General features: G+C 70.5%; 109 protein-coding genes, 1 tRNA gene and 7 pseudogenes (1 of these 117 running past the window's edge). 69 read left to right on the forward strand and 48 right to left on the reverse strand.

The genetic code is table 11. The features are described 5' to 3' along the window. Positions 1–89: 89 nt before the first annotated feature. A pseudogene (locus AB0H75_RS36020) lies at positions 90–867 on the reverse strand (IS256 family transposase); the annotation flags it as partial. 307 nt (positions 868–1174) lie between these two features. Beyond that, positions 1175–2032 carry a hypothetical protein gene (locus AB0H75_RS36025; RefSeq protein ID WP_367804132.1) on the reverse strand — a complete coding sequence of 286 codons (858 nt, stop codon included), beginning with the start codon at positions 2030–2032 and terminating at the stop codon, positions 1175–1177. Between the two features lie 94 nt (positions 2033–2126). Between AB0H75_RS36025 and AB0H75_RS36030 the strand changes: the two genes are divergently transcribed. Together AB0H75_RS36030 and AB0H75_RS36035 are read left to right on the forward strand one after the other, a co-directional pair. Further along, complete coding sequence (locus AB0H75_RS36030; protein ID WP_367804133.1) at positions 2127–2597, forward strand: hypothetical protein; 471 nt, start codon at positions 2127–2129, stop codon at positions 2595–2597. Positions 2598–2966: 369 nt separating this feature from the next. Further along, a pseudogene (locus AB0H75_RS36035) lies at positions 2967–3074 on the forward strand (peptide-methionine (S)-S-oxide reductase); the annotation flags it as partial. A gap of 236 nt (positions 3075–3310) precedes the next feature. Here the strand turns inward: AB0H75_RS36035 and AB0H75_RS36040 are convergent. Continuing rightward, positions 3311–3685, reverse strand: coding sequence for a hypothetical protein (locus AB0H75_RS36040; protein WP_367804134.1), 375 nt, complete (start codon positions 3683–3685; stop codon positions 3311–3313). A 173-nt stretch (positions 3686–3858) separates the two neighbouring features. Between AB0H75_RS36040 and AB0H75_RS36045 the strand changes: the two genes are divergently transcribed. From AB0H75_RS36045 to AB0H75_RS36055, 3 genes and pseudogenes are all read left to right on the forward strand, one after another. Continuing rightward, positions 3859–4065, forward strand: a complete 207-nt coding sequence (locus AB0H75_RS36045) for a hypothetical protein (RefSeq protein WP_367804135.1) — start codon at positions 3859–3861, stop codon at positions 4063–4065. Then, complete coding sequence (locus tag AB0H75_RS36050) at positions 4062–4478, forward strand: type II toxin-antitoxin system VapC family toxin (protein ID WP_367804136.1); 417 nt, start codon at positions 4062–4064, stop codon at positions 4476–4478. The genes AB0H75_RS36045 and AB0H75_RS36050 overlap by 4 nt, the downstream gene beginning before the upstream one ends. A gap of 16 nt (positions 4479–4494) precedes the next feature. Further along, a pseudogene (locus AB0H75_RS36055) lies at positions 4495–4599 on the forward strand (peptide-methionine (S)-S-oxide reductase); the annotation flags it as partial. 335 nt (positions 4600–4934) lie between these two features. Here the strand turns inward: AB0H75_RS36055 and AB0H75_RS36060 are convergent. After that, the gene (locus AB0H75_RS36060) at positions 4935–5123 is read right to left on the reverse strand and encodes a hypothetical protein (protein ID WP_367804137.1); all 189 of its coding nucleotides are present in this window, start codon (positions 5121–5123) and stop codon (positions 4935–4937) included. A 50-nt stretch (positions 5124–5173) separates the two neighbouring features. Beyond that, positions 5174–5509, reverse strand: a complete 336-nt coding sequence (locus AB0H75_RS36065; protein WP_367804138.1) for a hypothetical protein — start codon at positions 5507–5509, stop codon at positions 5174–5176. A gap of 192 nt (positions 5510–5701) precedes the next feature. On the opposite strand from AB0H75_RS36065, the gene AB0H75_RS36070 reads away from it, so the two are divergent. Then, positions 5702–6457 (forward strand): XRE family transcriptional regulator, encoded by a 756-nt coding sequence (locus tag AB0H75_RS36070; RefSeq protein WP_367804139.1) that lies wholly within the window; start codon positions 5702–5704, stop codon positions 6455–6457. A gap of 10 nt (positions 6458–6467) precedes the next feature. Further along, positions 6468–6935: an NUDIX domain-containing protein gene (locus AB0H75_RS36075; RefSeq protein ID WP_367804140.1), complete on the forward strand. Its 468-nt coding sequence runs from the start codon at positions 6468–6470 to the stop codon at positions 6933–6935. Between the two features lie 266 nt (positions 6936–7201). Here AB0H75_RS36075 and AB0H75_RS36080 read toward each other — a convergent pair whose 3' ends face one another. After that, positions 7202–8158, reverse strand: a complete 957-nt coding sequence (locus AB0H75_RS36080) for an NADP-dependent oxidoreductase (RefSeq protein WP_367804141.1) — start codon at positions 8156–8158, stop codon at positions 7202–7204. A gap of 95 nt (positions 8159–8253) precedes the next feature. Between AB0H75_RS36080 and AB0H75_RS36085 the strand changes: the two genes are divergently transcribed. The 3 genes and pseudogenes from AB0H75_RS36085 to AB0H75_RS36095 form a co-directional block, all read left to right on the forward strand. After that, entirely contained in the window at positions 8254–8835 is a 582-nt protein-coding gene (locus tag AB0H75_RS36085) for a TetR/AcrR family transcriptional regulator (protein WP_367804142.1), read from the forward strand. Beyond that, the gene (locus tag AB0H75_RS36090; protein WP_367804342.1) at positions 8832–9059 is read left to right on the forward strand and encodes a helix-turn-helix domain-containing protein; all 228 of its coding nucleotides are present in this window, start codon (positions 8832–8834) and stop codon (positions 9057–9059) included. Before AB0H75_RS36085 ends, AB0H75_RS36090 begins: the two co-directional genes overlap by 4 nt. Before the next feature lie 163 nt (positions 9060–9222). Beyond that, positions 9223–9441: pseudogene (locus tag AB0H75_RS36095) on the forward strand (hypothetical protein); the annotation flags it as partial. Positions 9442–9768: 327 nt separating this feature from the next. On the opposite strand, the gene AB0H75_RS36100 reads toward AB0H75_RS36095, so the two are convergent. From AB0H75_RS36100 to AB0H75_RS36135, 8 genes are all read right to left on the reverse strand, one after another. Continuing rightward, positions 9769–9993 (reverse strand): hypothetical protein, encoded by a 225-nt coding sequence (locus AB0H75_RS36100; RefSeq protein WP_367804143.1) that lies wholly within the window; start codon positions 9991–9993, stop codon positions 9769–9771. Between the two features lie 136 nt (positions 9994–10129). Then, on the reverse strand, positions 10130–10324 hold the full coding sequence (locus AB0H75_RS36105) for a hypothetical protein (protein ID WP_367804144.1): 195 nt from the start codon (positions 10322–10324) through the stop codon (positions 10130–10132). 509 nt (positions 10325–10833) lie between these two features. Next, entirely contained in the window at positions 10834–11514 is a 681-nt protein-coding gene (locus tag AB0H75_RS36110; protein WP_367804145.1) for an NADPH-dependent F420 reductase, read from the reverse strand. A gap of 43 nt (positions 11515–11557) precedes the next feature. Continuing rightward, positions 11558–11887 (reverse strand): hypothetical protein, encoded by a 330-nt coding sequence (locus tag AB0H75_RS36115; RefSeq protein WP_367804146.1) that lies wholly within the window; start codon positions 11885–11887, stop codon positions 11558–11560. A 52-nt stretch (positions 11888–11939) separates the two neighbouring features. After that, positions 11940–14522: an NUDIX domain-containing protein gene (locus AB0H75_RS36120; protein ID WP_367804147.1), complete on the reverse strand. Its 2583-nt coding sequence runs from the start codon at positions 14520–14522 to the stop codon at positions 11940–11942. Between the two features lie 78 nt (positions 14523–14600). Then, positions 14601–15020, reverse strand: a complete 420-nt coding sequence (locus tag AB0H75_RS36125) for a hypothetical protein (protein ID WP_367804148.1) — start codon at positions 15018–15020, stop codon at positions 14601–14603. Then, entirely contained in the window at positions 15013–15417 is a 405-nt protein-coding gene (locus tag AB0H75_RS36130; RefSeq protein ID WP_367804149.1) for a YbaB/EbfC family nucleoid-associated protein, read from the reverse strand. The genes AB0H75_RS36125 and AB0H75_RS36130 overlap by 8 nt, the downstream gene beginning before the upstream one ends. A 174-nt stretch (positions 15418–15591) precedes the next feature. Then, positions 15592–17448 carry a cellulose binding domain-containing protein gene (locus tag AB0H75_RS36135; protein WP_367804150.1) on the reverse strand — a complete coding sequence of 619 codons (1857 nt, stop codon included), beginning with the start codon at positions 17446–17448 and terminating at the stop codon, positions 15592–15594. A gap of 258 nt (positions 17449–17706) precedes the next feature. On the opposite strand from AB0H75_RS36135, the gene AB0H75_RS36140 reads away from it, so the two are divergent. From AB0H75_RS36140 to AB0H75_RS36165, 6 genes are all read left to right on the forward strand, one after another. Continuing rightward, the gene (locus AB0H75_RS36140) at positions 17707–18126 is read left to right on the forward strand and encodes a VOC family protein (RefSeq protein WP_367804151.1); all 420 of its coding nucleotides are present in this window, start codon (positions 17707–17709) and stop codon (positions 18124–18126) included. 58 nt (positions 18127–18184) lie between these two features. Next, on the forward strand, positions 18185–18556 hold the full coding sequence (locus tag AB0H75_RS36145) for an MmcQ/YjbR family DNA-binding protein (RefSeq protein ID WP_367804152.1): 372 nt from the start codon (positions 18185–18187) through the stop codon (positions 18554–18556). Positions 18557–18567: 11 nt separating this feature from the next. Further along, on the forward strand, positions 18568–19137 hold the full coding sequence (locus AB0H75_RS36150; RefSeq protein WP_367804153.1) for a GNAT family N-acetyltransferase: 570 nt from the start codon (positions 18568–18570) through the stop codon (positions 19135–19137). Positions 19138–19201: 64 nt separating this feature from the next. Beyond that, complete coding sequence (locus tag AB0H75_RS36155) at positions 19202–19579, forward strand: hypothetical protein (RefSeq protein ID WP_367804154.1); 378 nt, start codon at positions 19202–19204, stop codon at positions 19577–19579. Between the two features lie 79 nt (positions 19580–19658). Continuing rightward, the gene (locus AB0H75_RS36160; protein ID WP_367804155.1) at positions 19659–20534 is read left to right on the forward strand and encodes a DMT family transporter; all 876 of its coding nucleotides are present in this window, start codon (positions 19659–19661) and stop codon (positions 20532–20534) included. Next, positions 20531–21181: a GntR family transcriptional regulator gene (locus AB0H75_RS36165; protein ID WP_367804156.1), complete on the forward strand. Its 651-nt coding sequence runs from the start codon at positions 20531–20533 to the stop codon at positions 21179–21181. The genes AB0H75_RS36160 and AB0H75_RS36165 overlap by 4 nt, the downstream gene beginning before the upstream one ends. A gap of 34 nt (positions 21182–21215) precedes the next feature. On the opposite strand, the gene AB0H75_RS36170 is transcribed toward AB0H75_RS36165, so the two are convergent. After that, a complete protein-coding gene (locus AB0H75_RS36170) occupies positions 21216–23105 on the reverse strand; it encodes a PIG-L family deacetylase (RefSeq protein ID WP_367804157.1) in 1890 nt (629 codons plus the stop codon). A 369-nt stretch (positions 23106–23474) separates the two neighbouring features. Here AB0H75_RS36170 and AB0H75_RS36175 point away from each other — a divergent pair, with 369 nt between their 5' ends. From AB0H75_RS36175 to rfbD, 5 genes are all read left to right on the forward strand, one after another. Continuing rightward, a complete protein-coding gene (locus AB0H75_RS36175; RefSeq protein WP_367804158.1) occupies positions 23475–23825 on the forward strand; it encodes a hypothetical protein in 351 nt (116 codons plus the stop codon). 250 nt (positions 23826–24075) lie between these two features. Then, positions 24076–25530 (forward strand): sugar transferase, encoded by a 1455-nt coding sequence (locus AB0H75_RS36180; protein WP_367804159.1) that lies wholly within the window; start codon positions 24076–24078, stop codon positions 25528–25530. A gap of 2 nt (positions 25531–25532) precedes the next feature. Then, on the forward strand, positions 25533–26600 hold the full coding sequence (locus AB0H75_RS36185) for a glucose-1-phosphate thymidylyltransferase (protein WP_367804160.1): 1068 nt from the start codon (positions 25533–25535) through the stop codon (positions 26598–26600). Continuing rightward, positions 26597–27526 (forward strand): dTDP-glucose 4,6-dehydratase, encoded by a 930-nt coding sequence (rfbB, locus tag AB0H75_RS36190; protein WP_367804161.1) that lies wholly within the window; start codon positions 26597–26599, stop codon positions 27524–27526. The genes AB0H75_RS36185 and rfbB overlap by 4 nt, the downstream gene beginning before the upstream one ends. After that, positions 27487–28410 carry a dTDP-4-dehydrorhamnose reductase gene (gene rfbD / locus AB0H75_RS36195; protein WP_367804162.1) on the forward strand — a complete coding sequence of 308 codons (924 nt, stop codon included), beginning with the start codon at positions 27487–27489 and terminating at the stop codon, positions 28408–28410. The genes rfbB and rfbD overlap by 40 nt, the downstream gene beginning before the upstream one ends. On the opposite strand, the gene AB0H75_RS36200 is transcribed toward rfbD, so the two are convergent. After that, a complete protein-coding gene (locus tag AB0H75_RS36200; protein ID WP_367804163.1) occupies positions 28333–28989 on the reverse strand; it encodes a dTDP-4-dehydrorhamnose 3,5-epimerase family protein in 657 nt (218 codons plus the stop codon). The two genes, rfbD and AB0H75_RS36200, sit on opposite strands and share 78 nt — an antisense overlap. 137 nt (positions 28990–29126) lie before the next feature. On the opposite strand from AB0H75_RS36200, the gene AB0H75_RS36205 reads away from it, so the two are divergent. Genes AB0H75_RS36205 through AB0H75_RS36235 form a run of 7 tightly spaced genes read left to right on the forward strand, consistent with a single transcriptional unit; the run spans position 29127 to position 36566 of the window. Further along, the gene (locus tag AB0H75_RS36205) at positions 29127–30350 is read left to right on the forward strand and encodes a class I SAM-dependent methyltransferase (RefSeq protein WP_367804164.1); all 1224 of its coding nucleotides are present in this window, start codon (positions 29127–29129) and stop codon (positions 30348–30350) included. Beyond that, positions 30347–31120: a sugar phosphate nucleotidyltransferase gene (locus AB0H75_RS36210; protein ID WP_367804165.1), complete on the forward strand. Its 774-nt coding sequence runs from the start codon at positions 30347–30349 to the stop codon at positions 31118–31120. The genes AB0H75_RS36205 and AB0H75_RS36210 overlap by 4 nt, the downstream gene beginning before the upstream one ends. Next, the gene (locus tag AB0H75_RS36215; protein ID WP_367804166.1) at positions 31117–31782 is read left to right on the forward strand and encodes a PIG-L deacetylase family protein; all 666 of its coding nucleotides are present in this window, start codon (positions 31117–31119) and stop codon (positions 31780–31782) included. The genes AB0H75_RS36210 and AB0H75_RS36215 overlap by 4 nt, the downstream gene beginning before the upstream one ends. 6 nt (positions 31783–31788) lie before the next feature. Further along, positions 31789–32823, forward strand: coding sequence for an NAD-dependent epimerase/dehydratase family protein (locus tag AB0H75_RS36220; RefSeq protein WP_367804167.1), 1035 nt, complete (start codon positions 31789–31791; stop codon positions 32821–32823). Further along, positions 32820–34157 carry a DUF4910 domain-containing protein gene (locus tag AB0H75_RS36225; protein WP_367804168.1) on the forward strand — a complete coding sequence of 446 codons (1338 nt, stop codon included), beginning with the start codon at positions 32820–32822 and terminating at the stop codon, positions 34155–34157. The genes AB0H75_RS36220 and AB0H75_RS36225 overlap by 4 nt, the downstream gene beginning before the upstream one ends. After that, positions 34145–35125, forward strand: coding sequence for a hypothetical protein (locus AB0H75_RS36230; protein ID WP_367804169.1), 981 nt, complete (start codon positions 34145–34147; stop codon positions 35123–35125). The genes AB0H75_RS36225 and AB0H75_RS36230 overlap by 13 nt, the downstream gene beginning before the upstream one ends. Continuing rightward, the gene (locus tag AB0H75_RS36235; protein WP_367804170.1) at positions 35115–36566 is read left to right on the forward strand and encodes an oligosaccharide flippase family protein; all 1452 of its coding nucleotides are present in this window, start codon (positions 35115–35117) and stop codon (positions 36564–36566) included. The genes AB0H75_RS36230 and AB0H75_RS36235 overlap by 11 nt, the downstream gene beginning before the upstream one ends. A gap of 86 nt (positions 36567–36652) precedes the next feature. Here the strand turns inward: AB0H75_RS36235 and AB0H75_RS36240 are convergent, their stop codons facing one another. Next, the gene (locus tag AB0H75_RS36240) at positions 36653–37612 is read right to left on the reverse strand and encodes a glycosyltransferase family 2 protein (RefSeq protein ID WP_367804171.1); all 960 of its coding nucleotides are present in this window, start codon (positions 37610–37612) and stop codon (positions 36653–36655) included. Between the two features lie 293 nt (positions 37613–37905). Between AB0H75_RS36240 and AB0H75_RS36245 the strand changes: the two genes are divergently transcribed. Continuing rightward, positions 37906–38640 (forward strand): hypothetical protein, encoded by a 735-nt coding sequence (locus AB0H75_RS36245; protein ID WP_367804172.1) that lies wholly within the window; start codon positions 37906–37908, stop codon positions 38638–38640. Here AB0H75_RS36245 and AB0H75_RS36250 read toward each other — a convergent pair. Further along, positions 38628–39512: a DUF6492 family protein gene (locus tag AB0H75_RS36250; RefSeq protein WP_367804173.1), complete on the reverse strand. Its 885-nt coding sequence runs from the start codon at positions 39510–39512 to the stop codon at positions 38628–38630. The two genes, AB0H75_RS36245 and AB0H75_RS36250, sit on opposite strands and share 13 nt — an antisense overlap. A 107-nt stretch (positions 39513–39619) precedes the next feature. On the opposite strand from AB0H75_RS36250, the gene AB0H75_RS36255 reads away from it, so the two are divergent. Both AB0H75_RS36255 and AB0H75_RS36260 read left to right on the forward strand, forming a co-directional pair. Then, positions 39620–40342 carry a hypothetical protein gene (locus AB0H75_RS36255; protein WP_367804174.1) on the forward strand — a complete coding sequence of 241 codons (723 nt, stop codon included), beginning with the start codon at positions 39620–39622 and terminating at the stop codon, positions 40340–40342. Further along, a complete protein-coding gene (locus AB0H75_RS36260) occupies positions 40339–41691 on the forward strand; it encodes an O-antigen ligase family protein (protein ID WP_367804175.1) in 1353 nt (450 codons plus the stop codon). The genes AB0H75_RS36255 and AB0H75_RS36260 overlap by 4 nt, the downstream gene beginning before the upstream one ends. Here the strand turns inward: AB0H75_RS36260 and AB0H75_RS36265 are convergent. Further along, positions 41630–42175: a dTDP-4-dehydrorhamnose 3,5-epimerase family protein gene (locus AB0H75_RS36265; protein WP_367804176.1), complete on the reverse strand. Its 546-nt coding sequence runs from the start codon at positions 42173–42175 to the stop codon at positions 41630–41632. The two genes, AB0H75_RS36260 and AB0H75_RS36265, sit on opposite strands and share 62 nt — an antisense overlap. Before the next feature lie 132 nt (positions 42176–42307). Between AB0H75_RS36265 and AB0H75_RS36270 the strand changes: the two genes are divergently transcribed. From AB0H75_RS36270 to AB0H75_RS36290, 5 genes are read left to right on the forward strand one after another with little or no spacing between them, the layout of a single operon-like run. Then, positions 42308–43156 (forward strand): WecB/TagA/CpsF family glycosyltransferase, encoded by an 849-nt coding sequence (locus AB0H75_RS36270; RefSeq protein WP_367804177.1) that lies wholly within the window; start codon positions 42308–42310, stop codon positions 43154–43156. 24 nt (positions 43157–43180) lie between these two features. After that, a complete protein-coding gene (locus AB0H75_RS36275) occupies positions 43181–45346 on the forward strand; it encodes a glycosyltransferase (RefSeq protein WP_367804178.1) in 2166 nt (721 codons plus the stop codon). Further along, positions 45343–46632, forward strand: a complete 1290-nt coding sequence (locus AB0H75_RS36280; RefSeq protein WP_367804179.1) for a hypothetical protein — start codon at positions 45343–45345, stop codon at positions 46630–46632. The genes AB0H75_RS36275 and AB0H75_RS36280 overlap by 4 nt, the downstream gene beginning before the upstream one ends. Positions 46633–46643: 11 nt before the next feature. Continuing rightward, positions 46644–47939, forward strand: a complete 1296-nt coding sequence (locus AB0H75_RS36285; RefSeq protein ID WP_367804180.1) for a hypothetical protein — start codon at positions 46644–46646, stop codon at positions 47937–47939. Continuing rightward, positions 47936–48823 carry a Gfo/Idh/MocA family protein gene (locus AB0H75_RS36290; protein WP_367804181.1) on the forward strand — a complete coding sequence of 296 codons (888 nt, stop codon included), beginning with the start codon at positions 47936–47938 and terminating at the stop codon, positions 48821–48823. Before AB0H75_RS36285 ends, AB0H75_RS36290 begins: the two co-directional genes overlap by 4 nt. Here the strand turns inward: AB0H75_RS36290 and AB0H75_RS36295 are convergent. Next, positions 48820–50064 (reverse strand): acyltransferase family protein, encoded by a 1245-nt coding sequence (locus AB0H75_RS36295; protein ID WP_367804182.1) that lies wholly within the window; start codon positions 50062–50064, stop codon positions 48820–48822. The genes AB0H75_RS36290 and AB0H75_RS36295 overlap by 4 nt on opposite strands. A 62-nt stretch (positions 50065–50126) precedes the next feature. Continuing rightward, positions 50127–50960 (reverse strand): BTAD domain-containing putative transcriptional regulator, encoded by an 834-nt coding sequence (locus tag AB0H75_RS36300; RefSeq protein ID WP_367804183.1) that lies wholly within the window; start codon positions 50958–50960, stop codon positions 50127–50129. Positions 50961–51154: 194 nt separating this feature from the next. Here AB0H75_RS36300 and AB0H75_RS36305 point away from each other — a divergent pair, with 194 nt between their 5' ends. Genes AB0H75_RS36305 through AB0H75_RS36345 form a run of 9 tightly spaced genes read left to right on the forward strand, consistent with a single transcriptional unit; the run spans position 51155 to position 61542 of the window. Further along, the gene (locus AB0H75_RS36305) at positions 51155–53263 is read left to right on the forward strand and encodes a hypothetical protein (RefSeq protein WP_367804184.1); all 2109 of its coding nucleotides are present in this window, start codon (positions 51155–51157) and stop codon (positions 53261–53263) included. Continuing rightward, positions 53260–54672 (forward strand): GT4 family glycosyltransferase PelF, encoded by a 1413-nt coding sequence (gene pelF / locus AB0H75_RS36310; RefSeq protein WP_367804185.1) that lies wholly within the window; start codon positions 53260–53262, stop codon positions 54670–54672. Before AB0H75_RS36305 ends, pelF begins: the two co-directional genes overlap by 4 nt. Continuing rightward, positions 54669–56114, forward strand: coding sequence for a hypothetical protein (locus AB0H75_RS36315; RefSeq protein WP_367804186.1), 1446 nt, complete (start codon positions 54669–54671; stop codon positions 56112–56114). Before pelF ends, AB0H75_RS36315 begins: the two co-directional genes overlap by 4 nt. 22 nt (positions 56115–56136) lie before the next feature. Next, positions 56137–56862, forward strand: a complete 726-nt coding sequence (locus AB0H75_RS36320) for a sugar phosphate nucleotidyltransferase (RefSeq protein ID WP_367804187.1) — start codon at positions 56137–56139, stop codon at positions 56860–56862. Continuing rightward, positions 56859–57713, forward strand: a complete 855-nt coding sequence (locus AB0H75_RS36325) for an NAD-dependent epimerase/dehydratase family protein (RefSeq protein WP_367804188.1) — start codon at positions 56859–56861, stop codon at positions 57711–57713. The genes AB0H75_RS36320 and AB0H75_RS36325 overlap by 4 nt, the downstream gene beginning before the upstream one ends. Beyond that, positions 57710–58597 (forward strand): endo alpha-1,4 polygalactosaminidase, encoded by an 888-nt coding sequence (locus AB0H75_RS36330; RefSeq protein ID WP_367804189.1) that lies wholly within the window; start codon positions 57710–57712, stop codon positions 58595–58597. The genes AB0H75_RS36325 and AB0H75_RS36330 overlap by 4 nt, the downstream gene beginning before the upstream one ends. 1 nt (position 58598) lies before the next feature. Further along, complete coding sequence (locus AB0H75_RS36335; RefSeq protein ID WP_367804190.1) at positions 58599–59897, forward strand: nucleotide sugar dehydrogenase; 1299 nt, start codon at positions 58599–58601, stop codon at positions 59895–59897. Next, entirely contained in the window at positions 59894–60844 is a 951-nt protein-coding gene (locus AB0H75_RS36340) for an NAD-dependent epimerase/dehydratase family protein (RefSeq protein WP_367804191.1), read from the forward strand. Before AB0H75_RS36335 ends, AB0H75_RS36340 begins: the two co-directional genes overlap by 4 nt. Next, entirely contained in the window at positions 60832–61542 is a 711-nt protein-coding gene (locus AB0H75_RS36345; protein WP_367804192.1) for a hypothetical protein, read from the forward strand. The genes AB0H75_RS36340 and AB0H75_RS36345 overlap by 13 nt, the downstream gene beginning before the upstream one ends. Positions 61543–61579: 37 nt before the next feature. Here AB0H75_RS36345 and AB0H75_RS36350 read toward each other — a convergent pair whose 3' ends face one another. The 4 genes from AB0H75_RS36350 to AB0H75_RS36365 all read right to left on the reverse strand — a co-directional run bounded on the left by AB0H75_RS36350 (position 61580) and on the right by AB0H75_RS36365 (position 66285). Beyond that, the gene (locus AB0H75_RS36350; RefSeq protein WP_367804193.1) at positions 61580–62626 is read right to left on the reverse strand and encodes a 2-oxoacid:ferredoxin oxidoreductase subunit beta; all 1047 of its coding nucleotides are present in this window, start codon (positions 62624–62626) and stop codon (positions 61580–61582) included. After that, a complete protein-coding gene (locus AB0H75_RS36355) occupies positions 62619–64463 on the reverse strand; it encodes a 2-oxoacid:acceptor oxidoreductase subunit alpha (protein WP_367804194.1) in 1845 nt (614 codons plus the stop codon). Before AB0H75_RS36355 ends, AB0H75_RS36350 begins: the two co-directional genes overlap by 8 nt. A 121-nt stretch (positions 64464–64584) precedes the next feature. Further along, on the reverse strand, positions 64585–64677 hold the full coding sequence (locus tag AB0H75_RS36360) for a putative leader peptide (RefSeq protein ID WP_367804195.1): 93 nt from the start codon (positions 64675–64677) through the stop codon (positions 64585–64587). A 33-nt stretch (positions 64678–64710) separates the two neighbouring features. After that, positions 64711–66285: a polysaccharide deacetylase family protein gene (locus tag AB0H75_RS36365; RefSeq protein WP_367804196.1), complete on the reverse strand. Its 1575-nt coding sequence runs from the start codon at positions 66283–66285 to the stop codon at positions 64711–64713. Between the two features lie 128 nt (positions 66286–66413). Here AB0H75_RS36365 and AB0H75_RS36370 point away from each other — a divergent pair, with 128 nt between their 5' ends. The 6 genes and pseudogenes from AB0H75_RS36370 (at position 66414) to AB0H75_RS36395 (ending at position 71219) form a co-directional block, all read left to right on the forward strand. Further along, positions 66414–66785 carry an NADH-quinone oxidoreductase subunit A gene (locus tag AB0H75_RS36370; protein WP_367804197.1) on the forward strand — a complete coding sequence of 124 codons (372 nt, stop codon included), beginning with the start codon at positions 66414–66416 and terminating at the stop codon, positions 66783–66785. 112 nt (positions 66786–66897) lie between these two features. Then, complete coding sequence (locus AB0H75_RS36375) at positions 66898–67395, forward strand: NADH-quinone oxidoreductase subunit B (protein ID WP_367804343.1); 498 nt, start codon at positions 66898–66900, stop codon at positions 67393–67395. Further along, on the forward strand, positions 67392–67952 hold the full coding sequence (locus tag AB0H75_RS36380) for an NADH-quinone oxidoreductase subunit C (protein ID WP_367804198.1): 561 nt from the start codon (positions 67392–67394) through the stop codon (positions 67950–67952). The genes AB0H75_RS36375 and AB0H75_RS36380 overlap by 4 nt, the downstream gene beginning before the upstream one ends. Positions 67953–68002: 50 nt before the next feature. Next, positions 68003–68914: pseudogene (locus AB0H75_RS36385) on the forward strand (NADH-quinone oxidoreductase subunit H); the annotation flags it as partial. A 58-nt stretch (positions 68915–68972) separates the two neighbouring features. After that, positions 68973–69920 (forward strand): hypothetical protein, encoded by a 948-nt coding sequence (locus AB0H75_RS36390; RefSeq protein WP_367804199.1) that lies wholly within the window; start codon positions 68973–68975, stop codon positions 69918–69920. A gap of 225 nt (positions 69921–70145) precedes the next feature. Next, positions 70146–71219: an IS110 family transposase gene (locus AB0H75_RS36395; RefSeq protein WP_367804200.1), complete on the forward strand. Its 1074-nt coding sequence runs from the start codon at positions 70146–70148 to the stop codon at positions 71217–71219. A gap of 39 nt (positions 71220–71258) precedes the next feature. On the opposite strand, the gene AB0H75_RS36400 is transcribed toward AB0H75_RS36395, so the two are convergent. Continuing rightward, positions 71259–71816, reverse strand: a complete 558-nt coding sequence (locus AB0H75_RS36400; RefSeq protein ID WP_367804201.1) for a hypothetical protein — start codon at positions 71814–71816, stop codon at positions 71259–71261. Between the two features lie 149 nt (positions 71817–71965). Further along, positions 71966–73252 carry a serine/threonine-protein kinase gene (locus AB0H75_RS36405; protein ID WP_367804202.1) on the reverse strand — a complete coding sequence of 429 codons (1287 nt, stop codon included), beginning with the start codon at positions 73250–73252 and terminating at the stop codon, positions 71966–71968. Between the two features lie 210 nt (positions 73253–73462). Between AB0H75_RS36405 and AB0H75_RS36410 the strand changes: the two genes are divergently transcribed. The 9 genes and pseudogenes from AB0H75_RS36410 to AB0H75_RS36450 all read left to right on the forward strand — a co-directional run bounded on the left by AB0H75_RS36410 (position 73463) and on the right by AB0H75_RS36450 (position 84126). Further along, the gene (locus tag AB0H75_RS36410) at positions 73463–74575 is read left to right on the forward strand and encodes a 4Fe-4S binding protein (RefSeq protein ID WP_367804203.1); all 1113 of its coding nucleotides are present in this window, start codon (positions 73463–73465) and stop codon (positions 74573–74575) included. Next, a complete protein-coding gene (locus tag AB0H75_RS36415) occupies positions 74572–75201 on the forward strand; it encodes an NADH-quinone oxidoreductase subunit J (protein WP_367804204.1) in 630 nt (209 codons plus the stop codon). Before AB0H75_RS36410 ends, AB0H75_RS36415 begins: the two co-directional genes overlap by 4 nt. Continuing rightward, positions 75201–75485 (forward strand): annotated as a pseudogene (gene nuoK / locus AB0H75_RS36420) (NADH-quinone oxidoreductase subunit NuoK); the annotation flags it as partial. The gene AB0H75_RS36415 and the pseudogene nuoK, both read left to right, overlap by 1 nt. A 200-nt stretch (positions 75486–75685) precedes the next feature. Then, positions 75686–77677 (forward strand): NADH-quinone oxidoreductase subunit L, encoded by a 1992-nt coding sequence (locus AB0H75_RS36425; RefSeq protein ID WP_367804205.1) that lies wholly within the window; start codon positions 75686–75688, stop codon positions 77675–77677. A gap of 115 nt (positions 77678–77792) precedes the next feature. Next, positions 77793–79478: a NuoM family protein gene (locus tag AB0H75_RS36430; protein ID WP_367804206.1), complete on the forward strand. Its 1686-nt coding sequence runs from the start codon at positions 77793–77795 to the stop codon at positions 79476–79478. Beyond that, complete coding sequence (locus AB0H75_RS36435; RefSeq protein WP_367804207.1) at positions 79475–80956, forward strand: NADH-quinone oxidoreductase subunit N; 1482 nt, start codon at positions 79475–79477, stop codon at positions 80954–80956. The genes AB0H75_RS36430 and AB0H75_RS36435 overlap by 4 nt, the downstream gene beginning before the upstream one ends. A 183-nt stretch (positions 80957–81139) precedes the next feature. Next, positions 81140–81598: a helix-turn-helix domain-containing protein gene (locus AB0H75_RS36440; protein ID WP_367804208.1), complete on the forward strand. Its 459-nt coding sequence runs from the start codon at positions 81140–81142 to the stop codon at positions 81596–81598. A gap of 165 nt (positions 81599–81763) precedes the next feature. Next, complete coding sequence (gene htpX, locus AB0H75_RS36445) at positions 81764–82615, forward strand: zinc metalloprotease HtpX (RefSeq protein WP_367804209.1); 852 nt, start codon at positions 81764–81766, stop codon at positions 82613–82615. An 8-nt stretch (positions 82616–82623) separates the two neighbouring features. After that, positions 82624–84126, forward strand: coding sequence for a hypothetical protein (locus tag AB0H75_RS36450; RefSeq protein WP_367804210.1), 1503 nt, complete (start codon positions 82624–82626; stop codon positions 84124–84126). Here the strand turns inward: AB0H75_RS36450 and AB0H75_RS36455 are convergent. After that, positions 84101–84577 (reverse strand): NUDIX hydrolase, encoded by a 477-nt coding sequence (locus tag AB0H75_RS36455; protein ID WP_367804211.1) that lies wholly within the window; start codon positions 84575–84577, stop codon positions 84101–84103. The genes AB0H75_RS36450 and AB0H75_RS36455 overlap by 26 nt on opposite strands. Before the next feature lie 338 nt (positions 84578–84915). After that, positions 84916–85416 carry a YajQ family cyclic di-GMP-binding protein gene (locus AB0H75_RS36460; RefSeq protein ID WP_367804212.1) on the reverse strand — a complete coding sequence of 167 codons (501 nt, stop codon included), beginning with the start codon at positions 85414–85416 and terminating at the stop codon, positions 84916–84918. Positions 85417–85799: 383 nt separating this feature from the next. Between AB0H75_RS36460 and AB0H75_RS36465 the strand changes: the two genes are divergently transcribed. Further along, positions 85800–85884: transfer RNA gene (locus tag AB0H75_RS36465), tRNA-Tyr, on the forward strand. Positions 85885–86130: 246 nt separating this feature from the next. Here AB0H75_RS36465 and AB0H75_RS36470 read toward each other — a convergent pair. From AB0H75_RS36470 to AB0H75_RS36525, 12 genes are all read right to left on the reverse strand, one after another. After that, the gene (locus tag AB0H75_RS36470) at positions 86131–87516 is read right to left on the reverse strand and encodes a tyrosine-type recombinase/integrase (protein WP_367804213.1); all 1386 of its coding nucleotides are present in this window, start codon (positions 87514–87516) and stop codon (positions 86131–86133) included. After that, entirely contained in the window at positions 87513–87704 is a 192-nt protein-coding gene (locus AB0H75_RS36475) for a helix-turn-helix transcriptional regulator (RefSeq protein ID WP_367804214.1), read from the reverse strand. The genes AB0H75_RS36470 and AB0H75_RS36475 overlap by 4 nt, the downstream gene beginning before the upstream one ends. Further along, entirely contained in the window at positions 87701–89314 is a 1614-nt protein-coding gene (locus AB0H75_RS36480; protein WP_367804215.1) for a replication initiator, read from the reverse strand. The genes AB0H75_RS36475 and AB0H75_RS36480 overlap by 4 nt, the downstream gene beginning before the upstream one ends. After that, positions 89311–89514, reverse strand: coding sequence for a hypothetical protein (locus AB0H75_RS36485; protein ID WP_367804216.1), 204 nt, complete (start codon positions 89512–89514; stop codon positions 89311–89313). The genes AB0H75_RS36480 and AB0H75_RS36485 overlap by 4 nt, the downstream gene beginning before the upstream one ends. Continuing rightward, positions 89511–90938, reverse strand: coding sequence for an FtsK/SpoIIIE domain-containing protein (locus AB0H75_RS36490; protein WP_367804217.1), 1428 nt, complete (start codon positions 90936–90938; stop codon positions 89511–89513). The genes AB0H75_RS36485 and AB0H75_RS36490 overlap by 4 nt, the downstream gene beginning before the upstream one ends. 88 nt (positions 90939–91026) lie before the next feature. Beyond that, a complete protein-coding gene (locus AB0H75_RS36495) occupies positions 91027–91356 on the reverse strand; it encodes a hypothetical protein (protein WP_367804218.1) in 330 nt (109 codons plus the stop codon). Further along, positions 91353–91619 (reverse strand): hypothetical protein, encoded by a 267-nt coding sequence (locus AB0H75_RS36500; protein WP_329591030.1) that lies wholly within the window; start codon positions 91617–91619, stop codon positions 91353–91355. Before AB0H75_RS36500 ends, AB0H75_RS36495 begins: the two co-directional genes overlap by 4 nt. Continuing rightward, the gene (locus AB0H75_RS36505; RefSeq protein ID WP_367804219.1) at positions 91620–92045 is read right to left on the reverse strand and encodes a plasmid replication, integration and excision activator; all 426 of its coding nucleotides are present in this window, start codon (positions 92043–92045) and stop codon (positions 91620–91622) included. It lies immediately after the preceding gene. 122 nt (positions 92046–92167) lie between these two features. Then, complete coding sequence (locus AB0H75_RS36510; protein ID WP_367804220.1) at positions 92168–92884, reverse strand: GntR family transcriptional regulator; 717 nt, start codon at positions 92882–92884, stop codon at positions 92168–92170. A gap of 65 nt (positions 92885–92949) precedes the next feature. Further along, positions 92950–93387 (reverse strand): hypothetical protein, encoded by a 438-nt coding sequence (locus tag AB0H75_RS36515; protein ID WP_367804221.1) that lies wholly within the window; start codon positions 93385–93387, stop codon positions 92950–92952. 38 nt (positions 93388–93425) lie between these two features. Next, a complete protein-coding gene (locus AB0H75_RS36520) occupies positions 93426–93731 on the reverse strand; it encodes a hypothetical protein (RefSeq protein WP_367804222.1) in 306 nt (101 codons plus the stop codon). After that, on the reverse strand, positions 93728–94141 hold the full coding sequence (locus tag AB0H75_RS36525; protein WP_367804223.1) for a hypothetical protein: 414 nt from the start codon (positions 94139–94141) through the stop codon (positions 93728–93730). Before AB0H75_RS36525 ends, AB0H75_RS36520 begins: the two co-directional genes overlap by 4 nt. A gap of 121 nt (positions 94142–94262) precedes the next feature. Here AB0H75_RS36525 and AB0H75_RS36530 point away from each other — a divergent pair, with 121 nt between their 5' ends. Then, positions 94263–95480: an XRE family transcriptional regulator gene (locus tag AB0H75_RS36530; protein WP_367804224.1), complete on the forward strand. Its 1218-nt coding sequence runs from the start codon at positions 94263–94265 to the stop codon at positions 95478–95480. Here the strand turns inward: AB0H75_RS36530 and AB0H75_RS36535 are convergent. Further along, complete coding sequence (locus AB0H75_RS36535; RefSeq protein ID WP_367804225.1) at positions 95458–96021, reverse strand: NUDIX hydrolase; 564 nt, start codon at positions 96019–96021, stop codon at positions 95458–95460. The two genes, AB0H75_RS36530 and AB0H75_RS36535, sit on opposite strands and share 23 nt — an antisense overlap. Positions 96022–96279: 258 nt before the next feature. Between AB0H75_RS36535 and AB0H75_RS36540 the strand changes: the two genes are divergently transcribed. Together AB0H75_RS36540 and AB0H75_RS36545 are read left to right on the forward strand one after the other, a co-directional pair. Continuing rightward, positions 96280–97647: an AAA family ATPase gene (locus AB0H75_RS36540; protein ID WP_367804226.1), complete on the forward strand. Its 1368-nt coding sequence runs from the start codon at positions 96280–96282 to the stop codon at positions 97645–97647. An 86-nt stretch (positions 97648–97733) separates the two neighbouring features. After that, positions 97734–98534 (forward strand): hypothetical protein, encoded by an 801-nt coding sequence (locus AB0H75_RS36545; protein WP_367804227.1) that lies wholly within the window; start codon positions 97734–97736, stop codon positions 98532–98534. Between the two features lie 1344 nt (positions 98535–99878). Here the strand turns inward: AB0H75_RS36545 and AB0H75_RS36550 are convergent. Further along, complete coding sequence (locus AB0H75_RS36550; RefSeq protein WP_367804228.1) at positions 99879–100628, reverse strand: hypothetical protein; 750 nt, start codon at positions 100626–100628, stop codon at positions 99879–99881. Between the two features lie 108 nt (positions 100629–100736). Then, a complete protein-coding gene (locus AB0H75_RS36555) occupies positions 100737–101213 on the reverse strand; it encodes an integrase core domain-containing protein (protein WP_367804229.1) in 477 nt (158 codons plus the stop codon). Here AB0H75_RS36555 and AB0H75_RS36560 point away from each other — a divergent pair. After that, a pseudogene (locus tag AB0H75_RS36560) lies at positions 101119–101754 on the forward strand (transposase); the annotation flags it as partial. The gene AB0H75_RS36555 and the pseudogene AB0H75_RS36560 sit on opposite strands and share 95 nt — an antisense overlap. 25 nt (positions 101755–101779) lie before the next feature. Here the strand turns inward: AB0H75_RS36560 and AB0H75_RS36565 are convergent. After that, positions 101780–102424 carry a hypothetical protein gene (locus AB0H75_RS36565; protein ID WP_367804230.1) on the reverse strand — a complete coding sequence of 215 codons (645 nt, stop codon included), beginning with the start codon at positions 102422–102424 and terminating at the stop codon, positions 101780–101782. A gap of 178 nt (positions 102425–102602) precedes the next feature. Then, positions 102603–103400: an FkbM family methyltransferase gene (locus tag AB0H75_RS36570; RefSeq protein ID WP_367804231.1), complete on the reverse strand. Its 798-nt coding sequence runs from the start codon at positions 103398–103400 to the stop codon at positions 102603–102605. Between the two features lie 469 nt (positions 103401–103869). Between AB0H75_RS36570 and AB0H75_RS36575 the strand changes: the two genes are divergently transcribed. The 4 genes from AB0H75_RS36575 (at position 103870) to AB0H75_RS36590 (ending at position 110666) form a co-directional block, all read left to right on the forward strand. Continuing rightward, complete coding sequence (locus AB0H75_RS36575; RefSeq protein WP_367804232.1) at positions 103870–104433, forward strand: dihydrofolate reductase family protein; 564 nt, start codon at positions 103870–103872, stop codon at positions 104431–104433. An 830-nt stretch (positions 104434–105263) separates the two neighbouring features. Further along, entirely contained in the window at positions 105264–106517 is a 1254-nt protein-coding gene (locus AB0H75_RS36580) for a hypothetical protein (RefSeq protein WP_367804233.1), read from the forward strand. Between the two features lie 38 nt (positions 106518–106555). Beyond that, complete coding sequence (locus AB0H75_RS36585) at positions 106556–106990, forward strand: hypothetical protein (protein WP_367804234.1); 435 nt, start codon at positions 106556–106558, stop codon at positions 106988–106990. A 250-nt stretch (positions 106991–107240) separates the two neighbouring features. After that, complete coding sequence (locus AB0H75_RS36590) at positions 107241–110666, forward strand: BTAD domain-containing putative transcriptional regulator (protein WP_367804235.1); 3426 nt, start codon at positions 107241–107243, stop codon at positions 110664–110666. 120 nt (positions 110667–110786) lie between these two features. On the opposite strand, the gene AB0H75_RS36595 is transcribed toward AB0H75_RS36590, so the two are convergent. Further along, a complete protein-coding gene (locus tag AB0H75_RS36595) occupies positions 110787–111152 on the reverse strand; it encodes a nuclear transport factor 2 family protein (protein ID WP_367804236.1) in 366 nt (121 codons plus the stop codon). Between the two features lie 87 nt (positions 111153–111239). After that, a protein-coding gene (locus AB0H75_RS36600) for an urease accessory protein UreD (RefSeq protein ID WP_367804237.1) crosses the window boundary here: on the reverse strand, positions 111240–111425 show its 3' end. It continues 627 nt past the right edge of the window; the window shows 186 of its 813 coding nt (coding positions 628–813); its start codon lies off the right edge, out of view; it ends in the stop codon at positions 111240–111242.

Raw genomic sequence — 111425 nt, forward strand, 5'->3', positions numbered from 1 at the left:
CAGCCACCCGTCACTTCGCCACGGCTGCAGACGTTCTTGCGTTCGTCGCCGACGCCTCCGGCGACGAATCGCCAGATTGAATTTTCACAACTCCAGTGGCTGCGACACCGTTGCCAGGACGTACCCGCCAGGGTGGCGCCGATCGCGGCCACGAGACCGGCGTGGCAGCCGGAGATGACCAGCTGCACGCCGGACAGGCCGCGGGCGACCGGTCCGCGCAGGAAGGCCAGCCGGCCCGCGCCGTCCTCGGCGCTGGTGACGTCCAGGCCGAGGATCTCGCGACGGCCGTCGGCGTTGACGCCGGTGGCCACCAGGACGTGCACGTTGATGATCCGGCCGCCCTCGCGCACCTTCTGGGTCAGCGCGTCCAGCCAGACGAAGGTGCAGGGGCCGCTGTCGAGCGCGCGGGTGCGGAACGCCTCGGCCTGCTCATCCAGCGTCTTGGCCATCTGCCAGACCTGGCTCGTGGAGATGTGCTTGATGCCCGGCTGCTCGACCGGCTTGTCCACCCGCCGGGTCGAGACGCCCAGCAGGTAGCTGGTCGCGATCACGCTGATCAGTGCCTGCTCGGCCCGCCGCCGGCGTTCCAGCAGCCAGCCGGGGAAGTACGAGCCTTCGCGCAGCTTGGGAATGGCCGGCTCGATCGATCCTGCGCGGGTGTCCCACTCGCGGGTGCGGTAGCCGTTGCGCCGGTTGGTCCGCTCGCTGCTGCGCTCGCCGTAGCCTGCCCCGCACAGGCTGTCGGCCTCGGCCGACATCAACGACTCGGCCATGGTCTCCCGTCATGGATCGCAACAGATCCGGGTCGCCGGTCTCGAACTGCTTCGCCGGCCACTGCTCGGGCGTCACACTGGGGTCTGCGGCCATCGCCTGGTTCTCCTTCGAATCTTGATCTTGCTACTCGAAGGATCACGCGATGGCCGTCCTCATTTCACGACGCCACGCCTGTGACCAGGCCAAACTCGTACACCACGTCCGTGGACGCAACCCGCGAGATGAAGTGCTACCCCCAGCAGTACCTGTACAAAGTGCCCAACGGCTACTGCGGGACCGGTGTCTCGTGCCCGGTGGGTATCGCGCCTGCTGGCGAGTGAGGCGGACCGGCGCATATGCCGACCGGGCGGTCTCTCGCGCCCCGGCCGTCCTCCATCGTGTGGGTCGCCGGGGCGCGGTGTTACTGGACGATCACCACCCGGACAGGGAAGGAAGTGTCTGCACGGAAGTCCTGTTCGAAACCGGACGCGTTGGGTATGTACTTCTCCGGGTCGTAGACAAGTGCGAAGTAAGCGTCTGCGTAGTCGTGTGCTCGATAGCGCAGGATGTCTTGAGCCAACTCGTCCCCGAGTTTCCGTGGCCCTAGATTGGTGCGGGTCATCTTCGTCTCTACGGCGACCCGCTCCTCCTTGAGGAGGAAGTCGAGTCGGGGGTGTGCGCCCGCTCTGCTTGGGCCATACTCTTCCGGGCGGACATCAAGGTGGTGAAGGCACAGTACAGCGTGGACTATGCGCTGCAGGTCGTACTCGTCCTTGACGGTGAGTCCTGGACGTCCGCGGACCTCTTGGCGCAGCACCGTCACTGCGATGGGAAGTCTCCGGAATACCTCTTCAAGGCTGTCGAGAGTAGTCAGAGTGCCAGCGCTTCCACCGATCTGCGCTACCACGTTACGCAAGATCTGCTTCTGCTCGGCCAGCGGTGCATGAAATGCGGTGCTGACCGGGTACAGCCACTTGGAGATCGTTCCTTGGGCGGCCAGTTCTGCGAATATCGTGTTGAGCTCGAGCCCTGCCTGCAGAAAGTGCTTGATCTTATAGGTCGGAAATCCTCCTTCGTACTCTTTGCGGAAGGCTTCAAGGTGGTCAGATGGGAGGATGGCCATGGCCTCCGCATACCACGCCCCATACGCTTCGGCCAGTTGACGAAGTAGGTCTTCTCGGTTTTCTCTGGCATCGTTCTGCACCCCGTCGGCCAGGCTGGCGAGGGTGTCGGTGCGTCGGATCAGCTCCGCGATTTTCTCGAGCACCCTTCTCGTCACGCGGCGATCTTACTGTCGCGGGAGGGCGGCCCGCCTCAGAGTAGAGCGTCCGTTTCGGCCAACATCAGATTGTGTTCTGACGTAGACTGCAAGAGTGAGCACGAGTCATGCCGACGCAGTGACCTTTTCTGATCTTTCGAGGAATCCGCGAGCGGTCGCGGAACGCGCGGTGCGCCTGGGACGGGTACGTGTCACGCACCGAGATGCTCCCGACTTCTACCTGACTGCAGCAGATCGCGAAGAAGAGCGGGACCGGACGCTGGCCACCGCCTCTCGGCTGTTTCTTGCTTTGATCAAGCACGACTCCACCGCGCGCGCCCTGGTCGTCGCCATGCCAGAGGTTTTCCCGTGGGTTCGTCACCTGTCATCGGCCGAGGTGCGTTCCTTTACGCTGGAACTAGTCGAGGCACTCTCCGACGCGGCTGAGTTGGACGTCGATGCCACCACCCAAGAGGTCATCGCGGGCTGGCGAGCCACCGCCAGGATCAAGGCAGACCCCGTGCGCCATGCCGAGGCTCGTAAGGCCACGAGCGGTGATTTCGGACCGGTCCAGGTCTCCGCGTGAGTCCGAAACGCGGTGACCGGGTCACGGTGCCACCTCCAGAGGAACAGTGGGACGTTCGATTCGGTACCGGCGAGGCCGTCCGTGGTTGGGAAGAGTTGTGCCGTCATGCCTTGGCCAACACACGTCGGTGCTTCGAAGCCTTGCGCGCTGATCCGCGCATTGGCGCCGGCCACGACAGGCAACATCGCCTACGTGGTGACCTCGCGACTCATCGTCACAACGGCAAGGATCTAGAGCAGTGGGAGTTCGAGGTCACCAGCGGGGGACGCGTACGCTATGTCATCGATGACAGCACCCGTACCGTCTGGTTGATTTACGCATCCCCTCGCCATCCGAAAGACACGGAATAGGTCGCTATTACTGTCTGAGGCCAAGTGTTACCACCAGCAGTACCTGTACAAAGCGCCCAACGGCTACTGCGGCATCGGCGAAACGGGCGTGACCTGCCCGGTCGGCTTGACGTCGGGCGAGGCCTGACCCGTGCTCTCGCGGCGCGTGAAGGTGCTCATGGACTGGAAGCAGCGTGAGCACGGCCTGGGAGAAGGTCAGTCACCGGCCTGAGCGACGTCGGTCTGGATGGCCGGCTTGAGCTTCGCCGGCGTGATCCTCATGCTGGCGGAGACCTTGCCTGCTTCGCCTTCCGTGACGGGCGGTAGCCGGTACGCGGGAGGGCAGGTCAACGCGCGCAATCGGCGGGTGAAGGCGCCTCTGCCTCAGAGACTGCGCTTGTCTTCGACGTGAAGGACGGTCAGCTCGTGTCCGTCGCGATCACGCTTGGCGCGGCCGAGGATGCCGACTGCGAGATCGTCGTGGTTCTCCGACTCGCTGGGATCGACGTAGGTGAGAATGTCGGGGTGATGGCCTGTTACGGCCCAGCCGGATGCGTCTTCCAGGTCTATGACGTCGAAGTCGCCGGCCGGGGTGCCTGGATGAACGGGGCCGTACTCCCGCAGAAGGGTGGTCGCCTGCTGGGTGAGATCATCGGCGGGCTCCATCAGGATCACGCAGGTTCCGTGGGCGAACAGGACCCACGACTTGGCGGGATCCAGGAGCCGACGCCAGATCTCTACGGTGGACGCCTGATTCATGCGGAGCAGCGTAACGTCCGGCTCTGACAAGCCCTGTCCGGCCAGACTGACGGCTGTTCCGGCCCGCTCTCAACTGGGGCGTCAGCATCTTCTGGGTACATCTGGGTCTCAGTGGAGGACGGGAGAACGAGGTGTTCCGGTCTTGGGACACCTCGTCCCATAGACTGGATGGCATGAGCGTGATGCGCGAGGAGCTTCATCACCTGGTGGACCGGCTGCCTGAGGAGAAGGTCGCGCCTCTGCTTCGCCTGGTCCGGGATCAGCTCGATGAGCCGCAAATGGTTCGCGACTTGCCGTTCATCGGCATGCTGGAGGCGGAGCCCGATTTTGCGGAACGTGCCGAGGAGATCTTGCGGTCGGAGGACAATCACCCTTTGTGATCGTTCTTGACTCAGGGCCGCTGGTCGCGGCGCTCAACCGCCAAGACAAGCACCACGATGCGTGCGCACGCTTTCTGAGGACTTACCCTGGTTCGCTGCTCGTCCCCTCCACAGTTGTCACGGAGGTGTGCCAGTTGGTCGAGAGGCGACAGGGCAGCAAAGCGGAGGCGGCCTTCTTGCGGTCCTTCGGGTCAGGTCTGACACTGGTCGATCTCACCGAGCAGGACGTGGACCGGATGAGCGACTTGGTCGAGCTGTACGCGAGTCTTCCTCTGGGCGCGGTCGACGCATCCGTGATCGCGGTTGCTGAACGGCTTAACGTTGCGGAGGTCGCAACGCTTGATCGCCGTCACTTCACCGTAGTCCGTCCGAACCACACCAGCGCGCTTCTCCTCCTGCCAGAGATGCTGTGAATGACGACCTGAAGTTGAGTGCTACCACCAGCAGTACCTGTACAAAGCGCCCAACGGCTACTGCGGCATCGGCGAAACGGGCGTGACCTGCCCGGTCGGCCTGACCTCCGGTAAGGCGTAGACCTGCGAAGACAGCTAGATCCTGGCCGTGGTCGCCCGGCACGTCCGGCGCCGATCACGGGCCAGAGCCGTCTCCGGCGACAACCCTCACCACGGGGTCAAGGCGTCGGCACCGCGCGCCGCCGCGCGGGCAGCAGGACGGCCGTACTCCCGCCGGGCGTGCGGCCTTGGGGGCCGGTCCCGGCGGGAGCGGCCAGGTCGCTCACAGTCAGGTGTGCAGGCCGGGAGCGTCCTGCTTCGCATCTGCCTCATGATCGCCAGAGCCGGGCTGACGTCGGAGTCGAGCTGGGGCGATCGACGGTCCAGGACTTCGTTCCTCAGTCCTGGCCCACCGCATCAATGGGGCAGCTCTGTGAGGTCGTCCCAGTGGACCATCCAGCGGCGTATCCCCATCGGTAGGTCGCTCGCCGGTCCATCGAGCTTGACGAGAGCGAGCACGCCGCCACGCATCACATTGAGGACGTTGCCGGTGTGACCCGTGATCGACGATCCGAGCGCTCGTGTTGTCATCGGGCTGTGCTCCATGCTGGAGATCTGAACGCGGCATCCCGGCATGCGCCACCCACTCCAACTGCTCATGCCGTCTTCGAGCCCTGGACAACTTCATGGGTCACAGTGACGATCTCGTTCGACCAGCGGTAAGAGCGGCACACGTCCGCGTAGCGGCGGGCGATCCGGCCAGCGGCTCTTGCGGGCTCCAGGATGGGATGCCAGGCGTAGATGGAGCGCTTACGGCCCGCGTCCCAGCCCGTACGCCACCAGAACCGCTCGCAGTCGCACCATACGACGAGGCCGACCCACACGGACACCAGCGCGAGTCCGTAGCCGTCATGGACGTCGCTAGGGATGCCCAGGTGGCTCAGCTCCCGCTGCAAGTGCTCAGCCGCGTCGAGCGACGACACCATGCGCATGGGACCGGGCGATGCCGGAACAGGGTTCATCGACCTGCCTTCCAGGACTGCGATACCAGTACGTCCAAGTGAAGCCAGGCGGGCGGGACCTTTGAACTTCGCCGCTGCCCATTGCCGGGACGTGTCAAGTCACCGAGAAACGTCCCGTCAGGGCCTTGAAACGTCCTGGGACGTTCGCGTCCACTATGTGGTGTGAACGAGCGCCTACGCACAGCGATGCTCCGCCACGGTGTAGCTCTCGAAGATCTCGCCGAGACGTGCGGCGTCGAGCCCAAGACAGTCGAACGGTGGATCAACACGGGCCGCCTCCCGCACCGCCGGCACCGGTGGGCGGCGGCCAAGCTGCTGACCGCTGACGAGACGTACCTGTGGCCTGACGTGTTGGAAAGCAGCCGGGCACGTCGGGGGAGGGCTAACCGGTCGGAGCTGGTGGAGGTCTTCCCTGACCGCGCCGGCGTGCCCCGCGAGTTGTGGCTGCGGCTTCTCAACGACGCCCAGGAGAAGGTGGACGTGCTGGTCTTCTCGGTGACGTTCTTCGCCCAGACGCAGCCCAGGATCGCACGGTTGCTGGCGGAGACGGCGGGGCGCGGTGTCGCGATCAGGCTGTGTTTCGGTGATCCCAGCGCTCAGTCCGTCGAGACCCGCGACCGTGAAGAAGGGCTCGGCGGAACGCTGGCGGCCAAGATCCGATCTTCCCTGACCTACTACTGGACGCTGCCCGAGCTGAACGGTTGTGAGATGCGGCTGCACGCCACGACGTTGTACGCCTCGTTGTTCCGCTATGACGATGACATCCTGGTCAACCCGCATGCGTACGGCGAACCGGCCTCGGCCAACCCGACCTTCCACTTCCGTCGTCTCGACGGAGGGACGATGGCCGAGCACTACATGTCGTCGTTCGAGCGCGTCTGGGCCGGAGCCGTTCCGTGGTCCGGCGCGGAGATCTGAGAGGCACCTCATGGGACGAGTCGAGTACTGGAACGACCCGGATGCTCCGAAGGCGAACAGCCTGGTGCCGGCCTGCGGGACGGTCACCGTGGATGAGTCGGGGCGCATTCTCATGCAGTGCCGCCGCGACACCGGCCAATGGGCGTTGCCCATGGGAAAGATGGAGATCGGGGAGACGCCGTCGCAGTGCGCCGTGCGGGAGACCGAGGAGGAGACCGGCGTCCGGGTCGAGCCGGTGGGCATCCTCGGGATCTACTCCGATCCCGGTCACATCGTCGCCTACACGGATGGCGAGATCCGTCAGGAGTACGAGGTGATGCTGATCGCCCGTCCTGTTGGGGGCCGGCCGGAGGCGAACGACGAGGCGAGCGACGTACGGTGGGTCGAACCGGGAGAGTTGCCCGCCTTGGACATTCATCCCACGCAGTGGCGGCAGCTCAACGACTACCTGGAGAAGAGGCACCCCCACGTCGATTGATCCGGCGTCTGTGACACAGCCAGTCCCGGCGCCGAAGGCAAGTGCAAGTGCAAGTGCCGTGAGGTCCGAGCGCGATTCATTGCCTGAAGCGGATATCTGTCACCCGCAGTACCTCCACGAAGTACCCAACGGCTGCTGCGGCGTCGGCGGCACGGGTGTCGCCTGCCTGGCCTGCCTGGTCTCCGGCGAGGCGTAGGAATGTCATAGCGGCCGGTTCTTGCGGAGAGCGAGGACCGGCTTTTACTGCTTCGAGTCGTCAACCGAATCTAGAGGTCGATGACGATCTTGCCGTGTACGTGCCGGCCGGCCTGGAGCTCGGCCGCGCGGCGGATCTGCTCGACCGGGAAGCTCGCCGCGATGGGCACTCGGAGCCGGCCCGCCGCGACCAGGCGGGCGAGCTCTTCCAGGGCGCCGGGGGCGGCGTTCGCGCCGTTGGCCGTCGGCACGCCGTCGACCTGTGCGGCGATGGTGCAGATGCGGCCGTCCGGGACGCCGAGTTCCCTTGCCGCATGCACTGTCTCCGTCCCGTGCAGGTCGATGGCGGCGGTGACGCCGCCGGGAGCGAGGGCTCGGACCCGGTCGGCCAGGCCGTCGCCGTAGGCGACCGGCTCGGCTCCGAGCTCGCGCAGGAAATCGGCTGATGCCGCCGATCCCGTCCCGATCACCCGCGCTCCCGCGATCCGGGCCAGTTGGACGGCGAACACCCCGACCCCGCCCGCCGCGCCGCCGATCAGCACGGTGTCATCCCGGCCGGGCTTGACCACGGCGAGGGCGGCGGATGCCGTGCGGCCGGCGATCGTGAGGGTGGCGGCGGTGCGGTCGTCGACGCCGTCGGGGGTGTGATGGGCCTCGTTCGCCGCGATCCCCTCGGCCGGGTCGATCACTACGAAGTCGGCGACCGCGCGGGACAGGGCGCCCCCGAACACCCGGTCGCCGGGCGCGAAGCCGGTCACTCCGTCACCGACCTGGTCGATCAGACCCGCGTAGTCGGTCCCGAACCCGGCCGGGAGGCTCAGGCCGAACCGGGCGGCGGTGTCCGCGTCGGCGGTCATGATCCAGTCCATGGGGTTCAGACCGGCGGCGGTGACCCGCACGCGGATCTGTCCCGGGCCGGCCTGCGGGGCGGGAACCTGGCGGATGTCCAGAACTTCGGGGCCGCCGAACGAATCGAGCCGGACCGCCCTGCTCCTGCCCGCCGGCGGTTGATCGCTCTGTTCCTGCATCTACGCCTGCCTCCTGGAGAGCGAGGGAACACGTTGAAACGGACTATGCTCCGTTTCTGTGGATGACCCCTAACACAACCGGAGCGTGATCCGTTTTGGCTGAGGAGGAGATGCGCGCGCCACGGGCGGACGCAGCCCGTAACCGCGACCAATTGCTCGCCGTGGCGACCCGCGTGTTCGCGTCGGCTGACGCCGAGCCGTCGATGCGGGCGATCGCCCGCGAGGCCGGAGTCGGCATAGCCACGCTCTACCGGCACTTCCCGACCCGTGAGTCGCTGGTCGACGCGGTCTATCGGGACCAGGTCGTGCGGCTGACGACCGGCGCCCGCGAGTTGCTCGGCCAGTTGCCCCCGGCTGCGGCGATGCGGCGCTGGATGGACTTGTTCGGGGACTGGATCGCGACCAAGAAAGGCATGCTCGACACGCTGCTCGCGATGATCGAGTCGGGCGAGATCGCCCATGCGCAGACCCGGAGTGAGCTCCTGGTGGCCATCACCACGATTCTCGATGCCGGTCGCGAGGCGGGTGACCTCCGCTCCGACGTCACCGCCGAAGACATCGCCGCCTCTCTCGTCGGCATCTTCACTGTGGCCCCACGGCGCGAACATGATGCCATGGCCGGTCGTCTGCTGGACCTCCTGATGGACGGCCTCCGGCCCGCCGCCCGGCCGGCCTGACGTCCGGCGAGGCATACGATGCGGCTCGTCTCGCCCTCGAACTCGGCCGGGCAGCACGACAGATGCGGGAATCCCGTGGATGGAGCCAGAGTGAGCGGGCGCGTGCGGCCGGCATGACGCGGTCAGCAGTGGCCCGTTCCGAAGCTGCCGGTTCTCGAACGACTGCCAGGGCTCCGGACGCCGAGCTGGAGGTACGGATCAGTCCACGTGCTCCAGCGGCCTGAGTCTGATGTGTCGCGCGAGATGAAGCGCTGTCACCAGCAGCGCTTGTACGAAAGACCCCATGGCTACTGCGGCACCGGCGGGGCGGGCGTCGCCTGTCCGGTGGGCCTGACCCTTGGCGGCGCATGACGTGGTGCCCGGACAGGGGCCGATGCGGAGCAGGGGGCCGATCTGGTGGTCACCCGGCGGCACCAGCCGGTGGCGGCCGTGGTGAGCATCCGTCGGCTCGATGAGCTGGAGGAAGCGGCGGCTGATCTGCGGGATCTGGCGCTTGTGCTCGCCCGCTCGGTCACGGACACGGGGGAGCGGGTCGCGTTCGATGACGTGCTCGCCGCTTTCGGGCATACTCGCGAGTCGCTGTCCGCCATTCCGGACGACGAGTGAATCGTGGCCGGCGTCGTCTTCACCGCGCTGGCGGTCGATGACCTCCGGCGCGTCGGCCCGGACGCGGCGCCCAAAGTGCTCAAGAAGATCCTTCTCCTGCTGGACAATCCCGAAGCCGGATATCCACTCGGCGGCGAACTGACCGGCTTCCGAAGCTGGTGGTCGGTCGCGGCACCTGGCGTGTGTCTACCGCATCGCCGAGGACAAGTCGGTGGAGATCTGCGAGGTGCGGGCTGTCGGCGAGCGTGCCGACGCGGAGGTGTACGCGGAGGCGACGGCCAGGGTCCGCGAGGCGGGTGTGGGCCGTCCCGAGGTCGTCCGGCTCGGTCAGGTGATCGAACGTCTTGTGCCCTGGAGGGTGGCGGGGCCTTTCTCGAAGGTGGCGTCGGTGTTCACGCGGTCGTCCGTCGCCGCTGCCGTCGCGGGGGCCGGGATCAGCAGGGCGGGCAGAGCGGGCAGAGCGGGCAGGGCGGGCAGGATGAGCAGGACGAACAGGATGAGCAGGGCGGGGAGAACGGCCGGGAACCGGCGGCGTAATCTGCCGTATTGCATGCGGGCAGCACGAAGTGCTCTCCTTTGCCGGGAGGTCGGTACATCAGGGCGTCGCCCATCGGGCGAGGTGTCGCGGCTTCCGCTGCCTGGGCCGTCGAGTTGCCGCTCGGCGGCCCAGGGTCGTCTCAGGTCGGGCTCAGGCTTCCTCCTCGGGGTCGGGGAAGGCGACGAACCGGGTGAGCACCGTCCGCGCGCCGCGCGGGGTCTCCTCGGGGTCGCGTTGGTAGCGCTTGAGCAGGGCGAGGTAATCCTCGAAGAAGCTCTTCAGCTCGTCCAGGGTCAGGCGGACGGAGCCGCGCGAGTACGGCACCGCGTCCGACCAGTCGCCCAACCGCTCACGCTGCTCCTGGAAGAGCGCGAAGGTCGCCAGGTCGCCAGGTCCTCGGTCAGCCAGAGCTCGTTGAGCTTCTCGATCGCGTCCCGCAGCTCGGGGCTCTGCCCGCTCAGCGCGGGGAAGCGGAGGCTGAGGCGCGACAGTTTCCACCAGCGCTCGCGGCCCTGCCCCCGGCCGGGCACCTCCTCGGCCAGGCCGTGCCGGGCCAGGACCCGCAGGTTGTAGCTGGTGCCTCCGGTCGTGATCCCCAGGCGGCCGGCCAGCAGGAGGTGGCCTCGCCGAGGATCTCCGGCTCGCGCGGGATGCGCTGGCGTACCGGGTTGGCCGGCGCTTTCGCCGCCGCGAGGTCCACGATGGGGTCTGTCGCTCCTCCACCATGACTCGTGCACGAGAAGTCGTGCACCTAGGGCGGAGGTAGATCGCCACGCCGGCCGGGCTGCGGTCCGGTCGGCGATCGGTACGGGTCCAGTGGTCTGCTACGGGCTTAGCTCCCCGGCGGAAGGAGCTCAGCGCTCGGCGGCGGCCAGGCCCGCCCGGATGGCCGCGGCGTCGGCCGGGGTGCCCGGTGACTCCCAGAAGTTCGACGGGTCCTTCGCGTAAGGGGTGCCGTAGATGGGAGTTCCGGGCTGGAAGCGCCAGCCCTCCGCCAGGGGGCCCGCGTCCACGGCGTCGTAGCCGATCGCGTCGAGGAACGCGGTCGCCTCGTCCTTGGCGGCGGGGTCGTCACCGGCGATCGCCAGGGCGCTGCGGTCGAGGGCGCCGGCGGGCCGGGCCAGCTCGGCCAGGTGCCGGAAGTTGATGTGGTTGAAGACCTTGACGACCCCGGACTCCGGCAGGTGCCGCTGCAGCAGCTCGCTCGACGTGGCCGTCCCCTCGTCGAGCTCCGGGATGTTGCCGTCGCGCTGCGGGTAGTAGTTGTTGGTGTCGAGGACCGTCTTGCCGGCCAGCGGCTCGACCGGGACGTCGCGGTAGACCTTCAGCGGGACGCTGACGACGACCAGTTCGCCGGCCGCGGCGGCCTCGGCCGGGGTCGCCGCGCGGGCGCGCGGGCCCAGCTCGCCGACCAGGTCCCGCAACGTCTCCGGGCCGCGTGAGTTGCTGAGCACGACGTCGTAGCCGGCCGCGACGGCCAGCCGGGCCACGGTGCCGCCGATGTGTCCACTGCCGATGAATCCGATTGTCGTCATAGAAGCTGTATCTCCGACCAGCGGCGGGGCATTCCCGCCGGCCTCACCCGGCGGCCAGCTCGACCAGCGCGGCCAGGGTCGGCAGCTCGAAAGGCGTGCCGACCGGGACCCTGCCGGCCCGGGCGTCCTCGCCCTCGCCGGCCCAGTGCCGCAGGGCCTGCAACGGGGTGACGCCGTTGGCCTTGGCCCAGCGCAGGCGCTGCGTCCAGACGACGGCGGCGTCCAGCGCCGGGTCGCCGGCCTGCTCGCGCGGCACGTACTGGGCCGCGTCGTCGGTGGTCGCGGCCCAGAGGTAGCCGATGACGATGTCGTCCTTGATGACCGGGACATAGCGGACGGCGGAGGACGTGGTACGCGGGTAGGCGTCCGGCATGCTAACGGTCTGGAAAGCGGGCTGGTCCTTCAGCGACACCTCATGATCTCCTTCACGGTGTGCCGGACTCCTCCGGCGGCAGTACCCAGCCGTAGACGTGCCACTTGCCGTCCCGGCGTTGCACATCCTCGGCGTACCACGATACGTCGTTGCCCAGCAGCAGCTCCCATTCGCCCAGCCGGCTGACCAGCTGCAGGTAGAAGGCGGGAGTGCCGGGGGGCACCCGCAGGTGCAGGTTGACGTTCTTGCCGAAGACCGGTTCATCGCCGAGGTTCGTCGAGAAGAAGGCCGGATCGCGTTGCACGGTGCCCGGCAGTTCGTGGATGGGCACGGTGAAGAGATCCGAGGTGAGTTCCACCGACCGGAACACGTCGATCGTCGTCGGGACCGGCTGGCGGCTGGTGACAGCACTCAGGAGCTCGACCCGCTTGATGATCCGCTCCCTGATGAGAGCGTCATAGTACGGGCGGTGGTTGGCGAAGAAGTCATTTCCCTGGCGAAGGTAGCCGTTCATGTCCTCGAATCCGTTACCGGCGTAGTATTCGGCCGCCTTCTGCTCGGGTGCCGTCAGGTTGGCGTAGACGTCCGTCCAGATCGCGTCCCCGAACGCGGGACCGACGATGTGGGACCCGAAGGGTGCGTCCAGGGGGACGTGCGGAGCCGGCGCGGTGTAGTACAGGCCCGAATCCGTGCTGTGGATGGTGTGCCCCGCCGACGGGTTCGGCCCGTCGGCGGTGAGTCCCGAGTAGGCGGGCGTCGGCTTGCCGTCCAGCGGGTTCGCCGGGGTGTGGGCGCCGAAGTCCACAGGCGGTTTGATCGCGTGCGTGGTCGCGGAGGCGGTGTAGTGGTCCTTCGCCGCCGGGGCCGCGGCGGCGGGGGGCGTGCCCGCGTCCTGGTGGTAGAGGGCCAGCACGTCCGGCAGGGCCTTCGCCAGAGCGGGATGGAGCTTGCCGTCGTTGGCCAGGGACGCGAGCTCCTGCAGGGTGAACCATTTGGCGCCGGCGGTCTCGAACGTGTCGAGCTTCGGCGTGAAGAGGGGGCCCTCGGCGGCCAGGTTGGTGTACTTCCAGCCGCTGTCACCGACCTCCACCGCGTGCTCGCCCTTGAGCTTCAGCGTGTTGAGGTAACTCTGGTCGACCCCCAGCTCCTCGCTGAGCTCGCGGGCCGCGCCCTGGACGGGGCTTTCGAGGCTGTCGAGCGCGCCGCCGGGAAGCTGCCACTTGCCGGCGTTGGACACGTACTGGCTCTGCTGCATCAGGAGGTAGCGCGGTACGCCGGCGTCGTCGATGCCCCTGATGAGCACGCCTGCGGCGCCGTACTTGCCCCAGAGGCCCCCGCTCACGTAACCGTCGCCCGACCTGCCGGGGTTCTCCAGGATCTGGAAGGGGCTCGGCGCCTGTCCGGGCAGGGAGGAGGGGCCGAGGCCGGCCGGCTTCGCGCTGACGGGGTCCGTGCCGTCGGCCGTACGGAGCGGGGTGGGAGGTGGGCCGTCGCCCGCGTGGGCCGGTGCGGGCGGGTCGGCGGCGCGGGTGTTGTTGATCATGGCGTCCACGCCGGGCCCGGACTTGAAGGAGACGTCCTGCTTGGCCGATGCGCCGGCGAACGTGGTGGCATCGCCGTCCGTCCGGGCGGAAGGATGGGAGGCGGAGCTCTGCGGGAACTGCCCGGACGGGGCCTTGTCCGGCGCCGACGGCGCCGATGACAGCGAGGTGGACTGCGGCGGAGGGGAGTCGACGACCGGAGGTCCGGAAGGGTGGTGCCCGGGAGAGTGCCCGGAGGTGTGGGGGTGGGAGGAGGAGGGGAGGCTCTGGCCGGGCTCGCCGACGGTGCCGTGGGGAAGCGGGCTCGCGGGGCCGCCGGTCGAGCCGGTCTCCGGCTTTCCGTGCGCGAAGGGGCTCCAGCTCGCCCAGTGCGCGTCAGCGCCGCCCAGCGCGCCCGAGGTGAGGCTCTTGAACAGCCTGTCCCAGTCGAGCGGCTGCCCGCTGCCGAGCTGCACGGTCAGGTCCGTGCTCGCACTGGCCAGAGCCGATCTAGACATAAGCCCCCATATGGACCTGGCGGGTACGATCCCTGTGAAACCTGTCAGAAAGGCTCCCAGGACGGCTCCCGTGCCGCCCGACATCAGGATCTGCTCCCAGTCGAGGTGATCGCGCCGGGACTGGGACGACTGGACCGCCAGATCCATGCCGGCCATCAGGCCGCCGAACAAGCCGATGTTGATCAGCAGCCGCTTGCCGAGCTGGGCGATGGCCAGCCTGGTGAGCTGGATCCGGGCTCCGGCGACGGACAGGGAGAGCGCGCCCCAGGGGCCGGTGGCCGCGGCCAGCAACCAGGTGAGCTGGAGGATCAGGAACCAGACCGAGACCTCGATCATCCGCTTGGTGTACTGGACCTGGACACCGAGGTCGTTGTAGTGGAGAGCGGCAGAGACGAGCTGCCTGATGAGCTCGCGCAGCGTCGGGTCGGCGTCGTACTCGGCCCACTGGACGAGCGCCTTGAGCGCGTCGCCGTCCCAGTCGTCGCCCGGCTCGGCGTAGGCCGCCAGGTTCTCCTGCGCCATGATGTCCTGAGCGGCGCGGGCGAACGCGTCGGCGAGCCGGAAGCAGCCGTCCTCGTCACCCTCCGGCCAGTCCATGCCCACGGCATAGCCGACATAGGGTTTGGCCCAGCCGGGCACGAGGAAACCGTCGAATCCCAAAGATGTTCACCAGCCCTACGGGAACGCCGGATCACCAGAACCGCTGGACAGGTCGTTCAGCGACGTGTCCGGCCGGGTGCCGGTGCCCTCGGAGTACCAGTAGCCGTCGTCCCCGGCGCCGTATCCGTCGCCGTATCCGTAGTCCTCGGCGTCCTCGTAGTTCCTGGCGTTGTCCCAGAGCCCGCCGCTCAGGCGCTCGACCTTGTGGATGTAGGCGCTGAAGGCGTCCATGACGGCGAGCTCGATGCGGTCACGGTTCTTCTGCAGCTCCGCGCCGTACTGGTCGTTCCCCAGAGGGTTGCCCTCGCGGAGGAGGGTCCCGCGCAACGAGCTGCGTAGCTCGTACAGGAAATCGACGTCGGAAGCGGCCTGCGACGACCGCGTACGCAGGCCGCTGAAGACGGCCTGGTATCCGCGGGACCGGGGGCTACCCACGCTCGTCCCCCTCCGCCGAAGGCAGCTTCACCGGCTGGGGCAGGAACGACTCGATGCTCGCTCCCTCGCCGAACACGTCCTCCAACGGCAGCCCTTCCGGGACGAACGGCGCCATGAGCTCTTTCGTCCGGTCCGCCACCTGCGCCGTGGCAGCGCCGATCTGCTCCATGATCGTCCGGGCGAGCTGCGACGGCGAGAGCTTGCGGTACACCCGGGGATCCAGCTTGATGCTCTGCACCTGGCCGCGCGGTCCCACCGTCACGCTCACCATGTGGTCGCGCGACTCGGCCGTCACCGTCAGCTCGGAGAGCTTGCCGTACGCCTCCCGCAGCCGGACGGCCTGCTGGTTGTACTCCTTGGCCAACGCTTCGATGGTCAGCCGGAACTCATCACTCAAGCAGCCGCCTTCCGTCCGAGAGCATCAGGAGTCGCTCAAGTCACATACGTAACATGGACGATATACGGTACTGACTTCCTTTACCGGGCGAAAAGCTGCAAGTTTCTGCATCTGCAGGACGTTGAGGCCCGGCCCGCCCGCACTGCCGAGGGTGACGGGCGGGCCGGGGGCGGGTCAGGCGCAGGTGTAGCCGGAGGGCAGGGCGGTGTCGCCGCTCGGGCGGGTGGCCTGGAAGCCGAAGGTGGTGGTGCTCGCGCCGGGAGTGAGGGTGCCGTTGTGGGCGGCGTTCCTGACCGTGACGGTCCGGCCGGAGATGGTGGCGGTGCCGTTCCAGGAGCCGGTCAGGGTGTGTCCGGCGGGGAGGGTGAAGGTGACCGTCCAGCCGTTCATGGCCGAGGTGCCGGTGTTGGTGATGGTCAGGGGCTGGATGACGTAGCCGGTGGACCACTGGGTCTGGACGGTCGGGACGGCCGCGCAGCCGCCGGTGGAGGTGCCCGGCTGCGTGGTGACCTGCGCCGTGTCCGAGACGGGAGAGGTGTTGCCCGCGGCGTCGCGGGCCCTGACCTGGTAGCGGTAGGTGGTGCTCGGCGTCAGGCCGGTGTCGGTGAACGACGTGGTGGCCGAGGTGCCGGCCTGGGTGAACGTGCCGCCGCTCGCGCCGGGGGCGCGCAGGATGTCGTAGCCGGTGACGCCGTTGTCGTCGGTGGAGGCGGTCCAGGTCAGGGTGGCGCCGGTGGCGGTGACGTTCGCGGCGGCGGGGGTGCCGGGCCGGCTCGGCGGGGTGGTGTCGCCGGTGGTGTCGCCGAGGACGGGAGTCGTCCAGTCGCGCCACTCGGCCAGGTTGCCGCTCTTGCCCGGCGCGATCCGCATCGTGCCCGTGGAGCCGCCCGAGCCGAGGAGGAACCTCTGGATGTTCTGCTGCAACGGCGTGCGCCACTCCGGCCTGGTGGCGCAGTGGGTGCCGTCCTGGACGTCGGACCAGTAGGTGATGGCGCCGCCCGCGCCGAGCGCCTTGTAGATCTCGGCGCCGCCCAGCGCGGCCACGCTGGCGGACCTGGCGGCCAGCCAGTCGATGTGCGGGTTGTCCATGATGAGCAGCCCGCGCGGCGCGATCATGCCGATCACCTCGTGGGTGTCCACGGGCAGCCGGGCCGGGCTGCCGGTGAAGGAGCCGAACGCGTCGCCGAGCCACGGCTGTTCGGAGTAGGCGCTGCTCAGCGGCTGGGAGCCGCTCTCGCCGGGGATCGCGCGGAAGGCGGCGACGCCGCCGCTGCCGGACTCGACGGGCATGGTCAGCGCGATGCGCTGGTCGAACGCGCCGGCCACGAAGGCGCCCTTGCCGTAGCGGGAGCAGCCGGTGACGCCGGTCGCGTCCGCCCGCAGGACGGTGCCGCCCGCCTGCTCGATGACGTCGATGACGCGGCTCACGCCCCAGGCCCAGGCGGCCAGCAGGCCGGTGCCGCTGGTGGCGCCGTAGAGGGTGTAGAACGCGCCCTGCTTGTTGGTGCGGGCCGTGCCCTCCCTGCCGACCGCGAGCGGGTCGTAGCTGATGACGGCGGCGCCGGCCGCGCGGATGGTGGCCGTGTCGGCGCCGAGGCCGCCCACGACGATGACGGCGGGGAACGGGCCGGAGCCGCCGCCGGTCGGGAGCTGGACGCCGGCCGAGAAGCCGGCGCTCCTGCCGTTGTGGGTGACGTTCACCGTGATGGAGCCGCTGGAGACCGTGCCGGTGACGCTGGACGGCTTCGGCGGCTTCTCGCCGTAGACGTACTTCTCCGCCTGCTTCCTGATCTCCTGCCGGCGGCAGCGCCAGTCGGACCTGGTGGTGACGCGGGCGCCGCTCAGCTTCGTGAACGGGTCGGGCAGCCTGGAGACGCTGGGCAACGATCCCGCGTCGGGCAGGGCGGGCACCGGGCAGTCGGTGCCGTCGTCCTCGACCCCGGCCGCCGCCGTCACCGCCGTCGCCGCCGCTCCTGGTACCGCGAAGGCCGCCGCCAGGGTGAGGGCGACGGCCGCCAAGTTGATGATCACCGCGGCACTCCTTCCGGGGGAGCTGTTCAACCGCTGATGAGTCTGGGAACCGTCCCGAAAAGTGTCAAGGATCTTATGAAAATTTCGGCAGGGAGGGCCCCGTGTCCCGGTGTCCCGGCGGAAGCGACGCCGGCGAGCACCGCGAGCGCCGCCGGGCCGAACGGGAAAAAGAAGTCGGCCATAACGATGGGGCGCCGTTTTCCCGCGGGTGGACACCGGGAATGCGGCCGACGATATTGGAGCCAAGGAGGTTCTTTCATGCAGGCACGCCTGGACCATCTCGTATGCTGGGTCGCCGACCCGTCCGCCTCGCTGCGTTTCTACGAGCAGGTGGTCGGTTTACCCGGGGTGCGGGTCGAGGAATTCCGGGAGGGCAAGGCGGCGTTCCCGAGCGTCCGGGTCTCGCCCGAGACGATTCTCGACCTCATACCGTACGAGCGCGCCACCGGCATGGACGAGGGCACCGGCGTGCGCGGCGCCGCCGGCCATCCGCTCAACCATTTCTGCCTGGCCCTCGGCCGCGCCGACTTCGACGCGCTCCGGTTACGGCTCAAACAAAACGGCGTCGAGATCACCGGCACCGGCACGAACTCGTTCGGCGCGCGGGGAATCGCCCCCGAGGCCATTTACTTTGCCGATCCCGACGGCAATGTCATCGAGGTCCGCTTTTACGAGTGACCCGCGTGCCGCCGCCGCCCGGCCGGAAGTGTCGGTGGGCTTTGGTAGACAGGCGGGCATGGGTGTGAGCGTCGATGAGTTCCTGGAGATGCTGAACGAGCTGCCCGGGGTCAAGCTGGGCCACGGCGGGGAGTGGATCGGTCTCAAGGTGCGGGACAAGGGGTTCGGTTACCTGTGGGAGAAGACCGAGACGGTGGGCCTCAAGGCCACCCTTGAGGAGCAGGTCGCGCTGGTGGCCGAGCGGCCTGAGGTGTTCGAGGCGCAGTTCACCGCCGGGCGGTTCGGCTGGGTGGTGGTGCACCTCGACAGGATCGACGCGGAGGAGCTGTTCGAGCTGGTGGTGGAGGCGTGGTGCCTGACGGCGCCGCGGCGGATGGTGGAGGAGTTCGAGGCGACCCACCCCATCGGACAGAAGGTGCAACCCGGGTAATCTCGGACATCGTGACGGCCGGGATGTCCAAGCACACGTTCGGGAGCGGCGTACGGTTGCGGAAATGGCGGGAGGGCGACGCGCCTGTCGTGCTCCGGGCCTTCCGGGTGCCCGACCTGCGTGACCAGGTCGTCCTGCCCGTGGTCACGCTCCAGGACGCCCTCGGCTGGATGGCCGCGTGGGAGGGCGTCGGGCACGCCTTCGCCGTGACGGTGGCCCACAACGGGCCCGTCGTGGGCAACGTGGCGGTGACCGGCGTCGACGCCCACGGCAACGGGCTCGTGTCCTACTGGATCCTGCCCGAGGCCAGGAGGCTCGGGATCGCGGCCGCGGCGACCGACCGGCTGGCGCGGTGGGCGTTCGGGAAGCTGGGGCTCTTCCGGCTGGAGCTGGTGCACCGTACGAACAATCCGGCTTCGTGCAGGGTCGCGACGAAGGCCGGCTTCCGGGTGGAGGGCATCGAGCGGAGGAGGGCTGCAGGCGACGGGGTGGGTGACGGGACGGGCGACGGGACGGGCGACGGGACGGGCGACGGGGTGGGCCACGACCTGGAGCGGCACGCCCGCCTGGCCACCGACTGATTCGCGGGGGCCGCCCGGCGCGGTTCGTTCGCCAGTGATGGCCTGACTGACCTACCCTTTTCGGGTGGACGGCGAGAGTCTGGCCGCGGCCGCCCTGCTGGCGGCGCTGAACCGGACGTCGGGGATCTTCGCGGGCTTGCGGCATCCCTTCGTCCGGCACGAGCACATCTCGACCCTCCTCCCGCCCGCCGGCGTCCGCGTCGGCATCGCCTTCGTCCTGCCCGACGGCCGCGAGGTGCGCTTCGAGGTCTCCATCGCCGCCACCGGCGGGGCCTTCCACGTGGAGGGCTCGATCACCGCCGAGAGCGAGACGATCCTCGCGCTGCCGCGCAGGGCCCTGCCGGACGTCCGGGACGCGCTCACCGTGCTGGACGACTACGCGGGCGACGTCGCCGAAGCCGCCCACCGCACGATCGAGCAGTTGCTGGAAGAGATCGTCTGAGACCGGGGGCGCCTCCCTCATGGGCATGTATCGCTCCCGCACGTTGCGTTTCATTGTCTGGTTGTCAGACAATGCGGGCATGAAGAACGGACCTCTCGCCGTCGTCGCGGCCGCCGTGCTCTGGGGGACGGCCGGCACCGCGGGGCTGCTCGTCTCCGCCGACTCCATCGCCCTGGCCGCCGCCCGCCTGGTCATCGGCGGCGCGGCCCTGGCGCTGCTGGCCGGGGCGGGGGTCAGGAAGGTGGCCGGCCCCGGGCTGCTGCTGGGGGCCGTGGCGGTGGCGGCGTACCAGCTCTGCTTCTTCGCCGCCGTCGCGCGGACGGGCGTGACCATCGGGACCGTGGTCGCGATCGGCAGCGGGCCCGTCTTCACCGGGCTGCTGTCCTGGCTGCTGCACGGCCGCCGGCCGAGCCGCCGCTGGACGCTGGCCACGGCGGCGGCGGTCGGCGGCTGCGCGGCGCTGATCGCCGGCGGCGGGGCCGAGGCGGGCGGGCAGGTGGTGTCCGGGGTGCTGTTCGCGCTGCTCGGCGGGTTGCTGTACGCCTTCTACGCGGTCACGGCGGCGCGGGCCATCGAGAACGGCGGCGAGTCGAACGCGGTCATGGGCGCGATGTTCGGCGGCGCCGCGGTGATCATGCTGCCGGTGCTCGTCGTCAACGGCGGCATCGGATGGGAGCCGCGCGGCCTGGTCGCGCTGCTCTACCTGGGCCTCGGCACCACCGGACTGTCCTACTTCCTGTACGGGCGGGGCCTGCGCACCACGCCCGTGGCCACGGCCGCCACCCTGGCGCTGGCCGAGCCGGCCGTGGCCGCGCTGCTCGGCCTGCTGGTGCTCGGGGAGCGGCTGGCCCCGGTGTCGGTGGCCGGGCTCGCGCTGCTGGCGCTGGCCCTGGTGGTGGTGGCCCTGCCGGAGGGCGGCAGGCCGGCGGTGAGGGCGTTAGAGTCGCAGGCGTGACGTTGCCCCTCAGACCCGTCTCCACCGTCGGGGCGCTCGCCGACGCCTTGCGCAGCAGGGTGCTGTCCGGCGAGATCGCGCCCGGCACTCCTCTTCCCGAGCAGGAGCTCGCGGCCTCGTACGGCGTGGCCAGGCCCACCGTGCGCGAGGCACTGGCGACGCTGGTCCACGAGGGGCTGCTCAGGCGCGAGCGCAACCGCAGCGCGTACGTCCCCGAGGTGACGATCCGGGATCTCGACGACCTCATGTACGTCCGCCGCCCCCTGGAGGACCTGATGGCGCGGGCGGTGACCGGGCGCCGGGTGCCCGGGGCGGAGGCCGCGCTGCACCGCCTGGCGGCGCTGCCGGGCGAGGCGCCCTGGTCGGAGACCGTGGCCGAGCACATGGCGTTGCACGGGGCGCTGATCGAGGCGGTCGGCAGCCCGCGCCTGGAGCGGCTGTACGGTGTGCTGGCGGCCGAGACCCGGCTGGGCCTGGTGCGGCTGCGCGAGGTCTACAAGGACCGCGACGTGCTTGTACACGAGCACCGCGAGCTGCTCGACGCGCTGGCCGACGGCCCCGAGGACGTGGCGAGGGCGGCGGTCGCCGAGCATCTCAGCCACTCCTGGGGCCACGACGGCGCCCGGACCGGCGACCGCGAGGCGTGAGCGGGCCCGGCCCCGCGGGACCGGGCCCGCGCGCCTACGGCAGCGCCTCCCAGGGCCCGAAGGGGCTGCCCGCGCCGGGCGCCGTCTGCCTGCGCAGGTGCACCTTCCCGTCGGTGCCCACCGCGACCAGCACCACGGCGCCGCTCTGGTCGAGGACGGCCGCCGGATCGTCGGTGACGGCGCCGCCGAGGTCGCTCCAGCTCCCGTAGCCCCCGTTGGGGGCCGACTGCGTGGCGAGGCTCACGCCGGCGTCGGCGTTGCGGTGGAACACCAGGATCCTGGCGTCCGGGCCGGCCGGGGTGGTGACCAGCTCGGGCTCGCCCACGCCGTCATGGCCGCCGATCGTGAGGGGGCTGAGGGTCCAGGAGCCGCCGGGCGCCGACTGCCTGGTCACGACCAGCTCGGCGGTGCCGGCCCGGCGGTAGGCCACCTCGATCCTGCCGTTCTGGGACAGCGCGGCCGTGGGCGGGCTGGCCGGGGTCACGGACGGCAGCGTGTTGTCGAAGGCGAACGCGCCGCCTGGCGTGGACTGGTGCCAGCGCAGGACGCGGGCCCTGGTGGCGGCGAACAGCTCGATGCGACCCTGCGGGTCGGTGACCGCGGTGAGCCCGTCCTGGACGTCGCTGCTGCCGGACAGGCCGGCCCAGGAGCTCCAGGCGCTGCCGTTGGGGGTGGTCTGGGCGCGCGTGCTGACGCCGCCGGCGCCGTTCTTGACGAAGAGGTGCAGCCGGCCGCCGGCGTCGGCGGCCAGCGCGGGCACGCCGACCTGGTCGGGGTCGCCGTTGCCGGGGCGGCCGAGGTCGCTCCACGTGGCGGCCCAGGGGCCGCCCGCCGCCGTCTGCGCGCGGGAGACGAGGTGGTGGTCGGACATCCGCCGGGCGAAGACCTGCATGCGCCCGTCGGCGTTGAGGCCCACCGCGACCGCCGGCGCCAGCGGGCCGCCCGCCCCGTCCAGGGCCAGCGGGCCGTCCCACGTCCCCGCCGGGGTCTGCCCGTAGGTGCTCAGCGTGCCGTTGCGCACCACGAAGACCTGCGGCCGGCCGTCGGCGTTGCGGCCCGCCCAGGCCGTGCCCCGGGGCCAGCGGTAGTACATCCGCGACTCCCACCCGCTGGGGTCGAAGGGGTCGTAGTGGAAGTAGCTGTTGAGGATCGTGGTCTTGCGCGTGACGGTGGACGGGGACAGGTTCGCCGGCACGTCGGCGATGTTGTAGTCGCGGTAGTTCAGCTCGATCAGCGGCGCGCCGTGGGAGTCGGCGGCGGCCGCGGCGAACCTGGCGGCGGCCACGTGGTCGCCGTGGCCGGGGTTGTAACGGTTGTCCGGCATCGGGTCGGGGGCGCGCAGCACGGTGGGCCGGTAGTGCTGCATGATCCCGGTCAGTACGGCGACCACGTCCTGGTAGGCGTAGGTGTACGACTGGGTGACCAGGCTGCCCTGCGGGATGATCGTGTGGTCCTCGAAGTCGTCGACCACGACGAACCAGCCGAGCTGGTCGTCCCGCAGGTTCATGAACACCAGCTGCACCTGTGGTCGGTCGGCGAGGGTGTAGCGTTCCACCTGGCGGCCGGCGAGCGACCAGGCGTCGCGCGTCCACTCCTCCTGGCCCTGCGGGTCCACGTCCGGCACCGACGCCATCCGCGCGTAGGCGTCCTGGATGCCGCGCTGCCGGTTGCGGGCCCGCTCCGCGTCGGTGTTGCCGAGCCCGGTGAGCTGGCCCGCCGTGATGAACACGGTCACGCTCGGTTTCCCGGACCGGATCGTGTCGTGGATGTCGGGGTTCATGAACAGCAGGTCGTCGTCCTCGTGCGCGACGATCTGCATGAACTGGTCGGTCGCCGTCGCGGCGGCCGCCGTCCCGGAGGCCGGCAGCGGCGCGGCCAGCACCGCGAGCAGCACTGCGAGCAGGGCCGGCATCCGGACGGACAAGGATGACAAGGATAAGGACGTGGACGTGCCTCCGCGCATGTGTTCCCCCACCAGGTCGGGTCGGGCCGCCGTTCGTGGACCCAGAAGCAGATGCTGAGCAGGCGATAATCCGGGAGCAAGGGGAAAAGGGATAACAACTGGGTAACTAGTGCCACATGTACGCCTTTGTTATGAGATAGCGCCGGACCGCATCCTGTCGTTTCCCTGATTACGGGCGGCGCGATCCGCTTTTTCGATCCGGGCGAAAAGCCGCGATCCGGACCGCCGGGTCTCCGGGATGCGGCGTGGACGCGCGATCGTGAGCGCGATTGAGCACCATTGAGCGCGAACTCTTGCGGGACGAGCCTGTGACTCGCAAGAATCGCGGCCATGCACGGCAATCCGATGCCGGACTCCTACGTGTACGTCACGGAAGAGGGCGTCACCCGCCACTACGCGGACGGAAGCGTCGAAGCCCTCGCGTGGGAGGACGTGGTCGAGGTGCGGGTCGTCGCCGAGTCCGGCGAGGACGTCCACTACATCCTGCTCGACCGCGACGGCGAGGGTTGCGTGGTGCCGCGCAACGCGACGGACGCCACCTTCCTCGCCCGCCTGAGATACCTGCCGGACTTCGACCTGGAGCGGCTCCTGGTGGCCGCGGACTCCGCGCGCGACGGGGTCGTGGTCGTCTGGCGCAGCCCCGATCCGCCGTCCGCGCTGCCCGATCTGGAGTACGACTAGAACACCGCGGCGCCCTGAGAAATATTCTTGTAACTCCCGCCCGCGCTGCACTTTTGGACCGTTCCGTCAACCCCCTACCTCCGGTTACTTCCGTCCGCTTGTGGCCAATCCAATGTATTTCCCGGCCCCGAATGGATCTTTAGTCTTTATTGGGGGCCGCCGCCCTTGATCTGTGCATGGGCCGTGTCAACCCATGTGGCTCAAGAAGCGTCAAGTCACAGCGGTGTACGGAGTCATCAGGGTGGTAACTATGAGGGTGGGGACCAGGGGGGCCGTCGTCGTGCCGCGCGAAACCATATCGCGCGGCGAACCGAGTATCTGGACGCAGGCCTATTTACGGCTGCTGCTGCTCGGCGACACCGGGTGCGCGCTGCTGGCCTGCGTCTGCGTGCTGGGGGTGCGCCTGCTGTCGGGCGCGTACGTGTCGCTGGCCGAGTTCGTCTTCGGATCCGGCCTGGTGCTGTTCTGGCCGGCCGCGCTGAGGTTCGGCGGAGCTTATCGCCAGCGCGCCAACGGCGAGGGCACCGAGGAGTTCAAGGCCGTTTTCAACGGCGGCGTCGGGCTGATGGCGGCGGTGGCCATCGGCGCCTATGCCACGCAGACCTCCGTCGCGCGGAGTTTCGTCATGGCGATGCTGCCGATGGCGTTGCTCTCGACGCTCTACTACCGCTACCGGATGCGCAAGCACCTGCACCGCCGCAGGGCCGTCGGCGACTACATGCGCCAGGTCGTCGCGGTCGGCCACCGGGACTCCATCCTGGACCTGGTGGTGCAGTTCCGCCGGCAGCCCTACCACGGCATGCGGGTGGTGGGGGCCTGCCTGCCCGACGGCGACGCGGACATCGACCTCGACGGCATCCCGGTGCTGGGCTCGTTCGGCGACGTGGCGCACGTGGTCGCCGACGCGCGCGCCGACGCGGTCGCGGTGCTGGCCTGCCCGGAGCTGGACGGCGCGGCGCTGCGCAGGATGGCCTGGAGCCTGGAGGCCGGCAGGACCGACCTGTTCGTGGCCCCGGCGCTGCTCGACGTGGCGGGACCGCGCATCAGCATCAGGCCGGTGGCGGGCATGCCGCTCATGCACGTGGAGCATCCGGAGTTCAACGGCGCCAGGCAGTTCGTGAAGTCGGTCTTCGACCGCGTGGTCGCCGGCGTGGCCCTGCTGCTGCTGGCCCTGCCGCTGCTGGGGGTGGGGCTGGTGATCCGCCTCACCAGCGAGGGGCCCGCCCTGTTCCGGCAGACCAGGGTCGGCAGGGACGGCAAGGCGTTCGAGGTGGTGAAGTTCCGGACGATGGTGGTCGACGCCGAGCGGCTCAAGGGCACCCTGCTCGACGCCAACGAGTTCGACGGCGTGCTGTTCAAGATGCGCAAGGACCCGCGCATCACCCGGGTGGGCGCGTTCCTGCGGAAGTACTCCGTGGACGAGCTGCCCCAGTTGCTCAACGTCCTGCGCGGCGAGATGTCGCTGGTCGGCCCGCGCCCGCCGCTGTTCGACGAGGTCGCCAAGTACGGCACCGACGTGCGCCGCCGCCTGGTGGTCAAGCCGGGCATGACGGGCCTCTGGCAGGTCAGCGGCCGCTCCGACCTGAGCTGGGAGGAGTCGGTCCGGCTCGATCTGCGGTACGTGGAGAACTGGTCGCTCATCCTCGACCTGCAGATCCTGTGGAAGACGTGGTCCGTCGTCACTAGGGGAGAAGGGGCTTACTAGCAGTGAAAGCACTCGTGCTCGCCGGAGGGTCGGGCACACGGCTACGGCCCATCACCCACACCTCGGCCAAGCAGCTCGTGCCCGTCGCGAACAAACCGGTGCTGTTCTACGGCCTGGAGGCCATCGCGGAGACCGGCATCCAGGAGGTCGGCCTGGTGGTCGGCGACACGCAGGCGGAGATCGAGGCGGCGGTCGGCGACGGCTCGGCGTTCGGGTTGCAGGTCACCTACCTGCGCCAGCGGGCGCCGCTCGGGCTGGCGCACGGCGTGCTCATCGCCCGGGACTTCCTGGGCGAGGAGGACTTCGTCATGTACCTGGGCGACAACTTCATCGTCGGCGGGATCAGCGGCCTGGTGGACCGGTTCGCCGCCCGGCGGCCGGCCGCGCAGATCCTGCTCACCAAGGTCGGCGACCCGACCCAGTTCGGCGTGGCCGAGCTGGACGGGCAGGGCCGGGTGGTCGGCCTGGAGGAGAAGCCGGCGCGGCCCAAGAGCGACCTGGCGCTGGTCGGCGTCTACCTGTTCAGCCCGGCCGTCCACCAGGCGGTCGCGGAGCTCAAGCCGTCCTGGCGGGGCGAGCTGGAGATCACCGACGCCATCCAGTGGCTGATCGAGGCCGGCCTGGAGGTCGAGTCCTCGGTGATCTCCGGCTACTGGAAGGACACCGGCAACGTCACCGACATGCTGGAGGTCAACAGGCTGGTGCTCGAATCCCTCGAACCCCGCGTCGAGGGCCGGGTGGACGCGGCCAGCGAGCTGGTCGGCCGGGTGGTGGTGGAGGCCGGCGCCGTGGTCGAGCGCTCCCGCGTGGTCGGCCCGGTCATCGTGGGCGCGGGCACGCTCATCCGCGACAGCTACGTAGGGCCGTTCACCTCCGTCGGCGCCGGCTGCGTCGTCACCGGCAGCGAGCTGGACTACTCGATCGTCCTGCCCAGCACCTCCATCGCGGGGGTGGGCAGGATCGAGTCCTCGTTGATCGGCCAGCACGTCGAGGTGACCGCCTCGGTCAACACCCCCCGAGCCCACCGTCTCGTGCTGGGCGATCACAGCAAGGTACAGATCGGTACATGAAACGAATCCTGGTGACGGGCGGCGCGGGTTTCATCGGATCCCACTTCGTCCGAGGGCTGCGCGACGCGCACGTGACGGTGCTGGACAAGCTCACCTACGCGGGCAACCTGGCCAACCTCGACGGCGTGCCGCACACGTTCGCGCGCGGTGACATCTGCGACGCCGCCCTGCTCGACGAGGTCGTCCCCGGCCACGACCTGGTGGTCAACTTCGCCGCCGAGTCGCACGTGGACCGCTCGATCGAGGGCGCGGCGGAGTTCGTGCGCACCAACGTGCTCGGCACCCAGACGCTGCTGGAGGCGTGCCTCAGGGCGAGGGTGCCGAAGGTCGTCCACGTCTCCACCGACGAGGTCTACGGCTCGATCGACACCGGCTCCTGGGACGAGGACGCGCCGCTGCGGCCGCGCTCCCCGTACGCGGCCTCGAAGGCGGGCGGCGACCTGATCGCCCGCGCCTACGCCGTCACCCACGGCCTCGACGTGTCCATCACCCGCTGCGGCAACAACTACGGGCCACGGCAGTACCCGGAGAAGGTCATCCCGCTGTTCGTCACGAACCTGCTGAGCGGCCGCAAGGTGCCGCTCTACGGGGACGGCGGCAACGTCCGCGACTGGATCCACGTCGAGGACCACTGCGCCGGCATCCGCCTGGTCGCCGAGCGGGGCGAGCCCGGCGAGGTCTACCACATCGCCGGCACGGCCGAGCTGACCAACAAGGAGCTGACCGCCCGCCTGCTCGAAGCCTGCGGCCGGGGCTGGGACATGGTGGAGCACGTCGAGGACCGCAAGGGGCACGACCGCCGCTACTCGCTGGACGACCGCAAGCTGCGCGCGCTCGGCTACCGGCCCCGTGTCCCGTTCGAGCAGGGCCTGAAGGAGACCGTGCGATGGTACGACGAGAACCGGTCCTGGTGGGAGCGGCGATGAGGTGGCTGGTGACGGGGGCGGGCGGCCTGCTCGGCCGCGACCTGACGCGGCTGCTGCGGGCCGTGCCGGGGGCGCGGGTGCGGGCGCTCACCAGGGCGGAGCTGGACCTGTGTGACGCGGCGGCGGTGGCGGCGGCGGTGCGGGCGGCGCGTCCGGACGTGGTGGTCAACTGCGCGGCCTGGACCGACGTGGACGCCGCCGAGGCGGACGAGGCGCGGGCCGTGGCCGTCAACGGCACGGCGGTGGCCGGCCTGGCCCGCGCCTGCGCGGAGCGGGGCGCGCGGCTGCTGCACCTGTCCACCGACTACGTCTTCGACGGCACGGCGCGGGAGCCGTACCCGGAGGACGCCCCGGCGGCGCCGCTCAACGCCTACGGCAGGAGCAAGCTGGCGGGCGAGCGGGCGGCCCTCGGCCACGGCCACTACGTGGTGCGCACCGAATGGCTCTACGGCGCGCACGGGCGCAGCTTCGCCAGGACGATGGCCACGCTGGCGGCGGCGGAGACGTCGGTGAAGGTGGTCGACGACCAGCTCGGCCAGCCGACCTGGAGCGTGGACCTGGCCGAGCGGCTGATCCTGCTGGGCGCGGGCGGGGCGCCGCCCGGCGTCTACCACGCGACGAGCGCGGGCCGCACGAGCTGGTACGGCTTCGCCCGCCGGATCTACGCGCTGACCGGCGCCGATCCCGGCCTGGTCGAGCCGGTCAGCGCGGCCGTCTACCCCAGGGCCGCCGCCCGGCCCGCCTACAGCGTGCTGGGCCACGACGCCTGGGGGCCGCTGCCGCCGATGCGCGACTGGGCCGCGGCCCTATCGGCGGCCTGGCCGGAGCTGCTGGCCGCCTGGGGCCTCGTAGCGGGCCAGGCAGTCGGCGTAGGAAGGCAGTAGACCTTGGCCGGCCGCTTCCGTCAGCGTGGGCGCCGCGGCGTCCTTGTCGGACAGGACGGGCTCGATGCCCGCCGGCCAGGCGATGCCCAGGGCCGGGTCGAGCGGGTGGACGCCGTGCTCGCGGCGCGGCGCGTACGGCGTGGAGCACAGGTAGATCACCGTGGCCGACTCGCTCAGCACGAAGAACCCGTGGCCCAGGCCCTCGGCGAGGTAGACCGCCCGCCGCTCCCGGTCGTCGAGCTCGACGGCCACGGAGCGGCCGAAGGTGGGCGAGCCGGTGCGCACGTCCACGACGACGTCGAGCACGCGGCCGGCCACGCAGGTGACGTACTTGGCCTGGCCGGGCGGCACGTCGGCGAAGTGCACGCCGCGCAGGGTGCCTTTGACGGATATGGAGCAGTTTGCCTGTGCCACGTCCATCGGATGCGCGAGCCCGTCGTTTCTGAACCATTCCAGGAAAGCCCCGCGGCGGTCACCGTGAATGCGCGGGGTGAACAACCAGGCGCCATTGAGGCCGAGGGGTTCCATGAGGCGGATCATGGCACAAGGAGAACGTTCCAACCAGGGCCTGTAACGCATGTGGTGAAAGCCGCGAAATTCCGACGTCGCGCCTCGCGCGATTGGAGCGCGCCAAGCGCCGGATAACGGAAGTCACGAAAGTCCACCTGTATCCATGATTCGTCGTCCCGAGGAGTGATCATGCGTTGTGGAGGTCGATGCCGGTGACCCGTTGCCGGCTGTGCGGCTCCGGCCGGTTGGCGAGCGTGCTGGATCTCGGCGCGACGCCTCCGTGCGAGCTGTTCCTCACCCCCGACCAGCTCGACGAGCCCGAGCTCACCTATCCGCTGCACCTGCGGGTCTGCACGAGCTGCTGGCTCGCCCAGATCCCGCCGCTGATCAGGCCGGAGGAGACGTTCACCGAGTACGCCTACTTCTCCTCGTACTCCGACTCCTGGGTCGAGCACGCGCGGCGCTTCGCCGAGGACGCGCTCGACCGGCTGGCGCCCGGCTTCGTGGTGGAGGTGGCCAGCAACGACGGCTACCTGCTCCAGCACGTCGTGGCGCGGGGCGTGCGCTGCCTCGGCGTCGAGCCGTCCGCGAACGTCGGCCAGGCCGCCAGGGACAGGGGCGTGCCCACCCGCACCGCGTTCCTCGACCCGGCGACCGGGACGGCGATCCGGGCCGAGCACGGGCCCGCCGACCTGGTGGTGGCCAACAACGTGTACGCGCACGTGCCGGACATCGTCGGCTTCACCCGGGGGCTGCGCGCGCTCGTCGCCGACGACGGCTGGGTCTCGATCGAGGTGCAGCACCTGCTCACGCTCATGGAGCTGAACCAGTACGACACGATCTACCACGAGCACTTCCAGTACTACACGGTCGCCTCGGCGCAGCGGGCGCTGGCCTCCGGCGGGCTGGCCCTGGCGGACGTCGAGCTGCTGCCCACGCACGGCGGCTCCATCCGCCTGTGGGCGCGGCCGGTGGAGGCGGGGGCCGCGCCGAGCCGGCGGGTGGCCGACGTGCTCGACCGGGAGAAGGGCGCCGGGCTGGAGGAGATCGGCGGGTACGCCGAGTTCGCCGAGCGGGTGGCCAAGGTCCGCCGCGACCTGCTGCGCTTCCTCATCGACGCGGCTGAGGCGGGCCGGACGGTGGTCGGCTACGGGGCCCCGGGCAAGGGCAACACGCTGCTCAACCACTGCGGCGTCCGCGGTGACCTGCTCGCCTACACGGTGGACCGCAATCCGTACAAGCACGGCAGGTTCACCCCGGGGACACGCATCCCCATCCGGCCGCCCGGCCAGATCGCCGAGGACCGTCCCGACTACGTGTTGGTCCTGCCGTGGAACCTGCGCGCCGAGCTGACCGAGCAGCTCTCCTACGTCCGCGAGTGGGGCGGGCGGCTGGTCTTCCCCATCCCGTCCCTGGAGGTCACCCCATGAAGGTCGTGCTCTTCTGCGGCGGTTACGGCACCCGGATGCGGATGGGAGTGCCCGGAGAGGTGCCCAAGCCGATGCAGCTCGTCGGGCCGCGCCCGCTCCTGTGGCACGTGATGCGCTACTACGCGCACTTCGGCCACACCGACTTCGTGCTCTGCCTCGGCTACGGGGCCCAGCACATCACCGAGTTCTTCCTCAACTACCAGGAGACCGTCTCCAACGACTTCGTGCTGCGCAGGGGCGAGGTCGAGATGCTCTCGCAGGACACCTCCGAGTGGTCGATCTCCTTCGTGCAGACCGGGATCCAGTCGCCGATCGGCGAGCGGCTGCGCCGGGTGCGCCCCTACCTGGAGGGCGAGGAGATCTTCCTGGCCAACTACGCGGACGTGCTCACCGACGCCCCGCTGCCGGAGATCATCGACCGGTTCACCGCCACCGACGCCGGCGCGTCCATGATGGTGGTGCCGCCGCCGGGCACCTTCCACTGCATCGACGTGGCCGACGGCGGGCTGGCGCGCGACATCGTCCCGGTCAGCGAGATGCCGCTCTGGGTCAACGGCGGCTACTTCGTGCTGCGCCAGGAGGTCTTCGACCACCTGCCCGAGAACGGCGACCTGGTCGGCGACGCCTGCGTGGAGCTGGCCAAGCGCGGCCGGCTGATGGCCTACCGGCACCGCGGCTACTGGCGGCCCACCGACACCGTCAACCAGCGCATCGAGCTGGACGACGCCTACTCGCGCGGCGAGCGGCCCTGGGCGTTGTGGGAGTCATGAGCGAGCCGATGACCAGGCTGGTCCCGTCCCGGCTGGGCGCGGTCGTCGCGCTGGGCGCGCACTGCGACGACCTCGCCATCGGGGCGGGCGGCACGCTGCTGACGCTCTGCGCCGCCCGCCCGGGGCTGCGGGTCGACGCGCTGGTGCTGTCCGGCGGCGGGACGGAGCGCGAGGAGGAGGAGCGCGCGGCGCTGGTCGCCTTCTGCCCCGGCGCCGACCTGCGGCTCGACGTGCTCAAGCTGCCCGACGGGCGGCTGCCCGCGCACTGGCAGGAGGCCAAGGAGGCGCTGGAGGAGCTGCGGGCCAGGACCGAGCCCGAGCTGATCCTCGCCCCGTACCGCGGCGACGCCCACCAGGACCACCGGGGCCTGGCCGAGCTGGTGCCCACCGCGTTCCGCGGCCACCTGGCGCTCGGCTACGAGATCGTCAAATGGGACGGCGACCTCGGCCGCCCCTCCGTCTACCAGCCGCTGCGGCCCGAGGTGGCCGAGCGGAAGGCCGACCTGCTCCAGCGCCACTACCCCTCGCAACGGCGGCGCCCCTGGTACGACCGGGAGGCGTTCCTCGGCCTGGCCCGCGTCCGCGGCGTCGAGTGCGGCGCCAGGTACGCCGAGGCCTTCCACAGCGGCAAACTCATCCTCGACCTCGCAGCAGGAGGCTAGCCGGACATGCGTGTACTCCTGACCGGGCACCAGGGCTACCTGGGCACCGTCATGGCCCCTGTCCTGGCGGCGGCCGGGCACCAGGTGACCGGCCTCGACTCGGGCCTGTTCGCCGACTGCGTGCTGGGCCCGCCGCCGGCCGACCCCGAGGGGCTGGCCGTGGACCTGCGCGACGTGCCCGACCGGGCCCTCGACGGCTTCGACGCGGTGATCCACCTGGCCGCGCTGTCGAACGACCCGCTGGGCTCGCTGGCGCCCGAGCTGACCTACGACATCAACTACCACGCCTCGGTGCGGCTGGCCCGGCTGGCCCGGGAGGCGGGGGTGCGCCGCTTCCTGTACGCCTCCACCTGCTCGGTCTACGGCTCCTCCGGCGGGGACGAGCTGGTGACCGAGGACGCGCCGCTGCGCCCGCTGACGCCGTACGCCGAGTCCAAGGTACGCGTCGAGGACGAGCTGCTGGAGCTGGCCGACGCCGACTTCACCCCGGTCTTCCTGCGCAACGCGACGGCCTTCGGCTTCTCGCCCCGGCTGCGCGCGGACATCGTGCTCAACAACCTGGTGGGCCACGCCCACCTGTCCGGCGTGGTCAAGGTGCTGTCCGACGGCACGCCGTGGCGGCCGCTGGTGCACGCGCTGGACATCGCCGAGGCGTTCACGGCCGTGCTGGACGCGCCCAGGGAGGCCGTGCACGCGCGGGCGTTCAACGTGGGCGGCGAGCAGAACAACGTGACCGTGGCCGAGATCGCCGCCACCGTGGTCGAGGCGGTGCCCGGCTCGACGCTGCTCGTCACCGGCGAGACCGGCGCGGACCCGCGCTCGTACCGGGTGGACTTCTCCCGCCTGCGGGCCGCGGTCCCGGGGTGCGAGGCCCGCCGCTCGGTGAAGGAGGGCGCGAGCGAGCTGATCGACGCCTACCGCCGGTACGGGCTGACCGCGCAGGCGTTCGAGCGGCGCTTCACCAGGCTCGCCCGGCTGGCCGACCGGCAGGCCGAGGGCACGGTGGGCGCGGAGCTGCGGCCCCGGCGAGCGATCGGGTGAACGGCCCCTCGACGGCCGGCCCCTCGACGGCCGGCCCCTCGATGACCGGCAAGGAGATGCACGAGCTGGTCACCCGGCTCTACCCGCTGTGCCGCAGCATCACGGGTGACGGCGTCCGGGCCACCCTCGACGTCATCGGCGAGCACCTGCCGCTGCGGGTGCACGAGGTGCCCACCGGGACCCCGGTGCTCGACTGGCACGTGCCCCGCGAGTGGAACATCAGGGACGCCTACGTCCGCGACCCCGCCGGGCGCAAGGTGATCGACTTCACCGCGTCCAACCTGCACGTCGTGGGCTACAGCGTCCCGGTGTCGGCCACGATGCCGCTGCGGGAGCTGCGCCCCCGCCTGCACACGCTGCCCGCCCAGCCCGCCCTCGTCCCGTACCGGACCAGCTACTGGAGCGAGGACTGGGGGTTCTGCCTGAGCCAGGAGACGCTGGACGGCCTGGAGGAGGGCGACTACGAGGTCGTCATCGACTCGACGCTGGCCGATGGGCACCTCACCTACGCCGAGCACGTCGTGCCGGGCGGCGAGGAGGAGGTGCTGATCTCCTGCCACGTCTGCCACCCGTCGCTGGCCAACGACAACCTGGCCGGCGTCGCGGTGGCCGTGGAGCTGGCGCGGCGGCTGGGCGAGGCCGGGCGGGCGGGGGAGGCCGGCCGGCGGTACACCTACCGGTTCCTGTTCGCGCCGGGCACCATCGGGTCGATCACCTGGCTGGCCCGCAACCGGCAGGCGGCCGGCCGGATCCGGCACGGGCTGGTGCTGGCCTGCGCGGGGGACGCCGGCGCGCTCACGTACAAGCGCAGCAGGCGCGGCGAGGCGGAGATCGACCGGGCGGTGGCGTACGTGCTGGAGTCCTCCGGGCGGCCGCACCGCACGCTCGACTTCTCGCCGTACGGCTACGACGAGCGGCAGTACTGCTCGCCCGGCTTCAACCTGCCGGTCGGCTGCCTGACCCGCTCCACCTACGCGAGCTACCCCGAGTACCACACCTCCGCCGACGAGCCGGGCTTCGTGCTGCCGGAGTCGCTGGAGGACACGGCGCAGACCTGCTGGGAGGTCTTCCAGGTCCTGGAGGCCGACCGGCGCTACACCAACCTGAGCCCGTACGGCGAGCCCCAGCTCGGCCGGCGCGGCCTGTACGGGGCGCTGGGCGGCCGCAGCGACACCCAGCAGGCGCAGCTGGCGATGCTCTGGGTGCTGAACCTTTCCGACGGGGACCACACGCTGCTGGACGTCGCCCGGCGATCGGGACTGCCGTTCGCCTCGGTCGTCGCGGCGGCGGAGAGCTTGAGAGAGGCGGGACTGGTGGCGGAATGGACGGGATGAGCCTGCGGGCCGGTGACGTGGTGGAGATCCGCAGCGAGGCCGAGATCCTGGCCACGCTGGACGAGCGGGGAGAGCTGGAGGGCCTGCCGTTCATGCCGGAGATGCTGAAGTTCTGCGGCCGGCGCCTCACCGTGCGCAAGGTGGCGCACAAGCTGTGCGACACGATCCACAAGACGGGCCTGCGCCGCATGGAGGGCGCGGTCCACCTGCTCGACGCGCGCTGCGACGGCGGGTTCCACGGCGGCTGCCAGACGGCCTGCTCGCTGTACTGGAAGGAAGCCTGGATCAAGCGGGTCGGACCGGGCGACCCGCCGCCGGACACCGTGCCGGACTCGCGGCTGCTGCCGCTGCTGGAGGCCAACACCCGCAAGGCGCCGGGCGAGGACGGCTGCCCGCGTTACGCCTGCCAGGCCACCGAGCTGCTGCGCGCCGCGCCCCGGCCGCTGCCGATGAGCGACCTGACGCAGTTCGTGGCCGACGTGCGCACCCGCAACGCCGGGCTCGGGCGTACCCTGCGGGCCGTCGCCATCGGCCTGTACGACCGGTTCCAGCACGCGGCACGCAAGCGGCTGCCCAGGGCGCTGCTGATCAACAAGGGCAGGCCGTGGGGGCACATGACCGGCACCGTGCGGGGCCGTACCCCGGTGCGGACGCTGGACCTGCGGCCCGGCGAGCTGGTCCGGATCAGGTCCAGGCAGGAGATCCTCGACACCGTCAACGAGGACCTGGCCAACCGCGGCATGAACTTCGACGCCGAGCTGGCCCGCTACTGCGGCAGGACCGCGCGGGTGCGCGCCCGGGTGGAGCGCTGCCTGGACGAGCGGACCGGGCGGATGCTGGAGATGAAGACGCCCTGCATCGTCCTGGAGGACGTGGTGTGCGCGGGTTTACACTCGCTCAACTGCCCGCGCGAGTTCTACCCGTTCTGGCGGGAGATCTGGCTGGAGCGGGTCGCGGATGGGGACTGAGACCGGCACGAGCACCCGCACCGGGTCGGCGGGCCGCGGCCTGCGCTGGGGGCTGGCCGCCAGGGGCGTGTCGAGGCTGGCCACCTTCGGCATGAGCCTGGTGCTGGCCCGCCTGCTCGCGAAGGAGGACTTCGGCCTGTACGCGGTCGCGCTGGCCGCCAACCAGTTCCTGTTCTACGTCAACGACGCCGGCATCGTCTCGGCGGTCGTGCAGTGGCGGGGCAGGCTGGAGGACATGGTGGTCACCGCGACCACCGTGGTGCTGACGATCAGCGTGAGCGTGTACGCGCTGTTCTGGTTCACCGCGCCGTTCTTCACCACGCTGGCGGGCAGCGTCTCGGCCACGCCCGTGGTGCGGCTGCTCACCGTGATCATCGTCATCGACGGCTTCGTCAACGTGCGCAGCGCGGTCATGCTGCGCGGCTTCCAGCAGGACAAGATCGCCAAGGCGAACATGATGGGCATCGCCGTGCAGGTGCCGCTGGCGATCACGCTGGCGGTCCTCGGCGCGGGCGTCTACAGCTTCGCCGTCGGCGCGGTGGCCAACTCGCTGGTCAGCGGGGTCCTGGTGTTCGTCTGGGCGAGGATGCCGTTCAGGCTGGGCTTCGACCGGGCGGTCGCGGCGCGGCTGCTGCGCTTCGGCGTGCCGCTGGCCGGCAGCCTGGGGCTGGAGGCGCTGGTGCTGAACGCCGACGCGATCATCATCGGCAACACGCTCGGCATCACCATGCTCGGCTACTACATGCTCGCCATGAACGTGTCGAGCTGGGTGCCTGGCGTGGTCGGCGAGGCCCTGCGCCACGTCACCCTGCCGGGCTTCTCCCGCGTCGCCGACGAGAACCCGGCGGTGTTCTCCGAGCGCGTGCAGCAGATCGTGCCCATGCTGGTCATGCTGGTGACGCCGGTCGCGGTGCTGGTGGCCGTGCTGGCGCCGCAACTGGTGACCCTGCTGTACGAGCCGCGCTGGCTGCCCGCCGCCGCGGCGCTGTCGTTCCTGATGGCGCTGATGGCGGTGCGCATGCTCACCGCGCTGGCCTTCGACATCCTCACCTCGCTCGGCGCCACCCGGCGCGTGGTGTGGATGAACCTGAGCTGGGCGGTGGCGCTGCTGCCCGCGCTCTACCTGGGGGCGCGGCTCGACGGCATCCGGGGCGTGGCGATCGGGCACGTGGTGGCCGCGTTCCTGGCCGGGCTGCCCGCGGCGCTCTGGCAGCTCCGCAGGTCGGGGGTGGTGCTCGCGCCGGTCGTGGCGCCGGTCGCGCGGCTGCTGCTCGGCGGGCTGGCGGGCGGCGTGACGGCCTGGCTGGTGGTGACGCCGCTGTCGGGCACCCCGGTGTTCGTGCAGCTCTGCGCGGCGGGCGCGGCCGGCTTCGCCGCCTACGCGGTGACCGGCCTCTCCCGCGAGCGCCTGCGCCGGCTCCGCGAGGTGGTGACGAGCTGACCCCGCCCCGGGCGGCCCGGCCGGGTGTGCCGGGCGGCCCGGGGCGGCCGGCGTGCCGCCGGGGGCGGCGCGGGCCGGGGGCCGGCTCAGGCCGGTGGGGCCGGGCGCGGGCCGGTCCGCCAGCTCCGCGTCACGTCGATCGCGCTGTGGGCCACGTTGCGGGCCATCGGCACGGCGTTGCGGCGCAGCCAGGGGCGCAGCGCGGCGTAGGCGCGCAACCGCTGCCGGGGGCTGAGCGGCGCGGCGTGGACGGCCCGCAGCAGCGCCCGCCCCTCCTCCACGTTGGGCAGGTAGAAGCGCTGGTCGCCGGGCACCTCGCGGGCGCGGAACAGGCGGGCGTGGTTGACCTTGCTGTCGCTGCCCGGATGGTCGCGGTGCCGCAGCAGCGGCTCGTCCACCACGGCGAACGGCCCGAACAGCGCCCAGCCCGCGATGATCACCCGGTCGGCGGGCAGGATCGGTTCAAGGGGCCTGGCCCGCAGCAGCGTCTCGCGCCGGATGAGCCCGTAGAAGTGCATGGTGTCGTCGTAGTGGACCAGCCGGTGCCGCAGCCGGGCCACGGGGTCGGGCTGGTCGGTCGGGAACGCGTCCCGCCAGTGGCCGACGACCTCGCCGTTCTCGTCGATCTCGGCGACGGCGGAGACCGCCAGGACCGCCTCGGGACGCTCGCGCAGCGCCGCGGAGAGCAGGGCCAGCCGGTCCTCGCGGTACTCGTCGTCGGAGGTGGCGTAGGAGAAGAGCGTGCCGCGCGTCTCGTGCATCAGGGCGTTGTGGTTGGCGGTGACGCCGATGTTGCGCTCGCGGCGCAGGTAGCGGACCCGCGGGTCGGTCCTGGCGGCCTCGCGGCACAGCTCCTCGGTGCCGTCGGTCGAGCAATTGTCGGCGATCACCAATTCGAAGTCGGCGCCTTTCTGGCCGAGCACCGAACGCAGCGCGCCGGCCAGGTACGGCTCGCCGTTGTAAACCGGCATGCCCACGCCGATCGGCGGTTCGGCGCGGCCGACGAGGGACGCGGCGGAGTTTCGGTGCGGTGTCGGGGAAGTCATCCGGCGGCCTCTCCTGAAAAGCGACTGAACGCGGCGGAAAGCGGCGTTCTCCGGTGGTCGCGAGCCGTGCGGCCCAAATGCTCTCGCGAACAATGCCGTGCGGCAAGCAGCGAATCACGCGTAACATCGCGCGCCCGGCGGGCGATAAGCCATCTGTATCGCACGTGGCGAGGCGCACCCGTACTGGCGGGGGGTTGGTCGGGATAATGGTTTTTTGGAACGATCTGCTGGGCCTCCTTCGACGGAAGAACATCGTTCTGCCGATTCTCGCCCTCAGTCTCGTCCTCGCGGCGGTGGCGTTCTTCCTGGGCCCGTCGCGCTACAAGACCGAGTCGTCGCTCATCCTGACCGCGCCGCCGAGCGGCGGCACCCTGTCCATGGACCCGAGCAAGCCGGTCGGCCTGACCAACCCGCTGCTGCAGTACAACGACGGGCTGCGTACCGTGGCGGGCATCCTGATCGTCGCGCTCAACACCAAGGAGGAGCTGCGCAGGCTGGGCATCGAGGAGGGCGACACCAAGATCGTCATCGACGACGGCCGCTCCAACTCCGACCTGCTCGGCGTCGTGACGCTCGGCCCGTTCCTGCACGTCATGGTGGAGAGCGACTCGCCGGTCACCGCCAAGCGGATCCTCGACCGGGCGCACCGGCGGCTGAACGAGGAGCTGGCCAAGTACCAGACCACGCTCGGCGCGCCGAAGAGCACCTTCATCGCCATCAACACCGTGGCCCTGCTGCCGCCCGAGCACGACGGCAGCCCGAAGCTCCAGCTCGCCCTGGGGACGCTGGCCGGCACGCTGCTGCTCGGCGTCGCCGGCGCGTACGCCGTCCTCGTGCGCGGCCTCTTCCTGCGCCGCCCCGCCCCCGGGACCGGGGACGGGCGGCCGGAGGACGCCGCCGGGGAGGAGGGCGGGAAGGACGGGGACGGGGAGGCGGACCCGGCCGAGGCCGACGCCGTGGCCGAGGTGCCCGTGCGCGGTGGCTCCCTCAACGGGCAACATCCCGCCGACGCCTCTCAGGACGCCTGACCCGCGACCTCGGTGCCGCGGCGGATGGCCGCCCGCCGCACCTCGGGCGGGGTGCCCGACTTGGAGGAGATCATCATGCCGACCGCGTCCCGGCCGAGCCGGCCGGCGAAGTCCAGGGCGGTGGGCAGGTCCATCGGCGACTCGTCCGGGCTCTTGTGGCAGATCGAGGTGTCCGAGGGCGGCCGCCCGTCCGTGGCGCTCAGCACCTCGTCCACGAAGACGCCGTAGAGCATGAACTCCGAGACGTGCAGCCGGGAGCCGAACGCCTCGATCCAGGGCCGCCCGGTGGTCTCCCGCAGCCGGTCCTGGAGCTTGCGCACGGTGGCGGGCTGCCAGAACGTCAGCGGGCTCATGTAGTCGGGCAGCGGCGGCTCCGGCGGCGGTGGCAGCCTGAGCAGGTCGCGGGCGACGTGGTGCCACAGGACGTGCCGGGTCATGAGCGGGTGCACGCCGTCCTCCAGCCGGTGCAGCAGCACGCGCCCGCCGATCAGCGCCCGCGCGGCGGTGACCGGCCGGACGAGCACCACGTCGGAGTCGGCGACCAGCACCACGTCGGTGTCCAGGGCGGCGGTGGCGGCGAGCTTGATGATCTGCTGCATCACCCAGCCGCGCACCGGCGGCCACGGCCGCCGCGCGTTGACCCACATGCCCATCCTGGGCACCTTGACGTAGTGCCGGGGCAGCAGGCGGTCCACCGTCCAGACCCGGCAGCGCGGCCCCTCCAGCGGGGCGAACAACCTCCGGTCGGGACGGGGCACGATCACGTAGTGGACGGTGTCGTCGGGGGTGAACCTGAGCACCGACCGGTGCAGATCGGCGAAGTGAGCGGCGTCAGGGCCATAACTCGGTGTCACGACCGCCAGCGTCTTCATGGCTCACCTATCGACGCGGGACTTTGGCACGTTACACGCCGCGGGGTAACGCCGTCCACGCTCGCGTCGATTGCTGGAAGACGGGTGCGACGGGCTGGGGGGCTGTGTTGGACTTCTGGAAAGCGATCACCGTCCTCCTGCGCCGCTGGTACGTGGCCCTGCCCGCGATGTGCCTGACGTTCCTGGCCGCCTACGGCGTCTACGCCACGATCCCCACCCGGTACTCCTCGACCGCGCTCATGGTGCTCACCATGCCGACCAGCGGCTCCTACCGGCCGGCGAACCCCGGCGACCCCAACCCGCTGGTCAACCCGCTGCTCAACTTCGACGGCGGGCTGAACATGACGGCCTCGATCATGGTGCAGATCCTCAACGGCCCCGAGGTGGCCGGCCGGCTCGGGGTGCGGCCGGACGGGGCGACCACGTACAAGGTCAACAACGGCCATCCCAACCCCGAGCTGCTCATCAGCGCGCCGTTCGTGCTCATCGAGGGCACGAGCCTGTCGCCGCAGGACGCCAGGACGATCGTCGCCCGGGTCGCCGAGCGGGCGAAGGTCGAGCTGAAACGGCGGCAGCAGGTCCTGAACGCGCCGCCGGAGACCTTCATCAACCTCACCGAGATGGTCCCGCCCACCGAGCCGCAGGCCGAGCGGGGCGGCAAGACCCGCCCCGCGGCGGCGGTGTTCGCGCTCGGCGTCATGGCGGCGCTCGGCTCGGCGTTCGCCGCCGACAGCATCATGACCGGGCTGCGGCGCGGCGCGGAGGAGGCGCCGCCCGAGCGCGCGGAGGCGGCCACCGCGCCGGGCGAGAAGGCGGGGTCGCGGCGGTGAGCGTCGCCCTCCGCCCCCTGGAGGCCACGCGCAGCGCCGACGGCGCCACCCTGTGCGCGGTGTTCGTGGTGGTCCTCATGCTGGTGCCCGCCCGGCAGGTGATCGGCGGGCTGCCGTTCGACCTGACCTACGCGGAGGCCGTCGGGCTGTTCGCCGCCGTCTGGTGGTTCTGCGCGCACCTGACCAGCACGCTCGGCGCCGCCAAGGGCCCCAGCCCGGTGCGGTACGGGATCTCCTTCTACGTGCTGACGTTCTTGGTCACCTACGCGTACACGACCGCCGGCTTCCTGCCCTCCTACGAGCTGGAGCTGTCGGACCACGTCCTGGTCATCACGGTCGGCATCGTGGGGATGGCGCTGCTCGCGGTGGACGGGGTGTCCGGCCGCGACCGCCTGGACCTGGTGCTGAAGACGCTGGTCGTCACCGGCGCGATCATGGGGGTCATCGGCGGGATCCAGTTCCTGCTGTCGTTCGACATCACCCAGTACCTCCAGGTCCCCGGCTCGCGGGTGCGGGTGGTGGAGGAGACGATCCTGCAGCGCAACGGGGTCAACAGGGTGGCCTCGACGGCCGGGCATCCCATCGAGTTCGGCGTGGTGTCGGCGATGGTGCTGCCGGTGGCCCTGCACTACGCCTTCGACGCCTGGGAGCGCGGGGCGCCCGCGCTGCGCTGGTGGGTCCTGACCGGGCTGGTCGCGCTGGGGATGGCGTTCTCCGCCTCGCGCTCGACGGTGCTCGGCCTGGCCTCCTCGGGCCTGGTCCTGCTGGCCGGCTGGAACAACGCCCGGCGGATCAGGGCGGGGGCCGGGCTGATCGGGTTCCTCGTCCTGCTGCGGCTGTTCGTGCCCGGGCTGCTCGGCGCGATCTTCGGGCTGTTCACCAACCTGGACAACGACGAGAGCCTGCGCTGGCGGACCAACGACTACAACACCGCGCTCGGCGAGTTCGCCCGGCACCCGCTGCTCGGCCGGGGCAACGGCACCTGGTTCCCGCCGCACCACCCGGTCTTCGACAACCAGTACCTGCTGACCGCCGTGCAGGGCGGGGCGCTCGGGGTGCTGGCGTTCGTCGGGCTCTTCGTGATCGGGATGTGGGCGGCGCTGCGGGCCAGGCGGCTCAGCGCCGACGCGCGTACCAGGGACCTCGGGCTGACGCTGGTGGCCTGCCTGGCGGTGCCGCTGATCGGCTGCGCCACCTTCGACCTGAACTCCTTCAGCACCGCCAACTCGCTGGCGTTCCTGCTGATCGGGCTGGCGGGCGCGCTGCTGCGGACGGTGCGCCGCGACCTCACGGCTCCAGCCGCCGTAGCGCCTCCTTCCACGAGCCCGCGGCCAGGTCCCGCGCGCTGATCGCGGTGACCGGAAGCGGCCAGGCGATGGCCAGGTCGGGGTCGTCGTAGCGCACGGAGACGTCCTCGGCCGGGTCGTGCTCGCGGTCGATGCGGTAGCAGACGTCGGCCTCGGTCAGCGCCTGGTAGCCGTGGAGCAGGCCGGGGGGCACGTAGAGGTGGGTGAAGGCGCGGTCGTCGAGCACGACCGCCATCTGCTCGCCGAAGGTGGGCGAGCCGGGCCGCGCGTCCACGAGCACGTCGAACACCGCGCCGCGCGCGCACCTGACCAGCTTGGCCTCGCCGCGCCCCGACCTGCCGTGCAGGGCCCTGATCGCGCCGGCGACCGTGCGCGACTGGCTGTCCTGGACGAAGGACGCCGGGTCGAGCCCGTGCTCGCGGGCGATCGCGGCGTCGAACGTCCTGGTGAACAGGCCGCGCTCGTCGGTGTGGGGGGTGGGGACGAACAGCAGGGTCCCGGCCAGCGCGCCGCGCTCCACTCTCATGCGGCCATCCTGGCCCCTCCCGGCCCCGGTGACCAGCGTGTAACGGAGATGGCTCCTCCGCGATGACAAAGGAGAAGGACTTGTGGCGCGGTTCCAATGACGTCACTCCCGAGGAGGGGTGAGGACATTCCGGTGGACCACCCCCCGAAGAAAGTCGACTCCCAGGAAACCCACTCGAAGGACACCGATCCGGAGCTAGCCGGTGCCGTGCCCCGCGCCCGCGTGGGTGCCGTCGAGGTCATGGCGCTGAGCGAGGACGAGGTCGCCGAGCACGTCGTCCAGGGCTGGCGCAGCGGCAGGGGCGGCGCGATCGTGACCGCCAACGTGGACATCGTCCGGGCCGCCACCCGCGACCCCGGGCTCGCCGCGCTGGTGGCCGGGGCCGAGCTGGTGGTGGCGGACGGCATGCCGGTCGTGTGGGCCGCCAGGCTCGCCGGCCTGCGCCTGCCCGGCCGGGTCACCGGGGCGTCGCTGGTCTTCACCCTCGCCGCGAGCGCCGCCCGCGAGGGGCGCTCGGTCTTCCTGCTCGGCGGCGGCGAGCCCGGCGTCGCGCGGGAGGCCGGCGAGGTGCTGGCGGCCCGCTACCCCGGCCTGCGGGTGGCGGGCACGTACGCGCCGCCCTTCGGCTTCGAGCGCGACCCCGGCGGGACGGCCGGCCTCGTGGCGGCCGTCCGCGCGGCCGAGCCGGACCTGGTCCTGGCCGGGTTCGGCTTCCCCAAGCAGGAGCGGGTCATCGCCGCCCTGCGCCCGGAGCTGCCGCGCGCCTGGTACCTGGGCTGCGGGGCCGGCATCCCGATGGCGGCCGGGCGGTTCCGGCGCGCCCCCCGCGCCCTTCAGCAGGCGGGCGCGGAATGGCTCTTCAGGCTCGCGCTGGAGCCCCGCCGCCTGGTGCGCCGCTACCTGCGTGACGACCTGCCCTTCGCGTTCGGCCTGCTGGCCGGAGCCGCGTGGCGGCGCCTGACCACCGACCGCCGTCCCTGACCTCCCACAGATTGGCTTCCGCCGATGAGCGTCCGCACGCTTGCCGTCGTCATCGTCACCTACAACAGCGGCCAGGTCATCGAGGAGTGCCTGGCCAGCCTGGAGCCGGCGCTGCGCGGTGCGGGGAGCACCAGGACCGTCGTGGTGGACAACGACTCCAGCGACGACACCGTGGCCAGGGTGCTGGCCGCCGGGCCCGGCGTCGAGCTGGTCAGGACCGGCCGCAACGGCGGGTTCGCGGCCGGCGTGAACGCGGGCGTCGCCGCCGCCCCCGGCTGCGACGTCCTCGTGCTGAACGCCGACATCCGGCTGCGCCCGGACGCGGTCCGGCTGCTGCGCGAGCGGCTGGACGCGGCGCGCGCCGGCATCGCGGTGCCCCGGCTGACGTCCCCCGATGGCACGCTCCAACTGTCGCTGCGCCGCCGCCCCACCGTGCTGCGGGCGGTCGGCGAGGCGCTGCTCGGCGGCCTCAGAGCCGGCCGGTACGCCCCGCTCGGCGAGCTGGTCACCGATCCCCGCGCCTACGACCGGCCGGGCAGCCCGGACTGGGCGACCGGCGCGGCCTGGCTGGTCTCCCGCGAGTGCCTGGACGCGCTGGGGCCGCTCGACGAGCGGTACTTCCTGTACTCCGAGGAGACCGAGTACATGCTGCGGGCCCGCGACCGCGGCTTCTCCGTCGTCTACGAGCCGCGGGCGGTGGCCGTGCACCTCGGCGGCGAGCAGGCCAACTCCAGCCCCCTGTGGACGCTGGCCGCGCTCAACCGGGTCCGGCTGCACCGCGAGCGGCACGGCCGGGCCCGCGCCCAGCTCATGCGGCTGGCGGTGGCGCTCAACGAGGCGCTGCGCGCCGCCGCGCGGGGCAGGCGGCACGGCACGCGCCACCGGCGGGCCCTGCGCGAGCTGGCGCGGATGCCCGAGTGGCCCACGCCGCCCGGGGCCCCGCGGGAGCCGCCGCCCTACGTCTGCTTCTCCGCCCAGGACTGGTGGTACCACAACCGGGCGCACTCCGACTTCCAGCTCATGCGGCACCTCGCCGCGTCGCGCAAGGTCCTGATCGTCAACAGCATCGGCATGCGCATGCCGGTGCCGGGCCGGACCACGTTCGCGGCCCGGCGCGTGGCCAGGAAGCTGCGCAGCGTGGCCAAGCTCGTGCGGCGGGTGGGCCCGCGGTCATGGGTGATGTCCCCGCTGCCGGTCCCCCTGTACGGCAGCCAGCGGGGCCGCGCGCTGAACGCCTGGCTGGTCAGGGCCCAGGTACGGGCGGTCTGCGCGCTGCTGGGCCTGCACCGCCCGGTGATCGTGGTGACCCTCCCGACCGCCTGGGACGCGGTGCGCCCGATGAGCCGTCGCGCCCTGGTGTTCAACCGCTCCGACCGCCACTCGGCCTTCCCCGAGTCGGACCGGCCCACGATCGAGGCCCTGGAGCGCCGCCTGCTGGAACGCGCCGACCACGTCCTCTACGCCGCCCGCGCCCTGATGCGCGAGGAGGCGCCGCTGACCGGGGAGCGCGCCCACTTCCTCGACCACGGCGTGGACCTGGAGCACTTCACCCCGGTCCCGGCCGCGGAGCAGCCGGCCGATCTGCTGGCCGTGCCCGGCCCTCGCATCGGCTTCTTCGGCGCGCTGGACGACTTCGTGGTGGACTTCGAGCTGCTCGAACGGGTCGCCGCGGACCTGCCCGACGCCTCGCTCGTCCTGATCGGCGACGCCAACGGCGACGTGCGCCGGCTCACCAAGCACCCCAACGTGCACTGGCTGGGCTTCCGGCCGTACTCGGAGATCCCGGCCTACGGCTCGGGCTTCGACGTGGCGATCATGCCCTGGCTGGACAACGACTGGATCAGGCACGCCAACCCGATCAAGCTCAAGGAGTTCCTCGCGCTCGGCCTGCCGGTGGTCAGCACGCCCTTCGACGAGCTGGCCCACTACGCGGGGCTGGTCAGGACGGCGGCCACGCCCGGGGAGTTCGTCGCCGCGATCAGGGCGAGCCTGGCCGAGGGCGCGCCCCGGCCGCCGGAGGAGCTGCGCGCGTCGCTGGCGGGCGCGTCCTGGAGGGCCCGCGCCGCCGAGCTGGCGGCCCTGGTCGAGCGACCGGCCCCCGCCGAGCGGCCGGCCCCCGCCGAGCCGCCGGGTCCGGCCGAGCCGCCGGGTCCGGCCGAGTCGCCGGGTCCGGCCGGGGAGGGTGCGTGAAGCTGCTCGCGCTGGTCAAGGGCGGGGTGGTGGTGACGGCCGCCGCGGCGGCGGTCGCGGGATGGGCCTGGCTGCGCGCCCATCCCGTGCCACCCGCTCCCAGCTCGATGACGGCCGCCACCATGTCCCTGCGCCCCGTGCCGTGGGAGGGCGGCCCGGCCGCCTACGCCGCCTGGCCCGCGACGGCCCGCGCGGGCTGGACCGATCCCTCTTTCTTCCCCGTCGGGCTGTGGTTCGCCGCGGCCCGCGACGACGAGCAGGTGGCCCAGGACCGCGACATGGGCATCAACACCTACGTGGAGCTGACCGCCGACAGCCGCCCGGGCGTGCTGCGGAAGGCCGGGATGAGCGCGCTGACCGCCGAGCCCCTGCGCGGCGCGGGCGCGGAGACGGTGGGCTGGACGCTGGCCGACAAGGCCGACGTGTGGGCGGGCCTCGGCGACGAGCGCTGGACCGGCTCGGTGGGCGCGTCCCCGCCGCCGTGCCGCCCCGCGCTGGCCACCTGCGGCGACACCGTACTGCGTACGCTCGCCGGCGAGCTGCCCCGCGACTCCCGCCCGCGCTACGCCACCCTCGGCAAGGGCGTGGCCCTGTGGGCCACCGACCCGCAGGGCGCCAGGTTCGTCAACGACCACGCCGACCTCGTCGGGGTGGACGTCTCCTGGTACGGCGACCCCGGCATCTGCGCCGACGCCACCCTGCGCCGGCAGCTCCCGGCGGCCCAGTGCCGCCTGGCGGCCAACTACGGCGCCACCGTGGACCGGGTGCGCGAGCTGGACGCCGCCGACGGCCGCGCCAAGCCGGTCTTCGCGGTCGTCTCGCTCGCCGGGCTGACGCCGCCGCAGGTGGGCGGCGCGGTGATGAGCTCGCTGATCCACGGCGCGCGCGGCATCGTCTACGACGCCCACGACCCGGGCCCGCGTTGCAGGAGCGAGGACCTGCTGCGCAGCGCCTGCGGCCGGGCGGTCAGGAAGGCCGTGACCGAGCTGGGCGGCCTCGTCCGGCGGCTCGCGCCGGTGCTCAACAGCCCGTCCTACGCCTACGACTTCGCGCCCGACCTGGACACCACGCTCAAGGCCCACGGCGGCGCCTACTACCTGTTCGCCATGCTGGGGCGCGGCAGCCCGCCGGGGGCCTACACGCTCACGGTCCCGGCGAACCTGTCGCGGAGCGGCCGGGCCGAGGACGTCCTGACGGGCCGCCCGGTCACCACCGACCGGGAGGGGCGCTTCACCGCGACCTTCGCGGCGGAGTACGCGTACCACGTCTACCGGATCGTCCCGTAACGGGGAGGGACATGGCTGTGCTGAGGGCGTCCAAGCTGGCGCTGCTGCTCGCGATGATGGTGCTGCTCGCGGTCGGATCGGGGATCATCGCCCAGTTGCGGGCCGACGACGCCGAGCCGCCGGAGCCGCCGCGGGTGCCGTGGGAGGGCGGTCCCGCGTACTACGCCAGGTTCGGCGCTGCGGCGAACGCGGGCTGGACGAAACCCACCTTCTTCCCCATCGGGGTCTGGTTCGAGTCCGTCGTCGAGGAGCACGACGTGCGGCTGGACAAGGAGGCCGGGCTCAACACCTACGTGGAGCTGACCGCGAACAGCGACCTGGCGCTGGTCCGCGCCAACGGCATGTGGGCCATCACCAGCAAGCCCCTGCCCGGCACCGGCAGCGAGACGGTGGGCTGGATGATCGCCGACGAGGCCGACATGTTCGCCGGCCCGGGCGACGGCGTCTGGAGCGGCAAGTACGGCGGCGAGGGCCAGGTGTGCGTGCCCGACAAGCCGCCCTGCGGCTACACCGTGATGCGCACGCTGAAGGACAGGCTGCCCAAGGGCGACGGCCGCCTGCACTACGCCAACTACGGCAAGGGCATCGCGATGTGGGAGTCGGACAAGGAGGCGAGCAGGTTCGTCAACGGCTACACCGACGTCATGTCCACGGACGTCTACTGGTACACCGACAACGGCATCTGCCCCGAGGCCGAGAACTTCATCAAGCTGCCGCGCGAGCACTGCCCGCGCGCGGCCGGCTACGGCCGGGTCGTCGACCGGGGCAGGGAGCTGGACGCGCTGGACGGCCGCCGCCAGCCCGTCTACGCCTTCGTCGAGCTGGGCTGGCCGGGCACGAACGGCCTGCGCGCGATCACCCCGGACGAGATCGCCGGTGCCGTGATGAGCTCGCTCATCCACGAGGCGCGCGGGATCGTCTACTTCAACCACAGCTTCGCCGGGCCCTGCCCCAGCCAGCACGTGCTGCGCGAGCCGTGCGCCAGGCAGACCAGGGCGGCGGTGACCGAGCTGAACCGCCGGATCACCACGCTCGCGCCGGTGCTCAACACCCAGTCCTACGCCCACTCCTTCAACCCGCGGCTGGACACCATGCTCAAGAAGCACGACGGCTCCTCCTACGTGTTCGCGATGGTCAAGGAGGACGCCCGGCCGGGCACCCACGCGCTGCGCCTGCCCAAGGCCCTCGCCGGGGCGGCGAAGGCGGAGGTGTTGTTCGAGAACCGGACCGTTCCCGTCCGCGACGGTGCCGTCACCGACGCCTTCGCGCGGGAGAACTCCTACCACGTCTACCGGATCACCCCGTGACCGCACCCGTGCGGATCGGGCTGGTGGGGGCGGGCCCGTGGGCGCGGAGCTTCCACGCGCCGACCTTCGCCGCCGGCCCGGAGACCGCGCTCGCCGGCGTCTGGACCAGGAGCCGCCCGGCCGCCGAGGCCCTGGCGGCCGAGTACGGGGTGCCGGCCTTCCGCTCCTACGAGGAGCTGCTGAGCCGCTGCGAGGGCGTGGTGTTCGCGGTGCCGCCCGACGTCCAGGCCGAGCTGGCGGCGCGGGCCGCCGGCGCCGGGCGCGCCCTGCTGCTGGAGAAGCCGATCGCGCTGTCGGTGCCCGGGGCCGAGGCGCTGGCCGCGGCCGTGGCGGCGGCCGGCGTGGCCACGCAGGTCGTGCTCACCCACCGCTACCGGCCGGCCATCCGGGACTTCCTGGAGCGGCTGCGGGGCTTCCCGGTGTTCGGGGCGCGCGGCTGCCAGCTCACCGGCGAGTTCCTCGACGGCACCTACGCCGGCAGCCCGTGGCGGGCCACCGGCGGCGTGCTCTACAACACCGGGCCGCACGGCATCGACCTGCTGGACGCGGCCCTGGGCCGCATCGAGCGGATCACCGGCACGGGCAACGAGGACGGCTTCCTCGCGCTGACCTGCCGGCACGCGGGCGGCGCGGTCAGCCAGCTCACGATCTGCGGCCGGGTGCCGCCCCGCCGCCGCACCCACTACGAGCTGTACGGCCCGCGCGGCACGCTGGTGCTCGACTTCGACCGCCTGCCCGAGGACTCGGGGCCGACCAGGGCCAACCTGCGCGCGGAGTTCGCCCGGGCGGTGCGCACGGGCGTGCCGCACCCCATCGACGTGCGCCACGGCCTGCACCTGCAACGGCTGCTCGCCCAGGCGGAGGCGCAGACGCGGGCGCTCTAGGGGGTGCCGGGCGCGGCCTCGGGAGCCGCACCGGGCGGGATCTCAGGAGGTGGGATCACGGCGGGCGGGATCACGACAGGCGGGATCACGGCGGGCGGGATCACGGCGGGCGGGAACGTGGCAGGCGGGAACGTGGCAGGCGGGATCACGGGGGGCGGGATCACGGGGGGCGGCAGGACTTCGGCGGGCGCGGTCGCGGCGGGCCGGTGCCGGCGCAGCCGGAGGGCGGGCGCCTCGACCAGCCGCCAGCTCAGCGCGGCCAGCGGCAGCACGACGGCGGTCGTGGCGAGCAGCACCGAAGCGGGCTCGCGCAGCCCGGCCTGCACCAGCACCTGCTGCGCCGGGAAGGCCAGCAGGTAGGCGCCGTAGGACAGGTCGTAGGAGCCGGTGGGGCGGTGCAGCCACGCCGGCGCGCGGAAGGCGACGAGGAACGTCGCGCAGGTGACCGCCGCGATGGCGGCGAGGTTGGCCACCGGCGTCCCCCACAGCAGCGGCCACACCGCCAGGAGGGTCAGGGCGAGCCACGGCGGCGGCACCCACCGCGCCTCCCTGACCAGCATGCCGAGGGCGAAGAACGCCAGCGGCTGCGCGGCGAAGGCCGAGACGACCAGCGGGACGAGCGGCCCGGCGTAGCCGGTGAGGTGGATGACCGTGGTGACGGCCAGCGCGGCCAGCGCCAGCCCGGCCAGCACCGCCCGGCGGCGCAGCAGCCCGAGCAGCCCCAGGACGGCCACGCCGAAGTAGCACAGGACCTCGACCCAGATCGTCCACAACGAGCCGTTGACCGCGCCAGGGTAGGGCAGCCCCTCGAAGACGCCGGGCAGCGTGTAGCTCACCGGCTGGATGAGCAGCCCGCGCGCGATGTGGCTCCAGGGCCCGGGCCCGGACAGGTAGCCGGCGGCCGGCAGCGTGCTCACCAGCGGCCCGAGCACCAGCGCCGTCAGGACGACGACCAGGGCGTAGGCGGGGTAGATGCGCAGCGCCCTGCGCAGCGCGTAGCGGGCGGGCGACGGGTCGGCCAGCCAGCTCGCGCTGATCAGGTAGCCGCTGATGAGGAAGAAGACGCCGACGCCGATGCCGCCGAGCCCGATCCCGCTGGCCGGGGTCAGCGGGGTGCCGTGCCCGGAGAGCACCCAGCTGTGCTCCACGATGACGGCGAGCGCTCCCAGGAGCCGCAGCAGGTTGAAGGCGTTGGCCCGGGAGGGGCCCGGATCTGTGGATAGCGCGCTCGCTGCGGTCACTCGGCGCCCCCCGCGAGTCCTCCGACGGATCACGAGGAGTATCGGTCCGGCGCGGGGCCTCGTTACCGCACCCGCCTGGCACAATGCGGACAACCGGCGGGGTGGCGGCGCGAGGCCCGCCGGTGCACGGGCCGCTTGAGCGGGGCCCGCGCGAGCGACAGCGAGGAGTCGCTGGCCAGGATGGCCGCCTCCAGCCGGCGCAGCTCCAGCGAGGGTTCGAGCCCGAGGTCGCGGGCGAGGATGCGGCGGCCCTCCCGGTAGACCTCCAGGGCGTCCGCCTGCCGGTCGCTGCGGTACAGGGCGATCATGAGCTGGGCGCGGAACTTCTCCCGCAGCGGGTGCTCGCGTACCAGGTCCGACAGCTCGGCCACGAGGTCGGTGTGCCGGCGCAGGCGCAGGTCGGCCTCGACGCGGTCGGCGAGCGCGGACAGCCGCTGCTCCTCCAGCCTGGTGGCCTGGCGGTGCAGCAGGGCGATGTCGCTCAGCCCGGACAACGCGTGCCCGCGCCACATGTCGAGCGCGTCCCGCAGCAGCTCGCCGCCCTTTGGATCGTTCCCGGCGCGGATGGCGGCCCGGCCCTGCTGAACGAGGTTCTCGAAGCGCCAGGCGTCCACGGCCTCGCGCGGCACGGTGAGCTGGTAGCCGGTGGAGCGGTGCACGATCAGGGAGTCGTCGCCCAGCGTACGCCGCAGCCGGTGGAGCTGGAGCCGCAGGCGCCGGGCGCCCGCCTCGCCCGTCTCGCCGCCCCAGAGCGCGTCGATCAGCACGTCACTGCGTGCCACCGTGCCGTGATGGCAGAGTAACAAGGCCAGCAGGGAGCGTTGCTGGATCGAACGTAACGGGACCTCCTGCTCCCCGTCGCGCACTTCCAGCATTCCCAGGATGCCGAACTGCATGGCTCTCCCCACCGCTGCATGTGTCCGGACTTTTCAGCTGATCAAGCATATGTGCTTTCGATCGTGATGAGGAGCGGCACATGGGGAAATTGAGGTGAAACTCAACTGAAACGCTCTATACCCACACTCAATGCTGGCCGTCAATGGGCACGATGGCCTGGAGCATTCGGGGGTTCTGCCCGAATGAGGGGGTTATGGTGTTTTTCAAGTGGCGTCGGCGTGCCCTGGCGGCGGCCGGCGGAGTCGTGCTGGTCTCGTCCCTGACAGCCGGCGGCCTTCCCGAGGACGGGCACGCCCACGCGGCACCCGTACGGGCCGATGTGGCACGTGCCAAGGCCACCAGGCCGGGGGCGCTGCCGAAGACCCAGAAGGGGACCGTCGCCGTCAAGCGCTCGACCAGGATCGCCACGTCGGCGAAGGCCCTGACGGCCGCGGCGAACGACCGGGTGGGGCTGCGCGCGCTGGTCGTCGCGGTGGACGAGAACGACTGGGGCCTGGCGACCTGGCGCTCGACGCTCGACCGGGTGGGCGCCCAGTACGACGTGCTGCTCAGCAAGACCCAGCCGCTCAACGCCGCCGACCTGGTGCGCGCCGACGGGGCGGGCAAGTACAACGCCGTCCTGCTGACCAACAACTCGCTGCTCCACCAGGACGGCTCCGGCTACGTCAGCGGCCTCGACGCCACCGAGTGGAACGTTCTATGGGCCTACGAGCGCGACTACGGCGTCCGCCAGGTCTCGCTCTACACCGCCTACGGCACCTGGCCCGAGGACTACTGCCTGCGCCCCGGCAGCGAGGGCGGCGTCGGCGACACGCCCATCGGCACCCAGCTCACCACGGCGGGCGCCGGCGTGTTCGACTATCTCAAGGCCGGCGTCAACGTCCCGGTCTCGCTCTCGTACGTCTACCGCAGCACCATCGCCGGGGGCTGCTCGGCCGAGACCCTGATGACCAGCGGCTCCGACGTGCTCGGCGTGCGCAGCACCTCCAGCGACGGCCGCGAGCGCATGGCGCTGACGTTCACCTCCAACCAGTACCTGCCGCAGGCCGACCTGCTCACCTACGGCCTGTTCCGGTGGGCGACCCGGGGATTGTTCCTCGGCGAGCAGCGCCACTACCTCAACGTGGACGTGGACGACTGGTTCAGCGCCACCGACCACCTCTACCCGGACGGCCACGTCGAGTCCGACCCCGGCTACCGCGTGACCAGGGCCGACGCGCTGAGCACCTATAACCAGCAGGCCGCCTTCACCGCGGCCAACCCGCTCGCCGCCGGCTTCAAGCTGAACCTCGCCTACAACGGCGAGGGCGCCGACCCGGCCTCGCCGGCGACCTGCTCGACCCCGCCGTTCACCGCCGACGGGCTGACCAGCTACTCGCGCTGCCGCGCCGCCGCCTTCACCTGGGTCAACCACACGTTCACGCACCCGAAGATGAACTTCACGGACTACGCGACGAGCTACGCCGAGATCCGCGACAACCTGACCAGGGCCGCCGCGCTCGGCCTCAGCGTGGACCCGACCGTGCTCAAGACCGGCGAGTACTCCGGCCTCGGGGTCTACCACCCCGACGTGAACAACGACATCGACCCGCCCACCGACCACGGCCTGGCCGCCTCGAACCCGGACCTGCTCCAGGCCGCCAAGGACCTGGGCGTGAAGTACCTGCACGGCAACATGTCCTTCGCCAGCCACCAGCCGTCCTGCTTCAACTGCGGCATCCACCACCCGCTCCAGCCCACGCTGATGGTGGTGCCCGACTGGCCGACCAACATCGCCTACCACGCCACCGCGCCCGCCGAGGAGACGCTGTTCTACAACTCCTACTACGGGCCCAACGGCACGTTCCCCTACTGGCCGGCCGACCAGACCTACGCGCAGATCCTGGGCCACGAGAGCGACGTGGCGCTTCAGCACGTCATGTCGGGCTCGGTCTACGCCCACACCTTCCACCAGGGCAACCTGCGTGACTACGGCTCGGCCAAGAGCCTGGTCTTCGACTGGCTGAACGCGGTCATGGCCAAGTACAACGGCTACTACACCGTCCCGCTCCTCACCCCCAACTGGGGCGACCTCGCCCACTACGTGGACGACCGGACCAAGCACTTCGCCGGGCTGGCCGGGGTGAGCGCGGTCTACGACCGGGCGGCCGGCACGGTCACGTTCCAGTCGGGCGCGGACGCCGCCGTGTTCGCCACCAACGCCGCCGCCCCGGGCGCGACCGCGTACGGCACCGACTCCGTGGCCCGGCTGGCGCTCACCGCCGGCACCCCGGTCACGGTCCCGGCGAGCGTGCGCCCGTGAAGGTCACGCTCGTCTCGGAGGGCACGTACCCGTTCGCGATGGGCGGGGTGAGCGTGTGGATGGACCAGCTCATCAGGGGCATGCCCGACTACACGTGGGACGTCGTCGCCATGACGGTGGACGGCAGGGAGCGCCCGGTCTGGGAGCGCCCGCCGAACCTGCAGAAGGTCATCTCGGTGCCGCTGTGGACCGCCAAGTGGCGCCGGCGCTCCGGCAAGCCGCCCGGCAGCGGCTTCGCCCAGGTGTACGGGCGGTTCCTGGAGATGGTCCTCACCCCGGCCGTCCGGGGTGAGGGCGGCGCGGAGTTCCTCGCGACGCTGGAGCAGCTCTACCGCTTCGCCCACGAGGGCGGCGACCTCGTGGGCGCGCTCACCACCAACGAGTCGCTGTCGCAGCTCATGGACGCCTGGTACTGGAACAGGAGCGACCGGCTCACCCTGGCCGACGCGGTCGTGGCCGGGGACCTGATGGGCCACATGCTGCGCCCGCTGGCCGAGCCGCCGCCGCGCACGGACCTGACGCACGTCTCCATGAACGGCCTCAGCATGCTCATGGCGATGACCGCCAAGTGGCAGTACGGCACTCCGATCGTGCTCTCCGAGCACGGCGTCTACCTGCGGGAGCGCTACCTCCAGTACGTGGACGAGCCGGTCTCGCACGCCGTGCGGGTGCTGCTGCTCAGCTTCTTCCGCCGGCTGGCCACCGCGGCGTACGCGGCGGCCGACCGCATCGCGCCGCACTCGTCGTACAACCGGCGCTGGCAGCTCCGCAACGGCGCCGACCCCGGCCGCATCCGGATCATGTACAACGGCGTCGATCCCGCCGACTTCCCGGTGGCCACCACGGACCCGCCCGAGCCCACGATCGTCTTCATGGGCCGGGTGGACCCGCTGAAGGACCTGCACATGCTGATCCGCGCGTTCCAGATCGTCCGCGACAAGATCCCGGACGCGCGGCTGCGGGTCTTCGGCGGCGTGCCGAAGGGCAACGAGAGCTACCACGAGAGCTGCCTCGACCTCATCGCCGAGCTGGGGCTGGAGGGCTCGGCGGTCTTCGAGGGCCGGGTGGCCTCGCAGGTGGACGCCTACCACGCCGGCCAGGTCGTCGCGCTGACCAGCATCTCCGAGGGTTTCCCCTACACCGTGGTCGAGGCGATGGCCTGCGGCAGGCCCGTCGTCGTCACCAACGTCGGCGGGGTGGCCGAGGCGGTGGGGGAGGCCGGGTTCGTGGTGCCGCCGCGCGACCACGTGGCCGCCGCCGACGCCATGGTGCGGCTGCTGCACGACGGCGAGCTGCGCCACCGGCTCGGCCTGCTGGCCCGCGAGCGCGTGCTGACCCGCTTCACGCTGCGGCAGTCGCTCGACGACTACCGCGCGGTCTACCGGGAGTGCGTGGGGGCCCGCGCATGACGGCCGTGGACCCGTCCGTGGGCCGGCCCGTGAACCCCTCCGTCAACCCCTCCGTGGACCTCTCCGAGGACATCGACGACCTCATCGAGCCGATGGGCACCGGAGTCTTCCGCGCCGTCGAGCCGTTGCAGGTCGCGGCGATGCTGGAGTCCCAGGGGCTCAACGACAAGATCGCCCGCGAGCAGTACGACCACACCAGCGTCTTCTCCCTGGCCGAGACCGCCTACCAGCGGATCAGGACCATGGAGCGCCCGCCGTCGCACGTCCGCGCCCCGCTGCGGCGGGCCAGGCCGGCGGCGCAGATCCTGCACGGCCTGCTCTACGCCCTTCCCGCCGCCCTGCTGCCGGCCGCCTCGGGCCTGGTGGGCACCCAGTGGCTGATGCCCGGCCTGGTCCTGACCACGGGCCTCGGATGGGTGCTCGGCAGCGCGGCGTCCAACCTGGGCTACTCCCTCATGGGCCACGGGCACCCGCGCTCGGCGGGCCGGGTGCTGCGTACCGCGCTGCTGCTCGGCGTGCTGGGCGCCGCCGTCACCGGCGGCGTGATCGCCATCGCGCGCAACGGGCCCGCCCTGCTGATCGCCCTGTGCGTCATGCAGATGGCCTTCCAGGTCTCCTCCGGCATCCTGCTGTTCTACCGGCGGGAGGGCTGGCTCGCCGTGATCATGCTGCCCGCGGTCGCGGCCGGCCTGGCCTACATCATCGTCGGCGACAGCTTCGTGGGCCTGGTGGCGATCTGGGTGGGCTTCATGTGCATCGTCGCCACCGTGGCGGGCGCGGTGCGGCTGACGTTCATGCGTGACGAGGAGATCGGCGCCGAGCCGCCGCTGCGCGCGCTCGTCGAGGCGAACGCCCGCCTGCTGATCCCGTCGCTCTTCTACGCCACGCTGGGGGCGCTGTTCCTGCTCCAGGCCGAGGGCCGGTACGTGCTCGACCGCACCGACATCGCGGTGGCGGGCGCCGGGCTGGTCGTCGGCATGGGCATCCTGGAGTACCGGGCGCACACCTTCGAGGACGAGACCAGGGCCGCCATCGGCCAGGTCCGCTACCCGTCCGACTTCACCCGGCGCGGCCGGTGGCTGCTCGCCAAGGGCGTGCTCATCTGCCTCGCGGCGCTGGCCGCGCTGTCGGCGCTGCCCCTGGGGTTCCTCTACGTCACCGGCGCCCTGACGGCGGCCAGCGTCGCCATGGCGGCCGCGCACGTGATCGTCGGCGGCGCCTACTTCGTCGCGTTCCTGCTGTCCAACCAGGCGAAGATGGTGCACCTGTGCGGGGCCCAGGCGGCGGCGCTCGCCGTGCACCCGCTGGGCCGCCTGCTCCTGCCCCCCGGGCACTCCGCCCTGGCCGACGTCCTGCTCTTCGCCGCCGCCGCGTCGGTGTTCCTCGTGATCCTGGTCGTCCTGATGGGCCGCGGGCTCAAGGACGTCAGGCAGTACAGCTGATCCCTCCGACCTGGAGACATCCATGCACGTCGTCATTCTCGCGGGCGGCAAAGGAGTCCGCCTGCGTCCGTACACCTCCGCGCTGCCCAAGCCCCTGGTGCCGATCGGCGAGGAGTACGCCATCCTCGACATCATCCTCCAGCAGCTCGCCGGGCAGGGCTTCGCCACCGCGACGCTCGCGGTCGGGCACCTCAGCCCGCTGATCCGCGCGTTCGTGGGCGACGGCTCGCGCTGGGGGCTGACGGTGGACTACACCGAGGAGGTCAAGCCGCTGTCCACGATCGGGCCGCTCTTCCCGATCAGGGACCGGCTGCCCGAGCACTTCCTCGTGATGAACGGCGACGTCCTGACCACGCTCAACTACGCCGACCTGCTGGCGCGGCACGTCGAGTCGGGCTCCCCGCTGACCGTGGCGACCTCGCCGCGGGTGGTGAAGATCGACTTCGGCGTGCTGGAGACGCGGGGCGGCCACATCGTCGGCTTCCGCGAGAAGCCGCTGCTCAGCTACCTGGTGAGCATGGGCGTCTACGCCCTGTCCCGCTCGACCATCGAGCACTACCCCGAGGGCATGTCGTTCGGCTTCGACGAGCTGGTCCTCGAACTGCTCGCCCGCGACACCCCGCCCGGCGTCTACGAGTTCGAGGGCTACTGGCTCGACATCGGCCGGCCCGACGACTACGACGAGGCCAACGCCCGCTTCGACGAGATCAGGCCGCTGCTGCTGCCGTCGCGGGACCCGGTGCGATGAGCACGGTCGTGCTGTTCGGCGCCACCGGCTTCCTCGGCCGCCAGGTCAGGGACCTGCTGGCGGGCGACGAGCGGGTGACGCGGCTGCTGTGCCCCGGCCGCGGCGACCTGGACCTGCTGGCCGCCTCGCCCGGGGAGGCGGCCGGTCTGCTGCGCGAGGCCCGCCCGGCGGCCGTGCTGTGCTGCGTGGGGCGGATGTCGGGCGGGTACTCCGAGCTGTTCCGCGGCAACGCGGGGGTGGCCGCCCTGCTGCTGGAGGCGGTGGCCGCCGCCGCGCCGCGGGCCAGGTTCGTCCGGCTCGGCTCGGCCGCCGAGTACGGCCCCGCCCCGTACGGTCACGCGCACCACGAGAGCGACCCGGCCCGCCCCACCAGCCCGTACGGCATCAGCCACCTGGCCGGGACGCTCCTCGTCGAGCAGGCCCGCGAGGTGGACGGCCTGTCGCTGCGCGTCTTCAACCCGGTCGGCCCCGGCATCTCCGCCGACAACGTGCTCGGCCGCGCCAGGGACCTCATGAGGTCCGGCGGCCCGGTCGAGCTGGGCCCGCTCGGCGCGATGCGCGACTTCGTGGACGTCAGGGACGTCGCCGAGGCGGTGGTCCGCGCCGCGTTCGTGCCGGAGCCCGCCGAGCGCGTGATCAACGTGGGCAGCGGCCGGGCCGTCGCCGTGCGCGAGGCCGTCGAGCTGCTGGCCGGGGCGGCCGGGTTCACCGGCGGGATCCACGAGGGCGCCCCCGCCTCCGGCAGGTCGGGCGCGGTGCCGTGGAGCCAGGCCGACCCCGGCCGGGCGCGGGAGGTGCTGGGCTGGCGGCCCCGCTTCCCGCTCGCCGACTCGATCAAGGCGATGTGGTGAAGGTCCTCCTGGCGGGGGCGCTCCTGCTGTCCCTGACGGGCGTCCAGCCGGCCGCCCCGTCCCTGCGGGACGTGCGCTCGTTCACCTACGTCCTGCAGGACTACCCCGGAGGCCGCCTGGACGCCGTCGCCGCGGCGCCGCACCAGCTCGCGATCATCGACCTGTCCCGCGACGGCACCACCCGGGGGTACTTCACCCGCGCCGAGCTGGCCCGGGTGCGCGCGAGCGGCAAGAAGGTCCTGGCCTACTTCGAGATCGGCTCGATCGAGACCTTCCGCACCGAGTACCGCGGCCTGCCCCGTGACCTGGTGCTCAACGTCTGGCCCGACTGGCCGGACGAGTACTTCGTGCGCTACTGGGACCGGCGCTGGTGGGACCTGGTGGTCAGGCCCCGCGTGGACCAGGCGCTGAAGGCCGGGTTCGACGGCGTCTACCTCGACACGCCGCTGGCGTACGAGGAGATCGACCTCAAGCGGGTGCCCGGCGAGACCCGCGCCCGCCTGGCCAGGAAGATGAGCGACCTGATCGTCCGGATCAGCCGGTACGCCAAGAGCGTCCGCCCGGGTTTCCTCGTCGTCCCCCAGAACTCCCCGGAGCTGCGGCTCCAGCCCGGCTACGTCCAGGCCGTGGACGGCATCGGCATGGAGGAGCTGTTCGTCAGGGCCACCGACCGGCCCTGCGTCCAGGACTGGTGCGCGGAGAACCTGGCGCACGCCCTGGCCCTGCGCGAGCGCGGCAAGGCCGTGCTCGCCACCGACTACGCGCGCAGGCCGGCCGGCGTCGCCGCCGCCTGCGCCCGCTACCGCCGCCACGGCATAGCGGGAAACGTGACCGTGGTCGACCTCGACCGCGTCAGTCCGCCTTGTTCGAAGAGAGGATCGTGAGATGCCGAAGACAGTCGGCGTGATCGGCATGGGCTACGTCGGCCTGACGCTGACCGCCGCCCTGGCCCGCAAGGGCTACACCGTGTACGGCGTGGACAACAGCCCGCACGTGGTCGAGGCGTTGTCCAACGGCCGCATCCACGTGTACGAGCCGGGCGTCGAGGAGGCCTTCGCCGAGCACCTGGGCAGCACCATCATCATCTCCGACCGGCTGCCCGACCGGCCGCTCGACGCCGCGATCCTGTCCGTCTCCACGCCGGTGGACCTGTCCACCGGCGAGCCGAACCTGGGCAACCTGGCCGCCGCCGCCGAGCACGTCGCCGAGCACCCGGAGACGCTGGTCGTGGTCCGCAGCACCGTGCCCGTCGGCACCAGCAGGAAGATCGTGCTGCCCGCGCTCACCGCCCGCTGGGGCACCGCCAGGCTCGTCATGGCCCCCGAGCGCACCATCCAGGGCCAGGCGCTGCGCGAGCTGGTCGAGCTGCCCCAGGTGATCGGCGGGCTCGACGAGGAGAGCCTGCGGGCCGGCGTCGAGGTCTTCGAGGGCCTCGCCGACCAGATCGTGCCCGTCTCCAGCCTGGAGGCGGCCGAGCTGGTCAAGCTGTCCAACAACTGCCACACCGACCTGATCTACGCCTACGGCAACGAGATCGCGCTCATCGCCGAGCAGCACGGCCTCGACCCGCTGGAGGTCATCCGGGCCACCAACCTCGACTACCCGCGCCCCGACCTGGCCAAGCCGGGGTACGTGGGCGGCGGCTGCCTGTCCAAGGACCCGTACCTGATGATCGCCAGTGCGCCGCGGCAGAAGCCGTACCTGGTGGGGCAGGCACGCACGCTCAACGAGCGGCTGCCCGCGCACGTCGCCGGGCGCGTGGTGGAGCTGATCCGCGAGACCGTCGGCCACACGGAGGGCGCCACGCTGTCGGTGCTCGGCTGGGCCTACAAGGGCTGGCCCGCCACCGACGACATGCGCGGCACGCCCATCGCCGACATGATGCCGCTCTTCCGCGCCGCCGGGCTCACCGTGCTCGGCCACGACCCGATGGTCACCGACCAGGTCATCCGCGAGTACGGCGGCGAGCCGGTCAGCCTGGACAAGGCGTTCGCCGACGCCGACGCGATGATCGTCATCAACGACCACCCCGACTACCGCGCGCTGGAGGTCGAGACCTGGCTCGGCTCCTCCCGGCTGCGCGTGTTGTTCGACTCGTGGCGCATCCTCGACGAGGCCGCCGTCGTCCGGCACGGCGTCCGCTACGCCGGCATCGGCTACACCGCCAAGGAGGTCGTGGCGTGAAGACCCTGCTGCTGGGCGGCGCCGGGTTCATCGGGCTGCACCTGGCCCGCCGGCTGCGTGCCGACGGGCACGACGTCACCGTCATCGACGACTTCTCCCGGGGCCGCCGCGACGACGCGCTGGACGAGCTGGACGTGGAGGTGCGCTCGGCCGACCTCACCGACCCGGCCGCCTACGCGGCGATCGAGCCGGGCTGGGACCAGGTCCACATGCTCGCCGCCGTCGTCGGCGTCCGCAACGTGGAGAAGGACCCGGCCCGGGTGATCAGGGTCAACACCCTGGCCCTGATGCACCTGCTCGACTGGCTGCGCCCCGGCGACCGGCTGTTCTTCGCCTCCACCAGCGAGGCGTACGCGGGCGCCGTCACCACCGGTCTGGCCCCGGTGCCCACGCCCGAGACCGTGCCGCTGGTGATCGAGGACGTCGGCTCGCCGCGGTACACGTACGCGATCAGCAAGCTGCTCGGCGAGGCCGCGGTGCTGCACACCGCCCGCGCCAAGGGGTTCGAGGCCGTCATCGGGCGCTTCCACAACGTCTACGGCCCCCGCATGGGCGCCGACCACGTCATCCCCGAGCTGTCGCTGCGGGCCGCCCGCGGCGAGGACCCCTTCACCCTCTACGGCGCCGACCAGAGCAGGGCCTTCTGCTACGTGGACGACGCGGTCGAGGCCGTGGTCCGCCTCATGGCCACGCCCGAGGCCGCCGGACGGATCGTGCACATCGGCAACGACGCCGAGACCAACATCGGCGACCTGGCCAAGCTGGTGCTGCGCGTGGCCGGCGTCAACCCCGCCATCGACCACGTGCCCGCCCCCGCGGGCTCGGTCGCGCGCCGCTGCCCCGACCTCACGCTGCTGCGCGAGCTGACCGGCTACGAGCCGCGCGTCGCCCTGGAGGAAGGCGTGCGCAGGACGTTCACCTGGTACCAGGAGTCGTGGAAGCCGTGAACCGCAAGCCCATCGCGTTCTACTACGGCAACGGCCATCTCGACCGGCTGACCGGGTTCGACAAGGTCGTGCTGCAGGCCGAGCCCAACTTCTACAGCACCGAGGAGCTGGAGCTGCTGCGGGCGCGCGGCGTGCAGACGCTCGGCTACCTGTCGCTGACCGAGGACGTCGGCCCGCCCGCCCCCTGGCACCGCGAGGAGCGCAACCCCGACTGGGGCGGCGCGTTCGTCCACTGCGGCGATCCGCGCTGGGTGGCGCACGTCGTGGACCAGGCGCGCGAGGCCATGTCCCGCGGCTTCGCCGGCCTGTTCCTCGACACGCTGAACATCGAGTTCAACTACCCGGAGGACCTGCCGCACCTGCTCTTCCTCATCGCGGCGATCAGGGAGGAGGCCAAGCCGGAGTACATGCTGGCCAACCGGGGGTTCGGGCTGCTGCCGCAGCTCGCCGAGCTGGTGGACGGCATCCTGTTCGAGTCGTTCTCGGCCCGCTGGGTGGACACCGAGTCGTACGGGCCGTGGCCCGACGACGTGCTGGAGACGCACGCCGAGGTCGCCGAGCGGCTGCTCGGCCTGGACGTGGACCTCTACGCGCTCGACTACGCCGAGGACGAGGAGCTGACCGAGTTCGCCTACCGCAGGGCACGCGAGTTCGGCATGCTCTGCTTCGTCACCGACCGCGTGCTGTCGAAGATCTGAGACGCCGCCGCCCGGCGGCGGCGTCTCCCCCCATTTCCTAGCTGATGCGCCAGGTGTCGCCGCCCATGAGCAGCTCGCCCAGGTCGCCGGCGCCCTGCCGCTGCGTGGCCGTGTCGAGCTGCTCGCTCATCAGCGACTCGTACGACGGCCGCTCCACGCTGCGGAAGATGCCGATCGGCACGTGCTCGAACGCCGGCTCGTCCAGCCGGGACAGCGCGAACGCCACCGACGGGTCGGGGTTGTGCGCGTCGTGCACGAGGATGCGATCCTCGCTCACGCCCGCCCGCGGCACGACCTCGATGCCGCCGTTCGCGGCGCGCACGACGGCCTTGGAGGCGCTCACGATCGGCCGGCCGTGCTCCAGCCGCAGCGTGACGTCGTCGCGCAGCTCGGGGTCCTTGAGCGGCGCGAAGGCGTCGTCGTTGAAGATGTTGCAGTTCTGGTAGATCTCCACCAGCGACGTGCCGCGGTGCTCGGTGGCCTCGCGCAGCACCGACTGCAGGTGCTTGCGGTCGGAGTCGATGGTGCGGGCCACGAACGACGCCTCGGCGCCGATGGCCAGCGAGATCGGGTTGAACGGCTTGTCCAGCGAGCCCATCGGCGTCGACTTGGTGATCTTGCCGACCTCGGAGGTGGGCGAGTACTGGCCCTTGGTCAGCCCGTAGATCCTGTTGTTGAACAGCAGGATGTTGAGGTTGACGTTGCGGCGCAGCGCGTGGATCAGGTGGTTGCCGCCGATCGACAGCGCGTCGCCGTCACCGGTGATCACCCACACGCTCAGGTCGGGCCGGCTGGCGGCCAGGCCGGTCGCGATCGCCGGCGCGCGGCCGTGGATGGAGTGGAAGCCGTAGGTGTTGAGGTAGTAGGGGAAGCGCGAGGAGCAGCCGATGCCCGACACGAACACGATGTTCTCGCGCCGCAGCCCCAGCTCCGGCAGGAAGCTCTGCACCGCGGCCAGGATCGCGTAGTCGCCGCACCCCGGGCACCAGCGCACCTCCTGGTCGGACTTGAAGTCCTTCAGGGTCTGCTTGGCGTCGGTCTTCGGGACGAGCGACAGGCCCTTCCCGTTCACCAGCTCAGTCACTGTCGATCACGTCCTGGATGACTCCGGCCAGCTCCTCGGCCTTGAACGGGAGCCCGCGCACACGGTTGTAGCTGATCACGTCGACGAGGTAGCGCGCCCGCAGCAGCAGCGCGAGCTGGCCCAGGTTGATCTCGGGCAGCAGCACCTTGTCGTAGCGCTTGAGCACCTCGCCGGTGTTGGCCGGCAGGGGGTTGAGGTGGCGCAGATGGGCCTGGGCGACCTTGCCGCCGGCCGCCCTGATGCGGCGCGCGGCCGCGGCGATCGGCCCGTACGTCGAGCCCCACCCGAGCACCAGCACGCGCGCGTCGCCGTCGGGGTCGTCCACCACGAGGTCGGGGACGTCGATGCCGGCGATCTTGGCGGCCCGGGTGCGGACCATGAGGTCGTGGTTGTTGGGGTCGTAGGAGATGTTGCCGGTGCCGTCGGCCTTCTCGATGCCGCCGATCCGGTGCTCCAGGCCCGGCGTGCCGGGCACGGCCCACGGGCGGGCCAGCGTCTCGGTGTCGCGCTTGAACGGCAGGAACGCGCCGTCCTCCCCGTTGGGGGCGGTGGTGAACTCCTGCGAGATGTCCGGCAGCTCGGAGACCTCCGGCAGCCGCCACGGCTCGGAGCCGTTGGCGAGGTAGCCGTCGGACAGCAGCATGACCGGCGTGCGGTACTTCACGGCGATCCTGGCCGCCTCGATGGCCGCGTCGAAGCAGTCGCTCGGCGACATCGGCGCCACGATCGGCACCGGCGACTCGCCGTTGCGGCCGAACATGGCCATCAGCAGGTCGGTCTGCTCGGTCTTGGTCGGCATGCCGGTGCTCGGGCCGGCGCGCTGCACGTCCACGACGATCAGCGGCAGCTCGGTGGTGACGGCCAGGCCGACCGTCTCGGCCTTGAGCGCCACGCCCGGGCCGCTCGTCGTGGTCACGCCGAGCGCGCCGCCGAAGGCGGCCCCCAGCGCCGCGCCGACGCCCGCGATCTCGTCCTCCGCCTGGAAGGTGCGGATGCCGAACCGCTTGTGCTTGCTCAGCTCGTGCAGGATGTCGCTGGCCGGGGTGATCGGGTACGAGCCGAGGAACAGCGGCAGCTTCGCCTGCACGCTCGCGGCGATCAGGCCGTAGGCGAGGGCCTGGTTGCCGGAGATGTTGCGGTAGACGCCCGGCGCCAGCCGGGCCGGCTTGACCTCGTAGGAGACCGAGAACGACTCGGTGGTCTCGCCGTAGTTCCAGCCCGCCTGGAAGGCCGCGATGTTGGCCTTGGCGATCTCGGGCTTCTTGGCGAACTTCGTCTCCAGGAACTTGATCGTGTGCTCGGTCGGCCGGTGGTAGAGCCACGACAGCAGGCCGAGGGCGAACATGTTCTTCGACCGCTCGGCGTCCTTCTTCGAGATGTCGAAGCCTTCGAGGGCCTTGACCGTGAGCGAGGTCAACGGCACCGCGTGCACCCGCCACTCGCTGAGCGAGTCGTCCTCCAGCGGGCTGGTGGCGTAGCCGACCTTCTGCAGGTTGCGCTTGGTGAACTCGTCGGTGTTGGCGATGATGTCGCCGCCGCGCGGCAGGTCTCCGAGGTTGGCCTTGAGCGCGGCGGGGTTCATGGCCACCAGCACGTTCGGCGCGTCGCCGGGCGTGAGGATGTCGTGGTCGGCGAAGTGGAGCTGGAAGCTCGACACCCCGGGCAGGGTGCCCGCGGGGGCGCGGATCTCGGCCGGGAAGTTGGGCAGGGTCGACAGGTCGTTGCCGAACTCCGCCGTGCCCGCCGTGAAGCGATCGCCGGTGAGCTGCATGCCGTCGCCGGAGTCGCCAGCGAATCTGATGATCACGCGGTCGAGTTGCTGGACCTGCTTTGTCACAGCTCAGTCCTCCTCGACGCGCCAAGGCGCGGTTGCATTGGGCGCGTTCTCTGTTTCCATGCTAGATCCTCGGAAGGTCACGCGTTTGCACGCCGCCGAATGCGGGTAAACGCGGTCGGAGTCAGGGTGAGGTCGGAGAACAACGACGACACAGTCCGGACGCGAGCCTGCAGAGGTCTACATGCAGGCGGGCGAACAGGACGGTTCGGGTCACGAGCGCCAACTATACGTCCCCCCAACACGTGCGCTACGTCAGGGGCTGCTTACGGGACGGCTCGCTCCCTGACCTGTACAGGTGTCCGGCCTGCATGCCGGCAGGTCCGTACAACTCAGGAACGGTGACGAAGCTGTAACCCTTCCCGCGCAACCTTTTGAGGATGTCCGGAACGGCGGCCACGGATTCCCGGCGGATGTCGTGCATCATGATGATCGCACCCGGATGGGCGCCGCGCACACCCCTATCCGCGATGTCTGGGGTCGTGCCCCCGCGCTGGTCCGCGGTGTCCACGTCCCCGGCGACCAGCGCGTATCCCTTCTCCCTCGCGACGTTGCGCAAATCCTTGCCCACGGCCCCGTACGGCGGCCGCACCAGCGTCGGCGACTGCCCGGTGGCCGCGGCGACCGCGCCGCGGGTGCGCTCCAGCGAGTCGGCGATCTTCGCGCTCGACTGTTTCGACAGGTCCGTATGCGTCCAGCTGTGGTTGCCGACCAGGTGGCCCTCCGCGCTCATCCGGCGCAGCAGGCCGGGCTGGGCGGCGGCGCTGGCGCCGACGACGAAGAACGTCGCGCGGGCCCCCTCGCGGCGCAGGACGTCCAGCAGCTCGGCGGTGTAGGGGCCGGGGCCGTCGGCGAAGGTCAGGGCCACGCACTTGGCGGTGGCGCAGTTCACACCGCCCGCGCGGCCACCGGCCGCCGCGGGGCCTCGGGACGGCGCGGCCTTGGGCGTCGTCCCGGAGGGTGCCGTCTGAGAAGGTGCCACCTGGGAGGGTGCCGTCCGGGAGGGCGCTGTCTGGGAGGGTGCCGCCTGGGAGGGCGCCGACTGGGGCGGGGCCGGGTTGTGGCGCTCGGCCGTGGCCTGCTGGGCGCGGCGGCCGAACTCCGACAGCAGCGGCGTCGCCCGGCCCGCCGGCACCGCCACGGCCAGCCGGCCGAGCCGGCACGGCGCGAGCTGGCAGTCGTCGAACTCCACGACCAGGTCCCCGTCGCGGTTGAAGGCCATCGAGTCGAACTGGTCGCCTTCCCCCGTGACCTCGTTCCGCTCGACCTGCGCGCCGCGGCTCTTGAGCTGCTGCCTGACCAGCGCGGCCAGCCGCCGCAGGGCGTCGCCGCCGGCGAGCAACCCGGCCGAGCCCGTCGCCCGGCCGGCGCGCGGGTCGTACCAGAGCGTGCGCGTGGAGTTCTCCCAGCCCGTTCCGGTGAACTCGCCGCTGCGCAGCCGGACCGCGACCGCCTGGGGGGAGGCGGCGGCGAGCTGCCAGTCCACGTTCAGCTCCGGCCGCGGGCCGCCGGTGATCTCGTCGCCGGCCCGCTCGCGGAAGTCGCGCAGCTGCCGCCGCGCCTGCTCGCGCAGCGCCCTGCCGAGCGCGGGCGCGTCGGCCAGCTCCGGGTAGGCGATGTGCACGTAACGCGATCCCCGGGCGGCGCGGCCGTCCGTGAGCGTCCTGGGGGACAGGCCGGGGACGGACGCCGGGTCGACGAAGTCGATCAGCGTCGGCTCTGCCGGGACCATGACGTCCCGCTCGGGGGAGGCCGCGGCCAGCCCGCATCCTCCGGCGGAGAGGACCAGCAGAGCGATTCCAGCAACGGATCGCGTTTTGTGCATGTATGTCAGATTATGAGAGCGATCTTGCTGTTTATCCCGCTTTGAGGTGATGAGGTGGGAGGTTTTGCCGGATCCTGGGTTTGGCGGCGCCCCTGGGCTCCCCGGGGCGGGCGGGTTACGATCGCGCCATGGACGGCTACTTCGGGTCGTACGCGCTGGTCGCCGCGCTGTTCGCCATCGGCGTCGCCATCGTGGCCGGCGCCCTCATGGCCAACCGCCTGCTCCGCCCGACCCGCCCCACGCCGGAGAAGCTGACCACGTACGAGTGCGGCATCGACCCGGTCGGCGAGGGATGGGCGCAGTCGCAGGTCCGCTACTACGTCTTCACCTATCTGTACGTCGTCTTCGCCGTGGACGCGGTCTTCCTGTTCCCCTGGGCCACGGTCTTCGACGCGCCCGGCTTCGGCCTGACCACGCTCGTGGAGATGTTCGTCTTCCTGGCCTTCATCGCGCTCGGCATCGTCTACGCCTGGCGCAAGCGGGTGCTCACCTGGACCTAGATCCCGGGCTTTCTTGGCGTTGCCGCTGATCCGCGCGAGAATGGGGAGCATGGCAGCGACGGATCTCCCGATGCCCACCGTGGGCCCGATCTCGCGGCTGGCGCCCAAGCCGATGCGCTTCGTGCTCAACTGGGGCCGCCGCTACTCCCTGTGGGTGTTCAACTTCGGGCTGGCCTGCTGCGCCATCGAGTTCGTGGCCACGTCCATGAGCCGGCACGACTTCATCAGGTTCGGGGTCATCCCGTTCGCCAACGGCCCGCGCCAGGCCGACCTCATGATCGTCTCCGGCACGGTCACCGACAAGATGGCCCCCGCCGTCAAGCGCCTCTACGAGCAGATGCCCGACCCCAAATACGTCATCTCGTTCGGCGCCTGCTCCAACACCGGCGGCCCCTACTGGGACTCCTACTGCGTGACGAACGGCGTCGACCAGATCATCCCCGTGGACGTCTACGTCCCCGGCTGCCCGCCCCGCCCCGAGGCGCTGCTGTACGGCATCACCAAGCTGCAGGAGAAGATCGCCGGCGAACGCCTCAGCGACCGCTACGTGTGGTCGCGCCCGCACGGCTCGCCCGGCTCCTCCCAGGGCTCCCCGCGGGAGGAGGCGTGACCTCCTCCCCGGCGCTCCACGAGCGCGTCGGCGAGCGGTTCGGCGAGCGCGCCCGCGTCTCCGAGTCCTACGGCGATGTCACCGTGGACGTCGGGCCCGCCGACTGGATCGGGCTGCTGACCTTCGCCCGCGACGACCTCGGCCACGTCTTCTTCGACTGGCTGACCGGCGTGGACGAGCCGCCCGACACCTTCCAGGTCGTCGCGCACGTCTACCACCCGGCCGCCGGCGAGCGGCTGCTCCTGCGCACGGCCGTCCCGCGCGCCGACCCCCGCCTGCCCAGCGCCGTCGGCGTCTACCGGGGGGCCGACTGGCACGAGCGCGAGACGTACGAGATGTTCGGCGTCGTCTTCGACGGCCACCCCAACCTCGTGCCCCTGCTGCTGCCCGACGGCTTCGAGGGCCATCCGCTGCGCAAGGACTTCATCCTGGCCGCCCGCGTCGCCAAGCCCTGGCCCGGCGCGAAGGAGCCGGGCGAGTCCGGGCACGGCGCCCCGAGCCGCCGCCGCACCCTGCCGCCCGGCGTCCCCGCCGACTGGGGCACCCCGCCCACCTGACCCGCTGGAGCCGTCCGATGCTGCTGCACGTGGTGCTGAGCTTCGCCGCCATCCTCGTCGTGTTCCTGGTGCTGCCCCTGATCGTGGGGCAGACCGAGCACAAGGTCATGGCCCACATGCAGTCGCGCCTCGGCCCCATGTACGCCGGGGGCTTCCACGGCTGGGCGCAGCTCATCGCCGACGGCGTCAAGTTCGCCCAGAAGGAGGACGTCATCCCGGCCGCGGCCGACCGCCGCGTCTTCATGATCGCGCCCGGGGTGGCGCTGGTGCCTTACCTGGTGATGCTCATCGCCATCCCGTTCGACCGCGACTTCGTGGCCGTCGACCTCGACCTCGGCCTGTTCTTCGTGCTGGCGGTCATGGGCGTGGGCGTGCTCGGGGCGATCATGGCGGGGTGGGCCTCGGCCAACAAGTACTCCGTGCTCGGCGGCATGCGCACGGCGGCCCAGCTCATGTCGTACGAGCTGCCGCTGGTCCTGGCCGCCTCCTCGGTCGCGATGGCCGCAGGGACGCTGTCCATCCCCGGCATCGTCGAGGCGTGGCAGTGGTGGTGGCTGCCGTGGCAGGCGGTCGGCGGCGTGGTCTTCTTCCTGGCCGGGCTGGCCGAGCTGCGGCGGCCGCCGTTCGACATGCCGATCGCCGAGTCCGAGATCATCATGGGGCCGATGACCGAGTACACCGGCATGCGCTTCGCGCTGTTCATGCTCGCCGAGTACGTCGGGATCGTCGTGCTGTCGCTGCTGACGACCGTGTTGTTCCTGGGCGGGTGGCACGGGCCGCTCCTGCCGGGGTGGTTGTGGACGCTGGTCAAGGTGTTCGCGCTGTCGTTCGTGGTCATCTGGCTGCGGGTGACCTACCCGCGGCTGCGCGAGGACCAGCTCCAGAAACTGGCCTGGGCCGTCCTGGTGCCGCTGGCGCTCGGCCAGCTCGCCCTCACCGGCGTGGTGAAGGTGCTGCTGTGAAACCCTGACCGGCCGTCCGTCCTACAGTCGGGGCCCTCTCGCGGAAGGACGGCGGCCCGTGTACGAACTCGTCCCGGTGGCGGGCGCGACAGCGAAGGGCCGGCGCCCGCGGACGGCGATGACCGCCCGCGCGGGCACCCTGACCGTCACCGACCACGCCAGTGGCGCGACGGCCACGGTCACGCCCGCCGGCCTCTACTCCTACGGCTACGAGCGCGCGGGCTCCAGAGGGCTGCGCGGGGTGGCCGCGCTGGACGCCGACGGCCTCGTCCTGCTCGACCTGCCCGGCGGCTGGAACGTCGCGGACCTGAAGGACTTCGCCGAGCAGGCCAGGATCCCGGTCTCGGAGAGCCGCCACCAGAGCGCCGACCGCGTCCGCGTGTGCCTCGCGGCCCGCGCCCCCGGCCGGCGGCGCCTGTCTGGCCTGGCGCGCGGCCAGGGGTTCACCCGGCGGCGGAAGGCGGCGACGGTGTGCGCGGGGGCGGCCGGGCTGGCCGTGATGGCGTTGCTGAGCGCCAACGGCATGGGGTTCGCCTGGCGGGGGATGTCCACCCTCGGGCGGTTCCTGGTGGAGCTGCTCGAAGCGAAATGGCTGTTCCTCGGCTTCTTCAGCCCCGCCCTGCTCATGTCACGTCCCATCAGCGCGCGGGTGCACCGCTGGCGGGCGCGGCGGGGCTCGATCGCCGGGCCGGTGTCCGGGCCCTGCCTGGTGGGCCGGCAGCCCTGCAAGCTGGAGATCGTCCAGGGCGACCGCCCCCTGGCCACGATGCGCCGCGGCCGGGAGCCCGGCCAGGCCGCCGGGCTGCTCCTCTACCGCCACGAGGACCTGAGGGGCCTGTTCATCCAGGACAGTCTCGGCATCCCACTCCACCACCTGCCCGGCCCCTGGTCCCCGGACGAGCTCGACCGCTTCGCCAGGCGCAACGACCTGACCCTGGCCGTGCTGGCCCTGACCCGCGACGAGTACCTGAACCTGGCCGGCTCCGCCAGGTCCGCCACCCCCTGACAGAGATGATGGGGGGAGCACCTCCCGCCAGTCCTGACTCACCCTCTGACTGACCTCGGGTCTTCAACGGGATCTGTCGGACTGGCGTGGGAGGTGCTCCCCGCACCCATCGGACGTGGCGTTGTGACCTCATAGGAGCCTGGCCAGAGGCCCCTTCTCTGTCTTGTCCGCCTGCCCGGCCGGTGCGTGCCGCCCTGCCCAACGGTTGAGAACGACAGGACGACGATGCCCTCCATTACACCCGACATCCCGACCATCGACGAAGTCGCCGGTGGTGTCGACACCCACCAGGACACGCACACCGCAGCCGTGATCGACCACGTTGGCCGCGTGCTGGGCACCGAGCAGTTCCCCGCCGACACCGCCGGCTACGCCGCGCTGCTGACCTGGATGCGGTCGTTTGGCACCGTGAGGGTCGTGGGCATCGAAGGGACCGGCGCCTACGGTGCCGGGCTGGCCCGTTACCTGCGCCGCCAGGAGATGAACCTCAGTGAGGTCGACCGGCCCGACCGCAAAGCCCGACGCTTCCAGGGCAAGTCCGACCCGATCGATGCGATCCAGGCGGCCAAGGCGGCGCTGGCCGGCGAACGGACCGGCACGCCCAAGCAGCGCGATGGCCGGGTGGAAGCCCTGCGCTGTCTGCGCATCGCCCGCCGCTCGGCCGTTGACCAGCGTGCCGATGCCCAGCGCCAGATCAAGGCCCTGATCGTCACCGCCCCCGACGACCTGCGCACCCAGCTGCGTGGCCTGCCCGTCAAAAAGCTCATCGCCATCTGTGCCGCGCTGCGCCCCGACCCCGCACACGCCCAGGACCCAGCCACCGCGACGATGATCGCACTGCGGTCCCTGGCCCGCCGCCACCAGCAGCTCGCCGCGGAGATCAACGACCTCGACGAGCTGCTGGAACCCCTGGTGGCCGCCATCAACCCTGCCCTGCTCGCCGTGCACGGCCTGGGCCCCGACACCGCCGGCCAGCTCCTGGTCACCGCCGGCGAAAACCACGACCGGCTCAGTTCCGAGGCCGCCTTCGCCATGCTCTGCGGCGTCGCTCCGATCCCCGCCTCCTCCGGCAAGACCCACCGCCACCGCCTCAACCGCGGCGGCGACCGCCAAGCCAACGCCGCCCTCTACCGCATCGCCCTGGTCCGCCTGCGCTGGGACCCCCGCACCCGCGCCTACATGGAACGACGCACCCAAGACGGCCTGTCCAAGAAAGAGATCATCCGCTGCCTCAAGCGCTACATCGCCCGCGAGCTCTACCAGGTCATCACCAGAAACGATCACCGCCCCGGCGATTGACATCAATAGGAGCATCCTCATCAGCTCCGGCCCCGGCCGTCACGCGGGCCCGGCCGCCACGAACACCGGGTTGTACAGCACGTACTTGGTAAGCCCGCCTGCCTCCGGGCGCCCGGCCGTCTCCGGGTGCCCAGCCGCCTCCGGGTGCCCGGCGGCGTAGGCCGCTCCCAGCAGCTCGCCGGCCCTGGCGCCCTGCATGGTCGCGGTGACCGTCCAGTACCCGTTCCTGAGCTGGAGGTCGTCCCAGCGGATCCGGCCGCCCCGCCCGGCGCCGCACAGGTTGACGATCACCGGCGCCTCGGCCTTCTCCAAGGGGTCGCGCAGCCCCTCGGCCATGAGCCAGCGGTTGATCACGTAGAGGGCGAAGGTGTGCTCGAAGCCGTCCTCGGTCTCCACACGGACCCGGTTGAACCGGAACGCGGCCAGCACCAGCGCGTCGATCGCAAGATGCTCGGCACGCAGCCGTTCCACCAGGTCACGGGTCTGGTGCGGGGAGCTGAGGTCGGCCCGGACGAAGCGGGCCCCCGGCACCTCCGCGCGCAGGCGCCGCCCGCCCTCCTCGCTGCTGCCCACGGTGATCACGATGGTGCGGGTCATAAGGTGAGGCCCTCCTCAACTTGAAATTGCCCTCAACTTAGTTGGGCTCCGCCTCGTGCGCAAGGACGCCGTACGGAACCGCGAGCACCCGCTGCGAGCGGCCCGGCGCCTGTCGGCGAACCGGGTGACGGCCGTGATCGAACGGCTCCCTAATGGATGATCGCCAGCATCACGTCCGAGGCCGACGGCCGCTCCTCCGGACGCTTGCTGAGGCAGGAGCCCACGATCCCCCGCAACCCGGGCGGCAGCGGCGACAGGTCGGGATGGACCGTGAGCACCCGGTTGAACACCGCCGGCACCGTGTCCTCGCCGAACGCCGGCCGCCCCGTGGCCGCGAACGTCATCGTCACCGCCCAGCTGAACACGTCCGAGGCCGGCCCCACCGGCTCGCCCGTCAGCTGCTCCGGCGACATGTAGGGCGGGGTGCCCACCATCTTCCCGGCGGTCAGCGTCATCTGGTCGAGCCCGCGCGCGATCCCGAAGTCGATCACCCGGGGCCCGTCCGGCCCGATCAGCACGTTGCTCGGCTTGAAGTCCCTGTGGACGACGCCCGCCTTGTGGATGGCCGCCAGCGCACCGGCTGTGGACAGAGCCAGCCGCGTCAGGCTGTCCTCGTCCCGTGGCCCGTGCTTCTTGACCAGCTGCTCCAGCGAGGGCCCGTCCACGAACTCGCTGACGATGTAGGGGAACTGCCCGCTGATGTCGACGTCGAGGACCCGGGCCGTGGAGAACGTCGCCACCCGCCGCGCCGCCTCGACCTCCCGCGCGAACCTCGCCCGCGCCGTCTCGTCCACGAGGTCGTGCAGCACCTTGACGGCCACCCGCGTCCCGTTGGGCGCCGCCGCCAGGTACACGGCCCCCTGCCCGCCGCGCCCGAGCGACCTGACCACCCGGTAGTGCCCGATCCACTGGGGCTCGCCGGGCCGCCGCTGGTAGGTGGGCTCGGTGGTGCGCTGGTGCAGGCTCGCCTGGTGCGTCCGGCGCGGATCGCCGGCGGCGGGGACGTGCCGCTGGTCACGCGGCGGGTGAGGGTGCCGCCCGCCGCCCATGCCGGCGTGCGCGGGCCACTGGGGGTGCACGTGCTGGTGCGGGTACACCGGCGAGCGCAACCGCGCCCGGACCATCCTCGGCACCAGTATCCCGCTGTGGATCACCCCGCCGAGCCAGGCCACGACCAGCCCCAGGGACACCAGGGCCTGGAGCGGCTGCGGGATGTCCTCGACGTTGTCGTACGAGAGCGCGCCGATCACGAAGGAGCCGATGCAGACGAGGTAGGCCGAGGCGGCCGCGACCTGGAAACTGCTCCGCAGCCAGTACGCGGCGAACCCGATGGTGAACGGGGTCGCCAGCCCGCACGTCAACAGGGGCAGGCAGGCCCACACGACGGCGGCCGCCCACGCCCCGCCGCTCGGGCGGACCGCTTCGCTGTGCTGCATGGCGGGAAGACTATCGCCCCGTCGTGGTTCATACCGGGCATGTGCTCAGCTTGTGGATAACCACCCCTCATTCTGTGGATGGCTGTGGAAAACCTGGGGACAACGGCCCCCGCACATTCACGAGCGGGCCCACTTGCGCCATGATGTTGAACCATGGCGCGGATACCGGGAGTCGGACTGGTGAAGGGGCTGTCCATCACTCTTCGCCACATGCTGCGCAAATCCGTTACGCAGCAATATCCCGAGGTCAAGCCCGCCCTTCCGGCCCGCAGCCGGGGCGTCATCGCCCTGGTCGAGGAAAACTGCACCTCCTGCATGCTGTGCGCCCGGGAATGCCCTGACTGGTGCATCTACATCGATTCCCACAAAGAGACCCTTCCGGCCCCCGAAGGCGGCCGCCCGCGCCAGCGCAACGTCCTCGACCGCTTCGCCATCGACTTCGCCCTGTGCATGTACTGCGGCATCTGCGTCGAGGTCTGCCCCTTCGACGCCCTGTTCTGGTCCCCGGAGTTCGAGTACGCCGGGGGCGACCTGCGCGACCTCCTGCACGAGAAGGACACCCTGGCCGGCTGGGCCCGGACGGTCCCCCCGCCCCCGGCACACGACCCGGGGGCCGAGCCCCCGAAGGAGCTCACAGCCGCCCCCCGCCGCCCCACCCCCCGAACGACCCCCTCGACCCCCACCCGCGACACCCCCACCCCCCGAACGACCCCCTCGGCCCCCACCCGCGACACCCCCACCCGCCCCGCTCGTCCCGCCGCCGCTCCCGCCCCGGACCAGGACCCGGCATCGGGCGCCGCAGGCGGGTCCCCGGAGCCGGGCAGGCCCGCTCGCGCCCGTCGCGCGACGACCGACGTCCGCGCGATCCGCCCGCCCGGCGCCCTGCCGCCCCAGCCCACGGACGAAACCCCCGCTCCGCGTACACCGGAAGCCGGAACGCCCGACGACCAGGCACCCCACGCCCCATCAGCCACCACCACCGACGCACAATTGGCCACCACCGGCGCAGAATCGGCCACCACGCGACCAGCCGGCACCCAACCAGCCGACCAGCGACCAGCCGACCAGCGACCGGCCGGCCAGCGACCGGCCGACCAACCCCCGGCCGGGGGAGAACCACCGCACGAGGCGTCTTCATCCACAGGCGAGCCAACTTCCGAGAAGTTGTCCACAGCTTCGGGCGAGCCGCAATCGGAGCCCGACCCGGGGGTGCAGACTGCTGCACCGAGCCCTCGCCGGCGCCGGATGGCCGATCCACGGTCCATCCGCCCGCCCGGCAGGCTCGGCCCTGACGATCCGAAGGAGTCCGAGGAGGAGTCGTGACCGAGGCGGTGCCCTCCTACCTGTCACCCACCGGGCAAGAGATCGTCTTCTTGCTGCTGGGAGCGGTAGCGGTTGGATCGGCGCTGCTCGTCGTCACGACCAGGCAACTCGTTCATGCCGCCCTCTGGCTCGTGGTCTGCTTCGGTGCCCTGGCGGGCTGCTACCTCGTGCTGACGGCCGAGTTCGTGGCCTGGGTCCAGGTGCTCATCTACGTGGGCGCGATCGTGGTGCTGATGTTGTTCGGCATCATGCTCACCCGCGCCCCGATCGGCCGCTCCTCCGACCTCGACAGCGGCAACCGCCTCGTCTCCGCCCTGGTCGCCCTCGCGACGGCGGCCGTCCTGGTCACGGTGGTCATCGACGGCTTCCGCACGGCCTACACCCCGCTCGCCGCCGGCCAGGGCGCGGCCAGGGAGCTGGGGGCGAGCATCTTCGCCACCTGGGTGCTCCCGTTCGAGGCGCTGTCCGTCCTCCTGCTCGCCGCCCTGATCGGCGCCATCGTCCTGTCCCGTACGGACATCCCCGGCGGATCGCCCCCGACGGCCGCGGGAGCCGCCCCCGCCACGGACGGCGCCGACCCCTCCGGCCGCGCACCCGACCCCGACCACACGACCGGGAGCCAGTAGTGCACATCGTCTACCCGGCGGTCGTCTCCGCGCTCCTGTTCTCGATCGGCGTCTACGGCGTGCTCGCCCGCCGCAACACGATTCTCGTGCTCATGTCGGTCGAGCTGATGCTCAACGCCGTCAACCTCAACCTGGTCGCGTTCGACGTCTGGCTGGCCGACCGCCTGCACAGCGGCCAGGTCCTGACCCTCTTCGTCATCGTCATCGCGGCCGCCGAGGTCGGCCTGGGCCTGGCGATCGTCCTGGCCCTCTACCGCAACCGCCGCACCGTCGACATCGACCGCCTGCGCGCCCTGGCCGAGCCCCCGCCCGCCACCGCCACCCCGGAGCCCCGGACCGGCCTCCCTCCAGCAACGCCTTCCACGGCGCCCTCCACAGCGCCCTCCACAGCGTCCTCCACCGTGCGGGAGCCGTCCGAGGTGGCGGCCGAGGTCGAGGGAGGCCGCGGCGGCGGGCAGGCCATCAGGCGAGAAAGGGGCACGCCATGACGACGTTCCCGCTGCTGGCCGTCCTCCTGCCCTTCGCCGCCGCCTTCGCGGGCCTGCTGCTCGCCCGCTGGCCGCACCGCCGGCCCGCGGCCGCCACCGCTGCCGCCAAGACCGCACGAGCGGCGGACAGACGGGCTGACGAGTGGGCCGACGAGCGGATCGATGAGCGAGCCGACGAGCGGGCCGACGAGCGGGCCAACAGGCGGGCGGCCTGGATCGCGATCCTGCCCACCGCGGCCTCCGCCGTCCTGGCCGGCTGGCTGTCCTGGGACCGGGGGTTCGCCTTCCTCGACGGAGCCTCCTCCGCCCCGGGGGCGCCGACCGGCCGGACCTACGGCACCCTGACCACGGGCGGCGTCCCGATCTCGCTCGTCCTCCAGGCCGACGACCTGTCCGCCCTCCTCGGCGTCCTGGTCACCCTCGTGGCCCTGGCCGTGCAGGTCTACTCGGTCGGCTACCTCGCCGACGACCCGCGCTACCCCTCCTACAGCGCCTTCATCAGCCTGTTCACCAGCGCCATGCTGCTGGTGGTCTACGCGGGCGACCTCCTGGTCCTCTACGTCGGCTGGGAGATCATGGGCCTGTGCTCGTACCTCCTCATCGGCCACTGGTGGGAGGACACCGGCAACTCGCGCGCCGCCGTGAAGGCGTTCCTCGTGACCCGCCTGGGCGACGTCGGCTTCCTGTTCGGGATCTTCGTCCTGGGCATGGGCGCGGGCAGTTTCCGCATCGCCGACGTCCTGGCCGGGGTGCCGGAGATGTCCACGTCCACGCTCGTCGTCGCCACGCTGCTCCTGCTGGCGGGGGTGGCGGGCAAGAGCGCCCAGGTCCCGCTGCACACCTGGCTCCCCGACGCGATGGCCGGCCCGACGCCGATCAGCGCCCTCATCCACGCCGCGACCATGGTCGCCGCCGGGATCTTCATCGTGGCGCGGCTCTTCCCGGCGTTCCAGGCCGCGCCGCCCACGATGGACGTGCTGGCGGTGCTGGCCGCCCTGGGCATGCTCGGCGCCGCCCTCGCCGCCCTCGCCCAGGACGACCTCAAGCGGGTCCTCGCCTACTCCACGGTCAGCCAGCTCGCCTACATGGCCGGCGGCCTGGCGGCGGGCTCCGACACCGCGGCCGTCTTCCACCTGCTGGCGCACGGCGCGTTCAAGGCGCTGCTGTTCCTGTGCGCGGGCGCGGTGATCCACCACGTCGGCTCCAACCTCATGACCCGCATGGGCGGCCTGCGCCGCGAGCTGCCGGTCACGTTCGTGACGATGACGATCGGCCTGGCCGCGCTGATGGGCATCCCCCCGGCCAGCGGCTTCTTCAGCAAGGACGCGGTCCTGGCCGCCATGGACGACGCCGTGACCGCCGGCCCGCTCGCCGGCGCCGCCGCCCTCCTGCTCTACGGCTGCGCGCTCGCGACCGTGGCCGTCACCGGCGCGTACGCGACCAGAGCCTGGCTGCGGACGTTCTTCGGCGAGGCCAGGGCGGTGGCGCTGCCCGAGCCGGCGCCCGGCACGGCCCACATCGTGGACGTCACCGAGGCCCCGCGGACGATGCTGGTCCCCGTCGTGCTGCTGGCCGTTCCCGCCCTCCTGCTGGGGCTGGCCGGCGGGCTGCACGTGGAGCCCGGCGTGGCGGCCGCCGGCGTCGTGCTCGCGCTGCTCGGCGCGGGCACGGTCTACGCGTTCTGGCGCACGGACCCGCTCGCCGACCCCGCCCGCCTGCTCGGCCCGCTCCGCGTGCCCTGCGAGCAGGCGTTCCACGTCGACCGCGCCTACGCCGCGCTGTTCGTCCGCCCGGTCCTGGCCCTCAGCAGGCTCGTCGTCAGGACGGACGACGTGGTCGTGGACGGGGCGGTACGCGGCTCGGGCAGGTCGGCCCGCGGCCTGGCCGGCCTGCTGCGCCTGGCCCAGAACGGCAACGTCCAGCTCTACGTCAGCGGCCTGCTGGCGGGCGTCCTGCTGATCGCGGTGGGGGCGGTGGTGCTCACGTGACCGCGGTGATGCTAGATGACCGGGGCGATGATCACATGACCGGGATGGTGCTCACATGACCGGGATGGTGCTCACATGACCGGGATGGTGCTCACATGACCGGGATGGTGCTCGGATGATCGGGGCGACGATGGGCTGGGCGCCGGTCGCGATGCTGGCCGTGCCGCTGCTCGGCGCGCTCGGCCTGCTCGTCCTCCCGCGTGCCCTCCGCCCGGTGCTGCGTGCCTACGGCCTGGCCCTGTCGGGCGTCACGCTGGCGCTGGCCGCCCTGCTGGTGGCGGCGTTCGACCACGCCCGCCCGGCGAGCCCGCAGTTCGAGGTGGACGTGCCCTGGATCCCCGGGCTGGGGCTGCGCTTCCACCTCGGGATCGACGGCATCTCGCTGCCGCTGGTCGCGCTGACGGCCCTGCTGACGTTCCTGTGCTTCGTCTACCTGTCGCGGGCCGGCCACCTGTCCCGGGGCGGCCACCTGTCGCGGGACGGCGCCCGCGCCGCCGGCGCGTTCCCGCAGGCCCGGCCGCGGGCGCTGGTGTTCACGCTGCTGGTGCTCGAAGTCGGCATGATCGGCACGTTCCTCGCCCTCGACCTGCTGCTCTTCTTCGTCTTCTTCGAGATCGTGCTCGTCCCGATGTACTTCCTGATCGGCATCTGGGGCGGCGCGGGCCGGCGCGCCGCGTCGATCAAGTTCATCCTGTACACGCTGCTCGGCTCGGTGGTGATGCTGATCGGCCTGCTGCTGGTGTGGGCGCAGACCGGCACGCTCGACATCGGGGCCCTGGCCGCGGCGCACGGCAGCGGGATGGCCAGATCGGTGCAGATCCTGGCGTTCGTGGCGATCGGGGCGGGGCTGGCCGTCAAGACGCCCATGTGGCCGCTGCACACCTGGCTGCCCGACGCCCACACCGAGGCGCCCACGGTGGGCTCGGTGCTGCTGGCCGGCGTGCTGCTCAAGATGGGCACCTACGGCTTCGCCAGGATCGCCGTCCCCGTCCTGCCCGAGGGCGCGGCGGCCGTCGCGCCGTGGCTGGGCGCGCTCGCCGTGGTCGGCATCGTGTACGGGTCCCTGGCCTGCCTGGCCCAGCGCGACCTCAAACGCATGATCGCCTACTCCTCGGTCGGCCACATGGGCTTCGTCCTGCTGGGCTTCGCCACGCTCACCCCGACCGGCGTCAACGGCGCCCTGTTCGCCAACGTCGCCCACGGCCTGATCACCGGCCTGCTGTTCTTCCTGGCCGGGGCGGTCAAGGAGCGTTACGGCACGGCGGACATGCCGTCGCTGGGCGGCGGCCTGCTGGCCACGCTGCCGCGCCTGGGCGCGTTGCTGACGTTCGCCTCGATCGCCTCGCTCGGGCTGCCGGGGCTGGCCGGGTTCTGGGGCGAGATGCTGGCGCTCCTCGGGGCGTTCCAGCCGGCCGGCGGGCTGCCGCGCGGCCTGTTCCTGGCGTACATGGCGATCGGCGGCCTGGGCGCGGTGCTGACGGCCGCGTACTTCCTGGTCATGCTCTCCCGCGTCACCCACGGCCGCCCGCAACCGCCGCCGCCCCCCGCCGAGGCCGTGGACGACCGCCTCGTCCGCGAGGGCTCCGACGAGCGCCCGGTCGTCCCGCTCGGCGCCCAGAGCACCGCCCTGGCCCAGCGCACCGCTCCCGGGCGCGGTCCCGGCGTGGGCGACGTCAGGCCGTACGAACTGCTCGCGTGGACCCCGCTGGTGGCCCTGACCCTCCTGCTCGGCCTCTGGCCCGGCCTCCTGCTCTCCCTCACCACTCCGGCCGTCCAATCCCTGCTGGGAGCCCTGCCATGAGCCAGCAGATCGACTACTTCGCGATCGCGCCCCCGCTCGTGCTCGCCGTCACGGCCGCGCTGGTGCTCCTGCTGGACGCGTTCCTGCCGCGCCGCCCTGGCACGCGGACGGCGCTGGGCCTGGTCACGCTGGCCGGGGTGCTGGCGTCCCTGGGCTTCGTCCTCGCCCAGGCGGGCGCCGGGGGCGAGCTGCGCACCTTCTGCGTCCCGCCCGCACTCGGCGGGGCCCGGCCGCCGTGCTCGTTCGTCGTGGACGGCTTCACCCTGGTTCTCGCGGGCCTGGTGCTGGCCGCCGCCGTGGTGATCGTGCTGATGTCCATGACCGAGCTGGCCGGCGGCACCGTCCCGGCGGGGGAGTGGTACTTCCTCCTGCTGTGCACCCTCGTGGGCGCGGTGACCCTGCCGGCCTCCCGCGATCTCGTCATGCTCCTGGTGGCGCTCGAACTGGTCTCGCTGCCGGTCTTCGCCCTCACCGCGCTCAAACGCTACGACGGCCGCGCCTCCGAGGCGGCGGTGAAGCTGTTCGTGGTGTCCGTCGTGTCCACGGCGGTCATGCTGTTCGGCCTGTCCCTGCTGTACGGGATGACGGGCACGGTCCACCTGTCCGGCCTGGCCGCGGCGCTCGCCGGCCGGGCGCCGATCCCCGTCGTCGCGGTCGGCGTCGTGCTCGTGGTGGCCGGGTTCGGCTTCAAGGTCGCCGCCGTGCCGTTCCACGCCTGGGCGGCCGACGTCTACCAGGGCGCGCCGGTGCCGGTGGCGGCGTTGTTGTCGGTGGTGTCCAAGGCGAGCGGGTTCGCGGGGCTGATCCTCGTCCTGGTCACGGCGCTGCCCGGCCAGCACGCGACCTGGGGGCCGATCGTGGCCGTCGTCAGCGCGCTGACCATGACGGCGGGAAACCTGCTGGCCCTGCGGCAGCGCTCCGCCGTACGCCTGCTGGCCTGGTCCTCGGTCGCGCAGTCCGGCTACATCCTGGCCCCGCTGGCCGTGGCGGGAACGGCGGCCGCCCCCGGTGCGGTCGGCGCGTCCGTCGCGTACCTCGTCATCTACGCGGCCATGAACCTCGGCGCCTTCACCGTCGTCCTGCTCGTCTCCAGGACCGCCGAGCGCAACGACCTCGACGACTACCGCGGCCTGGCCCTGCGGAGCCCGGCGGCGGGCATCGCGCTCGCGTTCTGCCTGGTGTGCCTGGCCGGCCTGCCGCCGGGCCTGGCGGGGCTGTTCGCCAAGGTGTTCGTCTTCCGCGCGATCGTCGAGGGCGGCGCCGGTTGGCTGGCGCTGGTCATGGCGGTCAACACGGTGATCGGCCTGTACTACTACGCGCTGTGGGCCGCCCGCCTGTTCACCCCGGCCGCCGCCGCCCGGCCGCTCGCCGCGCACCGCCCTCCGCCCGCCGTCTGGCCCGCGATGGGCCTGGCCGTGGCGGTGGCGATCGCGTTCTCGCTCGCCCCGCAGCTCGTCCTGGACATGACGTCACTCTGACGCGGGCTGGGAACACCGCCCTCTGCTCGTCACTCGTCCTCGTCAACGGGCAGGACGTCAACGGGCAGGACACGGACGGCGCGACGGCGCGGGGGGATCACCGTCGCGCCGCGCGCCGAAGGTTACGCAAGCCTCGCCCGCCGCCGTCTGGACCATCGATCGGATGATTCGTACGGTCCGGTCATGGTGAGGGTGAGAGGGCACTGGCGCCGGACGCCCAGCGGCGGGCGCACCTGGGTACGCCCCTACACGCGCGGCACCGCCGCGGTGGCGGGCGGAGGCTTGGTCATCATCATCGCCGTCCTGATCTTCGCTCTGTGGCCGCGCTCCTCCGCACCCACCGACCCGCCCGCGCAGGCCATGACCACGGCGCCCGCCACGCCACCGGCCGCCGAGTCCCGGTCGTCCCAGCCGTCCGAGCCCGTCCGGCTGGCGAACGGCCTGCGCGGACACCGGGAACGCGCCGGCCTCACCACCGCCGAGGCGGGCCGCCGCGCGGGCCTGCCGGCGTCCCGCATCACCGGCATGGAGAACGGGACGATCCTGCCCACGACCTCCCAGATCGACACGCTCAGCCGGGTCTACGGGCTCACCATCGACCAGTGGAGCGAGCTGCTGATCCTCCGCCTGTCGATCCCGTGACCAGCGAGGACGCGCCCCGTCGTGGTGGGCGGTGTCCGGGACGCGGCGAGGGGAGCGCGGAGATGGGGAAATCGCGCTCCGCCCTCAGCTGAGCACACCGGGGAACGAAGACCCGGGTCGTCTTCGTTGGACGTGGTGAACCCGGAGCACGAAAGGGGGGAACCCTTGCACCACAACGGTCTGCGCACGGCCATCCTGCTGGGCGGCATGTCGGCGCTGATCCTGATGGTGGGCGCGTGGTTGGGCGGTGGCACCGGTGTCCAGATCGCGCTCGTTCTCGCCCTGGTGGGAAACGCCTTCGCCTACTTCTTCTCCGACCGGATCGCGCTGTCGGCCATGCGGGCCAGGCCCGTCAGCGAGGTCGAGCACCCGGCCCTCTACCGGATCGTCCGCGAGCTGTCCACGCAGGCCCGGCAGCCGATGCCGCGGCTGTACATCTCGCCGACGGTGCAGCCGAACGCGTTCGCGACCGGCCGCAGCCCCCGGCAGGCGGCGGTGTGCGTCACGTACGGGCTGACCCAGCTCCTCGACGAGGCCGAGCTGCGTGGAGTGATCGGGCACGAGCTGTCGCACGTGTACAACAGGGACATCCTCGTCTCGTCCGTGGCCGGCGCGCTGGCCACGATGATCACCTGGCTCAGCTACGTCGCGGTCTTCTTCGGCGGCTCCGACGACGACGAGGGCCCGGGCTTCCTGGGCGCGCTGCTGATGATGGTGCTGGGCCCGGTGGCGGCCGGGATGGTGCAGATGGCCATCTCCCGCACCCGCGAGTTCCAGGCCGACGAATCGGGCGCCAGGCTCACCGGCGACCCGCTCGCCCTCGCCTCGGCCCTGCGCAAGATCGAGATGGGCGCGCGCCGGCTGCCGCTTCCCGAGAACAGCCGCCTGACGTCCGCGTCCCACATGATGATCGCCAACCCGTTCGCCGGGTCCGGCGTCGGCCGCCTGTTCTCCACACATCCGCCCACGTCCGAGCGCGTCGCCCGCCTCGAACGCATGGCCGGCTACCGCCGCTGATGGGCCGCATGCCGCGATTGACGGAGGCCGAGCGGAGGCTGTGGAACGCCTTCCCGGCCGGCGAGTTCGTCGACCTCGGCGGGGCGGCCCCGGGCAGGAGGCGCGGCTCCAACGCCATCGTCACCACCGCCGCCGAGAACGCCCCGAAGGACGGCGACACCTGGGGCCCCGAGCGCACGATCAGGGCCAAGGTCATCGCGTCCCTGCTGCTCGGCGCCCGGGAGGCGGGTGCCGGCACGGTCCCGGCGGTCCGCCTGCGCGGCGCCCGCATCACCGGCCAGCTCGCCCTCGTCAGCGGGACGATCCCGTACGAGCTGGTCATGAGCGGCTGCCACCTGGACGAGCCCGTCCAGCTCACCGGCGCCGCCACCCGCACCATCCGCCTGACCGACTGCGCGCTGCCCGGCCTGAGCGGCGGCGGCCTGCGCGTGGCCGGCCACCTCAGCCTCTCCGGCTCGGACGTCACCGGCACGGTCAGGCTGGCGCGGGCCGTGTTCGAGAGCGGCCTGTGGCTCGGCGGCACCAGGATCGTCGGCGACGACGACGAGTGGGCCCTGTACGTCAACGCCACCGTCATCGACGCCGGCCTCTTCCTCCGCAACGCCCACTGCACCGGCGGCGTCAGCCTCGTCGGCGCCCGCCTGAACGGCGGCTGCTTCATGCAGGGCGCGACCCTCCGCAACCCGGGCAAGGACGCCCTGACCGCCGACAACGTCGTGGTCGAGGACGTGATGCGCCTGGGCGACGGATTCCGGGCGGAAGGCTGCGTACGGCTGCGCGGCGCCCGCGTCAACGGCATGCTCGAGTTACGGGGCAGCGTACACAGCCCCGACACCCGTTACGCCCTCCACATGAGCTACCTGGAGGCCCGCGAGGTCGTCCTCCGCCCCGCCGAGCCCATCGACGGCGTCGTCACCCTCGCCCACAGCAAGCTCGGCACCCTGCACGACGACCCCGCCACCTGGCCCGCCAAGCTCCGCCTCAACGGCCTCACCTACGAACGCCTGCGCGGCCACGGCATCGACCGCAGGATCGACTGGGTCACCCGCGACCCGGAGGGTTTCCGCCCGCAGCCGTACGAGCAGCTCGCCGCCTGGTACCTGAGCGACGGCAACGACGTGCTCGCCCGCCGCGCCCAGCTCGCCAAGCTCCGCGCCCGCCGCCGCACCCAGGGGCTGGGCGGCCGCATCTGGGGCCGCCTGCTGGACGTCGCGGTCGGCTACGGCTACCGGCCCTGGCTGGCCGGCATGTGGTTCGCGCTGCTGCTGGCCATCGGCACGGCCGTCTTCGCCGGCCACCCGCCTCGCCCCCTCAAACCGGACGAAGCTCCGCACTTCAACGCGTTCGCGTACGCCTTCGACCTGCTGCTGCCGCTGCCCGCCTTCGGGCAGCGGGAGGCGTTCGACCCGGTGGGGTGGACGCAGTGGCTGGCGTACACGCTGATCGTCGCCGGCTGGGTGCTCGCCACGGCGCTGATCGCGGGGGCTACCCGGGTTCTCCGTCCGCAATGATCTTGCGCAGGATGACCGGCAGGTCCTCCGGGAAGTACTTCTCCTCGGTGCTCTCCAGCTCCTCCGCGCCCCACCACCGGTAGGCGGTCGTGGTGTCCTTCTCGATCTGCTCCATGTGCTCGAACGACACGGTGGCGGCCGCCTCGCCGACGCGGACCGCGTAGAAGGTCTGGTCCTGGGTGATGGCGTACCCGCCCCATTCGAAGGAGATGGTGCTGGTGCCGTACGGGCCGCTGAACTCGCCGGCGCGGACCCGGATCCCGACCTCCTCGAACAACTCCCGCGCCGCCGCCTCGACCAGCGTCTCGCCGTTCTCCATGGCCCCGCCCACCGTGAACCAGAACGGCTGGTCGGGCCGCTCGGGATCGAACCCGCGCAGCAGGAGCACCCGATCCTGGTCGTCGAGGGGCAGGGCACGTGCCGTGAACCGGCGCAGGGGGATCTTCGTCACACTGTCGAGCTTACGGCGCCCCACCCTCTGCCGACATTCCACAGAAAAGCCCCGCACCGCAGCAGAAGAGACACATGGCCGCCACCGCCCCCGCAACGACCACATGCCTCATCCACCGGCCCTGGCGACCCACGACCTGGCGACCCGCGACCCCCACGACCGCACGCCACCCCTCGACCCCGAGCCCCGCTCACCCGGCACCAGCACCAGCACCAGCACCACGGCAGGAGCAATCCCGGCCCGGCAAGCGTGCCGACGCCGCCCCCTGACGCCGCTGCACTGGGCTGCGCTGGACTGGACTGGGCTGGACTGGGCTGGGCTGGACTGGGGCTGCACTGCTACCGATAGTTGACGAACTGCAACGCGATATCCAGATCCTTACCCTTGAGCAGCGAGATGACCTCCTGCAGATCATCCTTCTTCTTCGAGCTGACCCGAAGCTCCTCGCCCTGAATCTGCGCCTTGACCCCCTTGGGCCCCTCATCGCGGATCAGCTTCGAGATCTTCTTCGCGTGCTCCTGGTCGATGCCCTCCTTGAGCCCGACCATCATCCGGTACTCCTTGCCGGACAGCTTCGGCTCCCCAGCATCGATGATCTTCAACGAGAGCCCGCGCTTGACCACCTTCTCCTTGAAGACGTCCAGCGCCGCGTTGGCCCGCTCCTCGCTGTTCGCCTTGATCTCGATGTTGTTCTGCCCGGACCAACTGATGCTCGCCCCGGTGCCCTTGAAGTCGAACCGGTGCCCGATCTCCTTGACCGTCTGGTTCAGCGCGTTGTCGACCTCCTGCCGGTCGATCTTGCTGACGATGTCGAACGACGAATCAGCCACAACACCCACCCTCTCAGCTGCGAAGTCCTGTACGGATCCGCCCGCCCAGGCGTACCCACGTGCTCGACGCGGCACCGGACACCCCGAAGCGCTCGGCACTCAGAGATGCTCGATACCTCGAAGCGCCCGACACCCCGGCACCGACACGCCACCGGAACGCACGGACCCAGCGAACGAGCCTAGCCAGCATCGCCGCCGTATGCAGGCCACCGCCCCCCGCCCCGACCACCCCATGCGCCCGCACCCCCCTGGGCCACACCCTCCACCCCCGCCCCGCACCTCCCGACCCCGCCGTAACCGACCACGAGAACTCGCCGCAGGACAAACCGGTGTCACGCGCACCTCCGAAGTCCGCTATTCTTCTGTCTGTCGCCGCGAGAGCGGACCGACAAGGCAGGTTGCCCGAGTGGCCAAAGGGAGCGGTCTGTAAAACCGTCGGCTCAGCCTACGCAAGTTCGAACCTTGCACCTGCCACCAGCAGTAACAGCAGGTCAGAGGCCCTTCGGGGCCTCTTCTGCGTTTCAGGGGTCATGCAGCCGGATGCCGCCGTGAGCGGCCTGTTGTCGCAGGTCCCGGAATATGTCCGGAATGGATCATGAAGCGTTTCCCCTGGTCGGAGGCCATGATCCAGAGGATTCGCGGAACGCGCGGGCGTGGGAACGCAGTGGGAACGGCGAAGGGTCCCGGTGGCGTTCCGGGACCCTTCTGGATAGTGCTGGTTAATCATGCGGGGAGGGCGTCCTCAATCCGCTTGTTGGCGATCTCCTGTTGGCCGTCGAGGCACTTGGCATAGACCCTGAGGAGCACGTCCACGCCGTGCCCGGCTCGCTCGGCCACGTCCGGGGCGGGCACGCCCACGTTCAGCCAGAGGGACACCGCCGCGTGCCTCAGGTCGTACGGACGGCGAGCGAGCGGTGAGGCGAACTGGGCGGGCGTCAGGGCCAGCTTCCGAGCCTCCTGCCAGACCTCCGTGTAGGCCGTCGAGGCCACGACTCCACCACGCTCGCTGCGGAACAGCCGGCCATCCTCGGCGACGCCGAACTCCTCGATATGTTGCCGAAGAATCCGAACCAGCTTGGGCGGGATGGGCACCGGGCGGACATCGTCGCGGCCCCGGTGCTTGAGCCCGCGTTCCTCATGGGCGTCGCCGGTGTTGGTCCATTGGACGTTGACCTCCGGGCGGGAGACATCCACGAGGATGCGGCCCCAGCCAGTTGCCGGAAGATGACAGTCCTGCTGTCGGAGCGCCACCGTCTCGCCGGGGCGGAGGGCGGCGTAGTACATGCACGCGAACATGGCCTGGAGCCGACGCCCGCGGCCCCGCCCGCCAACGGAGGCAACTGCGGCCAGCAACGCCTCAGCCTGACGAGGATTCACTACCACCCGCGGATCCACCGTCTCCGTAGTCTTGGGCGGCTTCCACTTGACCTTGTGCACGGGGTTGGCGGGCAGCTCCTCCAGCTCCACCGCGTACTCCAAAACGGCGTGAAGGACCGCGCGCTTGCGGCGGATCGTGTTCGCGCTCGCGGCCTTGCCGTCGAGGCGGAGGGCGAGGGCGTCGAGCGCCAGGCGAACCGTCTTGGCCTCGTTCAGGTCGGTCAGGTCGAGCGAGGCACCTTCCAGCCACCGAAGCGCCTGCTTGCTCTCCAACGGCACATCCGGACGGCGCTTGGTCTCGGGCAGGAGAGCGTACTTGCGCAGCGCGGTACGCAAGATCTTGGCGTCCGGACGGCCGGGGCGCTCCTTCGTGAGAGCGGGCAGGGCCGTGGCGAGAGCGTCAGAGATGCTGTCGCGCGTCTTGGCCGCCGCGTGCGGCCACTTCATGTCGATGTACGCACTGACGAAGGCGTAGACGGTACGGGCCTCCTTCGCCCTGATCACCGACTGAGGGAGGCCCGTCTCCAGGTCGAACAGCTCACCCTTCTTGGCGGCCTGGCGCAGGTCAGAGAGCCAGTTGTTCGCCTGCGCCGAGGTGCGGAAGGTCTTGGACTTCTCCCGCCCGGCCACGGTCCAGCGCACGGTGTAGGAGATCGTCTTGCGGTTCTCGCCGGGCTTGGTGGACCTGTTCGGGCGGATGTCCCAGAACTTCACGTCGTAGGAGGCGTTCACGCGACCTCCCGCAAGGACTCCAGCCAAATGTTGAGTTCGCTGCGGTAGATGCGGAGTTCGCCGTTGGGCAGGCGGATGCCGTGGGGAGCCTTGCCGATCTCGCGCCAGCGGTAGAAGGTGCGGCGGGAGACTCCGCCGAGCTCGTTGAGTACCTGGCGGACGGTCAGGAGTTCGTCGTGCTTGGTCATGCGGCCCTCCCCATGTCCTCGGTTGCCGAAAGATCTTGTCCGGCTGCTCTGGCTTCCAGCTCTCTGAGGTGGGCTCGCCAGCGTTGGCGTTCGTGGACGGAGCGGAGAAGCCTGGCGGCGAGGGGTGGCACGTTGGCGTCGCCGGCCGGGACGGGGCGCCAGATGTAGCGGTGTGGGTCGGTAGGTTCGTCGGTCTGGCCGAGGGCTTCCAGGACCCAGGTGCGGCGATCCTGCTTGTGTTCGGCCAAGGTCTTGTTGGACCACTTGCGGGAGACCAGAACGCGACGTCCGCCGTAGCCGAGGTGGTCAGGCTTGTGGGCCTTGCCGCGGCACCGGCCGGGCTGCATGCCGGGCTTGGCTCCTTTGGGCTGGACGCCGTAGCGGAGCCAGTTTGGGCAGGTTGGCGAGCAGGGTTCGTGGCGGAGAGCGTCGAGCATGCGGGCGGCGTGCTCGCGTTGAACCTGGCCGCCGTCGAGGGCGTCGCCGAGGGACTTGGTCAGGTACTTGGACAGGTAGCGGATGCACTGGTCGGCGTCCGGGGTGCCGGCCAAGACTCCTTGGACGTCGATCTGTTCGCCGAAGCGCAGCACGTGAAGGGGTTCGGCGTCCTCGTCCAGGGCGTCGAGGGCTTCGTCCCAGGTGGGCAGAACTTCCCCGGTGGCCGGGTCGAGGTAGCCGGCCTGCTCGTCCCAGACGGGCAGGTGGTCACCGTCGAAGCGCACTTCGTCGGCCTGCGGCCACCAGACCTGGTGATAAGTGGCGGCGGCTATCTGCTTGATCTCGGCGCGCGGGAGGGTGCCGCGGATGGCCATGTGCAGGTGCGGGGCGAGCCGCTTCTGAGGTTCGACGGCGGCGAAGTACTGCACGTCATAGCCCGCGACCCGGCGCAGGTTCTGCACGAAGCGGTCCACGAGCTTGGAGAAGTGCAGCGCGTCCCGAGCGGCGCGCCGGTAGTCGTAGGCGTCCGGGTCGATCGGGACGCCGTTACGGATCTTGCCGTAGCTGGGCAGGGTGAGCGTGACGAACAGCGACGGCCGGTAGACCTTGCCATCGGGCGCGTGGAAGGTGCGCCCGAGGGTGGTCCTGGCCATCTTGCGCTTGGGCAGATTGGGGGCGTCCTGCCGCCTCCGGGTCGATCGGGTGCGCTTGGGCACCGCGGATCCGGTGATGCTGCCCCTCATCCCGGCGGCGTTGATCTCCTCGTCCAGACCGGAGAGGACGGCGTCCAGGTCGGTGGTGTCGTCGCCGGCCTGCGCGGCGGCGTCGCGCTTGGCCTGCATGTCGGCGCGGAACTCGACCAGCCAGCGCTGTTCCTCGTTCGGCTCGTCCGGCGTGATGGCCGGTTCGGTGTCGAGGTGCCAGCCCTCGCGGCATTGGGCAATGCGAAGCTGCCGGTTGCGCTTGGCACACGGCGGGCATTTGCTGTCCAGGGTGGAGCCGCATGGGACATCGATGATCTCCCACTTGCCGGTGTGGGTGTCGAGCCGCCGGAGAGGGACGGGCCGGATGCAGACGCCGTGCTGCTTGGCGACCTCCACGAGCACGTCGCGGGCCATCGGCATGGCTTGGCGTACGGCCCGAGGAAGAGCGCGGTCGTGCGGATGTGTCATAGGTGCCTCCCTTCGTCGGTGGTCTCGGACAGCCGCGCGCAGAGGCGGTAGCGATTGTGCGAGGGGTGGGCGTGGATGCGGGAGTGGTGGAGCTCGAAGACGCGCATGCGGGGCAGGTCACGGGCGGTCAGCAGGACCAGCAAGGGACGGCCGGCGACCCGGCTGATTTCGTCGGCGGTGCCGTGGAAGCAGATCATCATGCCGCACCGTCGGGCGACCCGTAGATGACGGCCATGGCGCGGATGTCGGTGTCGGTGACGTAGGCGGCGCGGACCCGGACGGGTTCGGGGCTGGCTTCCAGCCGGACGTAGCCGACGCCCGCGCCCAGTTCCGGAACCGGCGAGATGTGGTCGGCGAGCGCGCCCCGGTCACGTGCGCCGTCGCCGAGGACCATGTCCACCTGTTCCGACTCGTCCAGCCGCAGGGCGATCTTGTCGGGGAACAGGTTGCGGATGTTCATGACCTCTTTGCGCGGGTCCTGCAACGCGGCCAAGACACCGACACCAACCGCGCGTCCTTGGGTGGTGAGGGTGGCCAGCGCCGAGGAAATCCGCTGTCTGAGCCCGCGGTCGGACTGGTAGGCGGTCAGGAACGCCACCTCGTCGACCACGACCAGGACGAACGGGTCATCGACGGTGGGGGTGTGGGAGCGCTGGAGACCGGCGAAGCGAGCCGCCCGCTTCTGCATGACGCTCACGGCCTCGTCCAGCAGGTCGGCGCACTCTTCCGGAGTGGCCGCGTAGCGCGGGCCGAACAGGTCGCGGCCGTAGGACAGTTCCATCAGCTTGGGATCCAGCGCCCACAGCTCGACCAGGCCCGCACGGGCGGCGGGGAGCAGCGAGCGGATGACGGACCAGATGATCGACCCCTTGCCGGCCCCGGTCGCGCCCGCGACGAGGACATGGGTGCCGTGCACCTTGAGCCGCCACGGCCGCCCGTCCTCTTGCCTGCCGATCTCGACCGGCCCCACGGTCGGCAACTCCGGTATGGGCAGCGCCGGCAGGGGCGAGGCGAGTGGATCGCTGCGCGGGAAGGTCAGCGTCAGCCGACCAGCGTGCGACAGCGCCACCCGGCACGACTGCGCGCCAAAGCCTTGGGCCAGGTGGTCGGTTCGGTCGGACCAGTCCTTGACCGCTTGGCCTTTGAGCATGCGCACGGTGACCAGGTCGGCCCACGAGGTGCAGGTGACCTTGCCCAGCCGGGGCAGGTAGTCGCGGCCCCTGAGATGGCGGCCGAGACCGGACACGATCATGACGGGTTGCCAGTGACGGCGGTAGACCCAGACGAGCCGCCACCAGGCCAGCAGCCGGAAGCCGACCAGGCGGGCGAACGACGGCCGGTCGAGGAACGCCCACGAGGCCAGAGCCAGGACGACCACGCCGAGCAGGCACGCTGCCGAGGGCCAGCCATAGAAGTACCAGGCAGCGCCGAGGGCCACCGGAACGAGGGCCGCGACGGGGTGACGCCAGATCGTACGGACAAGCCCGGCGAGCATGCGCCAGGCGAGGATGACGATGGTGAGGATGGCGGGAGTGGTGACCACGGCCGGGCGAAAGACAACGGCCGTGTCGGGCGTGGTGGAGACGAGGTTGCGCGCCTCGTCGCCAGGCAGCCGCTTGAACATAAGCTGGGAACCTCTCGTGATTGAGCAAGTCGTGGGAGAACCGAGGGGCCGCCGGAAGTTGCCGCTTCCAGCGGCCCCGCCTCATGTGTCAGGCCGCCGTGCCGGTGGTGTCCGGGGTGGCGTCCTTGTCGTCGGCCGTCTGTTCGGCGTGCAACTGCTCGCAGTCGGCCAGGTAGCGAGCGGCAGCGGTGAAGATCTCGCGAGCGGTGGCCAGATCGGCGTCGGTGACCGGCCCGGCCCCGGTGGTGGAGATGTGCACGTTCGCCTCGTGGGAGCTGAACTCCAGGTACGGGCGCGGTTCGCTGAGCAGCAGTCCGGCGCGGACCTTCAGATGCGGCGTGTGGAAGGAGACGCCGACCTGCGGCGTGGACTCCGGCCGCATGGACAGGGTCAGGTAGGTGTAGGGGCCGAGCGTCACGCCGCGACCCCCTTACCGTCGGGCAGCCCGTAGAAGCTGCGCTCCAGCGAGCGGGCGAAACGCGATGCCTCACGGGCGAGCTGGCGCGCGAACTCCAGGTCCTCCACCGTGACCGGCCCGCTGGTGGTCACCAGGACAGAGGTGGCGCCGAAGTCGAGCGCCAGAACGGGCTCACGACGCGGGAACGGGTGGTTGAGGGTACGGGCGGCGTGCCCGGTGGTCAGCCGGATCACGCTGTTGCGCGGCGTACGGCGTCGGGTCATTTAAGCGGCATCCTTTCCGGCCGAAGCCTTGCTCTGGGCGGGCTGGTTGAGCTGGCGGGGCGCGTGCATCTCGCGGACCTTGATCGAGTACGCGAGACGGCCGGCGGCGTTGACGTACGGCGTGACGGACATGCCGTCGAACTCGACCGGCGTGAACGGCAGCCCCGGCATCGGCTGAGGGGGCACCGGCTGCACCGGGGCGAGGATCTTTACCGCCACCGTCTTCTGGGCGGGCTTGAGGGTCGGGTCACCGTCCATGACCGCGACCTGCCAGACCAGCTCACCGGTCTGCTTGTCGCGGGCCTGCACGAACCGGCCGCCGGCGGAGGCGTCGAAGTCCTTGACAGGCTCGACCTCACCGACGATGTAGCAGCCGTGCGGGAAGACCATGGGGTAGGTGACGGGGATGGGTCCCTGGATGGCCATGTTGTTCCTCTCGATAGCGGAGGACAGCTCTACGTTCGCTCGTCCACTTGTCCGCACGAGTTGAGAGTAGGTGACCGCAACTCGTCCGCACAAGTGGTTGAGCGGTAAGTGACGGGTAAGAGTTAGCTCACCTTGAAGACATCTTCGAGCACGTGCAGGCTCCCCGGCAGCGCCAGGCTCACCACCATCAGCACGTCGCCGGCCGGATCGTGCACGGTGGCCAGCACCCCGAGAACCGGGTTGGACGACCCGAGCAGTTCCGCTTCCTCCTTGGTCGGCTTGCGCGAGCTGACCCGCTCGGTGATGTGGTCGAAGCGCAGATGCTTGACCGCCTGGAGATGCTGGCGGATACCCCGCCGCAGAGGTTCGGGCTTGTCCAGGTCCGTGCCGATAGCGTGCTCCAGCGGCACCCAGATCGTCTCTACCGCCGAGACCACATCGGCCTGCCGCGCTACTCTCTTCCGCGCGATCAGCGGCGTTCCCTCGGCGACGCCAAGCAGGCGCGCGACATGACGGGGAGCCGGTACGCGCCCTGCTTCTAGGACCGCATCGGCGTTCTCGCCCTGCTCGGTCGTGCTCAGGCTGGGCCGTACGGCCTCGGCAGCGCTCTGCGGGCGACCTTTGACGAACGACCCGCGGCCGTGCTCACGCTCGATCCACCCCTGCATGGCCAAGGTCTGAAGAGCGCGCACGACAGTGGTCCGGCCGACGCCGAGTTCGCGCACGAGCTGGGTCTCGGACGGCAGCATGTCACCCGGGGCGTACTCGCCCGATTCGATCCGCTCCTGAATCGTCCGCATAACCTGCGCGTATTTGGGTGGGGCGAAATCCATGCCCATCTCAACCGCCCGTTCACTCTTCCACTTGTGCGCATAAGCACAGTACCGGCTGAGGCAACCGCCTGTCAGCGGCCCTCGTCCAAAGGGCAGCAGGATGTAACCGGCTCACGAGCCTTCACCAAGGCAACGCACGCGGGGCACGCCCTGCGCGCAGTCACAGAGAAGGGCACCGACCAACCACACATCGGCAGCGGCCAGGCCGGCGACGAGCACACCGCCACCTCGGCGCCCGGCTCCACGGCGTGCATCTCGGTCGACTGCCCCGTCCTCATAAGCCCGGTCACGAACGCCGGGGGAGCAGCTACCACGATGGGCTCCTTCAGATCGAGGTCATCCCACTGGAGCGGCCAGCGCCGTATGCCATAGGGCAGTTCACAGGCGTAGCCGTCGAGCCGAACCAACGCCGTCGTGCCGTTGCTCAGGACCGCCACCACCACGCCCTGACGCCCGACCAGCGCCGAGTGAAGAGCACGCGTGCGCACATGGCTGTGGAAGGTGTCCACGATCGTCGCTCTCCAACCGATGCGCGAACCCGGGTCGCTCACGACGACTCCGAAGCCTGCCGAGACCGGAGTTCGGCGTAACGCATCGCCACCCGGCGCGCCGCCCCGAGAGGATCACTCGCCGGATGCCACGCATAAATAACCCGGTGGTGGTCGGGATTCCATCCGGTACGCCAACAGAACCGCCTACCGTCGCACCAGACGACCAGACCCACCCAGACCGAAACCAGCGCCAGCCCATAACCATCATGGACATCGGCATTGATCCCTTGGTGGCGCAATTCCTGTTGCAGGAACGCGGCCGATCGACAGGGACCGCCGCCGATCAGCATGGAGGCGGTCACTTGGCGGTCCGCTCAAACAGCACGGACCCCGCCGGATCGAGATATGCGCGGAAGATCTGACGGCTTGACAAAGCGTCAGAACCCGCGCCGAAGTCAAAGACTCTATGCACGATGCTGCCCCGGACAGAGACGTCGCCCGGCACGCTCCGCATCGCCTTGCGCAGCTCGTCCATCGCCGTGGCCTGGAAAGCCGAGGACCCGCACGCCCCCAGGGCGTCGCCCTGCTCCGAGGGGATGCGGACCTCCCACTCGAACCGCTCCTGCGGCGTCTCGGCCGACCCCGGGCAGTGCAGGCAGTCCTCTTGCGCGGACGCTGCCAGACCCAGCCCGGTGGCCGCGACATGGCCGCGCCGAGTGACGATCTTCCAGCCCCGCCCGTCGCACTCTGTACATCTGACTGGCGTTGTCATGCCGGACAGCATGATTGCCGATACTTTTCAGACCTATCCCACGCTGATATACGACCACGGGATATAGGCTCCGCCGCGCGAGGGAAAGCATCATCCGGGCGCGAAAAGCCGGAGGTAAGCAATGCAGAATGGCGCGTTCGACCCAATCGAACTACCCGCCGTCGTCTGGGAACAGGAACAGACCCGGGACATTCTCAGGAAGCGCGACATCGCCGGACTTTTCAGAATCGCAGCCAAATACGGCGCCAGTCAGGTCCGCATCGGCACTGCCACCGGTCTCGGCCAGCCCCGCGTCAACGCCATCCTGCGCGGCAACGGAACGATCAAAGAACTCGCCGTCATCGAGCGCATCGCCGCCGGCCTACGCCTGCCCGATCACGCCCGTATGCTCCTCGGCCTGGCCCCGCTCGACATCGCCTCACCCACCGGCGACCACGACGACGAACACGAAGAGCAAACCACCGAACTCCTCGGCCGCCTGGACGCCGCCTCAGCAGTAGACGACACCACGGTCATGATCCTTCGCACCGACACCAACAACCTCCGCCTGCTGGACCGCCGCCTCGGAGGACCCGCCATCGCCGACAAGATGCACGCCCAGATGGCCCAAATCCAACGCGCCCACCGCCACGCCATCCGCCCCACCATCCGCGCCCAACTGGCCCACCTCCTCGCCGAAACCGCCTCACTCGCGGGATGGCAGGCCATCAACACCCTGGCACTCAACGACGCCTGGACCCACTACGAACGCGCCAAAGCCGCCGCCTACGAAGCAGACGACGCAGCCCTACTGGCCTATGTCTCCGGTGAACAGGCATACGTCCTCATGGAACTTGGCCGCCCCGCCGAAGCCACCGAACTCCTCCAGCACGTCCACCAGCAACACCGCCACCACACACCCGCGAGACTCCGCACCTGGCTCTCAGCAGCCGAAGCAGAAGCCGCCGCCATCCTCGGCGACGAAACCACCTGCCGCGCCGCTCTCCACCAGGCCACCACCCTTCTCCCCGAAGGCGACGGTGACCCGGACATGCCCTACCTATCTATCAACGCCCACCACGTAGCCCGCTGGCGCGGCAACTGCCTCGTACGCTTCGGCGACCCCGACACCGCCGACGACCTCCGCTCAGCCCTCGCCGGCATGGACGGGACCTACAACAGAGCCGAATCCGGCGTACGCTGCGACCTCGGCCACGCCCTCCTCGCCGCAGGCGACCCCGAAGCCGCCCAGCCCCACATCCAACGCGCCCAGCAACTGGCCACCATGACCGGCAGTCGTCGGCAACGCCGCCGCATCGACGAACTGGCCAAGGCCGTCAACCGCGCCCTCGGCCGTTGAGCCACACCTGAGCCTGAAGCAACCCGATCAACGTCCCCGACGTCCAGATGTCCCCGCGGGCAATCATGCCCGGGATCTCGCTCATAGGGACCCATACAAGCCGGTCGGCCTCCACCTCACCTTCAGGCTTGCCCACCAGCTCAGCCCCGCGCCCCACGAACAGGATGTGCTCGGAGTCGACCATCCCCGCCATCGGCTGATACGAGACCAGATGCTCAAGGCCCGCCGGCCGATACCCGGTCTCCTCCTCCACCTCCCGCAGAGCCGTCACCATCGGATCCTCACCGACCTCGATCAGCCCACCGGGAAGCTCCCATCCCCATCGATCGAACACGAACCGATGCCGCCACATCAGCAAGACCCGATTGTGTTCATCCAGCACGACGGCGATTGCGGCGCGATCCAGATGCACTACATGATGCTCGAACCGCTCCCCGCCGGGGATCTCAACGTCGGCCAGCCCCAGCCGAATCCAGCGGTTGTCGTAGATCAGCCGTTCCCCATGCACAACCCATCGCGTCAGCTCAGCGTCATCAGCCACACCGTGAAGCTACCGTCTTAGTCAGCTCAGGGCATACGGCTTCTGGCCATTAATCTGAGGTGATAGTCCTTCAAATGGGTGAGCCGCTCACAGCGGCCAATGAGGCAACCATAACGATCGCTACATGCTCTGATTGGGCAGAGACCGGCACATAGCAGTCATCGCTGCCCAAACCTGATCATTGAACTGTGCCGTGTTAGCTGATGTACTGTCCTTCAACATCAGTGTTGTCGATGATGCGAATGCTGCGAGGAAGCCTTGACTGGTAAGACGGAGTCGCCTGCCCTCCTGACGGGGATTGAGGTTCGGGGGCTTTTGGGCCAGTTCGACCATAATGTCTCTTTTGATCCGGACTACGAGTTCATTATCCTCCATGGCCCCAACGGCGTAGGCAAAACAACACTGCTAGAGCTAATTTCGGCAATCTTCAATCTCCAAACAGGCAAAATAATTGCGACGCCATTCGATTCGGCTCGACTCCTCTTTTCGGATGGCGCTTCTTTGACTGTGGATAAGACAGAGCAGCTCACGCTACCAGATATAAGCGAAGATCACGGAGATATAACACTATATGTCAATCTCGTAACCCCCGCAGGCAAGGAGTACCCTTGGCGGGCGGAAAACAACACGGCGAGGATGGATCCTGCTTTTTTGCGATTTCTGGAGCGGGATACGTCGTTCAAACGGATGCCTAGCGGACTATGGCGGGATCGGCGCACGGGTAGAGTAGCTGACATTAAAGAAATTGCGGATCGCTACGGTATTCCGCGTTCTCAAGGCATTCCATCGCTCCGAGATGTTCCGATCGAGATCCGAGAATACCTCGATTCTATCAATGTGCATCTCATCGAAACGCAACGCCTGCTTAGCGCGCAGAGAACAGCTAGAAAGCGCCCCCTCGAAGAGGGCGAGCTGAACATGGCTACTGTAATTGAGTTTTCCGAGGATTTGGCAAAGCGCTTCAGAGATGAGCTAGCCAAAAACTCCCGTATCTCTCAGCAGTTGGATAAGCAATTCCCTCGCCAGCTGCTGCATGGAGGAAGTGAGCCGCCAGACGATGCCACGGAAGAGAATATCCGATCTCGCTATGACGAGCAAGGTATCCTGCGTAGGAGGCTCTCCGACATCTCGCTCCTGGATACTTCTGACGAGATACCGCTTCCTGAAGGAACGATGCCGCCCTGGCAGCGCCTTGTTCTGTGGAATTATCTCAACGATACCGAGACAAAGCTCAAAACGTTCGAGTCGCTACTGAAGAAGATAGACCTGCTGCAAGATATTGTCGACTCACGCTTTCTGCAGAAAAAACTAGTCATCGACCGAGAACAAGGGCTTCGATTCAAGACATCCGGCGGCACACTGTTGCATCCGGGGCAGCTTTCGTCGGGAGAGCAACATGAACTTGTACTGATCTACGAGCTCCTGTTCAACGCCGACCCGTATAGTTTGGTGCTCATCGATGAGCCGGAAATATCGCTGCACGTAACTTGGCAGCAAGCATTTATGGGCGACCTGATAAAAATTGCTAGCCTCGTACCGCTGCGCTTCATCGTAGCTACACATTCGCCTCAAATTGTGCACACATGGCGTTCAAGGATGATCCCTCTGCTGGCTGAGGATCGTTAGATTGGACTGTAGGAATGTTCGAAAGCCTCACCTCTGATGATCTGTACGCCTACATTGTAATGCTTCGGTCAATCGATCGAAGGGTCATGATGATCGTCGAGGGTGAAGCAGACTTCCTCGCCTTGAAGGATCACGTAGATGAAGCTGATGTGAACATCGTCCCCGGAAACGGCAAGGCGATCGTTGTTCCTGCCATTACACTGCTAAATAATGATTCAGTGCCAGACGTGATTGCCTTAGTGGACCGCGATCTCGAAGATCACGCTGGCAACCCTTCTCCATCTTATGGAAACTTGTTTTTCACCGATCGCCATGACTTGGATGCAACCATCTTCTACACCGGCTCCATATGCGATCGTATAGCTTATAGCTTCGGCGGCAGGAGCGGGATCGACGGATTCCTTGCCAATGGTAGCTGCAAAACAGTTGCCGAGGCCGCCACACTTCTAGCTCTCCCTCTCGGCGCCCTAAGGCTGATCTCGGTTCGGGACGGGTATGATCTTCCTTTGAAGAAATTCCCTTTGGGAGAGGTGACCAAGGGGAAATCCACGATTATAGATGTCAACAAGATGGCTCAGATTGCGATACAGAGATGCTCTGGAGCCGTCACCATTGCTCCTTCGGATCTCGCTGGCAAGGTGTTAAATGAGCTTACTAGAATATCAGATGGAATGCCTTTCTGCTCTGGTCATGATCTGGTCCGAGCACTTACCATAATTCTTCGTGTTCATGCATCATACTCCGTAGCTGCAGATGTTCTGGAAAAAACGCTCCGCGCCGCTTTCGGGTGTACAGAGTTGGCCAGTTGTGTTTTCTTTAGCCAGATCAATGTTTGGCGACGCGAAAACAGTCGCAAAATCTGGAGATGCGCTACTCTCGCCGCCTGAATGGTTGGCGTGAAAAGTGGGTTAGCTTCGTTGACGAATTGACCCTACGAGTATCAAGCGGCGGCGCGCCGCGCCGCCGTATGCCCCGCGTCAGCGCCGCCACGCTGCGCGTGCGGCCTGGGGGCCGTTCTCGCGCGGCGCGCCGCGCGGGGCATCGCCGTACGGTTGCCCCTCCGTACGCGCCGAACCCGCCGACCGAGCGCCGCACCGCCGCGCAGGAAGCCGACGCGGTGAGACTCCCACTCTCTCTGTTTGCGTCTACGCTCTGCCGCCGGCCGCGCCGCCGCCTCCCGCCTATATGGCAGGCGGCGGCGCGAGTTGTCCTACTTTTTCCCCCAGCGCGATAGAGCGGTAACGACGGCCGGGACGTCCTCGGGGCGCGCCTTCTTCAGGGCTCGCAGGCCGATCACAAGCTGGACCGTCTTGTTGAGTGGGTATGGGATCCCAGTGGCAACCACAGGGACCCACCAGAGCTCGCTTGCCTGACCCAAGATCTCGGGCAGCATGGACTACACCTTTCGAAAAGGCGTAGTCCCTGTAATCAAGGTGGGCGGCGCTGGGTGCCCGGCATCTCAGAGAACTACTTGTGCCTGCTGATAGGGGTAGATCCGAAGTAAGCGTCCACCCCAGAATAGCCACCATTGCCCTCGGCTGCGCTGGCATTCCGACTCCGCCACCATCGAGGCGAGGTTGCGACCTGTGCCGTATCAGCTCATCGCAGGACCGGCTGGAAACTTGGAGGTAGTGGGCCTCTGCCGGTACCGCCCTTTCGATCGCCTGATGATGGCTGATGTCTAGCCGTGGTCGGGGGCGATCGACGAGCCGTGCTTCGTTCCTCAGCACGGCTCACCGAGCAAGATCGTTGCGGTCCAGCTCCATGCCGAGGCACGAAACAGCAGGAGAGATGCTGTCTCCCATGATCCGGAAAATGCGCGGAATGATCTGTGAGATAGGCCGTCTGCCGCATGGCTGCACCGCAGGCCACGGGCTGTTAGGCATCAGAACGGGTGACGCCCTGTAAAACCGTCGGCTCAGCCTACGCAAGTTCGAACCTTGCACCTGCCACACCAGCGGGAAGAGGCCCGTCACCAGCGGAAACGCGGTGACGGGCCTCTCGCGTTGTATCCGGCCGTCCATGGCCGCCACTGGACGACTATGGCTGATCGTTTCCAATACGTTCCCAATCGATCAAGCCTGGGAAAGAGGAGCATGCGCTTGCGGTTGGACGTATCGGCCGCGGCTCGTCTGCCGTCCTTGGCCTGGTTGATCCTCGCGAGCAGCCCGCGGGTGAGCACGGCTCCGGACCCGCTTCCGTGAGCGCGGTCATGGGTATGGTGCGCGTTCTTACCTCTTTGTCCGCCGGCCGTGTCTCCACAGGAGGTAGCCGACCGGCAGCACGAGCACCAGCAGCCGGGCGGGTTCATCGCGGATGCCGTCGAACTGGAGTTGGCGCAGCAGGCCGGCGCGTAGGGATTCGTCCCCGGTGAGGAGCGGGGCGAGGGCCACCAGCCCGTACACCACCAGGGCGTCCATGGCCGCCGTCAGCGCGCGCCACCCGGAGATCGGCGGCGCCGGGGAGTCGGATGCGAGCAGCACCAGCAGGGCGGCCGCCAGCAGGCACAGCTCCCAGAGTCCCCAGCCGCCGGACAGAGCCTCGAACCAGTCCGGGGTGAACATGGGCAGCGAGCCTGAGCAGATGCCGTCCCCGTGGTAGTCGGCCGAGAGCGGCCGGACGAGCGCGATCAGCGCCAGCACCCAGGCGACACGCGGTCCCGTCGTCGCCGAATGCCGCCGGATGAGGGCGATCAGGACGGCCAGCACAGGCACGGCCAAGGTCGTCGCGAGGTCGGTGAGGGTGGCGAGGTCGTCGCGCAGCGGCAGGAACGGCGAGCGGTCGATCGAGTCGTACAGGCGTACGCAGCGTATGACGCCCTCGGTGAAGCCTCCGTAGTGCTCCGTGGCGTAGTACTTCTCCGGCATGCCGGCGGCCGTGAACAGGGAGGACCAGTCGATCCAGTTATGCCAGGTGTCCCAGGTGGGGTAGGCCGCAGCGGCGAGGGCCGCCATCCACGCTAACGGGGCTGAGGGTGACACGTCAGGGGCTCCTTCTGCTTCTGGCGCACCCTATCGGTGATCTTGAGCGGAGAGCGTTGAGACTGCTGGAGAGCGGCACTGTCAATCCCCTGAAGTGTGGAGACGGTTCTATGCCACAGCGGTCCTCAGCAGGGCCGATGAGGCGTGTCTTTTCTCGATCATGTGACGTTCGAATGTGATGGGCGGCAGGCCGTCGTTGGCGCTGTGCCGTCGGGTGGTGTTGTGGAAGTCGGCGATCCAGGTCGCGATCTTCAGGCGGGCCTCGGCTCGGGTGCGGAAGCGGTGGCGGTGCACATACTCGACCTTGAGGGTGCTGTTGAACGCTTCGGCGGTGGCGTTGTCGAGCGCGCAGCCCACGCGGCCCATGGACTGGACCACGCCCAGGCGCCGGCACAGCTCCTGGTGACGGGCGGCCGTGTATTCGGCGGATTCAACCGGTCGTCGCAACACCTCGATTTGGGAGGCGTTGATGGGTCGGCCAGCTGGATGGATGCAGGCGTTGACGGGACGGTCACCGATGAAGTCGCCGGGCGCTCCAGCGCATCGGCGGGAGATTGAGCGGGTGTTCTGGCGAGAGATCGCCAAAGGGCTTCTTGCTGAGGAGGCGGCTGCTGCGGTCGGGGTGGCGCAGGCTGTGGGTGGTCGGTGGTTGCGGCATGGTGGTGGCATGCCACCGATGGATCTTGCCCCGCTCTCCGGCCGCTACCTGTGCTTTCAGGAGCGGGAGGAGATCGCGATCTGGAAGGCGCAGGATGTCGGGGTTCGGGAGATAGCCTGGCTGCTCGGCCGCCACCCGTCGACGATCTCCTGGGAGCTACGGCGTAACGCCGTGACCCGCGGTGGCCGGCTGGACTACCGCGCGTCTGTTGCGCGGTGGAAGGCCGACCTGGTGGCCCGGCGTCCAAAAGTGGTGAAGCTGGCCACCAACGACCGGCTGCGCCACTACGTGCAGGAACGGCTATCCGGTCAGATCCACGGGCCGGACGGGACGGTACTCGGGCCGGAGGCTGGGCCGTGGAAAGGGCGGAACAAGCCGCACCGAGGAGATCGCCGATGGGTGACCGCCTGGAGCCCGGAACAGATAGCCAACCGGCTGAAGGCCGATTTCCCTGATGATGAGTCCATGGGCGACCTCCCGATTCGATAGCCGGTCAGTGCGTTAGATCCACTACAGCCGCACAGTGCGGATCGTCCCCTGGTTTCTCAAACAGTTCCCGTTCCTGCGACCGAGAGAACACCTCCGCGATCACGGCGGGCCCCGCCTCTGCAAGCCGCACATCACACGCCACCACATCGGGATCATCCTGATGCCGCACGTAGAGTCGCATCCGGCCCTCACCCAGGTACAGGAAGCCGACCAGCAGTGACGGTGCCTTCTCCTGCGCCTCATAGCTCGGAAACGGACAGCTCAGCGTGGTCAGCAGCGTATGCGCTCCGTCTTCCAGACGCTCCTCGCTGGGCACCTCCTCCAGGAGCCTGATCAGCGGCGTATCGAGGACGGTGTCCACCTGATCGCTGGAGTAGGAGCGCAAACCGCTGGCCTCGTGCCGTACGCGGCTGACTGCCTCCCATGGGAGCAGTACCTCATCCTGCTGGAAGAGCGGGATCTCGTAGATGGCGCCGAGCTCGCCGACGGTGGCCTTGCGACGGCCGACGGCGACTCGTACGGCAGGCGACCGGCGGGGGGCGGGGAGGACGCCGCGGACGCGGATCTTCTTCACGATCGGCGCCTGCGTGTAGAGGATCATATGGCTGGTCACATCGGCCTGTGCCAGGGCCACTTCCCACGGCGTCATTACGACTGTCTCCCTGTTAGCGCTTGAAGGTGATGGCGGTGTGGCTGCGATGATTGTCTGGGGCGGTCCAGCGAACTGGCTGGTCAGCCGCTTGAAGGTCTGTGAGCCACGTGAGGCGAGCAGGGCTGCCCGCGACGGCGCCGGTGGACTGTTGAGGGGTCAGTTGATTCACCCCGTGCTATGCCATCGACCCGTCGTGCCATTGCCGGACCGCGTCCAGGTGCTCCTGGCGGTCGATGGCCACGAGGTTGGAGCGGTACAGGCCAATGGTGTCGGGAGCGTTGAGATCGGCTCGCGTGCACAAGCGCAGGACGTTGTCCAGCTCGTCCACCAAGAAGACCCAGCGGTAGTGGGCGAAGACGAGGTCGAGCAGTTCGCCGGCGTCGCCGCCGCAGTTCGCCTGAAGCTCGGGATGCAGTTCGAACAGCAGCGTCGGCGTCGCGGTCAGGGTTTGAGCCGCGCCCTGCAGCACGAAGCCCTCGTACCCCTCGACGTCGATCTTGATGACGTCGGGTGGCCCGAGGCCGCTGCCGTCGAGGTAGGCGTCGATCGACGTCATGGGTACGGTGACGGCCCCAGAAGATGTCCCCACATTCGCCACGGCGGCCGAGTGCTTGCCGGACTGCTCGCCCGACAGGTGGATGGTCAGCTCGCCGGGCGCGGCCCCGACGGCCATCTGTTCTACGGTCACGCGGCTGTCGAGGTCGTTATGTCCGACATTGCGTCGCAGGTAGGCGGCGTTCTCCGGGGCAGGCTCGAAAGCGATCAGCATGCCGTCCCGGGGCAACCGTGCGGCGCCCGTGCAGGTGTAGGCGCCGATGTTCGCTCCGACGTCGATTATCGAATGGCTCACCGACGCGAGTCGCTCGAAGACGCCGACCTCGAACTCCTCGTAATATCCCCCCGAGATCGACGGCATGATCGTCGCGTCCCACATCGGACCGGTCAGCACGACGCCCCGGTATCGAGCCTCCACGTCTCGGTCTCCGGCGGCGACGCCTACCCGGAACACCGCATGATAGAGCCGGTTGACCAGCGGAAAGCGCCGGACACTACGGCCCCTCAGTACGGTGCGGGTTAACCGGCTCCTGCTCGCCGCCCTAGCTGTGCGCATTAGCCCGATGGCGAGATTTTGTCGTAGTCGCTTCATGGACAGAGGCATGCTGCGGCAGCGTATCAAGCTGATCAACCATGTGTCGGTAGATTCAGTCACGGTCGCTGTAGATCGCGAGTTTCGTCCTGTGGTCGGGTGGTTGCGGTTGCGGTCGCGGTCGCTTGGTTCCGAATTATCTTGGTGGCGTTTTCGCTGGTCGGGTGTCGATCGGGGATTTGAGTAACTCGTTTGACCGGGCTCGGATCCGATCGGATCGGTGCGGTCTGACCGATGACTTTTTCGCGCCGGGCTGGTCCGTACGCCGAATACCGACTCGCAGGAGGCTGACGTCGTGCGGAAACTGAGCTTTGGCATGAACCTGAGCCTGGACGGCTACGTCGCCGCGCCCGGCGGCGACCTCGGCTGGAGCGTGCCGAGTGACGCGTTGTTCCAGTGGTGGTCCGACCGGGTGGGGGCGACCGGCCTGGCGCTGTACGGGCGCAAGTTGTGGGAGACGATGAGCTCCCACTGGCCGACCGCCGACCAGCGGCCTGACGCCACACCGGCGGAGATCGAGTACGCCGGCCGCTGGCGGGGCATGCCGAAGGTGGTGTTCTCCTCGACGACCAGTACGGTCGACTGGAACGCCCGCCTGGTCACCGGCGACGCGGTCACCGAGATCACCCGGCTCAAGGCCGAGGACGGCGGCCCCATGGACATCGGCGGCGCCACACTCGCCGCGGCGGCCATGCGGGCCGGGCTGATCGACGAGTACACGATCGTCACCCATCCGGTCCTGGTGGGCGGCGGCATGCCGTTCTTCACGGCCCTGGACAACTGGGTGAACCTGGCCCTGGTGGAGACCCGGACGTTCCCCGGCGGCGTACTCCTGACCAGGTACGAGACCAGGCGCTGAGGACCCGGCCTCGGATCGGCCCGTGTTTCGGCCCGTGCTTCGGGCCATCCAAGGAAGGGGTGCACGGTGCAGCCGAGGAATGCAGCAACCGGTGGGATCGTCAGCGAACTCCGGCGAACGCTGGGGTCACGTCCGTGGACGTAGCCGGACGTGACGCGACAGGCTGTCCGACACCCGACACCCGACACCTGGCAGACGGGGCCGGGTCGCCAGTCTGTTGAGCGTCGCCGTTCCACGAGCGGTTGGGGACGATGAGCCTCTCCTGTGGTGGATCGGCGGGAAGGTCGTTCGGGCTCGTTCCCGCGTACGGTGACTGAGCTGGCTGGCGGCCTGCCTACGTACGGAATGGGTGTTGGCGTCTGCGGCTGGTCGTACGGCTGCGCCGTGGGTCGGCAACGTGTGCGTGGAGGGCCGGGACGTGCGGCGCCCTGGAGAGCCGTCGGCTCAGCCGACGCGAGTCGGACCTCGCGCGTATCACCAGCGGTAACAGCAGGTCAGAGGTCCTAAGGGGTCTTTTTCGGTGTTTCGAGAGGCCGCCGGCGTGCCGGTCGTGGACGGACAGGCGGGGCGCGTACGACCGGTGCTCGCGCGTCTCCCGTTCGGCGGTGCGGTGTCGTCCCCATCCGCGGCGGTGGCCCGTCCGATCAGGCTGTGCGCGGCCCTGGCGACGGCTCGGCCCGGCCAGTGAGCCGGCCGGCGGGCCGACCAGTGAGCCGACCAGTGAGCCGGCCAGTGAGCCGGCCAGCGAGCCGGCCGGACTGCGGATTGTCGGTGCGGTGGGTCATACTCCGCCGAACCAGGATGATCACCGGTAAGGCGAAGGCGTTGACATGGCACAGTTGCTGCGGAGGCTCGACGACGAGATCTACGTCGAGTACAACACGTTCGGGCTGGACGGCACCGACCTGCCCACGTGGGGGTCCCCCACCGACGAGATCTACCACTTCGTCGCGGGTGTGCGCCTGGAGTCCTGGGACGCCGAGCCGGGGCCCGCGGACGCCTCGTGGACGCCGGTCAGCTCGGCGACGTTCGTCGCGGAGAGCGGCGTGGTCGCGATCGCCGCGATGATGGAGAGCCGGGGGCACGACTTCCTGATCGGGCCGCCGCACTTCGAGTACGGCGTGGCCATGTACCTGCGCGAACCCGAGCCGGGCGACGGGTACGCCACGGGCGAGTGCGCGGAGACCTGGCTGCTGAGGTTCTGGCCGATCCGGGATGTCTTCGACCCGATCGCGCACGCGGCGCCGTTCTCCTACATCGCGCGCGGGGTCCTGTACTACTCGATCGACCTCGAACCCGAGCAGCTCGTGCAACCGCCGGCGCGGCGGGAGGTGCCGGTGCCGGTCTCGGCGGCGGCGGACTGGGCGTCGCTACGCGCGGACCCGGACCTGGACACCTTCGACGGCTGGCTGCGCAGGCTGCACCGCAAGGCGGGGGAGAGGGGCGTCACCGTTCACGAGCTGCTGCGCGCGAGCGGGGTCGACATCGAGGACGGGGCGGACCTCACCGTGGCCTCCTGCATCCCGTCGCGGCCGCGTACGGGACGGCGGTTCAGGGATCCGCTGGTCGATCGTTACTACGCCGAGCAGTCGCGGTGGGGCTCGCCGTCCATGCGCGACCTGAGCGAGGAACTGCTGCGCGAGTACGCCGACGGCGAGCGCATCGCCAAGGAGTTGTGCCGCGGCGGCACGCACACGTTCTCGGTGCCCGTCGAAGGCCGTGACGCCTGGAACGTGCGACCGGGCACCAGCCGCCGCGTGTGGCGGTGGGAGGACGACATGCTCGGCGGCGAGCTCATGGACGACGGGCTGACGGTGGATCGGCGGATCCTGGCCAGGAACCCGTGGACCAGGCAGATCCTCGTCTCCGGCATCGTGACGATCCTGCGCCGCGATCACGACAGGCACAACTGTGGCGACATCGTCAGGTACGTGGTCCGCGACGCCGAGCCGCACGAGGCGGCCAGGGTCCTGTGCGCGGAGGCCACCTGGGAGGAGGACCCGGAGCAGCGCCGGGCTCTGGACGAGGTGGCCAGGGAGAAGCTGATCGAGCTGCGGGCCACCTACCGGAGCCGGGAGGGATGAGGGAGGGCCTGCCCTCCGGCGGACGGGACAATTCCCGTATGTGTCTTCTGTTGCGGTCAGCCGTGGCGGGGCTCGCGGTGGCCGCCTTGTTACTGCTTCTCCTCTCCTGGCCGACCAGTGACTCGGATTCCGAGCTCAGGCTGGCGATGGCGTTCGTGATGGCGCCCTTCCCGCTCAGCATGGTGGCTGCGTGGTCGGCCCGCCTGCGTTACTGGCCGGTCGTCGGTCTGGTGGCGCCCTTCGCCATGCTGGCGGTCTTTCTGCTCCAGCCGAACTATGGCTCCTGGATTCCTCACAAGACCCTTGCGTTCGGGATGCTGATAGGGGTCCCCGCGGTGGTCGGTTTCATGCTCACTGCCCTGCTCTGCGCCAAGCTGGCGAGAATGGTCGCACGCTCGGCCGGCGAAGGTGCCAAAGGTGCCGAAGGTACTGAAGGTGCCGAAGATACGGCGCAGGGCGGTGTTCGCGGGTGATCACCGCGGTCACGGGGCGCCCCGATGTCCCTTCGGGCGGCCCTGACCGGTTCGACGCGGGCCCGGGGCTCGAAGGCCGGCAGGGTCAGTGTCGTGGGGCGCGTTCCGGGTGGCGGAAGGTGACAAATGGCGGTAAAGGCTGACAAGGAGCTGTAAAAGAGCGCCTTCGCGGGGTCGCGGGAAGCGCGGTCGCCTGGTGGGACACGTACCGTGGTGGTCGTCCGGGGAGAGGCGCTGACAGGGGGGTCGCATGCGATTGGGTGAGCTGTTGCGCGCATACCGCGACCGGGCGAAGGTCAGCCAGGAGGAGCTGGCCGACCGCGCGGGGGTGAGCGTTCGTACGCTGCGCGGCATCGAACAGGGCTCGATCACGCGCCCGCAGGCCCGGTCCGTGCGCCGGCTCGTCGAGGCGGCCGGGCTCGATCCCGCCCTCCTGCAGGCGCACGGCGCCCCCGCGGAGACGCCCGCGGTGCGGATCGACGTGCTGGGGCCGCTGACCGTCCGGGTGCGCGGGCGGGCCCTCGACCTGCGCTCCGAGATGCAGCGCCGGCTGCTGGGCCTGCTCGCGCTGCACGGCGGGTCGGTGGTCACGCAGGCCGAGATCGTCGACTACCTGTGGGGCGAGCAGATCCCGGCCTCGTACGCCAATCTCGTCCACACGTACGTGTCGCGGCTGCGCGCCTTCTTCGCCCGCCACGGGGTGACCACGTTCCCGGTCGTCCTGGCGCCCGCGGGATACCGGCTGGTGCTCGCGCCGGGACAGAGCGACCTGCTGGAGTTCACGGACCTGATGGCGCGGGCCAAGGCGCACCGCGAGGCCGGCGAGGCCGAGGAGGCCGAGGCCGCCTACGCGCGGGCGCTGGCGCTCTGGAGAGGTGAGGTGCTCGCCGACCTGCCGCAGAGCCATCCGGTCGCCGTGACCCTGTCCCGGCAGCGGCTCCGCGCGGCCCTCGAACACGCCGACCTCGCCCTGCGCGCGGGGCGGTACCACCCGGCCCTGGAGCAGTTACGCGTCCTGGCTGAGGCCGAGCCGCTGCACGAGGGGCTGCACGCGCGCATCATGCTGGCCCTGGCGGGGCTGGGGGAGCAGGCCGCGGCGCTGCGCATGTTCCAGGAGCTGCGCGGCAAGCTCGCCGACGTTCTCGGCGTGGAGCCGGGGGCCGAGCTTCAGGACGCCTACCTGGCCGTTCTCCGCCAGGACGCGCGGCCCGGGTCCCGCGAGGAGTCGTCGGAAGAGCAGGGCTGGCCCGAGGTCAGGGCGGCGCAGCCGAGGCAGCTGCCCCCCGACATCGCGCACTTCACCGGCCGGGCCGAGCAACTGGCGACCCTGGACGAGGCGCTGTCCGCCGCCGGGGGGCACGATCTGCGGCCCGTGGTCATCAGCGGCAGCGGCGGCGTCGGCAAGACCTCGCTGGCCGTGCACTGGGCCCACCGGGTGAAAGGCCATTTCCCCGACGGGCAGCTGTACGTGAACCTGCGGGGGTTCGGCTCCGACGACCCGATGGAGCCGGCCGCCGCTCTGGAGATGTTGCTGAGGGCGGCCGGTGTGCCCGCCCAGCAACTACCCGCGGGTACGGACGAGCGCTCGGCGCTGCTGCGTACCGTGCTGGCCGACCGGCGGGTGCTGATCCTGCTGGACAACGCCCGCGACGAGGCACAGGTACGCCCCCTGCTGACCGGCGCCGGCTCGATGACGTTGATCACGAGCCGCAACCAGTTGCAGGGGCTGGCCGTCCGCGACGGCGCGCACCGCGTCACCGTCGACGTGCTCGCGCCCGACGAGACCCGCGCGCTGCTGACGTCCCTGCTGTCCGAGAGCCGCATCGGCGCGGACGCGCAGTCGGTCGCCGAGCTGGGGGACCTGTGCGCGCACCTGCCGCTGGCACTGCGCATCGCCGCCGCCAACATCGACGCCGATCCCTACCTGAAGCTCACCGACTACCTGACGGACCTGCGGCAGGGCAACCGGCTGGCGGCCCTGGAGATCGTCGATGACGAGCAGGCGGCCGTGCGGGCGACCTTCGACCTGTCCTACACGGCGCTGCCCGAGTCGGAGCGCAGGATGTTCCGCCTGCTCGGCCTGTTCCCCGGCACCGACTTCACCGTCGCGGCGACGGCCGCGCTGGCCGGTTGCACTCCGGTGGAGACCCTGCGGCGGCTGCGGCGGCTGGCGTCGTTCCACCTCATCGACTCGAACGGGCCTGGCCGGTACGGCTTCCACGACCTGCTCCACCTGTACGCGGCCGAGAAGGCGCACGCCACGGAGGACCCCGAGGAGGTGGAGTCGGCCACCCGGCGCCTGCGCGAGTGGTACCTGCACAGCGCCCTGGCCGCCGCGGAGACGCTCTACAAGCACTGGGTACGCCTGCCGCCGCCCCCGCCTTCCGACGAGGTGACGCCGATGAGCTTCGCCGCCGGGGAGGACGCGGTGGCCTGGCTGGAGAGCGAGCACGCCAACCTGATCGCGATGATCCACCACAACGTCCGGCACGGCCCCGCCGAGACGGTCTGGCTGCTGACGGACGCGCTACGCGGGCACTTCTGGAGCACCAGGCCGCTCGACGACTGGTTCGCCTGCGCGGGCGCGGCACTCGACCTGGCGGAGAGCGCGGGCAACCTCGCCGCCCAGGCCGTGTTCCTGAGGAGCGTGGCGGACGCTCTCACCTTCCAGAACCGCGGCGACCAGGCGATCAGCCTCTACGAACGCTCCCGGGACCTGACCCGGCGGCTGGAGTGGTGGCGCTGCCACACCTCCGTGCTGGCCGGGCTGGCGCACGCGTGCTTCCGGCTGGGGCGCCCGCAGGATGCCGCCGAGCATCTGGAGGAGGCGATCGCCATCTCCGAGAAGCACCTTCCGGCCGACGTGGCGGAGGCCCATTACAGCAACCTGTGCGTGGTCTACCACCAGCTCGGACGGCTGGAGGCCGCGTACGGGCACCTTCGGCGCGTACGCGCGGCCTTCCCGGCGCGGCCCGCCGCCGCCTGCACCCTCGGCGAGGTCTGCCACAGCCTGGGGCGGCTGGACGAAGCCGTCACGTACCTGCACGAGGCCGTGTCGCTCAACCGGCAACAAGGTGACCGCGGCGGGGAGCTGGAGAGCCTGGTGCTGCTGGCCGCCGTCCACCGCGATCTCGGCCACTACGAGGAGGCGGTCACGCTCGCCTCCGACGTGCTGCGGCTGTGCCCCGACATCCGCGATCCGCTCATCGAGACCAACGCGCTCAACGTCCTCGGGCAGGCGCACGAGATGCGGGGGCGCACGGCCGAAGCGTCGCTGCTCCACCAGCGGGCGCTCGGCGTCGCGCGCGCCAGCGGCAACCGCTACGCCGAGGTCGTCAGCCTGATCGGCCTGGCGCACGCGGGCACCGGCCTCGGCCGCTTCACCGAGGCCGCCGCCTACGCGAAGCAGGCCCGCACGATCGCCCACGACCGCTGCATGCGGGTGCTGGAAGGGCAGGCCCTGCACGCGCTCGCCCGGACGCTGCTCGCCGGCGCCCCCACGTCCGGGGACGCGGCCGCTGGGGACCCGGCCGTTGGGGACGCGGTGTCCGAGGCCGCTGACCTGGCGGCGCGGGCGATGCGGCTGCACCGCGAGACCGGGCACCGGCTGGGCGAGGAAGCCGCGCGGCGGCTGCTGGACGAGGCACGGGAAAGGACCGCCCGCATGCGGGGGTGAGGCGGGAGCCGTCCGGCCGCCCTCCGCGCCGGCCGCCCTCCGCGCCGGCCGGACGGAGCGCGGGGGAGGCCGATCGCGGGCAGACCGGTCAGCGGCACGAATCTGACACCGCGCAGGGCGTCAAGGTGTCGCGTACACGGGGGCGAGGTCCACGAAGATGCGGTAGTCCGTGATGAGGCCGTCGTCGCGGGTGCGCCAGATCGTCACGGCGGCGGCGCTGACGTCCTTGCCGTCGAGGCGGCGGTAGGTGACCTCGGTCTCCGCGATGGTGTCGGCGCCGACCCGCCAGTGCCGGACGATGCGGTGCCTCAGGCCGCCGATGGTGGCGAAGAACGCCCGCAGCCCCTCGGCCACGGCCTCGCGTCCCACCAGCGGCTCGGCGTTGCCGAACACCATCGTGGCGTCCTCGGCCAGCAGGTTCGCGATCGCGTCCGGGTCGAACGCGTCGACGGTGCGGAAGACGCGGCGTACTTCGTCGTCGGGCATGGCGGTCACCTCACGGGTCGGGGCCGATGCCCTTACGATGAGCGCCCCGGCGCCCGGGGGCAAGCCGCCGGCGGTGCTCCGGTGGTGTCACCTGGCGGAGTGCGCCGCGCGCAGGAGGCGGTGCAGGCGCAGGGTGTCGGGTGCCAGGGCGGTGATCAGGAGGGCGGGGCCGGCCAGCGGGGTCAGCACGGCCTGGCCGTCCGCCGGGTCGTCGCCGAGCAGCTGGACGCGCGGCGGGTGCTGCTCCAGGGCCGGATCGACGATGAGGATCTG

This window comes from Nonomuraea sp. NPDC050783, from assembly GCF_040802095.1.
Classification (GTDB): domain Bacteria; phylum Actinomycetota; class Actinomycetes; order Streptosporangiales; family Streptosporangiaceae; genus Nonomuraea.

What these genes read in the sequence shown, in the direction of transcription:
- AB0H75_RS36485 (WP_367804216.1), bottom strand. Translation starts at nt 89,514, where the DNA reads ATGATGATCTGCTTCCACGGCACCGCCGACGAAATCAGCCGGGTCGCC.
- AB0H75_RS36100 (WP_367804143.1), bottom strand. Translation starts at nt 9,993, where the DNA reads ATGCAATACGGCAGATTACGCCGCCGGTTCCCGGCCGTTCTCCCCGCC.
- AB0H75_RS36525 (WP_367804223.1), bottom strand. Translation starts at nt 94,141, where the DNA reads ATGACAACGCCAGTCAGATGTACAGAGTGCGACGGGCGGGGCTGGAAG.
- AB0H75_RS36565 (WP_367804230.1), bottom strand. Translation starts at nt 102,424, where the DNA reads ATGACGCCGTGGGAAGTGGCCCTGGCACAGGCCGATGTGACCAGCCAT.
- AB0H75_RS36060 (WP_367804137.1), bottom strand. Translation starts at nt 5,123, where the DNA reads ATGGAGCACAGCCCGATGACAACACGAGCGCTCGGATCGTCGATCACG.
- AB0H75_RS36435 (WP_367804207.1), top strand. Translation starts at nt 79,475, where the DNA reads ATGAGCCAGCAGATCGACTACTTCGCGATCGCGCCCCCGCTCGTGCTC.
- rfbD (WP_367804162.1), top strand. Translation starts at nt 27,487, where the DNA reads ATGGTACGACGAGAACCGGTCCTGGTGGGAGCGGCGATGAGGTGGCTG.
- AB0H75_RS36065 (WP_367804138.1), bottom strand. Translation starts at nt 5,509, where the DNA reads ATGCGCATGGTGTCGTCGCTCGACGCGGCTGAGCACTTGCAGCGGGAG.
- AB0H75_RS36425 (WP_367804205.1), top strand. Translation starts at nt 75,686, where the DNA reads ATGACGACGTTCCCGCTGCTGGCCGTCCTCCTGCCCTTCGCCGCCGCC.
- AB0H75_RS36265 (WP_367804176.1), bottom strand. Translation starts at nt 42,175, where the DNA reads ATGAGAGTGGAGCGCGGCGCGCTGGCCGGGACCCTGCTGTTCGTCCCC.
- AB0H75_RS36375 (WP_367804343.1), top strand. Translation starts at nt 66,898, where the DNA reads ATGCGCTTCGTGCTCAACTGGGGCCGCCGCTACTCCCTGTGGGTGTTC.
- AB0H75_RS36430 (WP_367804206.1), top strand. Translation starts at nt 77,793, where the DNA reads ATGATCGGGGCGACGATGGGCTGGGCGCCGGTCGCGATGCTGGCCGTG.
- AB0H75_RS36320 (WP_367804187.1), top strand. Translation starts at nt 56,137, where the DNA reads ATGCACGTCGTCATTCTCGCGGGCGGCAAAGGAGTCCGCCTGCGTCCG.
- AB0H75_RS36145 (WP_367804152.1), top strand. Translation starts at nt 18,185, where the DNA reads ATGGGTGTGAGCGTCGATGAGTTCCTGGAGATGCTGAACGAGCTGCCC.
- AB0H75_RS36300 (WP_367804183.1), bottom strand. Translation starts at nt 50,960, where the DNA reads ATGCAGTTCGGCATCCTGGGAATGCTGGAAGTGCGCGACGGGGAGCAG.
- AB0H75_RS36230 (WP_367804169.1), top strand. Translation starts at nt 34,145, where the DNA reads ATGGACGGGATGAGCCTGCGGGCCGGTGACGTGGTGGAGATCCGCAGC.
- AB0H75_RS36590 (WP_367804235.1), top strand. Translation starts at nt 107,241, where the DNA reads ATGCGATTGGGTGAGCTGTTGCGCGCATACCGCGACCGGGCGAAGGTC.
- AB0H75_RS36040 (WP_367804134.1), bottom strand. Translation starts at nt 3,685, where the DNA reads ATGAATCAGGCGTCCACCGTAGAGATCTGGCGTCGGCTCCTGGATCCC.
- AB0H75_RS36405 (WP_367804202.1), bottom strand. Translation starts at nt 73,252, where the DNA reads ATGCAGCACAGCGAAGCGGTCCGCCCGAGCGGCGGGGCGTGGGCGGCC.
- AB0H75_RS36210 (WP_367804165.1), top strand. Translation starts at nt 30,347, where the DNA reads ATGAAGGTCGTGCTCTTCTGCGGCGGTTACGGCACCCGGATGCGGATG.
- AB0H75_RS36365 (WP_367804196.1), bottom strand. Translation starts at nt 66,285, where the DNA reads ATGCACAAAACGCGATCCGTTGCTGGAATCGCTCTGCTGGTCCTCTCC.
- AB0H75_RS36115 (WP_367804146.1), bottom strand. Translation starts at nt 11,887, where the DNA reads ATGCCGGACGCCTACCCGCGTACCACGTCCTCCGCCGTCCGCTATGTC.
- AB0H75_RS36480 (WP_367804215.1), bottom strand. Translation starts at nt 89,314, where the DNA reads ATGACACATCCGCACGACCGCGCTCTTCCTCGGGCCGTACGCCAAGCC.
- AB0H75_RS36140 (WP_367804151.1), top strand. Translation starts at nt 17,707, where the DNA reads ATGCAGGCACGCCTGGACCATCTCGTATGCTGGGTCGCCGACCCGTCC.
- AB0H75_RS36045 (WP_367804135.1), top strand. Translation starts at nt 3,859, where the DNA reads ATGAGCGTGATGCGCGAGGAGCTTCATCACCTGGTGGACCGGCTGCCT.
- AB0H75_RS36285 (WP_367804180.1), top strand. Translation starts at nt 46,644, where the DNA reads ATGGCTGTGCTGAGGGCGTCCAAGCTGGCGCTGCTGCTCGCGATGATG.
- AB0H75_RS36220 (WP_367804167.1), top strand. Translation starts at nt 31,789, where the DNA reads ATGCGTGTACTCCTGACCGGGCACCAGGGCTACCTGGGCACCGTCATG.
- AB0H75_RS36160 (WP_367804155.1), top strand. Translation starts at nt 19,659, where the DNA reads ATGAAGAACGGACCTCTCGCCGTCGTCGCGGCCGCCGTGCTCTGGGGG.
- AB0H75_RS36545 (WP_367804227.1), top strand. Translation starts at nt 97,734, where the DNA reads ATGATGATCGTCGAGGGTGAAGCAGACTTCCTCGCCTTGAAGGATCAC.
- AB0H75_RS36500 (WP_329591030.1), bottom strand. Translation starts at nt 91,619, where the DNA reads ATGACCCGACGCCGTACGCCGCGCAACAGCGTGATCCGGCTGACCACC.
- AB0H75_RS36120 (WP_367804147.1), bottom strand. Translation starts at nt 14,522, where the DNA reads ATGGACTGGCCGGAGGGTGACGAGGACGGCTGCTTCCGGCTCGCCGAC.
- AB0H75_RS36335 (WP_367804190.1), top strand. Translation starts at nt 58,599, where the DNA reads ATGCCGAAGACAGTCGGCGTGATCGGCATGGGCTACGTCGGCCTGACG.
- AB0H75_RS36475 (WP_367804214.1), bottom strand. Translation starts at nt 87,704, where the DNA reads ATGACCAAGCACGACGAACTCCTGACCGTCCGCCAGGTACTCAACGAG.
- AB0H75_RS36315 (WP_367804186.1), top strand. Translation starts at nt 54,669, where the DNA reads ATGACGGCCGTGGACCCGTCCGTGGGCCGGCCCGTGAACCCCTCCGTC.
- AB0H75_RS36110 (WP_367804145.1), bottom strand. Translation starts at nt 11,514, where the DNA reads ATGACGACAATCGGATTCATCGGCAGTGGACACATCGGCGGCACCGTG.
- AB0H75_RS36200 (WP_367804163.1), bottom strand. Translation starts at nt 28,989, where the DNA reads ATGCGTTACAGGCCCTGGTTGGAACGTTCTCCTTGTGCCATGATCCGC.
- AB0H75_RS36175 (WP_367804158.1), top strand. Translation starts at nt 23,475, where the DNA reads ATGCACGGCAATCCGATGCCGGACTCCTACGTGTACGTCACGGAAGAG.
- AB0H75_RS36510 (WP_367804220.1), bottom strand. Translation starts at nt 92,884, where the DNA reads ATGGGCATGGATTTCGCCCCACCCAAATACGCGCAGGTTATGCGGACG.
- AB0H75_RS36325 (WP_367804188.1), top strand. Translation starts at nt 56,859, where the DNA reads ATGAGCACGGTCGTGCTGTTCGGCGCCACCGGCTTCCTCGGCCGCCAG.
- AB0H75_RS36580 (WP_367804233.1), top strand. Translation starts at nt 105,264, where the DNA reads ATGGCACAGTTGCTGCGGAGGCTCGACGACGAGATCTACGTCGAGTAC.
- AB0H75_RS36075 (WP_367804140.1), top strand. Translation starts at nt 6,468, where the DNA reads ATGGGACGAGTCGAGTACTGGAACGACCCGGATGCTCCGAAGGCGAAC.
- AB0H75_RS36440 (WP_367804208.1), top strand. Translation starts at nt 81,140, where the DNA reads ATGGTGAGGGTGAGAGGGCACTGGCGCCGGACGCCCAGCGGCGGGCGC.
- AB0H75_RS36585 (WP_367804234.1), top strand. Translation starts at nt 106,556, where the DNA reads ATGTGTCTTCTGTTGCGGTCAGCCGTGGCGGGGCTCGCGGTGGCCGCC.
- AB0H75_RS36305 (WP_367804184.1), top strand. Translation starts at nt 51,155, where the DNA reads ATGGTGTTTTTCAAGTGGCGTCGGCGTGCCCTGGCGGCGGCCGGCGGA.
- AB0H75_RS36275 (WP_367804178.1), top strand. Translation starts at nt 43,181, where the DNA reads ATGAGCGTCCGCACGCTTGCCGTCGTCATCGTCACCTACAACAGCGGC.
- AB0H75_RS36370 (WP_367804197.1), top strand. Translation starts at nt 66,414, where the DNA reads ATGGACGGCTACTTCGGGTCGTACGCGCTGGTCGCCGCGCTGTTCGCC.
- rfbB (WP_367804161.1), top strand. Translation starts at nt 26,597, where the DNA reads ATGAAACGAATCCTGGTGACGGGCGGCGCGGGTTTCATCGGATCCCAC.
- AB0H75_RS36250 (WP_367804173.1), bottom strand. Translation starts at nt 39,512, where the DNA reads ATGAAGACGCTGGCGGTCGTGACACCGAGTTATGGCCCTGACGCCGCT.
- AB0H75_RS36180 (WP_367804159.1), top strand. Translation starts at nt 24,076, where the DNA reads ATGAGGGTGGGGACCAGGGGGGCCGTCGTCGTGCCGCGCGAAACCATA.
- AB0H75_RS36400 (WP_367804201.1), bottom strand. Translation starts at nt 71,816, where the DNA reads ATGACCCGCACCATCGTGATCACCGTGGGCAGCAGCGAGGAGGGCGGG.
- AB0H75_RS36080 (WP_367804141.1), bottom strand. Translation starts at nt 8,158, where the DNA reads ATGCAGGAACAGAGCGATCAACCGCCGGCGGGCAGGAGCAGGGCGGTC.
- AB0H75_RS36235 (WP_367804170.1), top strand. Translation starts at nt 35,115, where the DNA reads ATGGGGACTGAGACCGGCACGAGCACCCGCACCGGGTCGGCGGGCCGC.
- AB0H75_RS36395 (WP_367804200.1), top strand. Translation starts at nt 70,146, where the DNA reads ATGCCCTCCATTACACCCGACATCCCGACCATCGACGAAGTCGCCGGT.
- AB0H75_RS36410 (WP_367804203.1), top strand. Translation starts at nt 73,463, where the DNA reads ATGCTGCGCAAATCCGTTACGCAGCAATATCCCGAGGTCAAGCCCGCC.
- AB0H75_RS36595 (WP_367804236.1), bottom strand. Translation starts at nt 111,152, where the DNA reads ATGCCCGACGACGAAGTACGCCGCGTCTTCCGCACCGTCGACGCGTTC.
- AB0H75_RS36205 (WP_367804164.1), top strand. Translation starts at nt 29,127, where the DNA reads ATGCCGGTGACCCGTTGCCGGCTGTGCGGCTCCGGCCGGTTGGCGAGC.
- AB0H75_RS36490 (WP_367804217.1), bottom strand. Translation starts at nt 90,938, where the DNA reads ATGTTCAAGCGGCTGCCTGGCGACGAGGCGCGCAACCTCGTCTCCACC.
- AB0H75_RS36505 (WP_367804219.1), bottom strand. Translation starts at nt 92,045, where the DNA reads ATGGCCATCCAGGGACCCATCCCCGTCACCTACCCCATGGTCTTCCCG.
- AB0H75_RS36215 (WP_367804166.1), top strand. Translation starts at nt 31,117, where the DNA reads ATGAGCGAGCCGATGACCAGGCTGGTCCCGTCCCGGCTGGGCGCGGTC.
- AB0H75_RS36450 (WP_367804210.1), top strand. Translation starts at nt 82,624, where the DNA reads ATGCCGCGATTGACGGAGGCCGAGCGGAGGCTGTGGAACGCCTTCCCG.
- AB0H75_RS36530 (WP_367804224.1), top strand. Translation starts at nt 94,263, where the DNA reads ATGCAGAATGGCGCGTTCGACCCAATCGAACTACCCGCCGTCGTCTGG.
- AB0H75_RS36240 (WP_367804171.1), bottom strand. Translation starts at nt 37,612, where the DNA reads ATGACTTCCCCGACACCGCACCGAAACTCCGCCGCGTCCCTCGTCGGC.